Annotated in this window: 113 protein-coding genes and 1 pseudogene (2 of these 114 cut by a window edge); 52 read left to right on the forward strand and 62 right to left on the reverse strand. The window is 63.2% G+C overall.

Going from position 1 to position 112,037, the window contains the following annotated elements; genetic code table 11:
- A protein-coding gene (mltA, locus tag AC07OE_RS15100; protein ID WP_495071399.1) for a murein transglycosylase A crosses the window boundary here: on the reverse strand, nt 1–111 show its 5' portion. It extends 1,020 nt beyond the left edge of the window; 111 of the gene's 1,131 nt are visible here — the first part of the coding sequence; its start codon is at nt 109–111; its stop codon lies off the left edge, out of view.
- Between mltA and AC07OE_RS15105 the strand changes: the two genes are divergently transcribed.
- Complete coding sequence (locus AC07OE_RS15105; protein ID WP_495071400.1) at nt 110–250, forward strand: hypothetical protein; 141 nt, start codon at nt 110–112, stop codon at nt 248–250. The genes mltA and AC07OE_RS15105 overlap by 2 nt on opposite strands.
- A 69-nt stretch (nt 251–319) precedes the next feature.
- On the opposite strand, the gene AC07OE_RS15110 is transcribed toward AC07OE_RS15105, so the two are convergent.
- On the reverse strand, nt 320–1,135 hold the full coding sequence (locus tag AC07OE_RS15110) for a carbon-nitrogen hydrolase family protein (protein WP_495071401.1): 816 nt from the start codon (nt 1,133–1,135) through the stop codon (nt 320–322).
- A 33-nt stretch (nt 1,136–1,168) separates the two neighbouring features.
- Entirely contained in the window at nt 1,169–5,179 is a 4,011-nt protein-coding gene (locus AC07OE_RS15115; protein WP_495071402.1) for a YhdP family protein, read from the reverse strand.
- Between the two features lie 74 nt (nt 5,180–5,253).
- Between AC07OE_RS15115 and glnE the strand changes: the two genes are divergently transcribed.
- Entirely contained in the window at nt 5,254–7,971 is a 2,718-nt protein-coding gene (gene glnE / locus AC07OE_RS15120) for a bifunctional [glutamate--ammonia ligase]-adenylyl-L-tyrosine phosphorylase/[glutamate--ammonia-ligase] adenylyltransferase (RefSeq protein ID WP_495071403.1), read from the forward strand.
- A 113-nt stretch (nt 7,972–8,084) separates the two neighbouring features.
- On the forward strand, nt 8,085–8,933 hold the full coding sequence (locus AC07OE_RS15125) for a DMT family transporter (protein WP_495071404.1): 849 nt from the start codon (nt 8,085–8,087) through the stop codon (nt 8,931–8,933).
- 7 nt (nt 8,934–8,940) lie between these two features.
- Here AC07OE_RS15125 and AC07OE_RS15130 read toward each other — a convergent pair whose 3' ends face one another.
- A complete protein-coding gene (locus tag AC07OE_RS15130; RefSeq protein WP_495071405.1) occupies nt 8,941–9,435 on the reverse strand; it encodes an adenylyltransferase/cytidyltransferase family protein in 495 nt (164 codons plus the stop codon).
- A gap of 82 nt (nt 9,436–9,517) precedes the next feature.
- Between AC07OE_RS15130 and AC07OE_RS15135 the strand changes: the two genes are divergently transcribed.
- Nucleotides 9,518–10,747, forward strand: coding sequence for an HD-GYP domain-containing protein (locus AC07OE_RS15135; RefSeq protein WP_495071406.1), 1,230 nt, complete (start codon nt 9,518–9,520; stop codon nt 10,745–10,747).
- Here the strand turns inward: AC07OE_RS15135 and AC07OE_RS15140 are convergent.
- The gene (locus AC07OE_RS15140; protein WP_495071407.1) at nt 10,730–11,599 is read right to left on the reverse strand and encodes a ferritin family protein; all 870 of its coding nucleotides are present in this window, start codon (nt 11,597–11,599) and stop codon (nt 10,730–10,732) included. The two genes, AC07OE_RS15135 and AC07OE_RS15140, sit on opposite strands and share 18 nt — an antisense overlap.
- Before the next feature lie 158 nt (nt 11,600–11,757).
- On the opposite strand from AC07OE_RS15140, the gene AC07OE_RS15145 reads away from it, so the two are divergent.
- From AC07OE_RS15145 to AC07OE_RS15180, 8 genes are all read left to right on the forward strand, one after another.
- Nucleotides 11,758–13,050, forward strand: a complete 1,293-nt coding sequence (locus AC07OE_RS15145) for an NAD(P)/FAD-dependent oxidoreductase (protein ID WP_495071408.1) — start codon at nt 11,758–11,760, stop codon at nt 13,048–13,050.
- A gap of 5 nt (nt 13,051–13,055) precedes the next feature.
- The gene (locus tag AC07OE_RS15150) at nt 13,056–13,853 is read left to right on the forward strand and encodes a DUF1365 domain-containing protein (RefSeq protein WP_495071409.1); all 798 of its coding nucleotides are present in this window, start codon (nt 13,056–13,058) and stop codon (nt 13,851–13,853) included.
- Between the two features lie 32 nt (nt 13,854–13,885).
- A complete protein-coding gene (locus AC07OE_RS15155) occupies nt 13,886–15,121 on the forward strand; it encodes a class I SAM-dependent methyltransferase (RefSeq protein ID WP_495071410.1) in 1,236 nt (411 codons plus the stop codon).
- Nucleotides 15,122–15,132: 11 nt separating this feature from the next.
- Nucleotides 15,133–15,702: a chalcone isomerase family protein gene (locus AC07OE_RS15160; RefSeq protein ID WP_495071411.1), complete on the forward strand. Its 570-nt coding sequence runs from the start codon at nt 15,133–15,135 to the stop codon at nt 15,700–15,702.
- Entirely contained in the window at nt 15,699–16,982 is a 1,284-nt protein-coding gene (locus AC07OE_RS15165) for an MFS transporter (RefSeq protein ID WP_495071412.1), read from the forward strand. The genes AC07OE_RS15160 and AC07OE_RS15165 overlap by 4 nt, the downstream gene beginning before the upstream one ends.
- Nucleotides 16,979–17,518, forward strand: coding sequence for a DUF3833 domain-containing protein (locus tag AC07OE_RS15170; RefSeq protein ID WP_495071413.1), 540 nt, complete (start codon nt 16,979–16,981; stop codon nt 17,516–17,518). Before AC07OE_RS15165 ends, AC07OE_RS15170 begins: the two co-directional genes overlap by 4 nt.
- Nucleotides 17,519–17,594: 76 nt before the next feature.
- Nucleotides 17,595–18,374 (forward strand): SDR family NAD(P)-dependent oxidoreductase, encoded by a 780-nt coding sequence (locus AC07OE_RS15175; protein ID WP_495071414.1) that lies wholly within the window; start codon nt 17,595–17,597, stop codon nt 18,372–18,374.
- Nucleotides 18,371–18,820: a nuclear transport factor 2 family protein gene (locus tag AC07OE_RS15180; RefSeq protein WP_495071415.1), complete on the forward strand. Its 450-nt coding sequence runs from the start codon at nt 18,371–18,373 to the stop codon at nt 18,818–18,820. The genes AC07OE_RS15175 and AC07OE_RS15180 overlap by 4 nt, the downstream gene beginning before the upstream one ends.
- Before the next feature lie 6 nt (nt 18,821–18,826).
- Here the strand turns inward: AC07OE_RS15180 and AC07OE_RS15185 are convergent, their stop codons facing one another.
- On the reverse strand, nt 18,827–19,063 hold the full coding sequence (locus AC07OE_RS15185; protein ID WP_477885992.1) for a hypothetical protein: 237 nt from the start codon (nt 19,061–19,063) through the stop codon (nt 18,827–18,829).
- Nucleotides 19,064–19,170: 107 nt separating this feature from the next.
- Nucleotides 19,171–19,785: a glutathione S-transferase C-terminal domain-containing protein gene (locus AC07OE_RS15190; protein WP_495071416.1), complete on the reverse strand. Its 615-nt coding sequence runs from the start codon at nt 19,783–19,785 to the stop codon at nt 19,171–19,173.
- A 96-nt stretch (nt 19,786–19,881) separates the two neighbouring features.
- On the opposite strand from AC07OE_RS15190, the gene purB reads away from it, so the two are divergent.
- Together purB and AC07OE_RS15200 are read left to right on the forward strand one after the other, a co-directional pair.
- On the forward strand, nt 19,882–21,261 hold the full coding sequence (gene purB, locus AC07OE_RS15195) for an adenylosuccinate lyase (protein WP_495071417.1): 1,380 nt from the start codon (nt 19,882–19,884) through the stop codon (nt 21,259–21,261).
- A complete protein-coding gene (locus tag AC07OE_RS15200; RefSeq protein ID WP_495071418.1) occupies nt 21,261–21,821 on the forward strand; it encodes a YaeQ family protein in 561 nt (186 codons plus the stop codon). Before purB ends, AC07OE_RS15200 begins: the two co-directional genes overlap by 1 nt.
- 32 nt (nt 21,822–21,853) lie before the next feature.
- On the opposite strand, the gene AC07OE_RS15205 is transcribed toward AC07OE_RS15200, so the two are convergent.
- The gene (locus tag AC07OE_RS15205) at nt 21,854–22,297 is read right to left on the reverse strand and encodes a DUF3717 domain-containing protein (protein WP_495071419.1); all 444 of its coding nucleotides are present in this window, start codon (nt 22,295–22,297) and stop codon (nt 21,854–21,856) included.
- 352 nt (nt 22,298–22,649) lie between these two features.
- On the opposite strand from AC07OE_RS15205, the gene AC07OE_RS15210 reads away from it, so the two are divergent.
- On the forward strand, nt 22,650–23,360 hold the full coding sequence (locus tag AC07OE_RS15210) for a TerC family protein (RefSeq protein ID WP_495071420.1): 711 nt from the start codon (nt 22,650–22,652) through the stop codon (nt 23,358–23,360).
- A gap of 47 nt (nt 23,361–23,407) precedes the next feature.
- A complete protein-coding gene (locus tag AC07OE_RS15215) occupies nt 23,408–23,758 on the forward strand; it encodes a phage holin family protein (RefSeq protein ID WP_495071421.1) in 351 nt (116 codons plus the stop codon).
- On the opposite strand, the gene AC07OE_RS15220 is transcribed toward AC07OE_RS15215, so the two are convergent.
- The 13 genes from AC07OE_RS15220 to sucC form a co-directional block, all read right to left on the reverse strand.
- Entirely contained in the window at nt 23,729–25,198 is a 1,470-nt protein-coding gene (locus tag AC07OE_RS15220) for a M48 family metalloprotease (protein WP_495071422.1), read from the reverse strand. The two genes, AC07OE_RS15215 and AC07OE_RS15220, sit on opposite strands and share 30 nt — an antisense overlap.
- 74 nt (nt 25,199–25,272) lie before the next feature.
- On the reverse strand, nt 25,273–26,043 hold the full coding sequence (gene tfpZ, locus AC07OE_RS15225; RefSeq protein WP_495071423.1) for a TfpX/TfpZ family type IV pilin accessory protein: 771 nt from the start codon (nt 26,041–26,043) through the stop codon (nt 25,273–25,275).
- 97 nt (nt 26,044–26,140) lie between these two features.
- Nucleotides 26,141–27,796: a PglL family O-oligosaccharyltransferase gene (locus tag AC07OE_RS15230; RefSeq protein ID WP_495071424.1), complete on the reverse strand. Its 1,656-nt coding sequence runs from the start codon at nt 27,794–27,796 to the stop codon at nt 26,141–26,143.
- Nucleotides 27,797–27,854: 58 nt separating this feature from the next.
- Nucleotides 27,855–28,379, reverse strand: coding sequence for a pilin (locus tag AC07OE_RS15235; RefSeq protein WP_495071425.1), 525 nt, complete (start codon nt 28,377–28,379; stop codon nt 27,855–27,857).
- A 165-nt stretch (nt 28,380–28,544) separates the two neighbouring features.
- A complete protein-coding gene (locus AC07OE_RS15240) occupies nt 28,545–30,965 on the reverse strand; it encodes a GspE/PulE family protein (RefSeq protein ID WP_495071426.1) in 2,421 nt (806 codons plus the stop codon).
- Entirely contained in the window at nt 30,962–31,753 is a 792-nt protein-coding gene (locus AC07OE_RS15245; protein WP_495071427.1) for a 3',5'-cyclic-nucleotide phosphodiesterase, read from the reverse strand. The genes AC07OE_RS15240 and AC07OE_RS15245 overlap by 4 nt, the downstream gene beginning before the upstream one ends.
- A 10-nt stretch (nt 31,754–31,763) precedes the next feature.
- On the reverse strand, nt 31,764–34,013 hold the full coding sequence (locus AC07OE_RS15250; protein ID WP_495071428.1) for a CHASE2 domain-containing protein: 2,250 nt from the start codon (nt 34,011–34,013) through the stop codon (nt 31,764–31,766).
- 54 nt (nt 34,014–34,067) lie between these two features.
- Entirely contained in the window at nt 34,068–34,733 is a 666-nt protein-coding gene (locus AC07OE_RS15255; RefSeq protein ID WP_495071429.1) for an FHA domain-containing protein, read from the reverse strand.
- A gap of 46 nt (nt 34,734–34,779) precedes the next feature.
- Complete coding sequence (locus tag AC07OE_RS15260) at nt 34,780–35,565, reverse strand: Stp1/IreP family PP2C-type Ser/Thr phosphatase (protein ID WP_495071430.1); 786 nt, start codon at nt 35,563–35,565, stop codon at nt 34,780–34,782.
- Between the two features lie 8 nt (nt 35,566–35,573).
- Entirely contained in the window at nt 35,574–38,201 is a 2,628-nt protein-coding gene (locus tag AC07OE_RS15265; protein ID WP_495071596.1) for a CHASE2 domain-containing serine/threonine-protein kinase, read from the reverse strand.
- Nucleotides 38,202–38,450: 249 nt separating this feature from the next.
- Nucleotides 38,451–39,134 (reverse strand): TerC family protein, encoded by a 684-nt coding sequence (locus tag AC07OE_RS15270; protein WP_495071431.1) that lies wholly within the window; start codon nt 39,132–39,134, stop codon nt 38,451–38,453.
- Nucleotides 39,135–39,238: 104 nt separating this feature from the next.
- Nucleotides 39,239–40,132, reverse strand: a complete 894-nt coding sequence (sucD, locus tag AC07OE_RS15275; protein ID WP_495071432.1) for a succinate--CoA ligase subunit alpha — start codon at nt 40,130–40,132, stop codon at nt 39,239–39,241.
- Between the two features lie 9 nt (nt 40,133–40,141).
- Nucleotides 40,142–41,305 (reverse strand): ADP-forming succinate--CoA ligase subunit beta, encoded by a 1,164-nt coding sequence (sucC, locus tag AC07OE_RS15280; RefSeq protein WP_322579128.1) that lies wholly within the window; start codon nt 41,303–41,305, stop codon nt 40,142–40,144.
- Nucleotides 41,306–41,506: 201 nt separating this feature from the next.
- On the opposite strand from sucC, the gene argC reads away from it, so the two are divergent.
- The gene (argC, locus tag AC07OE_RS15285) at nt 41,507–42,442 is read left to right on the forward strand and encodes an N-acetyl-gamma-glutamyl-phosphate reductase (protein WP_495071433.1); all 936 of its coding nucleotides are present in this window, start codon (nt 41,507–41,509) and stop codon (nt 42,440–42,442) included.
- Here the strand turns inward: argC and recX are convergent.
- Nucleotides 42,439–42,903 (reverse strand): recombination regulator RecX, encoded by a 465-nt coding sequence (recX, locus tag AC07OE_RS15290; RefSeq protein WP_495071434.1) that lies wholly within the window; start codon nt 42,901–42,903, stop codon nt 42,439–42,441. The genes argC and recX overlap by 4 nt on opposite strands.
- Nucleotides 42,904–42,941: 38 nt before the next feature.
- Nucleotides 42,942–44,042, reverse strand: a complete 1,101-nt coding sequence (gene recA / locus AC07OE_RS15295) for a recombinase RecA (RefSeq protein WP_495071435.1) — start codon at nt 44,040–44,042, stop codon at nt 42,942–42,944.
- 143 nt (nt 44,043–44,185) lie between these two features.
- Here recA and AC07OE_RS15300 point away from each other — a divergent pair, with 143 nt between their 5' ends.
- The 3 genes from AC07OE_RS15300 (at nt 44,186) to AC07OE_RS15310 (ending at nt 46,882) form a co-directional block, all read left to right on the forward strand.
- Nucleotides 44,186–44,668, forward strand: coding sequence for a MarR family winged helix-turn-helix transcriptional regulator (locus AC07OE_RS15300; protein WP_495071436.1), 483 nt, complete (start codon nt 44,186–44,188; stop codon nt 44,666–44,668).
- 103 nt (nt 44,669–44,771) lie between these two features.
- Nucleotides 44,772–45,446, forward strand: coding sequence for a response regulator (locus AC07OE_RS15305; protein ID WP_294769623.1), 675 nt, complete (start codon nt 44,772–44,774; stop codon nt 45,444–45,446).
- Complete coding sequence (locus tag AC07OE_RS15310) at nt 45,443–46,882, forward strand: sensor histidine kinase N-terminal domain-containing protein (RefSeq protein WP_495071437.1); 1,440 nt, start codon at nt 45,443–45,445, stop codon at nt 46,880–46,882. The genes AC07OE_RS15305 and AC07OE_RS15310 overlap by 4 nt, the downstream gene beginning before the upstream one ends.
- A 7-nt stretch (nt 46,883–46,889) precedes the next feature.
- Here AC07OE_RS15310 and AC07OE_RS15315 read toward each other — a convergent pair whose 3' ends face one another.
- The 3 genes and pseudogenes from AC07OE_RS15315 to AC07OE_RS15325 form a co-directional block, all read right to left on the reverse strand.
- Nucleotides 46,890–47,552: an SPOR domain-containing protein gene (locus AC07OE_RS15315; protein ID WP_495071438.1), complete on the reverse strand. Its 663-nt coding sequence runs from the start codon at nt 47,550–47,552 to the stop codon at nt 46,890–46,892.
- Between the two features lie 9 nt (nt 47,553–47,561).
- On the reverse strand, nt 47,562–48,332 hold the full coding sequence (locus AC07OE_RS15320; protein WP_495071439.1) for a biotin--[acetyl-CoA-carboxylase] ligase: 771 nt from the start codon (nt 48,330–48,332) through the stop codon (nt 47,562–47,564).
- Between the two features lie 11 nt (nt 48,333–48,343).
- Nucleotides 48,344–48,826: pseudogene (locus AC07OE_RS15325) on the reverse strand (SET domain-containing protein); the annotation flags it as partial.
- A gap of 102 nt (nt 48,827–48,928) precedes the next feature.
- On the opposite strand from AC07OE_RS15325, the gene AC07OE_RS15330 reads away from it, so the two are divergent.
- Nucleotides 48,929–51,874 carry a DNA topoisomerase III gene (locus AC07OE_RS15330; RefSeq protein ID WP_495071440.1) on the forward strand — a complete coding sequence of 982 codons (2,946 nt, stop codon included), beginning with the start codon at nt 48,929–48,931 and terminating at the stop codon, nt 51,872–51,874.
- Nucleotides 51,875–51,876: 2 nt separating this feature from the next.
- Nucleotides 51,877–52,836, forward strand: coding sequence for a cation diffusion facilitator family transporter (locus AC07OE_RS15335; protein ID WP_495071441.1), 960 nt, complete (start codon nt 51,877–51,879; stop codon nt 52,834–52,836).
- A 9-nt stretch (nt 52,837–52,845) separates the two neighbouring features.
- Here AC07OE_RS15335 and AC07OE_RS15340 read toward each other — a convergent pair whose 3' ends face one another.
- From AC07OE_RS15340 to AC07OE_RS15375, 8 genes are all read right to left on the reverse strand, one after another.
- Nucleotides 52,846–53,448, reverse strand: coding sequence for a TIGR00645 family protein (locus AC07OE_RS15340; protein ID WP_495071442.1), 603 nt, complete (start codon nt 53,446–53,448; stop codon nt 52,846–52,848).
- 56 nt (nt 53,449–53,504) lie between these two features.
- On the reverse strand, nt 53,505–54,299 hold the full coding sequence (locus AC07OE_RS15345; RefSeq protein ID WP_495071443.1) for a D-hexose-6-phosphate mutarotase: 795 nt from the start codon (nt 54,297–54,299) through the stop codon (nt 53,505–53,507).
- A gap of 10 nt (nt 54,300–54,309) precedes the next feature.
- Complete coding sequence (locus AC07OE_RS15350) at nt 54,310–55,332, reverse strand: SIS domain-containing protein (protein WP_495071444.1); 1,023 nt, start codon at nt 55,330–55,332, stop codon at nt 54,310–54,312.
- 11 nt (nt 55,333–55,343) lie between these two features.
- Complete coding sequence (locus AC07OE_RS15355; RefSeq protein WP_495071445.1) at nt 55,344–56,246, reverse strand: glucosamine kinase nucleotide-binding domain-containing protein; 903 nt, start codon at nt 56,244–56,246, stop codon at nt 55,344–55,346.
- A complete protein-coding gene (locus tag AC07OE_RS15360; RefSeq protein ID WP_495071446.1) occupies nt 56,243–57,385 on the reverse strand; it encodes an ABC transporter ATP-binding protein in 1,143 nt (380 codons plus the stop codon). The genes AC07OE_RS15355 and AC07OE_RS15360 overlap by 4 nt, the downstream gene beginning before the upstream one ends.
- Nucleotides 57,386–57,397: 12 nt before the next feature.
- Nucleotides 57,398–58,261: a carbohydrate ABC transporter permease gene (locus AC07OE_RS15365; RefSeq protein WP_495071447.1), complete on the reverse strand. Its 864-nt coding sequence runs from the start codon at nt 58,259–58,261 to the stop codon at nt 57,398–57,400.
- Between the two features lie 8 nt (nt 58,262–58,269).
- Nucleotides 58,270–59,184, reverse strand: coding sequence for a carbohydrate ABC transporter permease (locus AC07OE_RS15370; RefSeq protein ID WP_495071448.1), 915 nt, complete (start codon nt 59,182–59,184; stop codon nt 58,270–58,272).
- A 110-nt stretch (nt 59,185–59,294) separates the two neighbouring features.
- Nucleotides 59,295–60,542, reverse strand: a complete 1,248-nt coding sequence (locus AC07OE_RS15375; protein ID WP_495071449.1) for an ABC transporter substrate-binding protein — start codon at nt 60,540–60,542, stop codon at nt 59,295–59,297.
- A 273-nt stretch (nt 60,543–60,815) separates the two neighbouring features.
- On the opposite strand from AC07OE_RS15375, the gene AC07OE_RS15380 reads away from it, so the two are divergent.
- Genes AC07OE_RS15380 through AC07OE_RS15390 form a run of 3 tightly spaced genes read left to right on the forward strand, consistent with a single transcriptional unit; the run spans nt 60,816 to nt 64,271 of the window.
- Nucleotides 60,816–62,081 carry an ABC transporter substrate-binding protein gene (locus AC07OE_RS15380; RefSeq protein ID WP_495071450.1) on the forward strand — a complete coding sequence of 422 codons (1,266 nt, stop codon included), beginning with the start codon at nt 60,816–60,818 and terminating at the stop codon, nt 62,079–62,081.
- Between the two features lie 11 nt (nt 62,082–62,092).
- Nucleotides 62,093–62,812: a response regulator gene (locus tag AC07OE_RS15385; RefSeq protein WP_495071451.1), complete on the forward strand. Its 720-nt coding sequence runs from the start codon at nt 62,093–62,095 to the stop codon at nt 62,810–62,812.
- On the forward strand, nt 62,799–64,271 hold the full coding sequence (locus AC07OE_RS15390; protein ID WP_495071452.1) for an ATP-binding protein: 1,473 nt from the start codon (nt 62,799–62,801) through the stop codon (nt 64,269–64,271). Before AC07OE_RS15385 ends, AC07OE_RS15390 begins: the two co-directional genes overlap by 14 nt.
- A gap of 57 nt (nt 64,272–64,328) precedes the next feature.
- On the opposite strand, the gene rbp is transcribed toward AC07OE_RS15390, so the two are convergent.
- The 4 genes from rbp to AC07OE_RS15410 all read right to left on the reverse strand — a co-directional run bounded on the left by rbp (nt 64,329) and on the right by AC07OE_RS15410 (nt 66,485).
- Entirely contained in the window at nt 64,329–64,622 is a 294-nt protein-coding gene (rbp, locus tag AC07OE_RS15395) for an RNA-binding regulator (protein WP_495071453.1), read from the reverse strand.
- Between the two features lie 25 nt (nt 64,623–64,647).
- Entirely contained in the window at nt 64,648–64,887 is a 240-nt protein-coding gene (locus AC07OE_RS15400; RefSeq protein ID WP_495071454.1) for a hypothetical protein, read from the reverse strand.
- 261 nt (nt 64,888–65,148) lie between these two features.
- A complete protein-coding gene (locus AC07OE_RS15405) occupies nt 65,149–66,009 on the reverse strand; it encodes an AraC family transcriptional regulator (protein WP_495071455.1) in 861 nt (286 codons plus the stop codon).
- Between the two features lie 29 nt (nt 66,010–66,038).
- Entirely contained in the window at nt 66,039–66,485 is a 447-nt protein-coding gene (locus AC07OE_RS15410; RefSeq protein ID WP_495071456.1) for a GyrI-like domain-containing protein, read from the reverse strand.
- A 135-nt stretch (nt 66,486–66,620) separates the two neighbouring features.
- Here AC07OE_RS15410 and AC07OE_RS15415 point away from each other — a divergent pair, with 135 nt between their 5' ends.
- Nucleotides 66,621–66,971 carry a FlxA-like family protein gene (locus tag AC07OE_RS15415; protein WP_495071457.1) on the forward strand — a complete coding sequence of 117 codons (351 nt, stop codon included), beginning with the start codon at nt 66,621–66,623 and terminating at the stop codon, nt 66,969–66,971.
- Nucleotides 66,972–66,986: 15 nt separating this feature from the next.
- Here the strand turns inward: AC07OE_RS15415 and nagA are convergent, their stop codons facing one another.
- Nucleotides 66,987–68,108 (reverse strand): N-acetylglucosamine-6-phosphate deacetylase, encoded by a 1,122-nt coding sequence (gene nagA, locus AC07OE_RS15420; protein ID WP_495071597.1) that lies wholly within the window; start codon nt 68,106–68,108, stop codon nt 66,987–66,989.
- 19 nt (nt 68,109–68,127) lie between these two features.
- Entirely contained in the window at nt 68,128–68,853 is a 726-nt protein-coding gene (locus tag AC07OE_RS15425) for a GntR family transcriptional regulator (protein WP_495071458.1), read from the reverse strand.
- Between the two features lie 148 nt (nt 68,854–69,001).
- Between AC07OE_RS15425 and AC07OE_RS15430 the strand changes: the two genes are divergently transcribed.
- Complete coding sequence (locus AC07OE_RS15430) at nt 69,002–69,625, forward strand: hypothetical protein (RefSeq protein ID WP_495071459.1); 624 nt, start codon at nt 69,002–69,004, stop codon at nt 69,623–69,625.
- Nucleotides 69,626–69,641: 16 nt separating this feature from the next.
- Here AC07OE_RS15430 and AC07OE_RS15435 read toward each other — a convergent pair whose 3' ends face one another.
- The gene (locus tag AC07OE_RS15435; protein ID WP_495071460.1) at nt 69,642–70,208 is read right to left on the reverse strand and encodes a TetR/AcrR family transcriptional regulator; all 567 of its coding nucleotides are present in this window, start codon (nt 70,206–70,208) and stop codon (nt 69,642–69,644) included.
- 96 nt (nt 70,209–70,304) lie between these two features.
- On the opposite strand from AC07OE_RS15435, the gene AC07OE_RS15440 reads away from it, so the two are divergent.
- The 3 genes from AC07OE_RS15440 to AC07OE_RS15450 all read left to right on the forward strand — a co-directional run bounded on the left by AC07OE_RS15440 (nt 70,305) and on the right by AC07OE_RS15450 (nt 73,733).
- Entirely contained in the window at nt 70,305–71,009 is a 705-nt protein-coding gene (locus tag AC07OE_RS15440; RefSeq protein ID WP_495071461.1) for an SDR family oxidoreductase, read from the forward strand.
- Nucleotides 71,010–71,042: 33 nt separating this feature from the next.
- Nucleotides 71,043–72,041, forward strand: a complete 999-nt coding sequence (locus AC07OE_RS15445) for an NADP-dependent oxidoreductase (protein ID WP_495071462.1) — start codon at nt 71,043–71,045, stop codon at nt 72,039–72,041.
- A gap of 108 nt (nt 72,042–72,149) precedes the next feature.
- Nucleotides 72,150–73,733, forward strand: a complete 1,584-nt coding sequence (locus AC07OE_RS15450) for a methyl-accepting chemotaxis protein (protein WP_495071463.1) — start codon at nt 72,150–72,152, stop codon at nt 73,731–73,733.
- A gap of 7 nt (nt 73,734–73,740) precedes the next feature.
- Here AC07OE_RS15450 and AC07OE_RS15455 read toward each other — a convergent pair whose 3' ends face one another.
- The 5 genes from AC07OE_RS15455 to AC07OE_RS15475 all read right to left on the reverse strand — a co-directional run bounded on the left by AC07OE_RS15455 (nt 73,741) and on the right by AC07OE_RS15475 (nt 77,636).
- Nucleotides 73,741–74,508, reverse strand: coding sequence for a substrate-binding periplasmic protein (locus tag AC07OE_RS15455; protein ID WP_495071464.1), 768 nt, complete (start codon nt 74,506–74,508; stop codon nt 73,741–73,743).
- 51 nt (nt 74,509–74,559) lie between these two features.
- Nucleotides 74,560–75,705, reverse strand: coding sequence for a GGDEF domain-containing protein (locus AC07OE_RS15460; RefSeq protein WP_495071465.1), 1,146 nt, complete (start codon nt 75,703–75,705; stop codon nt 74,560–74,562).
- Between the two features lie 85 nt (nt 75,706–75,790).
- Nucleotides 75,791–76,390: a GAF domain-containing protein gene (locus tag AC07OE_RS15465; protein ID WP_495071466.1), complete on the reverse strand. Its 600-nt coding sequence runs from the start codon at nt 76,388–76,390 to the stop codon at nt 75,791–75,793.
- Between the two features lie 152 nt (nt 76,391–76,542).
- Nucleotides 76,543–77,109, reverse strand: a complete 567-nt coding sequence (locus AC07OE_RS15470; RefSeq protein WP_495071467.1) for a YdeI/OmpD-associated family protein — start codon at nt 77,107–77,109, stop codon at nt 76,543–76,545.
- 59 nt (nt 77,110–77,168) lie between these two features.
- Nucleotides 77,169–77,636: a CreA family protein gene (locus tag AC07OE_RS15475; RefSeq protein WP_495071468.1), complete on the reverse strand. Its 468-nt coding sequence runs from the start codon at nt 77,634–77,636 to the stop codon at nt 77,169–77,171.
- 52 nt (nt 77,637–77,688) lie between these two features.
- Here AC07OE_RS15475 and AC07OE_RS15480 point away from each other — a divergent pair, with 52 nt between their 5' ends.
- Both AC07OE_RS15480 and AC07OE_RS15485 read left to right on the forward strand, forming a co-directional pair.
- Nucleotides 77,689–78,069 (forward strand): VOC family protein, encoded by a 381-nt coding sequence (locus AC07OE_RS15480; RefSeq protein ID WP_495071469.1) that lies wholly within the window; start codon nt 77,689–77,691, stop codon nt 78,067–78,069.
- An 82-nt stretch (nt 78,070–78,151) separates the two neighbouring features.
- The gene (locus tag AC07OE_RS15485; protein WP_495071470.1) at nt 78,152–79,381 is read left to right on the forward strand and encodes a Fic family protein; all 1,230 of its coding nucleotides are present in this window, start codon (nt 78,152–78,154) and stop codon (nt 79,379–79,381) included.
- On the opposite strand, the gene AC07OE_RS15490 is transcribed toward AC07OE_RS15485, so the two are convergent.
- The gene (locus AC07OE_RS15490; RefSeq protein WP_495071471.1) at nt 79,382–80,071 is read right to left on the reverse strand and encodes a dienelactone hydrolase family protein; all 690 of its coding nucleotides are present in this window, start codon (nt 80,069–80,071) and stop codon (nt 79,382–79,384) included.
- Between the two features lie 116 nt (nt 80,072–80,187).
- Between AC07OE_RS15490 and AC07OE_RS15495 the strand changes: the two genes are divergently transcribed.
- The 6 genes from AC07OE_RS15495 (at nt 80,188) to AC07OE_RS15520 (ending at nt 85,874) form a co-directional block, all read left to right on the forward strand.
- Nucleotides 80,188–80,586, forward strand: a complete 399-nt coding sequence (locus AC07OE_RS15495; RefSeq protein WP_495071472.1) for a VOC family protein — start codon at nt 80,188–80,190, stop codon at nt 80,584–80,586.
- 22 nt (nt 80,587–80,608) lie between these two features.
- Entirely contained in the window at nt 80,609–82,750 is a 2,142-nt protein-coding gene (locus AC07OE_RS15500) for a TPR end-of-group domain-containing protein (protein ID WP_495071473.1), read from the forward strand.
- 1 nt (nt 82,751) lies between these two features.
- Entirely contained in the window at nt 82,752–83,333 is a 582-nt protein-coding gene (locus AC07OE_RS15505) for a DUF1439 domain-containing protein (protein ID WP_495071474.1), read from the forward strand.
- A gap of 113 nt (nt 83,334–83,446) precedes the next feature.
- Entirely contained in the window at nt 83,447–83,854 is a 408-nt protein-coding gene (locus AC07OE_RS15510) for a helix-turn-helix transcriptional regulator (protein ID WP_495071475.1), read from the forward strand.
- A complete protein-coding gene (locus AC07OE_RS15515; protein ID WP_495071476.1) occupies nt 83,851–85,110 on the forward strand; it encodes a type II toxin-antitoxin system HipA family toxin in 1,260 nt (419 codons plus the stop codon). The genes AC07OE_RS15510 and AC07OE_RS15515 overlap by 4 nt, the downstream gene beginning before the upstream one ends.
- Before the next feature lie 2 nt (nt 85,111–85,112).
- Complete coding sequence (locus AC07OE_RS15520) at nt 85,113–85,874, forward strand: tRNA-uridine aminocarboxypropyltransferase (protein WP_495071477.1); 762 nt, start codon at nt 85,113–85,115, stop codon at nt 85,872–85,874.
- Here the strand turns inward: AC07OE_RS15520 and alkB are convergent.
- The gene (alkB, locus tag AC07OE_RS15525) at nt 85,871–86,521 is read right to left on the reverse strand and encodes a DNA oxidative demethylase AlkB (RefSeq protein ID WP_495071478.1); all 651 of its coding nucleotides are present in this window, start codon (nt 86,519–86,521) and stop codon (nt 85,871–85,873) included. The genes AC07OE_RS15520 and alkB overlap by 4 nt on opposite strands.
- Before the next feature lie 207 nt (nt 86,522–86,728).
- Between alkB and AC07OE_RS15530 the strand changes: the two genes are divergently transcribed.
- Entirely contained in the window at nt 86,729–88,183 is a 1,455-nt protein-coding gene (locus AC07OE_RS15530) for a sensor domain-containing diguanylate cyclase (protein ID WP_495071479.1), read from the forward strand.
- 55 nt (nt 88,184–88,238) lie between these two features.
- Here AC07OE_RS15530 and AC07OE_RS15535 read toward each other — a convergent pair whose 3' ends face one another.
- On the reverse strand, nt 88,239–89,096 hold the full coding sequence (locus AC07OE_RS15535) for a pirin family protein (protein WP_495071480.1): 858 nt from the start codon (nt 89,094–89,096) through the stop codon (nt 88,239–88,241).
- 111 nt (nt 89,097–89,207) lie between these two features.
- Between AC07OE_RS15535 and AC07OE_RS15540 the strand changes: the two genes are divergently transcribed.
- Nucleotides 89,208–90,101, forward strand: a complete 894-nt coding sequence (locus AC07OE_RS15540) for a LysR family transcriptional regulator (RefSeq protein ID WP_495071481.1) — start codon at nt 89,208–89,210, stop codon at nt 90,099–90,101.
- A 7-nt stretch (nt 90,102–90,108) separates the two neighbouring features.
- On the opposite strand, the gene AC07OE_RS15545 is transcribed toward AC07OE_RS15540, so the two are convergent.
- On the reverse strand, nt 90,109–91,419 hold the full coding sequence (locus AC07OE_RS15545) for a homoserine dehydrogenase (protein WP_495071598.1): 1,311 nt from the start codon (nt 91,417–91,419) through the stop codon (nt 90,109–90,111).
- Between the two features lie 313 nt (nt 91,420–91,732).
- Here AC07OE_RS15545 and AC07OE_RS15550 point away from each other — a divergent pair, with 313 nt between their 5' ends.
- On the forward strand, nt 91,733–91,984 hold the full coding sequence (locus tag AC07OE_RS15550) for a hypothetical protein (RefSeq protein WP_495071482.1): 252 nt from the start codon (nt 91,733–91,735) through the stop codon (nt 91,982–91,984).
- A 12-nt stretch (nt 91,985–91,996) separates the two neighbouring features.
- On the forward strand, nt 91,997–92,860 hold the full coding sequence (locus tag AC07OE_RS15555) for a PA4780 family RIO1-like protein kinase (RefSeq protein ID WP_495071483.1): 864 nt from the start codon (nt 91,997–91,999) through the stop codon (nt 92,858–92,860).
- 33 nt (nt 92,861–92,893) lie between these two features.
- Here AC07OE_RS15555 and AC07OE_RS15560 read toward each other — a convergent pair whose 3' ends face one another.
- Entirely contained in the window at nt 92,894–93,538 is a 645-nt protein-coding gene (locus AC07OE_RS15560; protein WP_495071484.1) for a TetR/AcrR family transcriptional regulator, read from the reverse strand.
- Nucleotides 93,539–93,612: 74 nt separating this feature from the next.
- Here AC07OE_RS15560 and AC07OE_RS15565 point away from each other — a divergent pair, with 74 nt between their 5' ends.
- From AC07OE_RS15565 to AC07OE_RS15585, 5 genes are read left to right on the forward strand one after another with little or no spacing between them, the layout of a single operon-like run.
- Nucleotides 93,613–94,023, forward strand: coding sequence for a VOC family protein (locus tag AC07OE_RS15565; protein ID WP_495071485.1), 411 nt, complete (start codon nt 93,613–93,615; stop codon nt 94,021–94,023).
- A 21-nt stretch (nt 94,024–94,044) separates the two neighbouring features.
- A complete protein-coding gene (locus AC07OE_RS15570; RefSeq protein WP_495071486.1) occupies nt 94,045–94,569 on the forward strand; it encodes an SRPBCC family protein in 525 nt (174 codons plus the stop codon).
- 4 nt (nt 94,570–94,573) lie between these two features.
- On the forward strand, nt 94,574–94,927 hold the full coding sequence (locus AC07OE_RS15575) for a GFA family protein (RefSeq protein WP_495071487.1): 354 nt from the start codon (nt 94,574–94,576) through the stop codon (nt 94,925–94,927).
- A complete protein-coding gene (locus AC07OE_RS15580) occupies nt 94,924–96,591 on the forward strand; it encodes a DHA2 family efflux MFS transporter permease subunit (RefSeq protein WP_495071488.1) in 1,668 nt (555 codons plus the stop codon). Before AC07OE_RS15575 ends, AC07OE_RS15580 begins: the two co-directional genes overlap by 4 nt.
- Nucleotides 96,476–96,829, forward strand: coding sequence for a 5-carboxymethyl-2-hydroxymuconate isomerase (locus AC07OE_RS15585; RefSeq protein WP_495071489.1), 354 nt, complete (start codon nt 96,476–96,478; stop codon nt 96,827–96,829). The genes AC07OE_RS15580 and AC07OE_RS15585 overlap by 116 nt, the downstream gene beginning before the upstream one ends.
- An 18-nt stretch (nt 96,830–96,847) precedes the next feature.
- Here the strand turns inward: AC07OE_RS15585 and AC07OE_RS15590 are convergent, their stop codons facing one another.
- Nucleotides 96,848–98,422, reverse strand: coding sequence for an EAL domain-containing protein (locus AC07OE_RS15590; protein WP_495071490.1), 1,575 nt, complete (start codon nt 98,420–98,422; stop codon nt 96,848–96,850).
- A gap of 68 nt (nt 98,423–98,490) precedes the next feature.
- Nucleotides 98,491–99,141 carry a pyridoxamine 5'-phosphate oxidase family protein gene (locus tag AC07OE_RS15595; protein ID WP_495071491.1) on the reverse strand — a complete coding sequence of 217 codons (651 nt, stop codon included), beginning with the start codon at nt 99,139–99,141 and terminating at the stop codon, nt 98,491–98,493.
- A gap of 115 nt (nt 99,142–99,256) precedes the next feature.
- On the opposite strand from AC07OE_RS15595, the gene pdxR reads away from it, so the two are divergent.
- Entirely contained in the window at nt 99,257–100,711 is a 1,455-nt protein-coding gene (gene pdxR / locus AC07OE_RS15600; RefSeq protein ID WP_495071492.1) for a MocR-like pyridoxine biosynthesis transcription factor PdxR, read from the forward strand.
- 9 nt (nt 100,712–100,720) lie between these two features.
- On the opposite strand, the gene AC07OE_RS15605 is transcribed toward pdxR, so the two are convergent.
- Nucleotides 100,721–101,215: a MepB family protein gene (locus AC07OE_RS15605; RefSeq protein ID WP_495071493.1), complete on the reverse strand. Its 495-nt coding sequence runs from the start codon at nt 101,213–101,215 to the stop codon at nt 100,721–100,723.
- Nucleotides 101,216–101,256: 41 nt separating this feature from the next.
- On the opposite strand from AC07OE_RS15605, the gene AC07OE_RS15610 reads away from it, so the two are divergent.
- Nucleotides 101,257–102,771 carry a PglL family O-oligosaccharyltransferase gene (locus AC07OE_RS15610; protein WP_495071494.1) on the forward strand — a complete coding sequence of 505 codons (1,515 nt, stop codon included), beginning with the start codon at nt 101,257–101,259 and terminating at the stop codon, nt 102,769–102,771.
- A gap of 72 nt (nt 102,772–102,843) precedes the next feature.
- Here the strand turns inward: AC07OE_RS15610 and AC07OE_RS15615 are convergent, their stop codons facing one another.
- From AC07OE_RS15615 to AC07OE_RS15630, 4 genes are all read right to left on the reverse strand, one after another.
- Complete coding sequence (locus tag AC07OE_RS15615; RefSeq protein WP_495071495.1) at nt 102,844–103,374, reverse strand: RNA polymerase sigma factor; 531 nt, start codon at nt 103,372–103,374, stop codon at nt 102,844–102,846.
- A gap of 12 nt (nt 103,375–103,386) precedes the next feature.
- A complete protein-coding gene (locus AC07OE_RS15620; protein WP_495071496.1) occupies nt 103,387–103,593 on the reverse strand; it encodes a YgaP-like transmembrane domain in 207 nt (68 codons plus the stop codon).
- 84 nt (nt 103,594–103,677) lie between these two features.
- Nucleotides 103,678–104,550: an EamA family transporter RarD gene (gene rarD, locus AC07OE_RS15625; RefSeq protein ID WP_495071497.1), complete on the reverse strand. Its 873-nt coding sequence runs from the start codon at nt 104,548–104,550 to the stop codon at nt 103,678–103,680.
- Nucleotides 104,551–104,657: 107 nt separating this feature from the next.
- Nucleotides 104,658–105,182 (reverse strand): Mpo1 family 2-hydroxy fatty acid dioxygenase, encoded by a 525-nt coding sequence (locus tag AC07OE_RS15630; RefSeq protein WP_495071498.1) that lies wholly within the window; start codon nt 105,180–105,182, stop codon nt 104,658–104,660.
- Between the two features lie 100 nt (nt 105,183–105,282).
- Between AC07OE_RS15630 and AC07OE_RS15635 the strand changes: the two genes are divergently transcribed.
- Entirely contained in the window at nt 105,283–106,005 is a 723-nt protein-coding gene (locus AC07OE_RS15635; protein WP_495071499.1) for a Crp/Fnr family transcriptional regulator, read from the forward strand.
- Nucleotides 106,006–106,129: 124 nt separating this feature from the next.
- On the opposite strand, the gene gap is transcribed toward AC07OE_RS15635, so the two are convergent.
- Nucleotides 106,130–107,128 carry a type I glyceraldehyde-3-phosphate dehydrogenase gene (gap, locus tag AC07OE_RS15640; protein WP_495071500.1) on the reverse strand — a complete coding sequence of 333 codons (999 nt, stop codon included), beginning with the start codon at nt 107,126–107,128 and terminating at the stop codon, nt 106,130–106,132.
- A 32-nt stretch (nt 107,129–107,160) separates the two neighbouring features.
- On the reverse strand, nt 107,161–109,236 hold the full coding sequence (tkt, locus tag AC07OE_RS15645) for a transketolase (protein WP_495071501.1): 2,076 nt from the start codon (nt 109,234–109,236) through the stop codon (nt 107,161–107,163).
- Nucleotides 109,237–109,368: 132 nt separating this feature from the next.
- Between tkt and AC07OE_RS15650 the strand changes: the two genes are divergently transcribed.
- Together AC07OE_RS15650 and speD are read left to right on the forward strand one after the other, a co-directional pair.
- Nucleotides 109,369–110,490, forward strand: coding sequence for an NADH:flavin oxidoreductase/NADH oxidase (locus tag AC07OE_RS15650; RefSeq protein WP_495071502.1), 1,122 nt, complete (start codon nt 109,369–109,371; stop codon nt 110,488–110,490).
- A 14-nt stretch (nt 110,491–110,504) separates the two neighbouring features.
- On the forward strand, nt 110,505–110,888 hold the full coding sequence (gene speD, locus AC07OE_RS15655) for an adenosylmethionine decarboxylase (protein ID WP_495071503.1): 384 nt from the start codon (nt 110,505–110,507) through the stop codon (nt 110,886–110,888).
- A 41-nt stretch (nt 110,889–110,929) separates the two neighbouring features.
- On the opposite strand, the gene AC07OE_RS15660 is transcribed toward speD, so the two are convergent.
- Nucleotides 110,930–111,562 (reverse strand): PEPxxWA-CTERM sorting domain-containing protein, encoded by a 633-nt coding sequence (locus AC07OE_RS15660; RefSeq protein ID WP_495071504.1) that lies wholly within the window; start codon nt 111,560–111,562, stop codon nt 110,930–110,932.
- A gap of 138 nt (nt 111,563–111,700) precedes the next feature.
- Nucleotides 111,701–112,037, reverse strand: partial view of a penicillin-binding protein 1A gene (locus tag AC07OE_RS15665; RefSeq protein WP_495071505.1) — the 3' end only. Its footprint extends 1,967 nt past the window's final position; 337 of the gene's 2,304 nt are visible here — the last part of the coding sequence; its start codon lies off the right edge, out of view; it ends in the stop codon at nt 111,701–111,703.

Consider the following 112,037-nt stretch of genomic DNA (forward strand, 5'->3'; position numbering starts at 1 on the left):
AGCCGCCCGCGGCGTCTCCACCGGGGCCGGCTCCTGCAAAGACACACTACCGCAGGCCGCCAGCATTCCTACAATGGCAGCTATTGCGCACCACGCCAGGACACGAACCATGACATTGCTACTGCTGGAGGCCCTGGGGGCCGGACTGATATTCATTGCCATCATTTGGTGGACCATGTTTTCAGGCCGCCAAAGCGGCGAACTACCCGAGGACCACCGGGACCAACCCACCGACACCGCGCCGAAATAAAGGGCTCAACAAGACCGCCAGCCCGCGCAATCATTGCGCAAGCAGCTACTAATTTCATAGCAAACTGCATCACAGCACACGGTGCTGCAGCGAAGGCAGCTGTGAACGGCACTGCTGCAGACGCGCCGAATCCAGCTCGGCCAAGACCACGCCAGCCCCTTGTGCCTGCTCAGCCAGCACCTGGCCCCAAGGATCGATCAGCAGCGTCTGACCCCAGGTGCGCCGTCCGCTGGGATGCACACCGCCCTGGGCCGCTGCGGCCACAAACGACAGGTTCTCGATGGCACGGGCGCGCAGCAGGACTTCCCAGTGCGCCTGCCCGGTGACATGGGTAAAGGCGCTGGGCGCGAGGATCAGGTCCACTCCCCTCTGCGCATAGGTGCGGTACAGCTCGGGAAAGCGCATGTCGTAGCACACGCTCATACCCACCTGCCAGGTGTGGCCGTCATGGGACGGCAGCGCAAATGTCATAGGCGTACTTCCACGCTCCAACACACGGGATTCGTCGTAGCTCTCCACCCCGTTGTCGTAGCGAAACAGATGGATCTTGTCGTAGCGCGCCACGCACTGGCCCTGGGGGTTGAAGGCCAACGAGCTGTTGAACACCCGGTCAGGCTGGCCTGCACTCAGCGGCAAGGTGCCCGCGACGATCCAAAGACCCAGGTCGCGTGCCGTCTGCGCCAAAAAGTCCTGCATGGGTCCGCTGCCAAAAGGCTCTTGGATAGCCAGCTTGTCGGAATCCCGCTGGCCGATCAAGCAAAAGTACTCTGGCAGCACCGCCAGCTCAGCCCCTCCCTTTGCGGCCTGGGCGAGCAATTTGCCGGCCTGGTCAAGGTTCTCCGACAGCACGCCGGTGGACACCATCTGGATGGCAGCAACTTTCATGGCAACACTCCTGGATTCATCGACACACGCGCCTCAGCGGCGCTCCACCTTGGTGACACGCGGCTCCAGCCAAGTGCCGTCTACCGTGAACTCCTGGGTCGCCGCATTCACCAGCGGACCCCGCAAAATCAACTGGGCCAAAAACGTGCTCAGCCCCACCACAGGGTTGACGATGCTGGCAATCACCGAGGCACTGCCCGCGTTGATTTCGGGCACCACCACCACACGCAGGCTCTGCGTCTCCTTGGCAATATCGGCTTGGCCTTCCATCAGCACCGCAGCATTCACGCCCTTCATCTGCAGGTTGGAGGTGCGCGCAATGCCCTGCTCAATGGCGATGTCACCCCGGAAGAAATCAAATGCAAAGCCCTCGCTGAACACATCGCGGAAATCCAGCGTCAGACGGCGTGGCAACGACTGCAAGCTCAACACCCCCAGCAGCTTGGCAATGCCGGGCTCGGCCTTGAGGAACTGGCCGGTCTCCACATTCACATTGAATTTGCCGGCCATGCTGGGGTAGTCCACGGTGAGGGGGGAGCCCAGCCACGCCACCTGGCCCTCCACCTTGCCCTTGCCGCGGCGCACCACGCCAGTCATGCCAAAGCGGTTCAGCAGCTCACCAGCATCGTTGATGTCGAGCTTGAAGTTCAGCACGGTACGTCGGCGTTCACGCGTGCTGCCGGTCGCGCCGGCGCTGTTCATGTTCGCCCAGTTGCCGCTGGCGGTAAGGCTGGCCTCGGGCGTCTGGATGTTGAAGCGGTTCAGGCGCCATTCACGGGCTCCGGTGGTACCCAGGTTCACGGCCTCGATGTCCACCCGACCCAGCTTTTTGCCGCGCAGGTCGAAGTCTTCCACCTCAATGTCCAGCGCCGGAATGCTGCTGGGCTGTTCGTCAAGCAGGCTTTCCACATCTTGCGCCGTGCTTTGGCCCACGGCCAACCGCGCCAGGCGGGCGTACAGGCGTCCCGCGTTGCTGCCCGTGGGCTGGCGGTATTCGACATAACCACTGAGCTCCGTCGCATCCAGATTGGCACGCCAGACCAGGCCGTCGCGCCCACCACCGACCACCACGTTGTTGAGCTTGCGGCCCGAAAGCGTAAGTTCACGCGCGCGCACCGCCATCACTGTGGGCATGTAGCCCATGAGGGCAGACGACCCAGATGCCGCTGCATTGCTGGCGGGGCTCCCACCCGTGGTGCGGTTCAGTACCTCGGTCCAGGCATCCAGGTCCACACCTGGCACGTTCAAGTTGGCCACTACCCCCTCGTCGGGCAGCGGCGCCGACTCATCGGCCGCCAGCCCCACGCCAATGGCACCGCGCAACACGCGCGCATCGCTGCCAGAAATGTCGCGCTGGTAAATCACGGATGCCAGGGTACCCACGCTGAGTTGCAATTGGTCTTGCAGGCGCAGCGCAGCACCTGCAGCCTGCGGGGTGCGTAGCAGAGAAGTTTCCAGTCGCACAGGCAGCGTTGCTTCCGCCGTCTTGGCAAACGGGGCCGGCAAGCTGAGCGCCATACCGGTCAGCGAACTGCTGATCTGCAGCTCCGGCACGCCATTGCGCAGCCCGAGCACAGCCGTGTAGGCGGCGGACCCGCTCGCATAGCCCGCCAGGCGCGTGGCCAGGCCCAGCTCCTTGGCCTGGCGCAGGCCCTCAGCCGTGGCCGTGCCCTGCATACGTAGCACGGGCGCAGCAGCCACGCGCGTGGCCGCCGGCACCGGTGCGGCGCTGTGCATGTTCAAACCGCCCTCGATACGTACATCGCCACCCAGTGCGCGGGCTTGGGTGCCAGTGACCGTGAAGCCTGATTCCGTGAAGGCCAGCGTGCCGCGGGCACGCGTCAGGCGTGGAGTGTCTGTGGTGATTTGCAACTCGTTGCCGGCCAGTGTGACCTGCCCCTGCACCGTCGTGCGGTTGACATCGGTGATCGGTACACCCAGTTTGAGGCGGTAGTCCGCATTGCCGGTGGCCGAGGCCTTGGCCAGCACACCGCCCAACATGCCGCCCAGCGGCGAGGTATTCACAATGCCCAACACCTCCGCCACGGGGCCGCTGGCCTCCGCGTTGACAGCCAGCGTGGCGCCATGGAACAGGTGGTTAATGGTGGCGTCGGCCTTGGTGATGCGCAGACCAGCGCTGTTGGCGAAGCCCCCCTTGGCACCGTTGACCTGCAGGGTTTCATGGTCAATGACCAGCTCGCCCGACAGCTGGGACAGCACCGGCCAGGGCAGACTGTCCTTGGGCAGCAAAAACGCGGGGGCAAATGCAAAGCTGGCGTTTTGCACATTGCCAGAGATGCGGAAGTCGCCCTGTTTGGCATCGGTGAACGGGAACTTGGCCAGATCCCCCTTGACCTTGAACTTCACCCCATTCGCCACACCGCCCACGATGGCGGTTTGCAGGTAGGTGCGGACTTCTTTTTCGATGACGTTGGGCAGGTAACGGTACAGCTGCGTGCCACTCACCTGGCTGGCCGTCCCCTGCAAATCCAACACACCGGGATAGCGGCTATGCGCCTTGGCGCCTGCGGGGCCGGGGTCGGCGGTTTGCCACTTCACCTGCAGATCGGCCTGGCCGTCGGCATTGCTGAAATGCAGGCTGGGAATACTGAGCTTGAGATCGTCGCCTTTGCGCGTCCACTCGATGGCGGCACTCAGCTCATCCACAGCGATCACGGGTTCATCCATCACCCCCAGCAGGTCCAACACCCCCTTGTGCATCGCCACACTGGCTTTGCCGCCCAGCTGGTTCAGGTCAAAGTCCAGGTCCGCGCCCTGAAAGCCTTGCGTTGGCACACCGTCCCGCGTGCCCGCGCTGAGCGCTAGACGCACCACCCGCCCTTTGGCCGCATACACACTGGGCTGCTCGGGCGAGCCCTGCCAGCTGGCCTGCAGGCTCTCCACCAGGCCCTGAGGGCCGAAGTACCCCATCTGCGCACGCAAGGCCTCGTCCAGTGGCAAGCGCTTGGCGATTTCGCCCATCGCCGCCAGGTCCAGTCGATCCGCCGAGAACTCGCCACGCGCCGGCGTCCTGGCGCCCGCCGCAAACAGGGCCAGACGCACATTGCCACCGGGCCAGTGCAAACCGTCCTGCGTATCAAAGGCCAGGGACTCGGTGGACACCTCAAAACCGCCATCCAGGCGGCGAGCGCCCAGGCGACCGGCCACCCGGGTCAGGTTCAACGGCCCCAGCTTGGGGTCCACCGTGGCCTCGACGTCGCGCAGTAGCACGTCGGCCGTGGCTCCTAGAAAGCCGCCCCGCACCACATCGGCCCATACACGCAGGCTGCCCACCCCCTTGGCCACGTCCACACCCACATCAGCATAGGGACGCAACAGCGACACATCGACGTGCGTCAGGTTGGCGTACAGCTGACCGGTCCAAGCGCGCCAGTTGCCCGCATCGGCCGAAAGCAAGGGCTGCTTGAATACGCCCATGACGCTGAGCCGCTCGCCCCACTGCGGGGGTGGGTCGGCATCCAGGCGCAGTGCGTGGGTATGCAAGCGGTTGCGCAGCACCACATCCACATTGCTCAGCGCCAGCGGCGGAGCGCCACGCAGCTCATCAGTCCAGCGCACCGTGCCGTGGCGCAGCGCCACCTCGGTCTGCGAAAACACCCAGTCGGCCGCGGCGGTATCGGTGCTGTCGCCGGCGGGCAGCGGCAGTCCGGCAATCCAGACCTGGCCATCCACAGCGCGGCGGATGTCCAGCACGGCGCCGTCCACATACAACTGCTCAAAACCCAGGTTCAGCAGCGAGTGGGGCGACAGTGCGGCAATGACCGAGGGGAGGCGCAGGGCTTCACGGCCCTGCGGGTCCAGCAAGCGCACATCGGTCAGCTCCACCGAGGGAATCAGGCCATTGGATTTGGTGTCAATGGCGCCAATGCGCACCGTCACGCCCAGCACGGTGGAGGCCCGTTGCTCCAGCCACGGGCGAAGTTCGCCAATTCGCGGCACAATCAGAAAATGCAATCCCCCCCACACCACGGCCATCGCGATCCATGCTGATGCCAGCAAGCGAAGCGCCCATTTCGCGCTCACGGCAAGCGCTTTGAGCCAAGGCGAAGGGACAGGTGTCAAATCATTCATCGTGCATCGGGACTATGTCAGGAATTATGACCCGCATTGAGTCTTCCCCTTGGGCGGAGGGCTCCCGCTTTGGCCAGCGCATTCGGCGTCGCTACGAGGCACAACGCTCCCTGTTACCTCCCGGAATCCCGGACCGTGCGACGCTGCAGGCGCTGTACCAAGCCTTGCGCGCCAGCCAGCCCGATGCGGCTACGGCCCTGCGCATCACGCGCCAGCTGGTGCTGGAGCGTCTGGTGGAGCTCGATTGCGGTGGGCTGGCCGACCTGACCCACGTGACCCGGGTGATGACCGAACTGGCCGAGTGGGCCCTGGACGTGGCCTACCGCGAAAGCTTTGCCACCCTGCAGGAAGTGCATGGTGTGCCCCAAACCCCCCAGGGCGCGCTGTGCCAGTTGTGCATCATTGGCATGGGCAAGCTGGGTGCCCGCGAACTCAATGTCTCCAGCGACATCGACCTGATTTATGTCTACGACCAGGACGGCGATACGGCCGGTACTCCGGAGGGCCGGGGCCGCATCTCCAACCAGGAGTTCTTCGCCAAGATGGTCAAGGCCATCTATGCGCTGGTGGGAGACACCACCGAGCATGGCTTTGTGTTCCGCGTGGACCTGGCCCTGCGCCCCAATGGCAACTCGGGCCCGCCCGCCGTGTCACTGGGAGCACTCGAAGAGTACTTCCATGTGCAGGGCCGCGAGTGGGAGCGCTTTGCCTGGCTCAAAAGCCGGGTGGTCGCCCCCCAACAGGCCATTGGCTCCAGCTGCGCACAGCAGCTGCGCGGGATCGTGGTGCCTTTTGTGTTTCGCCGCTACCTGGACTACAACGTGTTCGACTCCCTGCGCGGGCTGCACCGCCAGATCCGCGACCATGCCTCCAAGCGCAGCGCAGGCCGCCCCGAGCGCAGCAACGATGTGAAGCTGTCGCGCGGCGGCATTCGGGAAATCGAATTCACCGTGCAGCTGCTGCAGGTGGTCCGCGGTGGCCAGTACCCCGAGCTGCGCACCCGCCCCACGGTGAGCGCGCTGCAGCGCCTGGTGGTGGCCGGGCTGATGCCGCAGGCCACGGCCGACGGCCTGGCGCAGGCCTATGTATTTTTGCGCCTGGTGGAGCACCGCATCCAGTACCTGGACGACCAGCAAACCCATGTGTTGCCCACCGACGAGACCGATCTGCGCTGGATTGCCAACACGTTAGGGCTGCACGACGGCTGTGCCCTGCTGCAAACGCTGGACCTGCACCGCGAGCTGGTGGCACAGGAGTTTGACGCCCTGCTGGGCGGCGCCCCCTCGGAATGCCGCGGCGGCAGCTGCGGCGGCAAGGGCGCGGGTGCCACGGCCAGCGACCTGGACACCGTGCTGGAGCAGCTACAAGGGCTTTTCAAGGAGCGTGTGGCCTCCTGGCGTGAGCACCCACGCGTGCTGGCGCTGAAAGAGGAATCGCGCGCGCGCCTGGGCCGGCTGGTGCTGCGCACCGGCCAGTGGCTGGCCGAGGGCCGCGTGGCGGAGGATGCTGCCGTGCGCCTGGTGGACTGGATGGAACCGCTGCTGCGCCGCGAGAGCTACCTGGCCATGCTGCTGGAGCGCCCCAAGGTGCATGAGCGCCTGCTGCGCATGCTGGGCGCCGCACGCTGGCCCGCGCGCTACCTGCTCAAGCACCCGGGCGTGATCGACGAGCTGGCCAGCAATGCGATTCTGGAAGAACGGTTTGACGCCACGGCCTTCGAACAGGACCTGGAGCGCCGCATGGCCTCGCTGCAGGGCAGTGCGGAAGACGACGACGAAGCGCTGCTGAACCTGCTGCGCCGCGCCCACCACGCCGAGGTGTTTCGCACACTGGCGCTCGATGTGGAGGGCGTGCTGACCGTGGAGCAGGTGGCCGACGACCTGAGCGCGCTGGCCGAGAGCGTGCTGCGCGTGACCACCCGCTGGTGCTGGGAGCGGCTGAAGAACCGGCACCGGCCCGACCACCAGTTCTCCATCATTGCCTATGGCAAGCTGGGTGGCAAGGAGCTAGGCTATGGCTCGGACCTGGACATCGTGTTTGTCTACGACGATGCTGACGAACGCGCTGGCGAGGTCTACGCTGCACTGGTGCGCAAGCTCATCAACTGGCTGACGGTGAAAACCGGCGAAAGCGACCTCTACGAGATTGACACCGCGCTGCGGCCCAATGGCAACTCCGGCCTGCTGGTGACCAGCTTTGACGCTTACGCCAACTACCAGCAGCAACGCGGCAGCAACACCGCCTGGACTTGGGAACACCAGGCCATGACACGTGCCCGCTGCGTGCTCGGCACGCCGGCCTTGCAGGCCCGCTTTGACGCCGTGCGCGCCGCCGTGATTGGCGCCGTGCGCGAGGAAACCGGACTGCGCCAGGAAATAGGCAGCATGCGTGAGAAGGTACGCAGCGCCCACCCCGTGAAAGGGACACAGTTTGATGTGAAACACAGCCCTGGCGGCATGGTGGACATCGAATTTGCGGTGCAGTTTCTGGTGCTGTCACAGGGCTGCCGCCACCCCGAGCTGCTGGACAACGTGGGCAACATCGCCCTGCTGTTACGCGCCCAGGCCTGTGGCCTGCTGCCGGCCCCCGTCGGCGAAAACGCGGCCCAGGCCTACCGGGTGCTGCGCCAGATCCAGCACAAGGCACGGCTCAACGAAGAGCCCACCCAGGTGGACGAAGCAGCGGCGCAGCAAGAACGCGCCGCAGGCCTGGCGTTATGGACTGCCGTGTTTGGCAGTTCGTGAGAATTTTAGGGCTCTAGCCCCCGTGGAATATGCGCGAGCAGCTATTCTTTTTGTAGCGCCAGTGGGGCCATAAAACCCGCCGTCACTGAACCCTTCTCGGACTGTCCCAACGTATGCGTGCTTTTGTGTGGATGACCGGTGCCCTGGTGTCGTTTTGCCTGATGGCCATTGGCGGGCGTGAGCTGGCTGGTGGCATTAACACCTTCCAGATCCTGTTGTCGCGCAGTGTGATCGGTTTGCTGGTGGTCAGCGCCATCATCTGGCGCAGGGGAAACCTGGGGCTTTTCCGCACCCGGCGCCTGAAGCTGCAGGTGGGGCGCAACCTGTTCCACTTTTTCGGGCAGTACGGCTGGTTTCTGGGCCTGGGCCTGCTGCCACTGGCGCAGGTGTTTGCGCTGGAATTCACCACCCCGCTGTGGACGCTGCTCATTGCGGCGCTGTTCCTCAAGGAAACGCTGACTGCGCGCAAGACGGTGGCGATTGCACTGGGTTCCATCGGTGTAGTGCTGATCCTGAACCCCGGTGGCGACATCGTGAACCCGGCGGCGCTGTATGTGCTGGGAGCCGCGGTCTGCTACGCGCTGTCCTATGTGGCGACCAAGTCCCTGTCCACCACCGAGAACCCGCTCACCATCCTGTTCTACATGTGCCTGGTGCAGCTGCCGCTGGGCGTGGCGCTGAGTGCCGGCCATTTTGTGCTGCCCACGCTGGTGCAGTGGATGTGGCTGACCCTGATCGGGCTCAGCGCGCTGACCGCCCATTTCTGCCTGACCCACGCGATGAAGACCGCCGAGGTCAGCGTGGTGGTGACGCTAGACTTTCTGCGCCTACCGCTGATTGGCGTGGTGGGCATGGCGCTCTATGGCGAGGGTTTCAAGCCCATGCTGCTGGTCGGCGCCGCGCTCATGCTGGTGGGCAACCTCGTCAACGTCTACAAGCCACGCGCCAAGGCTGCGGACTGAACCGCCCTCAGCGGGCGCGGATGCGCTGCACCAGCTTGGTGGTGGAATAGCCCTGCACAAAGGGCAACGCCAGGGCCCGTCCGCCCCAAGACTCCACGAGCGCCGTTTCAGGCAATTTGGCCATGTCGTAGTCGCCGCCCTTGACCAGGATGTCGGGGCGGATCTGCGCAATGATTTCCACCGGTGTGTCCTCGCCAAACCAGGTCACCAGGCTCACTGCTTCCTGACTGGCCATCACGATGGCGCGGTCGGCCTCTGCGTTCAGGGGTCGGTCATCCCCCTTGCCCAGGCGCTTGACCGAGGCATCGGTGTTCAGCGCCACGATCAGGCTGCCACCCAATGCGCGGGCCTGCGCAAGGTACATCACGTGGCCGCGGTGCAACACGTCGAACACCCCGTTGGTGAACACCCAGGGCCGGGGCAAATGCGCCAGCGCGCCCGCCAGCGCGTCCGAGGGCACAATTTTTTGAAGAAATGCGGGAGACTGGTCGATAGATTCCATGACGAAGATGCTAGCAGCACGCCGTTTCCCCGAATCACTGGCCAGACCCAGCCTATGGACATTGCATAATTCGCCGACTTCTATGCACCTCGTTCCCGTCAACGTCGAATCCATCCGCATCGGCCAACCGCTGCCGTTCCCCTTGATGGACAAGAACGGCGTTTTGCTGGCCAAAAAAGCCTTTGTTGTAGCCACGCGCCAGGACCTGGACGAAATCTCCCAGCGCGGCGGCGGCCTCTACATCGACGTCGCCGACTCCGAGGCCCACCACCGCGCCTACGTGGAACGCCTGCATGGCCTGGTGCGCGAAGACAAAACCCTGGGCCAGATCGCCGGCACACAAATCACCAACGACACCACGGCCGCCGAACGCGCCGCTGCGGATGACCGCATGGACTGGCTGGACCTGCAGGAGGTGGCCAACTCGCTGCTGCGCGAGACCCAGCCGGCCATGTTCCGAGAGCGGATGGTGCGCCTGCTGCGCCAGCTGCAACGCAATATGCAGCGCAACGCCGATGGCACGCTGTTTGCGCTGATCTACCTCTCTGCCACCGACACCCGCATGTACAGCGCCACCCACGCCATGCTGGTCAGCGTGATGTGCCACCTGGCCGCCAAAGAGGTGCTGAATTGGCCAGAGGCCGACCAGATCCTGGTGGCCCAGGCCGCATTGACCATGAACATCGGTATGACCGATCTGCAGGACCGGCTGGCCGTTCAGCTGGAGCCGCCGTCGCAGGCACAGCGCGCAGCGATCGACACGCACGCCGAGCGTTCGGCCCAGATGCTGCAGGCCATGGGCGTGGGCGACCATGACTGGCTGGCCGCCGTGCGCGACCACCACCGCCAGGCCCCCGGGCGCCTGGCCGACCGCACCCGTCCCCAGCGCCTGGCCCGGCTGATCCAGCGCGCAGACATGTTTGCCGCCCGCCTGGCGCCGCGCGCGGCACGGGTACCGCTGGCACCCGCCGCGGCCATGCAGGCCTGCTACTTTGACGAGGTGAAGGCGATTGACGAGGCAGGTGCGGCACTCATCAAGGCCGTGGGGATTTACCAACCAGGCTCGTACGTGCGGCTGGCGACGAATGAGATTGCCGTGGTCATCAAGCGCGGGGCCAATACCACCACACCGCGCGTGGCCGTGCTGGTGAACCGCAGCGGCATTCCGACGGTGGAGCCCACCATCCGCGATACCAGCCTCAAGGAATACCGCATCGTCGCCAGCGTGGCGCACCGTGAGGTGAAGGTGCAAATCAACCTCGAGCGGCTGCTGCCGCTCACGGCCATCCCCGCGTCAGACCGGCCGTGGTGAGGCTACGGCCTCCAGCGAGACGCCGAGCTCGCGGGCCAGTTCCTTGCGGTATTTGTTGAGCTCTTGCACCGTGGTGAAGCTGCGCTCCATAAGCAGGCTCATGTTGTGCAGAATGCGCTCGACCACCTTGGTTTCCCAGACCGCATCGAAGTTGATCTGCTTGTCCAGCCAGTGCTCCAGCCACTCGGGGTTGGGCAAGCGGCTTTGCACGGTGTCACGCGGAAACAGCGCCTTGTTCACATGCAGGTTGGTCGGGTGCAAGGCCTGAGCCGTGCGGCGGGCCGATGCCATCAGCACGCCCACTTTGGCAAACGCACTCTTGGCCTCCACGCCGAAATTGCTGATCGCGCGCTTCATGTAACGCAGGTAGGCGCCGCCATGGCGGGCTTCGTCCTGGCTGAGCTTGGTGTAGATCGCCTTGATCACGGGTTCGGTGTGCCATTCGCTGGCGCGGCGGTACCAGTGGTTGAGGCGAATCTCGCCGCAAAAGTGCAGCATTAGCGTTTCCAGCACGGGGGCGGGGTCAAACTCGAAGCGCACAGCGTGCAACTCTTCCTCGGTGGGCGCCATGTCGGGGCGGAAGCGGCGCAGGTACTCCATCAGCACCAGCGAGTGCTTTTGCTCTTCAAAGAACCAGATCGACATGAAGGCGGAAAAGTCGCTGTCACCGCGGTTGTCCCGCAAGAACATCTCGGTGGCCGGCAACGCAGCCCACTCGGTGATGGCATTCATCTTGATCGTGGCGGCCTGCTCGTCGGAGAGCTGGCTGGCGTCGAACGCATCCCATGGGATGTCCTTGTCCATGTCCCAACGGACCGATTCCAGCTGTTTGAAGAGTTCAGGGTAGAGCATGACAACCTTTCAATGCGGCCCAATTTTAGTCTTGACGTGTGTCAGGACCTTGACACACCGATGGCTTTTTCATGACAAGCCAAGGCCTTGGCCTCAATTGTGACCCATTGATTCGATAAATTACCACATAGTCACAAAATTACTTTATAGTTCAAACTATGAAAATCGCCATTGTTGGTTCCGGCATCTCCGGCCTCGCCGTCGCCCACACGCTGCGCGGCCAGGCCGAGCTCACACTGTTCGAGGCAGGCAGCTACTTTGGCGGCCACACCCACACGGTGGACGTAACGCTGCCCGGCCCGCACGGCCCTCTGACCCAGGGGGTGGACACCGGCTTCCTGGTGTTCAACGAGCGTACCTATCCGAATCTCATTGCGCTACTGGCCGAACTGGGCGTGGACACGGCCAAATCGGACATGTCGTTCTCGGTGCAGGTGCCGGGCGCCAAGGCGGGCGCGCCGCTGGAATGGAGCGGCTCGTCGCTCAACACCGTGTTTGCCCAGCGCAGCAACCTGGCAAACCCACGCTTTCTGCGCATGCTGCGCGATGTGTTGCGCTTCAACCAGTTGGCCACCGACATTGCCGTGCGCAACGCAGAAGCCGAGCTCATGCAGCCTCTTAGCGAATTTTTGGTCCAACACCAGCTCAGCGCCGAGTTCCGCGACTGGTATTTCCTGCCCATGCTGGGCTGCATCTGGAGTTGCCCCACCGACCAGATGCTGCAGTTTCCCGTCGCCACCATGATCCGGTTCTGCCATAACCATGGTCTGATCCAGGTCAGCAACCGCCCCCAGTGGTGGACCGTGACTGGCGGCGCCAAACACTATGTGGAAAAGATCGTGGCCCAGGTGGCCGACAAACGCCTGAACACGCCAGTGCAGCTGGTGGAGCGCACAGCCGACGGCGTGCTGATCACCAGCAACGGCCAGACCGAGCGCTTTGACAAGGTGGTGCTGGCCAGCCACTCCGACCAGTCACTGGCGCTGCTGGCCGACGCCACGGCGCAAGAACGCGCCACGCTGGGCGCCATCCGCTACCAGGCCAACCGGGCCGTGCTGCACACCGACACCACGGTGTTGCCGCGCGCACGCCGCGCCTGGGCCGCCTGGAACTACGAGCGCAGTGCGGATGGGGCGCAGGACGCCACCCGCGTCTGCCTGCACTACCTGCTGAACATGCTGCAACCCCTGCCGTTTGCACAAAGTGTGGTCGTGTCGCTGAACCCGGTGCGTGAGATTGCGCCCGAACAAGTGCATGGCAGCTTTGACTATGCCCACCCGGTGTTTGACCTGGCCGCCATCCGCGCGCAAGGCGAAGTGGGCGCCCTGCAGGGCCAGAAGCACACTTATTTCTGCGGCGCCTGGACGGGTTACGGCTTCCACGAGGATGGCCTGAAATCCGGCCTCGGCGTGGCCAAACGTCTGCAGGCCGTGTTGGCCGCCGAGGCCTGACCACCATGCGCACAGCACCTACGCCTCCTGTGTCGGCCGCCCCCGCCGTGGCCCAGCTGGGCTTCGGCCAGGTGCGGCACACGCGGCTGCGCCCAGTGCGCAACGCGTTTGCCTACGGCACCTACTTTCTTATGCTGCCCATGCGCAGCCTGCAGGCCCACGGCCCAGGCGCTTTGGCGCGCAACCGTTGGGCGCCCTTGAGCTTTTATGACCGCGACCATGGCGATGGCCGCGAGCCCGAACAGGGCGGTGCACTGGCCTGGCTGGATGCCCTGCTTCACGCGGAAGGCATTGCGGACGCCGATGGCGAGGTGTGGTTGCACTGCTACCCGCGCGTGCTGGGCTTCACCTTCAAACCGGTGAGCTTCTGGTACTGCCATCGCGCCGACGGCAGCCTGCGCGCCATCGTGGTGGAGGTGAACAACACCTTTGGCGAACGCCACTGCTACCTGCTGGACCAGCCCCGCTACGGCGCCGAGCTGCGCGCAGACAAGGTGTTCCACGTGTCGCCGTTTTGCCCCGTAGAAGGCGGTTACCGCTTTCACTTCATGCTGACACCCGACCTGCAGCGCACCGTGGCGCGCATCGACTACGACGACGCACAAGGTCCGCTCATCGAAACCAGCGTAAGCGGAACCCTGGTGCCACTGACTGCCCAGAGCGTGCACCGCGCGCTGTGGACCTACCCGGCCATGACGCTGGGCGTGGTGGCGCGCATCCATTGGCAGGCGCTCAAGCTGTGGATCCACCACGTGCCCTTTTTCCGCAAGCCCGCGCCGCCCAGCACCCTAACCACCCGCTAACCCGCTTTGCCCCCGACCGAGTGAGACGCCCCATGAACACCTCCAGCATCACCTCCTCCGCGCCCGCCTTCACGCTGCCCCGCGGCACACCGGCGGCCGCACGCACCGTGCTCAAGTTGCTGCAGCACCTGCGACATGGCAGCCTGACCGTGCAGCTGCCCGATGGCAGCACGCAGCGCTTCGGCGGCGAGGCCTTGCCCCACGCCAGCCTGCAATTGCACAACTGGAATGTGTGCAGTGCGGCGCTGAAGTCGGGCGACATCGGCTTTGCCGAAAGCTTTATCGCCGGCGACTGGAGCACGCCCAACCTGACCGAGCTGCTGCGCGTGCTGGTGAAAAACCGCGCCGAGGTGGAGGGCGTGATCTACGGCAGCTGGGCCGGGCGCCTGCTCTACCGCATCAAGCACCTGCTCAACCGCAACACCAAGACCAACAGCCAGAAAAACATACACGCGCACTACGACCTGGGCAATGCCTTCTACACCCTGTGGCTGGACGAGACCATGAACTACTCGTCCGCCATTTTTGCGGGCAACACCCAGCAGCCCATGGCCGAGGCCCAGAAAGCCAAGGTGCGGCGGGCGCTCTCCATGGCTGGCGTGCAGGCGGGTGACCGCATGCTGGAGATTGGCTGCGGCTGGGGTGCGCTGGCCGAGATGGCGACCACCGAATTCAAGGCCTCCCTCACCGGTGTGACGCTGAGCACCGAGCAACTGGCCTTTGCGCGCGAACGCATGGAGCGCTTTGGCGTGCAAGACCATGCCGACCTGCGGCTGCAGGACTACCGCGATATCAGCGACGCGCCGTTTGACGCAATCTGCTCCATCGAAATGGTGGAGGCCGTGGGCCGCGAGTACTGGCCCACCTACTTTGCCAGCGTGGCCAAGCTGCTCAAGCCCGGCGGCCGTGCCTGCGTGCAAAGCATCGTGATTGATGATGCGCTGTTTGACCGCTACATCACGTCTACCGATTTCATCCAGCAGTACATCTTCCCCGGTGGCTGCCTGCCCTGCCCGCGCGAGTTCCGCGCGCAGGCCCGCGCGGCAGGGCTGGAGGTGGTGGACGAATACGCCTTTGGCCCCGATTACGCCGAGACCCTGCGCCGCTGGCGCGATGCCTTCCTGGCCGAGCGTGAGCGTGTGATGGCCGCTGGCTTCGACCAACGCTTCATGCTGATCTGGGAGTTTTACCTGGCCTACTGCGAAGCCGCCTTCGATGAACGCAACATCGACGTGGTGCAGTACACCCTGCAAAAGCGCGCAGCCTGAAGCCTCCCGTCATGCGCCACCCCCTGCCCACCCGCCGAACCCTGCTGCGCTGGGGTGGGAGCGTGGGCGTTTGGTGTTTGACAGGTGTAGCACGGGCACAAGCCACGATGCCGCCAGAAGTACAGGCCCAGCTGCCGCAAGCCAAAGCCGCCGGCGCCACGCGCATGCGGTTTTTTGGCCTCTCGATTTACGACGCGCAACTCTGGGTAGCCCCGGGCTTTGACGCCGCGCAGTACGCCGCCCATCCCCTGGCGCTGGAGCTGCGTTACCTGCGCGCGCTCAAAGGCCAGGCCATCGCCGAACGTTCGTTGCAGGAGATGCGCCGCGGTGGCCCGCTGGACAACGCCACCGAACAGCGCTGGCTGCAGGCCATGGCGGAGGCCTTCCCGGATGTGAAAGACGGCGACCGCCTCACCGGCCTGCACACACCGGGCGCAGGCACGCGGTTTTTCTTCAACGGCAGCCTGCGCGCCACCGTGGCCGACCCGGCGTTTGGTCCGCCGTTCTTTGGCATCTGGCTCGCACCCTGGACCAGCGAGCCGCGCCTGCGTAGTGAGTTACTGGCGGGGTTGGCGCCATGACCCGCTCCAGCACTGCTTTCGACTGGCATGCTGGTTGGCGCTACGGCCTCATGGGCTTGCCGCTGGCCTTTGTGGCGCTGCCGCTGTACGTTACGCTGCCCAACCACTACGCCACGGCCTTTGGCGTGCCACTGGCCACGCTGGGTGCGGTGCTGCTGGCCGCGCGCTTGTTCGACGCACTGATCGACCCGCTGCTGGGCCGCTGGAGCGACCGGCTGTTTGCCCAGTCGCTGCGTGCCGTGCTGGCCTGGGCCGCGCTGGCCTGCATGGTGCTGGGTGCGGGCTTTGCACTGTTGTTCTTCCCACCCATCAAAAGCCCCGGTGCCCTGGTGCTGTGGGCCACGGCCTGCTTGGTCATCACCTACGCGGCCTACAGCGCACTAAGCATCCTGCACCAGTCGTGGGGCGCGCGGCTGGGTGGGGACGAAGTGCAGCGCAGCCGCGTGGTGGCCTGGCGTGAAGGCCTGGGCCTGCTGGGCGTGGTTTTGGCATCGATAGCACCGCTAGCCCTCGGCTTGCCTGCGACAGCAGCTCTGTTTTTCATAGCACTGGGTGCGGGCTGGACTGCCTGGCGTGTGGCACGCCAGCCTCCCGTGGGTGCCGCCGGGGCCGCAGAGGTGGGTTTTTTCGCCGGCCGGCCGGCATCAGTCTGGCTGCCGTTCACGCGACCCACATTTCGTGCGCTGCTGGCGGTGTTTGTGGTCAACGGTATTGCCAGCGCCGTGCCGGCCACGCTCATCCTGTTCTTTGTGCAAGACCGCTTGCAGGCCCCGGCCAGCCAGCAGCCGCTGTTCCTGGGCAGCTATTTTGTTTGCGCCGCCCTGGCGCTGCCGCTGTGGCTGCGCGTGGTGCCGCGCCTGGGCCTGGCGCGCACCTGGCGTCTGGGCATGCTGCTGTCCATGGCGGTGTTTGTATGTGCCACCCAACTCGGCGCGGGCGACACCACGGCATTTCTGGCCGTGTGCGCGCTCTCGGGTGTGGCACTGGGCACCGATCTGGCCCTGCCGGGTGCGCTCTTGGCCGGCACCATTGCCGCCGCGGGGGACCGGGGCCGCACCGAGGGCGCTTACTTTGGCTGGTGGAACTTTGCTACCAAGCTCAACCTCGCGCTGGCCGCAGGCGTGGCCCTGCCGCTGCTGGGCCTGTGGGGTTACACGCCCGGCACGCGCGCCCCTGCGGCGCTGCAGGCACTCACCACCGCCTATTGCATGCTGCCCTGCGCGCTCAAAGCCCTGGCCGCGGTGCTGCTGTCTAGCCTCATCATTCGGAGAACCCCATGAAACGACGCCTGCTCCTGAGCGCCGCCACCGCAGCCAGCACACTTGCGCTGGGCGGCTGCAGCACCCAACGCATCGACCAATACAGCCAGGAAAGACCAGTGCTGGACCTGCAGCAGTACTTCAACGGCGTGCTGGATGCCTATGGCGTGTTCACCGACCACTCGGGCACGGTCGTCAAGCGCTTCACCGTAGTGATGCGCTGCAGCTGGCAGGGCGACGAGGGCGTGCTGGACGAAGACTTCAGCTACTCCGATGGCACAAAGCAAAAGCGCGTTTGGCACCTGAAAAAGCTGGCCGATGGCCGCTACACGGGCACCGCCGACGACGTGGTCGGCACGGCCCAGGGCCAGGCCCGCGGCAACGCGTTTTACTGGACCTACACGCTGAGCCTGCCGGTGGATGGTTCCGTCTACGACGTCAAGTTTGACGACTGGATGTACCTGATGACCGACAGCGTGATGCTCAACAAGGCCACGATGAACAAGTTCGGCGTACGGCTGGGTGAGGTGACGCTGTCGTTCACCAAACGCCCGTAACTACAAGCCAGATCTGCCTCTAGCCCCCATATTCATTGCGCGAGCAGCTATCAAAACAAGAGCAAAGGTTGTTCCCATGCCCTTCTTCACCCCCATGAATCCCCCGCTGCGCGACTGGCGCGGCAAGACGGTCTGGATCGTTGGCGCCTCCAGCGGCATTGGCCAAGCCACAGCCACTGCGCTGCATGCCCAAGGCGCCCAGGTGGTGGTGTCGGCACGCAAGGTGGCGGATCTGGAGGCCTTTGTGGCCACCCACCCGGGCAGCACAGCGCTGCCGCTGGACGCGACCGATGCTGCTGCGGTGCACGCCGCGGCCGACCAGTTGCTGGCGCAAGGCCCGCTGGATTGCGTGCTGTACTGCGCGGGCCATTACGCCGCCATGCGCGCCACGGCGCTGGACCTGGCCGACATGCAGCGCCACACCGCGGTGAACTACACGGGCGCCCTCCATGTGCTGAGCGCCGTGCTGCCCGCGCTGCTGGCGCGCGGTGCAGGCCACATCGCGCTGGTGGGCAGCGTGGCGGGCTACCGCGGCCTGCCCAACAGCCTGGCCTATGGCCCGACCAAGGCGGCCTTGATCAACCTGGCCGAGACGCTGTACCTGGACCTGCATGACAAGGGCATTGGCGTATCACTGATCAACCCCGGCTTTGTGCAAACCCCGCTGACGGCGCAGAACGACTTTGACATGCCCGCCCTGCTGACCCCGACGCAGGCAGCCCAGGCCATGCTGGCCGGCTGGGCGCAAGGCCGCTTCGAGATCCACTTCCCCAAACGGTTCACGTTGTGGCTCAAAGCCCTGCGGGTGTTACCGTACCGGGCCTACTTTTACCTGGTGAGCCGCGCCACCCTATGAACGCATACCCTGTTGCTTGCGACGAGGCCGTCACCCGCGTGATCGCGCTGTTTGAAACCCTCACACCCGCCTCGGTGGCGACACTGCCTGCGTTCTACTCAGCCGATGCGCGCTTCAAAGACCCGTTCAATGATGTGACGGGTTTGCCTGCCATTACGCGCATCTTTACCCATATGTTCGAGGCACTGGAGGCGCCCCGCTTTGTGGTGCGCGAACGCATCGTGCAGGGGCAGCAGTGTTTTCTGACGTGGGAGTTCCGCTTTCGCTTCCGTCGCTTTCGGCAGGGGGAGGAGCAGGTGATTCTGGGCGGCTCGCACCTGGTGTTGGACGGCGCGGGCTTGGTGACACTGCACCGCGACTACTGGGACGCGGCGGAAGAGTTGTACGAAAAATTGCCCTTGGTGGGCGGTGTGATGCGCTGGCTCAAGCGGCGCGCCAACCGCTAGGCGAAATCAACGCCCGGTGGCGTTGGCCTGGTTGCCGAACTTGCTGCCCTGGAAGTCCTGGTGAAAATCCACGGGCCTGCGCGGCTCCCACCAGGCACGCAAGCTGGCAAACACATTGCGGCAGCCCGTGCATTTGTACTCACCCGTGGGCTTGAGCGCGCCGTTGGCAGCGCGGTCAATCACCGGCTGGTAGCTGGTGGCACCGCATTCGCGGCACTTGTAAATGGTTTTGTAAGTCGCCATGGTGGGCCGACTGTAAGCACTGGCGCGGGTTTTGGCCAGTCTTTTTGTGTAATGCCCTGTAAAAACAGGGCTGGCAGCCACTTTTGGGCCGCCAGACCGCGCCAAACCTAGGCAGGAACCGTGTCCATGAAGCTCGGACGCTGCGCCAGTTTCTCGACAAGCTTGGCCAAATTGGGATGGTCCGTGCGCCAGTCGATCTGGGGAAAGCGGAAGTCCAGGTAACCCAACGCACAGCCCACGGCGATGTCGGCCAGGCTCAGGTGTATGCCGGCGCAAAAGGGCTTGTCTCCCAAGCCGCGGGCCATGGCTTTGACCGCATCGTTGACCTTGACCATCTGACGGTCGATCCAGGCCTGGCTGCGCTGGGCCTTGGTACGACCCGTCCACGTCGCTTCCAGGCGCGCCAGGATGGCTGCGTCCATCAGGCCATCGGCCAGGGCTTCCCAGGTCTTGATTTCGGCGCGCTCGCGGCCCACAGAGGGGATGAGCTTGCCCACGGGCGAGAGCGTGTCCAGGTATTCGACGATGACGCGCGAGTCAAACAAGGCTTCTGCGCCTTCCATGATCAGGCAGGGCACCTTGCCCAGCGGATTCGACTCGGCAATGTTGGTGTCTGCCGCCCATACGTCCTCTGTGACGAAGGCGTAATCGAGCTTCTTCTCGGCCATCACGACGCGGACTTTGCGAACATAGGGGCTGGAAGTGGATCCGAGTAATTTCATGGGGTCTAGGCTGTTGCTTGAAGGTCGATTCTATCCAGCAGGGTTTACCAGAACGGCCCTTGGGGTCGGGCGTGGCGCACAACCTACAATTCGGGGATGACTTTCTCCGCCATTTCCGCCCTCTCCCCGCTCGACGGCCGTTACGCCCCCAAGCTCGCCGCCCTGCGCCCCCTCACCAGCGAACTGGGCTATATGCACCGCCGCGTACAGGTGGAGGTGGCGTGGTTCATCGCCCTCAGCGACGCGGGCTTCGCCGAGTTCAAGCCGCTGACGCCCGGAGCCCGTACTTACTTGCTAGGCCTGGTCAAAAACTTCTCGGAAGCGGATGGCGAAGCCATTAAGACTATTGAAAAGACCACCAACCATGATGTAAAGGCGGTGGAATACTGGATCAAGTCCAAGTTCGAGGCGCGCCCAGAACTGGAGAAGGCCGGTGAATTTGTGCACTTTGCCTGCACCAGCGAAGACATCAACAACACCAGCCACGGCCTGCAGCTGCGGTCGGCCCGCGACGTGGTGGTGCTGCCCGCTCTGGACAAGATCGTGCTCAAGCTGCGCGACATGGCCCATGCCTATGCCGACGTGCCCATGCTGAGCCGCACCCACGGCCAAACCGCCAGCCCCACCACGGTCGGCAAGGAAATTGCCAACGTGGTGGTACGCCTGCAGGCCGCCTGCGAGCGCATTGCCAGCGTGAAGATTCTGGCCAAGATGAATGGCGCCGTGGGCAACTACAACGCCCATCTCTCCGCTTGGCCCGACTTTGACTGGGAAGCCTTCAGCCGCAAAGTGGTGGAAACGCCCGAGCCGCTGGGCCTGGGCCTGACCTTCCAGCCCTACAGCATCCAGATCGAGCCACACGACTACATGGCCGAGCTGTTTGACGCCGTGGCCCGCACCAACACCATCCTGATCGACCTGAGCCGCGACATCTGGGGCTATGTGAGCCTGGGCTACTTCAAACAACGCCTGAAAGACGGCGAAGTGGGCTCCAGCACCATGCCGCACAAGGTCAACCCCATCGACTTTGAAAACGCCGAAGGCAACCTGGGTCTGGCCAATGCCGTGCTGCGCCACCTGAGCGAGAAGCTGCCCATCAGCCGTTGGCAGCGCGACCTGACCGATTCCACTGTGCTGCGCAACATGGGCGTGGCCTTGGGCTACGCCGTGCTGGCCTACAGCTCGCTGATGACCGGCCTGAACAAGCTGGAAATCAACGAAGTCGCCATCGCAGAGGACCTGGACGCATCCTGGGAAGTGCTGGCCGAACCCATCCAGACCGTGATGCGCCGTTTCGGCCTGCCCCAGCCTTATGAGCAGCTCAAGAAGTTCACGCGCGGCGCGGCCATGACGCGCGAGCTGATGCAGGGCTTCATCGCCGGGCTGGACCTGCCGCAGGAAGAGAAAGACCGCCTGCTGGCCATGACGCCAGGCAGCTACACCGGCAAAGCGGCCGAGCTGGCAAAGCGCGTCTGATGGCACTCAAATCCACCATCTACAAAGCCAACCTGCAGATTGCAGACATCGAGAACAGCTACTACGCCGACCATGCGCTGACCCTGGCACGCCACCCCAGCGAGACCGATGAACGCATGATGGTGCGGCTGGCCGCGTTGGCGTTCAATGCCTACAAGCTGCAAACCGTGTGCAACGGCGACGGCACACTGGCGTTTGGCGCGGGGTTGTCGGATGTGGAAGACCCTGATGTGTCGCTGACCGACTTCACGGGCCACAAGCGCCTGTGGATCGAGGTGGGCCAGCCCGAGGACAAACCCATCAGCAAAGCCTGCAACAAGGCCGACGCGGTGCTGCTCTACCCCTTTGCCCATTCGGCCGATATTTGGTGGAAGGGCATTGAAAGCAAGCTGAGCCGGCTGGACAAGCTGCAGGTGTGGCGTATCCCGTCGGTCACCTCGCAGGCCCTGGCCAAGCTTGCGCAGCGCAGCATGCAGCTGCAGGCGACGGTGCAAGAAGGTGTGCTGATGCTGGGGGACGGTGTGAATACCGTGGACATCGAGCCGATTCGCTGGAAATAGGCCTCTAGCCCCCGCAAACAGTGCGCAGGCAGCTACTCTTTTGGTAGCAAACTCTCGTCCACGGAATCCCGGCCTTCGGCTGCACGCTCCGCGTATTTGTTGAATCGCCAGGAGGTCGCGTCCAGCGTGATGCGGCGCCAGGTGGCACGCTTGGCGGCCGGGCCCATTTCGGGCCAGCGCTGCACCTCTTCAAAGGTGCGACCACAGCCCTTGCACAGGTCATCGCCCTGGCTGGTGGAGCAAATGGCAATGCAGGGCGTGTCGGGCGTGCTCTCGTACCACGCCATCCAGGCGGCCCGTGCTTTGGGTGGCATGGTCGCCTCGTCGGCGTCGGTCTCATGGTAATAGACCAGCAAGGCATACACCTCGGCCAGCGCCCGTGTGGGGGCGGGCAGGGCTACGCCATCGGGCGAGGGCTCACGCGCGCGCCAGTAGTTGATGGCCGACTCGATGTCGGTGATGTGGATGCCTGCCATAGATTCCCGTAGAGGGGGCGCATCATATACCGGCACGCCCGGCGCTGCCGACGCCCTCCGCAGGGTGGGCCAAAATCTCCCCACATTTTGCAGGCCCTTGTCGCAGATGAGTACACTGCGGGCACGAAGGGGAGTAGCTCCCATCCGCTGCCATCCAGCGGTTTTCAGCAAGTCGTCAATACGAAGCTTCGGCTTCCGGCTTGTTGGGCAAGGCACCATACCTTGCTGAGCAAGACCTTCGATTGGAGCCCACCGCGGGCTTGATCGAAGTGTGCTTGTGGTGTTTCCCACCCCATTCCCCCCAAGATCCAGAGCGCGGTGAGCGAAACATCGATCTCAAACTGGATATGCCATGGAATTTCTCTCTGCCTCCTGGTGGTCAGCGCTGCTGGCCATTGTGCTCATCGACCTGGTGCTCGCCGGCGACAACGCCATCGTGATTGCGCTGGCCGCGCGCAATTTGCCCGACCACCTCAAACGCAAGGCCATTGTCTGGGGCACCGTGGGTGCCATCGTCGTGCGCTCAGTCATGACCGTAGGCGTGGTCTGGCTGCTGAAAATCCCCGGCCTGATGCTGGTAGGTGGCCTTGGGTTGCTGTGGATTGCCTACCAGCTGCTGGCCGACCAGGGCGGCGGCGAGCATGACGGCCCAACGGCCACCACCTTCTGGGGCGCCATGAAGACCATCATCGTGGCCGACGCCCTGATGGGCATTGATAACGTGCTGGGCGTGGCGGGTGCGGCCCACGGCGCCTTCGATCTGGTCATCATTGGCCTGTTGATCAGCGTGCCCATTGTGGTGTTCGGCAGCACCGTGGTGCTGCGTTTGGTGGAGCGCTTCCCCATGATCATCCAGCTGGGCGCAGCGGTCCTGGCCTTCACGGCAGCCAAGATGGTGGTGGGCGAGGCGCTGCTGCACTCGGTGTTTGGCGGTGCGTCCGGCATCGACAGCACCCAAGCCGCTGCACGCTGGGCGGTGTATACCGTGGCGGTGGTCGGCGTGTTGGCGGCAGGCTGGTGGAGCCAGAAGCGCGCCCGGGCTGCAGTGGCGCACGGCGGCTGAGCGCGGCGTCTGGGCAGTAGCACAGGCGGGTGCTATGCTGTGCCACCATGAAATTACTCGTCAAATGGCTTCTGAGTGCAACTGCCTTGCTGGCGGTTGCGCACCTTTACAGCGGCGTGGAAGTCAAGAGTTTTACCTCTGCGCTGATCGCCGCATTTGTGATTGGTCTGCTCAACACTGTGGTGCGCCCCCTGCTGGTGGTGCTGACGCTCCCGTTCACGGTATTGACGCTGGGACTATTCCTGTTTGTCATCAATGCGCTGATGTTCTGGTCCGCCGCCGGCGTTCTGGACGGCTTCCATGTTCAGGGCTTTACCGCGGCGCTGATCGGGTCGCTGATTTACACGCTGCTGGGGCTGATCATCGAATCAGCGCTCGAGCGCCTGTTCCCGAAGTAACTGCTCTACCTGGCGCGTCCGGGTGTCCACAATCGAAGCCTCAAAGTGGTCGGCGCCTTGCGTGCCGCTGCGCGCGAGGTCCTGTGCGGCCTTCAAACGCGCCAAGGCAGCCGGGTAATCGAGCTGGGCAATATTGACCTCGGCCTCCGCGCGTATGGCTGCCAGCGTCTTGCCTTGCGCGGCGGAGGCGCTGGCCAAGGTCTGCCAAGCCAACGCGTCCAACGGGTGGTCCGCCAGCCAGGTTTGTAGCTGTTGGCCCGCCTGAGCCGCACGTCCTGCTTGCAGCTGCGCCTGTGCCAACAACAACAACTCCGCCCGACTGCCGGCCTGCATTTGGTCCCCAAGGGCTGTTTGTGCTTTCATGCCATCGCCTTTGGTTAGCGCCAATTCGGCCGCCAGCAAGCGTACCTGCCGCGCAGCTTGCGCATCGCCCTTTGTGGCACTGGCCAAGCGCGCCAACATGGTGTCTGCAAAGGCAAAGTCGCGCAGCTTGGTAGCGGCCAAGGTGGCGCCATACAGCGTGGTGGCTTGCTGCATCGGGCCTTGCCGCGCCAAGCGCGTCGGCTCCGCTTCTGCATACCAATTGCGCAGTGCATCAACGGCAGAATTGGACAGCACACGAGCGCGCGCGGCAATCAGCGCATGCTCCCACTGGGGCGCCGGCGCAGCTGCCGCATTGGCGGGTACACGTGCTTGCATGTCCGCCATGCGCTCCGTGGTCAGCGGGTGGCTGCGCAGGTAGGGGAAGCCGCCGGAATCGTTGAGGCGACTGGATTGCTGCAGTTTCTCGAACATGCTCACAAAACCCTGGGGCGCGAACCCGGCTTGGGATGCCACACCAAACCCGACACGATCCGCCTCACGCTCCATGTCGCGCGAGAAGTTGAGCTGGGTCTGGATTGCGGCCGCTTGCCCCCCCACGATCACCGCATTCGCCGCTCCGGGATTTTTGCTGGCAGCCAATGCGCCCAGAATCATGGCGCCGATCAGCCAGGGAGTTTGCTCACTCTGGCGCGAAATCAGACGGGCAATGTGCCGCTGTGTCACATGGCTGAGCTCGTGCGCCAGCACCGCCGCCAACTCATCCCGGCTGGTGACCACGCCCACCAACCCCAGGTGCAAACCCAGATAGGCCCCCGGCAGTGCAAAGGCGTTGACCGTGCGATCCTTGCCCAGCAGGATGGTCCAAGCGTACTGCTCGTCCAACTCCGGTGGCAATTCCCCGCGCGCCCGCGCTGCCGCCAAGAGCGGCTGCCAGATGCCCTGCACATACTCCATGATGATTGGATCATCAATGTAGTCTGGATCACGGTACAGCTCGCGGGCGATGCGATTGCCCAAGCGGCGCTCGGCGCTGGGGGTGATGGAGGCGGTGTCGCCTAGGTTCGGGAGAGTGCCACCCGTGCCCGGCACTGATTCTGGCTGGGCCGTGGTCGCCATCAAAATTGCTATGCAAACAATAGCAACTCTGGCATATTTTCCAATGGCTAGTGACACTTTTCTTTCAAAAGTTTCTAAAAAGAGTCTAAGGGCATCGTTGTCAACACTTGCGCGGTGACGGGGTCCAGAAACACAGTCCAAAACGATTTGCGCCCGACCAGCGGAAGGTAAACCACGTTTTCTGGCGTACGGTTCACTCCCTTCAACACGCTGGTAATCTCCGCTGCCTGTTGGACGAACCGAGAAAGCAGCTGGGTAGCGGGTTTGGCTACTTTGAGAATATCACTGGTGGCCTCTTCATATGGACGCCAGAGATCCGGACGCGAGCCCAGCGATACGCCTTGCAGGGCAGCCATGGTGGCATCCGTTTTTTCCTTGTCGTCTCTGAAAGGTCGCAATGCCAGCAGGGTGGGGCCGGTCACAGGTAGCGCAACGACCCCACTTGGAGTAAGCGGCAGTAACGTTTCGTCTACTTCAATGGCATGTACTACGCGAAATCGATCAATTTCGAAAACCAGATGCACTGGTCGTGCGACAAAGACGGTCCACAAACCGTAGCCCAACGCGGCCAGCTGAATCAAAACAACAATGGCCAAATCTCGACGGAGCTCAGTCCAGGGCTTGGTACAGTTAAAGACAGTTAGAGTAATCAGCGGCCCCAAGATGACATCAACGCAAACCACGATGAAAAACAACTCACGCCCGCCGGAGAGTTCACGGTAGGGATAGGGATACCAAATGCAGAAAACCATTAGCGCAGCGAACAATGCAATAGCCAAGCTAAGGCTTAAATGGATGGCACTTGCGCGAAGACGAGCAGTCAGAGACGGAGTTAGTAATGTCATGTCAATTGAGATGGAAACCGAAACAGTTTTTAAGGCACAGCGAGTCAGTGTTGCAAGAATTCAAGTATCAGTAATGAAAACAGTTATGCAAGTTGTTTCACTTCAGCAGTGGCCTGAGTTGAGGATACTTGGTGTTAGCCAGATCATTCCAATTCCCTTCAATAGCCTCATAGACTTTGTCCCCGTGCATTGCGCGCATGACTTTCAACTGACGGCTTGCCTCTATCGCATTACCATTCAACGCCAGCGATAAAGCATAGCGATTTTGTGTCGCTACCCATGGAAACCTCATTGCGGCTTTGCGCGATATTTCTATGCTTTCCTTGCTCATGCCCGTAGAGGGTACGAGGCGTGCCGCCTCCAACAAAACGCCCAACTGGGTAAGCAACACGACACGCGGACGTGCATAGTCATTCGGTGTATGCCCAACGCGCAACGCCTCCAAACGAGCCACACGAAAATCTTCCTCGATGGGAACATATTCAATAACACTCCATGCCGCGAAGAAGAAAAACAACGCCATCCCGCATGCGGCGCCCCAAAACGGCACCTGCACTGAATGGGTCGGAGCCAACTCGTCTTCCAGTGCCCCTGCCGCCAGCAATGCCGGCAACAGCAAATAGGCGTAGGCAAATGGAAATTCCAGCATCGAATGAACAGCAAGTGGCGCAATCAGGGCTAGGCCGTACCAAGCAGAGAGACTAACCGTACCGCGTGTCCTTCTATATAGCCATACCGAGACTGCAACCGCCAACAACACTGTCAACGGTACGCCCATGCCAATGGCAAGATCCAGAACAATGTTGTGTGCATAGCTAAATGCTTCGCCAGAGGTATAGGCATGCAACACCGCATTGTGTGCCGTGGACACTTCGCGCAACCCCCAACCCCAAAAGGGCCGCTGAAGAACCGCCTCTATCAACTGGGGCCAAACCACCAGCCGAGTTCCCGCTGACGCATTGAGAGTTCCTAAATATTCATCGGTGCTCCACCCGCCGGCTTGCACGCCACCAATGAACAAAGGCCAAGCCCACAGCAACACGCCAAGCCAGATGCCAGCCAGAAGAATCGAGGTGCGCTTTGTTCGCATCCCAATCTTACGCGTGCCAACCATCATCCAAAAGGCGATTAAAAGGAAACTCAATGCGCCCGTACGGGACTCCGTCAATGCCACGCCCAACAGGAGCAATGCCAGCAAACAGTGAAAGAAGACTACAGAAAGTTTGCGCGACTCAAACAAAAAAACCAAACTGGCCAGGCCCATCAGAAGCAATGTGGCCAGATGGTTGGGCTGCCCAAGATTCGCTCCGGGGCGCCGGAAAGTAGTGACACCCGCTGTCCAACTCAAATCGCTCCAGACACCCAGCGCCTGGGTTAACGCAATACCTGTTGAAATTAAAGCAACAACCAACAACACCCATGGCAAATGCGCCCATGCCTTTTTGAGCCTACCAATGGAGATGGCTGCAACGCAAAACCCCATATACAAAAGCAAGACAAAGGCATCACCCCAAAAAACGATGGTGCCGATCACAAATTGAATTATTGCGATCACTGCCAGAAAGAGCCAAACAGCCGCGATTCGAGGTATTTGAACATTCCTGCGCTCGGTATCTGAAACCAGCGCGTCAAGGCAAAATGCAAACAAAGCGAGAAACGCCAACACCTCGCTATGCCAACTCACCCACGGCAGTAGGTGCATGGGCTGCAGAAAAGCAGATGCCAAAAAAAACAAGCCCACCAAGTTCCACATCGCTTTCATCCATAAAAAAACGCCCCGATTGGGGCGTTTTTATTAACCACAATTCAAATTATTGGATGCGGCATGAGCCTGGCAAGAATTTCAGCGCGGTAGGAGTGGTTGCACCTGGGCCACACAGCCAAGTCGCAATAGTTCCACCAACTGTGGGAATGGTACAAGTAGCGAATGTTGTAGCGTTGTTTGCACAGGCCATCAGGCGAACCTCTCCACCTGGAGTAAAAGTACCAGGGGTGGCTTCGACGTTATTCACGTTGCGCGACGTGACTGTAACCGTGACAGACGGATCGCCCTGACCAGTGGTCACAATGCCGTTTACATACTTGGAGTTCGTTGTATTGCCTACAGAAGCTTCACATCCCCAACCATTTGCGGCAGGAAATGAGCCGGATGCGGATTGAACAATTTCAGTGATCGAGGTGCGGCAACCAGATGCCGCCAGAATCACTTCCGTCATCTTGGCACGTACTGTGTAGTCTTGATACGCTGGCAGGGCCACGGCAGCCAAGATACCGATGATCGCAACCACGATCATCAATTCGATCAGGGTAAAACCCTTTTGCAAAGTGCGTTTCATACGGAACTCCAAAAAAATGATTAGGTGGTTATGTCAGCAGACTTCATGCCAGCCTTTTCTCAGCTTCAAATTGCCTGAAAAGTACGTTTAAGTTTGTTCTCTAAGCTTTGGAGCATCAATTTGTGACACACCGGCTCAGCGAGTGACATAAATGTCACCCGTTGGCTACTTAATACAAACCTGCCGAACCATCTTTAAATCCGTCAACCCCATCATGATCTTCTCCATGCCATCCATCTTGAGGGTGCGCATGCCTCCCTCCACAGCGGCAGAGAACAGCTCCGCCACCCGCGACCGCTCCTGAATGAGCTTCTTCACGGCATCATCTGCGACCATCAGTTCATGCAAGCCCACACGGCCTTTGTACCCCGTCTTATTGCACTTGTCGCATCCCACGGCTTTATAGAACTTGAGCTGTCCGCCCTCTCCATAGGCCTGCATCCATTTATCGACCATTTTCTTGCTCTCGCCCGCATAGTCTTGCTTCCAGCTTTGTGTATGCCGCAACTCTTCAGCGTATTCGGCAGCGAAAAGACGCAGTTCTTCGGCATCGGGTACATATGCGACCTTGCAATCGCATAACTTCTTGGCCAAGCGCTGCGCCAAGATACCCAGCAGCGCATCGGCAAAATTAAATGGGTCCATACCCATGTCCAACAAGCGCGTTATGGATTCGGGCGCAGAGTTGGTGTGTAGCGTCGAGAACACCATGTGGCCGGTAAGCGATGCCTCCACCCCCATGGATACCGTTTCCTTGTCACGCGACTCCCCCACCATGATGATGTCCGGATCAGCTCGCAAAAAGGCTCGCATGACCAATGCGAAGTCAATTCCCGCTTTTTTGTTGATCTGAACCTGCCGCAACCCCTTTTGGGTGATTTCCACCGGGTCCTCGGCAGTCCAAATTTTAGTGTCTGGTGTGTTCAGAAACTTCAGGATGGAATGCAACGTGGTGGTTTTGCCAGAGCCCGTGGGTCCACACACATAGAACAAGCCGTACGGCTTGCTAACTGTGGCTTCCAGTCGCGCCTTGTTATGCGGAGTAAGGCCCAATTTCTCCAAAGGAATTGGCTCACCCGCAGCCAGAATCCGCATGACCACGTCCTCCACTCCGCCCGCGGAGGGGATGGTTGCTACGCGCAACTCAATGTCCAATGGCCCGTACTTCTTGAACTTGATCTTGCCATCCTGCGGCTTGCGACGCTCCGAGATATCAAGGTCACACATGATTTTCAGGCGAGTCACCATGGCCTGTCTGAAATGTGCCGGCACTTCCACATAGGGAACCAAGCTTCCATCAATGCGAAAACGTATGCCGGTCTTGAACTTGCCCGGCATGGGCTCGATATGGATATCCGACACCTTTTGGTTATAAGCGTCGATGATGACCTTGTTGACGAATTTCACCAATTCGTTGTCTGCTGCTGCCGACTCCAAGGACTCATCATTGCTCCCATCGTCCATGGGAGCGCCGTCCATATCCGCGAGCAACTGATCAATCGTTCCACTGTCTGACGCTGCACCAAACAGTTGTGCGAGCGTCTCACGAAACTCAACCAGCGTTGTCACCCTGTAGGCAAACTTGGTAATGCGTGGAAACACTTGCGGCACAACCCGTGAGCCTTTGACCGCCTCCGGGTCCACACACATGATGACTAAACCATCCGGAGACTCTTCCAGCGGCATCCATTCCTGCTCTTCAATGAACTCGCGCTTCAATGCGCCTTGCAGCATCTCCGATCGGATGCGCCCGGGATTGAAGGGCTCATAGGGAACACCAAAGAACTTGGCAAGCGCGCTACCCAGTTGCGCTGGCTTGATGCTGTAGTCAGTCATCAACCGGTGTTCCACTGACTGCCCCTCTTGGCGAGCATCTTGCACACACTGGGCAAGTTCTTGCTCCGTCAAAATGCCGTCCGAAATAAGACCGTCATATTTGGTGCTCTTGCGCTGTACACCACCTTCGGCACCTTTGACCCGCTGGCGAATTGCCGTGGCCAATGTTTTGCACAACTCCGTAACACCATCCACTTCGAGCTCACCAAAAGGCTCGTCACTTTTGTTGTTGATGACTTGCAAAACTCCATGCAAGGTTCCGCCATCCATGATGGGCGCCACCAGCATCTGTTTCGTGCGGTACCCTGAGCGCTTGTCGACTTCTTTCAGAAATGTCAAGGATGGGTGGATCCGTTTGAGTGCATCCTCGTCATACACATCCGGCAAATTCAGGGCCGTCCGGCTGTAGGCGGCGTAGCCCGCAAGGCTCTGCGGAGAGATCGGCAACTTCAAGTCCCGACTGCTGTTCAGGCCCGTTTTGATCTTCGAAACGATCGCGGTCTGGTCTTCGGTCACCGCATACAAGGTCAATCGATCAGCATTGAGCAGTTTGCAGATTTCCTGGCTGGTATCCAGCATGATCTGCTCCAGCTGCTCCGTATCGTGGATGCGCGCGGTGACCTGGTGCAACTGGCGGTAAAAGAGCGCCTCAAAGGTCATGCCTCTCTTCTTGGAGGGTAGCTTTTGCGACTCGAAGAATGCCTGCTCGGAAGATCTTTCCGCACCGCCAGGCTGAATAACCACGCTCATATCTCAAACTCCTGCCCCGCACGCAACCACCGAATATCATGGGTGACATCCGGGCCAAAAGGCAACGTTTGATCGAACCGCTGTATTTCAGCCATGATCAATTCAGTTTCTGCCGGTTTGGTGTGGGTGATGTAAATGGGGAAACTCTTGCCCTTGCGAATGCAGTCCAGTTCCTTCGCCAAAGCACTGGGCGACAAATGCAGACTCTTGCGGGCCAATTCTTTTTCGCGATTGCTGAACGCCGTTTCAATAACCAACATGGCAACATCCAGCTGGTTGATTCGGGTCCACAAGGCAGGATTGCGTTCTGTATCACCGGTAAAGACCCAATGCCCGGCCCCTGCAGAGACTGCAAATCCGACCGCTGGCACGGTATGCACCGCTGGCAATACCTCGATACAGCTCCCGGCCAACTCTAAAACCTGCCCCACCTGAATTTCCACAAACCGGACAAATGGCGCTTGCACGGTAGGGATACGCGAAAAGTCGGGCCATATAACATCGTTAAAGATATGCGCTTTCAGCGCTGCAATGGTGCCCGGCAGCGCATATATGGCGATCGGCGATTGCCGTTGCGACGCCACCGCATCCACCATCAGCGGCAAGGCTGCGATGTGGTCCAAATGCGAATGGGTCAGAAACACGTGATCAACCTGCCCCATTTCGTCCAGCGTCAGATCGCCCACACCAGTGCCCGCATCCACCAAGATTTGGCGGCCCACAAGGAATGAAGTGGTTCGGCACTCTTGGGCAATGGCACCCGAGCAGCCCAGTACGCGTACTTTCACAAACGAGGCCCTATTTGGTTTCGAAGTTGGTGGCGCCATCCCATTCTGGATCGAATGGCAGCAACCGCATAGAGGCTACCCGCTCAGAGTACAACTGGTAAAGGTATTTTTTGGCATTCATGCGCATCAAATTGATGAGCAGTACATCCGCCTGATCCCAACTTTGCGCCCTGTAGGCCTTCAGAAATTGGGCCCAAGTTTTGACTTCATCTGCGACCTCAGGACTCACTCTCGCCAGTGGCGCCAAAGGCCAGAAAATCGCAACGGCCTGTTCCTTGCCCTTGACCCGGACCCGATCCAACTCCTGCCAGGCAAAATCGGGCGCCAATTTGCGGGTGGCTTCGCTCACCACAATGTCCACTCCATACGCCTTGGACAACCCCTCCAACCGGGAACCCAGATTGACCGCATCGCCGATAACGGTGTAACTGCGTCGGATATTGGACCCCATATCGCCAACACACATGGTGCCGGTATTCAAACCAATCCCGATGCCAATTTCGGGCAGGCCCTTGGCGCGGTGTTCCAGATTGATCTCCCGAATGGCATTGGCCATTTCCATAGACGATTTGACCGCCAAATGGGCGTGCTCAGCGGTTTCCACCGGGGCTCCCCAGAACGCCATCACGCAATCGCCCATGTATTTGTCAATCGTTCCCCGGTTCGCACGAATCAAGCTCGTCAACCTGCTGAACACCCCCGTAAGCAACTCCTGCAGCTGGGTGGGCTCCATGCGCTCCGACATCTTGGTGAAGCCGCGCATATCGCAGAACATCACGGTCAACTCGCGATTCGTAGCCTTCATGCTGTAGCTGTCGGGATCCTTCACCATTTCATCCACTAACTCTGGTGGAACATAGGTGCCAAACAGATTGGCCAATTCACGCTTGGAGCGGCTCTCCACAAAATAGCCGTAGCTCATGTTGAGACCAAAGGCAGTGATGGCCATGGTGAGCGCAGAAGCCAGGGGCAAAACCAAACCATAAGACAGGTAAAGCCAAAGGTTGGTAAGTACCAGCACGCTCACCACCGCGACACTCAACAGGACTGCGCGTGGCGCGGACAACATGGGCAGGCCGATCGCCAGCAGCAGTCCGGCCAAGGTGAGGATCACTACCTCGTAGCCCACCGCATAGTCCGGCTTCACCAGCACGCTGCCATCCAACAATGCAGAAATGATGTTGGCATGGGTTTCCACCCCAGGGTAGGTCTCCCCCACTGGAGTGACACGCAGGTCCAACAAACCCGGAGCGGTGGTGCCCAACAAAATGATTTTGTCTTTCAGGCTGTGAGGCGGCAATTTTTTAGCCAGCACGTCAGATGCAGACACATACCGGAAGGAGCCACCCTGCACACCACCCCGTCCCCGGTACGGGACCAGCGTGGCCACGCGTTCATCGACGGGAATGGCGAGCGCCTTTTCTCCCTGCTTCAGCAGTACCCGGTCCATACCCTGGTAGCTGCGGGCCAGGAATTTCTCGTTGGAGAACCCAGGCGCCACCTTGGGCATGCCGGCAATGGCGCGAAACATCGCCAAAGAAATGGACTCGTAATACTGCCCTTTGTATTCGGCCAAAAGAGGCAAGGAGCGAACCACCCCATCACCATCGGTAATTGAGTTGAAGAAGCCTGCCAATGGCGCAGCCTTGGCCAACTGGTCAATATTGGATCCAAAACCGTTCCAGGAAGTAGCCTTGATGGGACGCCCCTGCAATACGTCAGGCGTCAATACCGGGGCTGGCAACGTCCCATTGGAACGTCCCTCACCATCGCTCGTCAGGTAGTACCCCATGACCACCGGACGGTTAGCTATAGCGCGTGCAAAGGCCGCATCAAAATCCAGTTCAGGCTGCAGCTGACGCAAGCGGTCAGAAAACCCGGCTTGGTCGCGGAATTCATTTCGAGCCAATTCATTGAGTCGCGCAAGGCCAGAGCTTTCGTCCGCCTCGGCAAAAACCACATCGAACCCAATAAGCGCAATCTGCTGTTCATCAAACAGGATAGTGATCAGTTGGGCCAGCTTGTTTCTGCCCCAAGGCCAGCGCCCGACCTCTGCCAAGCTTTTCTCGTCAATGTTGACGATAACGATCCGGTCATCCTGCGTGTTGGGCATCGTAGCCCGCAGGCGTGCGTCATAAATGATGTCATCCAAGCGCTGCAGCACACCGATGCGAACCGCTCCGACCGCATGCAGCAGCGCCAAGATCACGGGGACTAAAGTCACCGCGATACGGGGCCAGTGCCTGGTCAGTGACTGCATTTCAAACCAGGCTGAATTCCCATCTGCATGTAGTCAGGCCAGACTGTAGCTGGCTCAGGTCTGGACGAATTGCATTTGGGTGCCCGCCAACTCCACCAAGTCGCCATTTTTCAGCGAAATGGGATCAGAACCGATGGGAGATCCATTCAAAGTGGGGTTGCCGGCCCCTTCCACATGGTGAACCACGTAGCCATGTTGCCGGCGTGTGATGGCGGCCACGGCAACGCCAGGCTTACCAATGGTAGTCACCACCTTGGTCAGGGGCACTTCGCGTCCGGAGGCAGCACCAGACAGAACCTTGATTGCGGCGTGGAACGCACCGATGCCCGTGGAATCGCCCGCAGACGTGGGGTAACCAGACGCAGGAGCCGCTTGCGGTGTCACGGATGGACGTGCACGCACCACCATGGTTTTGTCAAAGTTGTCGGCAACACCGTCACCGACGAACTTGATTTTGTACTTGCCAATCTCTATACCGTCACCATTTTGCAACTGCTGCTTTTTCACAGCCTTGCCATTCACATAAGTGCCGTTAGTGCTATTGAGGTCTTCCAGAAAAACTTCACTTCCAGTCATTTGGAGCACCGCATGCTCACCACTGACCGCCAAGTTGTCTATGACGATGTCGTTGTAAGGCCGGCGTCCCAATGTCGTGCGCTCTTTAGTCAGCTGAACTTCCTTGATCACGACCTCATCGATCGAAACGATCATTTTCGGCATGATCGACTCCTTTTCCTGTAATTGGTTTTTGGAAAACGTAACAACTCTACTTCCCTAGCAGCCGGGCAATTAATCCACGTTTTTCTGCTGCCTCACTCGCAGAGACTATCAGCACGGAGATATTGTCCCGCCCACCATTGTCGTTGGCCGCATCGATCAATAAGCCCGCCTTTTGATCCAGACTGGAGTCGCCAGTGGCAATTCTAGCGATTAGTTCATCATCAACCATATCGGACAAACCGTCGGAACACATCAAGTACAGGTCCCCGGGCTCAACCACGTGCTCATTGACGTCCAACATAACGACCTCTTCTACCCCCAAAGCCCGCGTCACCAGATTTTTGATAGACGAGGTCGCGGCTTGCTCCTGTGTGATTAGGCCCGCATCAATTTGCTCTTGCAGCAGGGAATGGTCTTTGGTGATCTGGGTCAACTGCCCTTCACGCAACCGGTAGCAACGGGAGTCCCCGATATGTCCGAGCAGCAGCCGGTCATCACGAAAAACCCCAACTACCAAGGTAGTCCCCATGCCGGAGTACGCTGCATTGGAATTGGCGGAATTGAAGATTGCGAGATTGGCGTTGTCCACGCAAATCTCCATGGCTCGGCGCACCTCTTTGGATTGCGCAGTGGCACCGGCCTCCAGCAACCAGCGGCTTAATTCGGATTTGATAAACGCGGTCGCCATGCCGCTGGCAATCTCCCCCGCGTTGTACCCTCCCATACCATCGGCGAGAACCGCTACCCTGGCAGCCTCTTCAAAAGCGACCGAGTCTTCGTTGTTGTCGCGAGCACGGCCTGGGTCAGTTTGCGCACAAAAGTGGTACATCATTGTTGTTTTTAAATCTGAATATCCGTATCGCCACCCGCGGCGGCCGGCCCGGATGCGCCCTTTGCAGGCTGCGCAACCGTCTGGTCGAAATGAGGCTGAGTCATCGCGCTACCTGCGACAAACGCCTGCGTTTTTTCTTCGGCACCTGCTCCAACCGCTCCTGCCGGACGTGCCATGTTTGCGTTGGTGGGATCCAGCCCCGCTATCACTTCGCGTAAATCAGTTGCAAACTGATCTCCGTCTTGGTAACGCAGCTCAGGGCGCTTGCTCAGAGCCAAGGTCACCACATTGGCCAACGCTACCGGCAAATCAGGACGTACAACACGAATATCGGGCGCCTCTTCGTTCGCTATCTTGAACATCAGTTCGGCCATGGAGTCGCCACGGAAAGGCAGCACACCGGTCAACAACTGGAACAGCATGACACCGAGCGAGTACAAATCGGAACGACCATCCACTTTCTTACCCGCCAACTGCTCTGGAGACATGAAACTAGGCGTGCCTAGAACCAGCCCCGTTTTAGTCTTGCTGGAATCCGTAATCCGAGCAATTCCGAAATCGGTGACTTTGACCGTGTCGGTCTCGCGCTCGTACATGATGTTGGCGGGCTTGATATCACGGTGCACCACCGATTGCTTGTGCGCATAGGCTAGCGCCTCGGCAACTCTGGCCACCAGACTCAGCACCAATGGCACAGGCAACAGGTTGTCGCCCTTGCAAAACTCGACCAAGTCCCGCCCTTTGAGGAACTCCATGGCGATATAGGCCAGATCATGTTCCTCGCCCGCATCAAAAATAGTCACAATATTTTGGTGCTGCAGACGGCCAGCGGTCTCGGCTTCGCGGAAGAAACGTTCGCGGGCGTCCGTGAGTTCTTCACCAGCAAACTCCTGGCTTAGCGCCATGGTTTTAATCGCCACTACGCGGCCAATCTTGGGATCCTTGCCCAAATAGACCACCCCCATGGCGCCTTTGCCCAACTCTTTTTCCACCTGGTAGCGACCCAGCATGGGCTTCTCAACCGCCCCACCATCCAGCAACATGGTGCCGCCAGGGTGACCGCCCCCACCTCCCAAAATCACGGTTTCCGAGAGGTTTTTGGCACGACTCAACTTGGTCTGAATATCCTTGTAGTTTTTATCAAACGTCGCCATGTGCTCATAGACAGACTCCGCCTTGTTGAACTGCCGCTTGCGCTCAAAGTCCAGGGCCAGGCTGTACAAATTGCCCATCACGGCCTCAGCGAGGGGTACACGGCGGAAACGGTCAAATGCCATGTCCAACTGCCCCTGGCCTTGCAGAGCCAAACCCATCATGCGATTGGTTTCCGCAGACTCCTCATCGGCCTTGACCTTGCCAGCCTCCGTGATTAGGAAACGCTTGGTCGTCAATGCCAGATGCCCCAAGACCAGCACAGTAGCGGGAAACACCAACTTCAACCAGGTTGCAGCAGCCGATAGCAGGCCAAACTCCAAGATCAGCAGTGCTGCAAACAACCCCAAAGTGACCCCGGCAGAGGTGGCGGCCGACAGCCGTGGCAGGCCCGCGACAACATAGGCCACGACCACCAGAAAAGCCAGGAGACTAACCCAAACACCCCAGCTTGGCTGCACGATGAAGTGCTCACTCAGAATACTGGACGTAATGTGGGCGATAGTCTCCGCCGGAGACAGGGCTGCATTGCCAGGCACCGGGAATTGCACACCCACGCCTGCAGCAGTGGCCCCAATGATGACAATCTTGTCAGCATACTTGCTGGCAGGGATTTTTCCCGTCAGCACATCGTAAAAAGAATCCACCGCAAAGGCGGGCTTGCCATCGCGACCCTTGTAGAACTGGGGCAGCATCAAAGCTGCCTCATCCGTTTTGACCTTCAATTTGCCAATCTGGACCGAATCACCAGGGTTGAGTTTGACATCCGCGGGCGAAAGATTCAGGCTCTTGAAGGCTGCTAGCAACGCCATCGAAGGAACGGCTTTGCCGTAATAATTCACCAACAAGGGCTCCAGCCGCACCGCGCCATCCACATCTGGAAACTGGTTCAAGTGCCCGATTCCGGCTGCCGCATTGCCAATACTCTCAATGGGCTGCTGGCCACGAACGGCAGGAATGGAAAACCCATTGGCATCGTCCAATGCACTTTTCAGCGCGTACGCGGGAAGCGGATTGTCTGGCTTGCCTTGAGGCTCGCCCAAAGTGAATACCGATGGAATGAGCACATTGCCGGCGTTCTGCAGGCTGGCTGTCAATTTAGCGTCGGTATCGAGTGCAGTTTCCGCCTCTGCAATCAGCTTCACCACAGATTCATTGGGTGCGGCACCATCCACCGGCGCCTCCAGGGCAGCCTTCATCTTGCGGATAAAGCCCAAGCCAGGATCCACCTGCGGTTCAAAAAAGAACGCGGTGTGCACGACAGTTTTGGCCTTGGCTGCCGCCAGCGTATCGATGAGCTTGGCATGGATATCTCGAGGCCAAGGCCACCGGCCCAGATTGGCAATACTCTGGTCATCGATGGCAATGACAGCGATGCGGTCGGAAGGCTGCCGGGAAGTACTGGTACTTGCGAAATCGTAAAAACGCCGCTCCAGCGTCCCTATGAAGTCGGTAGAGAGGTGCAACACCACAGCCACGACCACAATGGCCAAACCAGCAAGCCAGTCAGCCCGCCAGAATGATTGCGTCTTTGAAGAAGATTTCGCCAATTGTTACCCCCGCACCATGCCTTATCGGCGCACATCGATCTGCCCACAGCCCACCCCGCCCCACGGTGGAGGAGTCAAGATGAGGACGTTAGCAGACGATACGGCAGCCGACAAGGGACTTCTGCACGGGACTTCCCGCTTTTGCGACAAGTGGAGGTCATTGGCGACAGGCGGAATCCCGTCTTAGGTTGTGGAAGGGGCCTTACGCCTCTCCAGCACCATGCCCAGCCCCAGCACCAACGCGGCACCCAGGACCGCCGCCGCGTAGTGCACCCAGCCATGGGTGACCATCCAGCCACTGAACACACCGTCGCTGGCAATGGTTTCACCGCCAACCCAACCAATAAGCGCAGCGCCCAGCGTCACGATCACCGGAAAGCGCTCCATCAAGCGAATCATCAGGGTACTGCCGAAAATGACCAGCGGAATACTGATGGCAAGCCCCAGGATCAGCAACAACATACTGCCCTTGGCTGCTGCGGCCACCGCGATCACGTTGTCCAGGCTCATCACCAAGTCAGCAATCAGGATGGTCCTCACGGCAGCCAGCATGCTGCCAGTGTTCTTCCCATGGCCTTCTTCGGCATCGTCGTCGCTCAGCAATTGCACGCCGATCCACAACAACAACAGGCCTCCGATCACCTGCAAAAACGAGATCTCCAGCAGCTTGGCTGCTACTACGGTCAAAGCAATCCGCAGCACCACCGCAGCGCCAGAGCCTAAAAGTACCGCTTTTCTTTGCTGCTCGGGCGGTAGGGAACGTGCCGCAAGGGCAATCACAACGGCGTTGTCCCCAGACAAAATGATGTTGATCCAGACGATCTTGACCAGACCAATCCAGAAGTCAGCGCTCTGAAGAATTTCCATGATTGGCCCCCGCAGTACAAATGAAAAAGTGCCCAAACACAAGGTATGGGCACTTTACTTCGAGAGGCAATCCTCTCGCTTCAGCTATTGAGCCAACGCTGGATTTACAGCATGGCCTTCAGCAGCTTCGCCATTTCAGACGGATTGCGTGTGACTTTGAAGCCGCATTCTTCCATCACGGCCAGCTTGGCGTCGGCGGTGTCTGCACCACCAGAAATCAACGCACCGGCGTGGCCCATGCGTTTTCCGGGAGGCGCGGTCACGCCAGCGATGAAGCCAACAATCGGCTTCTTCATGTTCAGCTTGCACCAGCGGGCGGCTTCGGCTTCATCGGGTCCGCCGATTTCGCCGATCATGATGACTGCGTCAGTATCAGGATCATCGTTGAAAGCCTTCATCACGTCGATGTGCTTCAGGCCGTTAATGGGGTCGCCACCAATGCCCACGGCGGATGACTGACCCAGACCGATTTCAGTCAGTTGCGCGACGGCTTCATAGGTCAGCGTACCGGAACGGGACACCACGCCGATGCGGCCCTTGCGGTGGATGTGCCCGGGCATGATGCCGATCTTGATTTCGTCGGGGGTGATCAGGCCGGGGCAGTTGGGGCCCAGCAGCAGCGTCTTCTTGCCGCCGGCGGCTTCCTTGGCCTTCATCTTGTTGCGCACTTCCAGCATGTCGCGCACGGGAATGCCTTCGGTGATGCAGATGGCCAAGTCCAGATCGGCTTCCACGGCTTCCCAGATGGCAGCGGCGGCGCCCGCAGGCGGCACGTAAATCACGGACACGGTGGCACCAGTGTCGCTGGCCGCTTCCTTGACGGAGGCGTAGATCGGGATGTTGAAGATGGACTCGCCCGCCTTCTTGGGGTTCACGCCGGCCACAAAGGCATTTTTGCCGTTTGCGTATTCCTGGCACTTTTCCGTGTGAAACTGGCCTGTCTTGCCGGTAATGCCTTGGGTAATGACCTTGGTGTCTTTATTGATAAAGATCGACATGATGTTTCCTTAGCCTTTCACTGCTGCGACAACTTTTTGGGCCGCTTCAGCCATGCTGTCGGCGCTGATGATGGGCAGGCCAGATTCGGCCAGCATTTTCTTGCCCAGCTCTTCGTTCGTACCCTTCATGCGCACGACCAGTGGCACCGACAGGTTCACGGCCTTGCAAGCTGTGATCACGCCTGTGGCGATGGTGTCGCATTTCATGATGCCGCCGAAGATGTTGACCAGAATGGCCTTGACCTTGTCGTTCTTCAACATGATCTTGAAGGCTTCCGTCACCTTCTCGGGGGTAGCGCCGCCGCCCACGTCCAAGAAGTTGGCTGGCTCTGCGCCGAACAGTTTGATGGTGTCCATGGTGGCCATGGCCAAACCGGCACCGTTCACCAGGCAGCCGATATTGCCGTCCAGGGAGATGTAGGCCAAGTCGAACTTGGAGGCTTCCACTTCAGCGGCGTCTTCTTCGTCCAGATCGCGGTAGGCCACGATTTCGGGATGGCGGAACAGGGCGTTGGAGTCAAAGTTGAACTTGGCATCCAGGGCCATCAGGTTGCCCTTGGAGTCGCAGTTCAGCGGGTTGATCTCCACCAGCGACGCGTCGGTGTCCATGTAGCACTTGTAGATCTTGGCGAAGATGTCCACGGCCTGGTCGATAGAAGCACCGGTCAAGCCAATGGCTGCGGCCACCTTCTTGCTCTGTTCGGTGGTAATGCCAGTCAGGGGATCGATCATTTCGGTCACGATCTTTTCGGGTGTGGAGTGGGCCACTTCCTCGATGTCCATGCCGCCTTCGCTCGACGCGATCAGGGCCACCTTCTGTGTAGCGCGGTCGGTCACCAGCGACACATACAGTTCGTTCTTGATGTCGGCGCCATCTTCGATGTACAGGCGGCGCACCTTTTGGCCTTCTGGACCAGTCTGGTGTGTCTTGAGTTGCATACCCAGGATGTCGCCGGCGAGGCGCTTGACGTCGTCGATGGACTTGGCCACCTTCACGCCACCACCCTTGCCGCGGCCACCCGCATGGATCTGGGCCTTGACAACCCAGACAGGGCCACCCAGTTTCTGGGCGGCTTCCACCGCTTCTTGCACTGTGAAAGCGGGGATGCCGCGAGGCACCGGCACACCGAACTGGCGCAAGATTTCCTTGCCTTGGTACTCGTGAATCTTCATGACGTCTCTCTCTGGACTGGACAATTTTCACCATGCCGCAACATGAAATTGCGAGTGCATGGCACTGGACACATCAGCCTCCGACTGTATCATGGTGCGATGCACAATACTTGTGCGAGGCTTACAGCGCGCTTGGCGCCCGCAGCGAAGGCTTCCTTGCGCTGAAGCGCCTCACCCCATTATTTTTGAGCTGTCCACCCGATGAAAAAAGTCTTTATTGATGGCGAAGCCGGCACCACCGGGCTGCAGATCCGCGAACGCCTGCAGGCCATGCCGCAGATCGAACTGCTCAGCATTGACCCCGCGCTGCGCAAAGACCCCCAAGCCAAACGCGCCCTCGTCGCGCAGGCTGACCTCGTGATTTTGTGCCTGCACGATGACGCCGCCCTGGAAACCGTGGCCATGGTGGATGGACTGGAGAAAGAGACCGGACGCCCCGGCCCACGCATCATCGACGCCTCCACCGCACACCGCACTGCCGCCGGCTGGGTCTATGGCTTTCCCGAATTGGCTGTCAACCAGCGCGACGCCGTGGTGAACGCCCGCCGCGTCAGCAACCCGGGCTGCTACGCCACCGGCGCCATCGCGTTGATCCGCCCCTTGGTGGATGCGGGCCTCCTGCCCGCCGACTTTCCCGTATGTCTGCCCTCAGTCAGCGGCTACTCAGGCGGCGGACGCACCATGATCGAAGCGTACGAACAAGGCACCGCTGCTCCGTACGAACTCTATGCGCTGGGGCTCAAGCACAAGCACATCCCCGAGATCATGAAATTCACGGGCCTGACACGGCGCCCGCTATTTGTGCCCTCGGTGGGCAATTTCAAGCAAGGCATGCTGGTGCAACTGCCATTGCACCTAGACACGCTGCCAGGCAAACCCACAGCGCAAGATCTGCACACCGCGCTGGCCCAACACTACGCAGGCAGCACCTGGGTCACTGTGGAACCCGTCACGCCGGACCTTAAGCTCGATGCGGCCGCACTGGCCGACACCAACAAGCTGGAACTGCGCGTGTTTGCGAATGACGCCGCCAAAGATGGCTTTGCCCATGCGGTGTTGGTAGCCCGCCTGGACAACCTAGGTAAAGGTGCCAGCGGCGCGGCAGTGCAAAACCTGCAGCTGATGCTGAACCTCTAAACATCGTCCTCATCGGCGCCCGACACCACCTTGCGGATGGCGTCGCCGCCGAAACCGCGGCTGGCCAGAAAGCGCATCTGCTTGCCGCGCTCTGCCGCATCGGCCGGCGGCTGGCCGAACTTCTTGCGCCAGATCTCGCGGGCCCGGTCCAGTTCGCTGGCGCGCAGGGCTTGCACCGCCTCGGCCACGGCCTCGGGCTCCAGCCCCTTGGCCTGCAGCTCCTGCTTGATGCGCGAGGCACCGAGCTTGCTGGCCCGGCGGTGCACGACCGACTCGAGCACCCGCGTCTCGTTGATGAAGCCCTTGGCCTGCAAGGCATCGAGCACCTTGGCCACGGCACCGTCTTCCTCGGCGTGCGGTGCCAGCTTGCGCTCCAGCTCCGCCCGCGAATGCTCTCGGGTACTGAGCAGACGCAGGGCTCGTCCCGTCAACGAGAGCACAGGTTTTGCTCCTGATTTCATAGCCAATTGCACAATGTTGACGGGGGCTAGAGGTCGATTTACTCTGCTTTCTCGGCCTTGTCGGCTTTTTTGCCCTTGGCCTTGATCTCGGGTTCAGCCACGGGCAGCAAGGGAATGCCCAGGCCTTCGCGCACCTTGTTTTCGATCTCCACCGAGAGAGCAGGGTTCTCGCGCAGGAATTCGCGGGCATTGTCACGGCCCTGGCCAATCTTCTCGCCCTGGTAGGCGTACCAGGCGCCGGACTTTTCCAGAATACCGGCAGTCACGCCCATGTCGATGATTTCGCCATGGCGGCTGATGCCCTCGCCGAACAAAATGTCGAACTCCGCCGTCTTGAACGGAGGGCTGACTTTGTTCTTCACCACCTTGACCTTGGTTTCGTTGCCGATGGCCTCTTCGCCCTTCTTGATCGTGCCGGTACGGCGGATGTCCAAGCGGACAGAAGCGTAGAACTTCAGCGCGTTACCACCGGTGGTGGTTTCGGGCGACCCGAACATCACGCCAATCTTCATGCGGATCTGGTTGATGAAGATGACCATGCAGTTGGTCTTCTTGATGTGGGCGGTCAGCTTGCGCAGCGCCTGGCTCATCAGGCGGGCTTGCAGGCCGGGCAGGCTGTCACCCATTTCGCCTTCCAGCTCGGCCTTGGGGGTCAGTGCCGCCACCGAGTCCACGATGATCAGGTCGACCGCGCCGGAACGCACCAGGCTGTCGACGATTTCCAGGGCCTGCTCACCAGTGTCAGGCTGGCTGATCAGCAGGTCTTGCAGGTTCACACCGAGCTTTTGGGCGTATTGCACGTCCAGCGCGTGCTCGGCATCCACAAAGGCGCATTGGCCGCCTTGTTTTTGCATCTCCGCAATCACCTGCAGCGTCAGCGTGGTCTTGCCCGAGGATTCCGGGCCATAGATTTCGACCACACGGCCGCGCGGCAGGCCACCTACGCCCAGCGCGATGTCCAGGCCCAGGGAGCCGGTGGAGACGACCTGGATGTCTTCGATCACCTCGCCTTCGCCCAGCCGCATGATGGTGCCCTTGCCGAACTGCTTTTCGATCTGGGCCAGCGCTACTTGCAAGGCCTTGGCCTTTTCGGCGTTGCCACCATTCGTGTTGTTGGGGTTCTTGACGGGTGCGTCCATGAGAAATCTCCTTGAAAATCAATGGGTTGGTGCACCACAGCAATCTGGTTTTAACAACAGGCTGGATGCTTGAACAGTAGTTTAAGCGCGCTTGTTGTGTGGCGTAAATACATTTATTAATCAGTTTGCATTACTATTTGGCGATGCCTGATTCCCCCCCAACCCGCAACGACACTTGGCGCCAGAACCACCTAGGCCACTGGCTGCGGCTGGCGCTGGAGCGTTTTGACGCACGCGTGCTGGAACTCATGGCGCGCCACCCTGCCGTGCCGCTGGGCCTGTCCAACCTGGCCGAGCGGGGGCAGGTGGGCGCCGCCCACATCCACATCACGCGGCATTTGGCGGTGGAAGGCGCACGCCTGACGGATCTGGCCCAGCGCGCGGGCATGACCAAGCAGGCCATGGGCACGCTGGTGAACCAGTGCGAAGCCTGGGGCATGGTGCGCCGCGAAGACGACCCCGCCGACGCCCGCGCGCGCCGCGTGCAGTTCACCGCCACAGGTCTGGCCTGGCTGGGCGCCTACCGAGACGCTGTGGCTCAGGCCGAAGACGAGCTGCACCAGGCGGTCAGTCCCGAAGTGGCCACCGTGGTGGCGCTGGGGCTAGAGGCCTACAGCGGACAGTAGGCACCAACCTGTCGGCGGCTCGCGGGCAAGCCGGGCGCAAGGTTCGCATGCCTAGAATGGCAACCGGAACCGAACGCGCACGCTGCCCAGCGAGGAGACCCCCATGCGAATACTCATAGCCGAAGACGATCAGGTCCTGGCCGATGGCCTGCTGCGGGCGCTGCGCAGCGCCGGCGCGGCGGTCGACCACGTGGCCAGTGGCACCGAGGCCGACGCGGCCTTGATGACCAACACCGAGTTCGACCTGCTGATCCTGGACTTGGGCCTGCCCAAGCTGCACGGGCTAGAGGTGCTCAAGAAGCTGCGCGCGCGCGGCTCCTCGCTGCCCGTGCTCATCCTCACCGCGGCCGACAGCGTGGACGAGCGCGTCAAGGGGCTGGACTACGGCGCCGACGACTACATGGCCAAACCCTTTTCCCTGCAGGAACTCGAAGCCCGCGTGCGCGCCCTGGTGCGTCGCGGCATGGGCGCCACCTCTGCCAGCATCAAGCACGGCCCGCTGACCTACGACCAGGCCGGTCGCGTGGCCACCATCGACGGCAAGATGGTCGAGCTGTCGGCCCGCGAGCTTGGCCTGCTGGAAGTGCTGCTGCAACGCGCCGGTCGCTTGGTCAGCAAGGACCAGCTGGTGGAGCGCCTGTGCGAGTGGGGCGAAGAGGTGAGCAACAACGCCATCGAGGTCTACATCCACCGCCTGCGCAAGAAGATCGAGAAAGGCCCGATCCGCATTGCCACGGTGCGTGGCCTGGGCTACTGCCTCGAGAAAATTGCGCCTTGAAACTCTTCCAGCGCGAGCAACGCAGCCTGTTCGGGGAGATCCTGGACTGGATGCTCACGCCGCTGCTGCTGCTGTGGCCCGTCAGCCTGGTATTGACCTGGCTCGTGGCACAAGGTATTGCCGGCAAACCGTTTGACCGGGCGCTGGAATACAACGTGGGCGCTCTGGCCCAACTGATTACCGTCAACAAAAACCACGCCCAGTTCGTCTTGCCATTGCCCGCGCGCGAACTGCTGCGCGCCGACGACGCAGACACCGTGTACTACCAGGTGCTGGGTGCCGATGGCGAGTTTCTCAGTGGCGACAAAGACCTGCCCCTGCCCCCTGACGATGAACGGGTACCGCCGGGCGAGGTGCGCATGCGCGATGCCGAGTTCAAAGGCCAGGACCTCAAGGTGGCCTACATGTGGGTCAAGCTGGACCTGCCGCAGGAAAAACCCGCGCTGGTGCAGGTGGCGGAAACCATGGAGAAGCGCTCGATGCTGGCGACAGAGATCGTCAAGGGTGTGATGCTGCCGCAGTTCGTCATCCTGCCACTGGCCGTGCTGCTGGTGTGGCTGGCCCTGGTGCAGGCGATCAAGCCGCTGAACCGCCTGGAGGAACGCATCCGCGCGCGCAGCCCCGATGACCTGAGTCCGCTGGACGTGGAGGCTGTACCGCTGGAGGTGGTGCCGCTGGTGTCCTCGGTGAACGACCTGCTGATGCGCCTGAAGGACTCGATCGCCACGCAAAAGCGCTTTCTGGCCGATGCGGCCCACCAACTCAAGACGCCGCTGGCCGGACTTCGCATGCAGGCCGACCTGGCACAGCGCGAGGGAGCGAATGCCGAAGACCTGAAGCAATCACTGCGGCAGATTGGCCGGTCCAGCATCCGCGCCACCCACACCGTGAACCAGTTGCTGGCGCTGGCGCGCGCCGAGAGCAGCGGCGCCGTGCTCAGCCACCAACCGTGTGACCTGGCGCGACTGACCATGGACGTGGTGCGCGACTGCGTGCCGCGGGCGATGGACAAGCACATTGACCTGGGTTTTGAGGGCGTGCAGCCCGGCACAGAAGGCGCAACCTTGCAAGGCAACCCCACCCTGCTCAAGGAAATGGTGCGCAACCTGCTGGACAACGCCATCAACTACACCCCATCCACAGCCGAAAAACCCGGCGTGATCACGGCTCGCGTGCTGGTGGACCCGTTTAGCAAGGCGCTGGTGCTGCAGGTGGAAGATTCGGGCCCTGGCATTCCGGCGGCTGAGCGTGAACTGGTCTTCCAGCCTTTCTACCGGGCACTTGGTAACGACGCCGATGGCTCGGGTCTGGGTCTGCCCATCGTGCTAGAAATTGCGCGCCAGCACCATGCCACGATTTCATTGGAAGAGAGCCGCCCCGGCCACGCCGCGCCAGGGGCCAGTTTCACGCTGCGCTTTCAGCACAACGCAGACTAGGGCCGCATCAGCTGCAGGTCTTGAGGGTTTTGCCGGCCAAGGCGGGCTTGACCTCTCCCAGTTTGGCTCGGATCGCCTCGGAGACGGCAGGCAGCTTGAGCAGCGAGATGGTGGCTTCCTCGCGCTCCTGCACCACCTTGGCGGTGCGTATGCCCTTGGGGGACAACTTGGCCAACTCCGCCGCGGCGGCGGCCTGGGTGTCAAACCCACCCAGTGACAGGCCTATCTCCAATGCAGGGTTGTTCACCGCCTCGGTCTTGATGTCCATACCTGCTAACTCGGCGCGCTTTTTGGCTTGCAGCTCGGGCGTGGCGTACTTGCCCATGTAAATGATCCAGCGGGCGGTTTCCTTGCCAGGCTCCAGTTGCCAGCTGCCCGCGGGCAGGTTGGCTCCCTCCAGCGCTGTACGCAAGGCACCGGCCTGGGCATCATCAAAAGGGCCGGCCTGCAGGCATTCCTTGGGTGCCAGATCGGCCTGGACCTGGGCTTCCACGCGTTTGAGTTCACCCGTACTCAACAACTGAATCGCCTCGGGCTTGATCTGCTGCGCCATGCGCTGGGGCTCATTCACCGGGGCCGGGGCGAACCCGTAGGCACGCAACAGGCCGTTGCTCCAGGCGAAAAACAGGCCATTGGCCAGCACCAACATCAAAACAAGCAAGCGCAGCATAGAGTCAGGTCAGAGAGGGGCAGCGGGCGCGGGTCGCACACTGACCTCGGCGCTGCTGATTTTGATCAATCCATTCTCAGTATGCACCAGCAGGGCGCCGCTGGCGTCGACCCCGCGGGCCATGCCCGTGGCGCCATCGCTGCACACCACGGGTTGGCCGTACAACAGGTCGCGCGCATGGAAGGCGGTGCGCAGCGGGCCAAAGCCCTCGCTGGCAAAGCGTTGCACGGCCTGCGCGAGCGACGGCACCACGCGGGCGAGCACCTCGGGTGCATCCATACCAGGCAGCAGCTCGCGCAGGGCCGCGGGCGGGGTACGCAGATCGGTTGCTTCGCGCGGAGCGATGTTGATGCCAATGCCGATGACCGCGTAGCGCGTCTCGCCCACGCTGGCGGTCTCGATCAGGATGCCAGCCAGTTTGCGATGTTCCAGCCAGACGTCATTGGGCCATTTCAGCCGCAGATCGGGGTGCAGGCTCTCCACCACCGACAGGCCCACGGCCAGCGAGAGGCCCGACCAATCGGCCGGCGCCAGGGGCACGCCCAGCGAAAAGGTCAGCGTACCGCCCAACCCTTCCGTGTCACTCTTCCAGTCACGGCCCAGCCGGCCGCGGCCAGCGGTTTGGCGCTCGGCCACCAGCAGGATGGGGTCGAGCTGCCCCGCACGGGCGCGGCGCATGAGTTCGGTGTTGGTGGAATCAATCTCGGGCAGGATCTCGACCGAGAACGTCGGCCACAGGGGGCTCACCGCCTCCCAAATGGCCTCAGCCTGCCAGCGCAAGGTCACTTCTTCCCGCGCTTGGGGGCCAAGAGGGTGCCCCGGCAGGTCTTGGCGCCGCACCAGCAGGGGTACTCGGCCTTGAGCTTCTTGGTGTAGGGCTCGTCGATGATGAGGCCGTAGTCGTAGTTCAGTTCTTCGCCAGCCTTGATGTTGCGCAGCGCCTTGATGAACACGCGGCCGTTTTCTTCATCGGCATCGCAGTTGCCGTCGCAGGAATGGTTGATCCAGCGCGAGGAGTTGCCACCGAACAGCGCGTCGATCACGTTGCCATCTTCCAGCGAGAAGTAGAAAGTGTGGTTGGGGTCCTTGGGGTCATGCGGGTGGCGGCGCTGGGCTTCCTTCCAGCTGATGATCTCGCCCACATACTCAATGATGGTTTCACCTTCGGCAATGTCCTGCACCGCAAATACGCCCTTGCCGTGCACCCCGGAACGGCGAGTCTGGATACGCCGGTTGCCAGCGGGGACCGAGGAATTCACTGGGTTTTTTGCCACGGATCGAAAATTTGGTATGGTGAATCGTATGGGCGCGCATGTGTGCGTGCCTGCGTGTGCAAGTGCGCGCCTGCGCGCACGCGAGAACTGGATTGTAGTCAGATGAAAACATTGGTCATTGCAGAAAAGCCGTCGGTCGCCCAAGACATCGTGCGGGCACTCACGCCTACTGCGGGAAAATTCGAGAAGCACGACGAATATTTCGAGAGCGACAGCTACGTCGTTTCCAGCGCCGTGGGCCACCTGGTGGAGATCCAGGCTCCCGAGCAGTACGACGTCAAACGCGGCAAGTGGAGCTTCGCCCACCTGCCCGTGATCCCGCCGCACTTTGACCTCAAGCCCGTGGACAAAACCAAGACGCGCCTGAACGCCGTCGTCAAGCTGGCCAAGCGCAAGGACGTGGACAAGCTGGTGAACGCCTGTGACGCGGGCCGCGAAGGGGAACTGATCTTCCGCCTGATCGAGCAGTACGCCGGTGGCGCCAAACCATTGGGCAAGCCGGTCAGCCGCCTGTGGCTGCAGTCGATGACACCGCAAGCCATCCGCGATGGTTTTGAGCACCTGCGCACCAATGCGCAAATGCAACCCTTGGCCGACGCCGCGCGTTGCCGCTCCGAGGCCGACTGGCTTGTGGGCATCAATGGCACACGCGCGATGACCGCATTCAACAGCCGCGATGGCGGCTTCTTCCTCACTACGGTGGGCCGCGTACAAACGCCCACGCTGTCAGTGGTGGTGGAGCGCGAAGAGCTGATTCGCAAGTTTGTGAGCCGTGATTACTGGGAGATCCACGCCAGCTTTGCCGCCCAGGCCGGTGAGTACCCCGCCAAGTGGTTCAACCCCGCGCACAAAAAAGACGCCGACGACGCCGAGAAAAAGGCCGACCGCGTCTGGAGCCAAGCCGAGGCACAGGCCATTGCCGACGCAGTGCGCGGCCAGCAGGCCACGGTGACCGAAGAAAGCAAACCCACCACGCAAGCGTCGCCCCTGCTGTTTGACCTCACCAGCTTGCAGCGCGAGGCCAACGGCAAGTTTGGCTTCTCGGCCAAGACCACGCTGTCCATCGCCCAAAGCCTGTACGAGCGCCACAAGGCCCTAACCTACCCACGTACCGATTCGCGTGCACTGCCCGAAGACTATGTGCCCGTGGTCAAGCAGACTTTCGAGATGCTGGCGGACAGCGGCATGAAGCACCTGGCCCCGCACGCACTCACCGCGCTGAATGGCAACTACATCAAGCCCACCAAGCGTGTGTTTGACAACGCCAAGGTGTCGGACCACTTTGCCATCATCCCCACGCTGCAGGCCCCCAGCGGCCTGAGCGACGCGGAGCAAAAACTGTACGACCTGGTGGTGCGTCGCTTCATGGCAGTGTTCTTCCCCAGCGCCGAGTACCAGGTCACCACGCGCATCAGCACCGCCGCAGGCCACAACTTCAAGACGGAAGGCAAGGTGCTGGTGAAGCCGGGCTGGCTGGCCATCTACGGCAAGGAAGCTGCCGCCGAGGTAGAAGATGCCAAGGACGGCGACAAGGGCCAAAGCCTGGTGCCGGTGCAACCGGGCGAGAAGGTCAAGACCGAAACCGTGGACCCCAAGGGCCTGAAAACGCGCCCCCCGGCCCGCTACTCCGAAGCCACGCTGCTGGGCGCCATGGAAGGCGCCGGCAAGACCGTGGAAGACGACGAGCTGCGCGAAGCCATGCAGGAGAAGGGCCTGGGCACACCAGCCACCCGCTCCAGCATCATTGAAGGCCTGATTGCCGAGAAATACATGCTGCGCGAAGGCCGCGAGCTGATCCCCACCGCCAAGGCCTTCCAGCTCATGACGCTGTTGCGCGGCCTGGGTGTGGAAGAGCTCTCCAAGGCCGAGCTGACCGGCGAATGGGAATACAAATTGGCCCAGATGGAGCAGGGCAAGCTGCGCCGCGAGACCTTCATGGCCGAGATTGCCGCCATGACCGAACGCATGGTCAAGAAGGCCAAGGAATACGACCGCGACACCATCCCCGGCGACTACGCCACGCTGGAAGCGCGCTGCCCCAATTGCGGAGGCATCGTCAAGGAAAACTACCGCCGCTACACCTGCACCGGCCAGACCGGCACCGAGGACGGCTGCGGTTTCTCGTTTGGCAAGTCACCGGCCGGTCGCACCTTCGAGCCGGCCGAAGTGGAGCAGTTCCTGCGCGACAAACACATCGGTCCGCTGGACGGCTTCCGCTCCAAGGCTGGCTGGCCATTCACGGCCGAGATGGTCATCAAGTTCGACGACGAAACCAAGAACTACAAGCTCGAGTTCGACTTTGGCGACGACAAGGCCGGCGAGGAGAGCGGCGAGCTGGTCGACTTCAGCGCCCAGACCGCGCTGGGCGCCTGCCCCAAATGCGGGGGCAACGTATTCGAGCACGGCAAGAACTATGTGTGCGAGAAGTCGGTGCCGACCATGGCCCAGCCCACGCCCACCTGCGACTTCAAGAGCGGCCAGATCATTTTGCAGCAGCCCATCGAGCGCGAGCAGATGCAAAAGCTGCTGGCCACCGGCAAGACCGACCTGCTGGATAAGTTTGTCAGCATGCGCACGCGCCGTGCCTTCAAGGCCATGCTGGCCTGGGATGCCGAGGCCGGCAAAGTGAATTTCGAGTTCGCGCCCAGCAAGTTTCCACCGCGCAAGCCCGCTTACAAGGCGGCGACCAAGACCACGACCGCTACTAAAACAGGAGCTGCTCGCGCAGCATCCACGGGGGCTGCAACCAAAAAAGCCCCTGCAAAGAAGGCCGCATCGGCCAAAACCGCCAAGCCCAAGGCGCCGCGCAAGACCACGGCCGCCAGCGGCAAGCTGCCCAGTGCCGAACTCGCCGCGGTCATTGGCGCGGAGCCGGTGGCACGCACCGAAGTGATCAAGAAGCTGTGGGACTACATCAAGGCCAACGGCCTGCAGGACGCCACCAACAAACGCGCCATCAACGCCGATGCCAAGCTGCTGAAAGTGTTTGGCAAGGAGCAGGTAACGATGTTTGAACTGGCTGGCATTGCCGGCAAGCACCTGAGCTGACCATGGACTTTCTCACCACCGAGGACGACGACTCCGAGCACGCCACCCACACACCCGCCGAGCGCGCGGCTGCGGCTGCGCGCAGCACATGGGTCAGCGTAGTGGTGAACCTGCTGCTATCGACCACGCAAATCGTGGTCGGGGTGCTGGCCAAGTCGCAGGGCTTGATTGCCGACGGCGTGCACTCGCTGTCGGACCTGGTGGCCGACTTTGTGGTACTGCTGGCCAACCGGCAGAGCCAGAAAGACGCTGACGAAGACCACCCCTATGGGCACCAACGCTTCGAGACGGCCGCGTCACTGGCGCTGGGCCTGCTGCTGCTGGCAGTAGGTGTCGGCATGGTGTGGTCGGCCCTGCAAAAGCTGCAGAGCCCCGAAACCATTCCCACCGCACACAGCATTGCGCTGTGGGTGGCGCTGGCTGCCATTGCTGCCAAAGAACTGCTGTTTCGCTACATGCTGGGCGTGGCCAAGGCCGTCAAGTCCAGCATGCTGGTGGCCAACGCTTGGCACGCCCGCTCCGATGCGGCGTCCTCGCTGGTGGTCAGCATCGGCCTGGTTGGAAATCTGGCAGGCTACCCGCTGCTGGACCCAATCGCAGCGCTGATCGTCGGCTTCATGGTGGGCAAGATGGGCTGGGGCTTCGGCTGGGATGCCATGCACGACCTGACCGACCGCGCCGTCGACGAAGCCGAGGTACAGGCCATCCGCAAGACCGTGGAGGCCACACCTGGCGTGGCAGGCGTGCACGACATCCGCACCCGCAAGATGGGTGACATGGTGGTCGTCGACGCCCACATCGAGGTGGACGCCATGCTCACCGTCGAACAGGGCCACAATATCGCCGTGGCCGCGCGCGCTGCCGTGATGCGTCGCCACCGCGTGCTCAACATGATGACCCATGTGGACCCGGCGCAGCGGCCGGATGCGGACCATTTACCTCCCGCTGCGCCACCGGGCTGACGCCCCGGCTTAGTGGTCTGCGGGGTGGCTGCTGGTCAGCAGCTTGTCGGTGTAGGCGATGGCCAAGGCACTCATCAGGAACACCACGTGGATGATGGTTTGCCACATCAGCACCTTCACATCGTAGTTGGCCGCGTTGATGAAGGTCTTGAGCAGGTGGATGGAGCTGATGCCGATGATGGCCGTGGCCAGCTTCACCTTCAGCACTGAGGCATTCACATGGCTCAGCCACTCGGGCTGGTCGGGGTGGCCATCCAGGTCCATGCGGCTCACAAAGGTCTCGTAGCCGCCCACGATCACCATGATGAGCAGGTTGGAGATCATCACCACGTCGATCAGCGCCAGCACCACCAACATGATGATGGTCTCGTTCAGCGAGGGCATTGTGATGTCGGACTTGTAGCCAATGCTGGTGACCAGCGCCTGCAGCGCGGTCTGGCTGCCAAACGCGGCCTCCAGCAAGTGCACCAGTTCCACCCAGAAGTGAAAGACGTAGACGCCCTGCGCCGCAATCAGGCCCAGGTACAGCGGCAGCTGCAGCCAGCGGCTGGCAAAGATGAAATTGGGGATGGGGCGCAGCGCGGTAGTTTTCTTGGGCGTGGGTGCAGTCATGGTGTGCAGGGTCAAAAGTGGACAGCGCGCGCATTGTAGAAAATGCGCCTAAGCCCCTACAAACCGCTCAGCAGCGTCTGCGATCCTTGCCAGCGCACACCGGGCGCCAGCACTACGGGTTGTATTACCGCAGCGGCTTCCACGCAGGCAAACTGGGTATGGCCCTGCGGTGGCAAATCTACCAAGCCCGCGTCAGGCCCGGGGTTCCACACCACCACGTCGCCAAAGCCCGCGTGCTCCAACTGCAGCGGCCCCAGCGGACTTTGCAGTTGCAAGGGGCCAGCAACGGCTTCGAAGATATGGTCGATAGGCTCGCGCAACGACAGCACTGCGCCCTCGGGCAGCACGCCGGTCAACGTGGCCTGCGCCACATCGCCCACCGCCAGGTAGGTGTGCAGGGCGGCGTGGAAGGGGAAGGACGCTAGGCCCGTGTTCTCTACGGCCAGCGCCATGCGCAGGCCATTCGCCAGCAGGCTCACGGTGAGCGTGCAAACGCAAGCATGAGGCCAGTGCGGATCGTCGCCCACGGCGTTGTGCAGTTGCAGGGAAATGCTGGGTTCGGGCGCGGATACGTCCACAGGCAACAGCGTCCACTCCCGCATGCGCGCCCAGCCATGGCGCATGAGAGGCCCCCGCGCGGCAAACTGCGGAAAGATCACCGGTACACCGCCGCGCACGGCCTGCGGCCCCTTGAGGGGCGAGGCAGGGCTGCAATACAGCCGATCCACACCGCCAGCATCCACCCAGGAAATCACCTGGGCACCGCGCAACAGCACGGTGACCGTATCGCCCGCGGGGCCTTGCAGGCGCACGGCGGGGGCTTCGTCAATCAACAGGGTCTGGCAGTTCATGCCCCGCAGTTTATCGAGTGGTCGTTACCTTGGAGAGGTGGCGTGGCTGGTCCGGGTTGGACCCTCGCGCACGCGCCACAGCCTCCACCAGCAGATAAAAACTCTGGATGGCGGTGATCGGGTCCAGGTCTTCCTGCGGTGCGGTGCTCAGCGTCAGGTCACGGCCCGACACGTTGGCTGGTGCAGCCAACAAGACCTGGGCACCACGGCCCCGCATTTCGATGGCCAAGTCAATCAGGCTTTGCTGCGCGGGGCCACGCAGCGCAAACACCAGCATGGGGTAGTTCTCGTCCACCAGCGCCATAGGACCATGTTTGACCTCTGCACCGCTGAAGGCCTCGGCCTGGATGGCACAGGTTTCCTTGAATTTGAGCGCCGCCTCCTGCGCAATCGCCAGCCCTGGGCCGCGGCCAATCACCATGAGCTTGCTGGCCCTGCGCAATGGCTCTACGGCACTGGACCAGTCCTGCTTGCAGGCATCTTCCAGCGCTGCTGGCAAGGTCTGCAGGCCCTGCAGCAGGTCGTCGTGCGCGCCCCAATGCGCGGCGAGGCGCGCGCCAGCCACCAGGCCGCAAATAAAGCTCTTGGTCGCGGCCACGCTTTTCTCAGGACCGGCATGCAGCGGCAAGGCCCAGTCCACAGCCTCGGCCAAGGGTGACGTGGTGTCGTTGACCAGCGCCACCGTGGTGGCGCCCGCTGCCTCAAACATCTGCATGGGCTCGATCAGGTCCGGGCTGCGGCCCGACTGCGAGATGGACACGGCCAACAAGCGCTGCTTGGCCAGAGGCGCCTTGTACAGCGTCAGCAAGGACATGGGCAACGAGGTCACGAGCTGCCCGGTGCGCGACATCACCAGGTAGGCGAAGTAGGCGGCCGCATGGTCCGAGCTGCCACGCGCAATCGTCACCGCGCCCTGGGGCGGCAAGGCGCGCAGCGCAGCGCCGAGGGCTGCGTAGCGGTCTTCGTCCGCAGCCAGTTGCAGCGCCACCTGGCGCGCCGAGGCTAGGGCCTCTTCCAACATCAAAGTACTCACAAAACCATCCTTTATTGAAAACACAGGGCCAGCGCGCCGTCCATGGCGTCGCCTTGGGCGGGCACCACGCGCCGCACCATGGCGTGGGACAGCCGGGGCAGCAGGCGCTGGGCAATGCTGCCGGCCACCGCCAGCGGCAGCGTGTGGGTGGGGTCCAGCGCGGTGGCCAGGGACTCCAGGCTGTGCGCAGCGCGCACCAGCAGCTGGGCCGCTTCGGCGTCCTGCTCCGCATGCGCAAACACCTTGGGCGCCACGGTGGCGTATTCAAATTGCCGCGCCGCGCCGCACCAGGCCAGCAGGGCCTGCGGCGTGCCGCCCAGCGTGGCGTACACATCGCGCGTAAGCGGGGTATGGGCATGGCGCCCGTCCACCGCGCGCTGGGTCAGGTTGACAGCCTGCAGACCGAGGTCGGCGCCACTGCCTTCATCGCCGCAAGGGAAGCCCCAGCCGCCCGCTGTCGTGCGTTCACCGCTGGCTTGCAGCGCCAGTCCAATCGCGCCCGTGCCCATGATGACCAGCGCACCGGGGGCGCCCTGATGGGCGCCCAACAGCGCGGTCACAGCGTCGGACTCCAGCACCAGCCGCGTGTAGCCGGGGTTGGCGGCCAGGCATTCGGCATTCCAGTCAGTGTTGTTGGCACCGGCCAAGCCCAGGCCCAGTGCGCAGTTGGCGGGCACAGGGTAGGGCCAATCGGCCTCCAGACGGTTCTCAACAGCCAATGCGATGGCCTCAGCAATATGGCGCCAGGCTTGGGGCGTGCCTTGCATGAGGCCTGAAGCCCCCGCCTTGCCCTCGCCCACCACCACACCGCTGCGGTGCACCACACGTGCCCGCGTGCTGGTGCCACCGCCGTCCACGCCAATGGCGTAATGGATGTGCGCTGGCAGGGAAGTGAAATTCCAGACAGCACTCATCGGGCGTGGGCCGAGCGCATATTGCCCGGGTTCAGGCGCGTGCAGGCCGTGCCATCGGCCTTGAACAGGTACAGCGCCGACGGCGCCGCACGCACGATGACCGAGTCACCCAGGCGCACCTCGGCATTGCCGTCGCCGCGCACGATCAGCTCCTGGCCATCGTCCATCTTCAGGTACAGCAGGTTGGACTCGCCCAGATGCTCCACCAGGGTGATCTCTGCGTCCAACGCCGTGTCATCCACACCCGGTGCCACACCGGCACTTAGCACTTCGCAATGCTCGGGGCGCAGGCCCACCTCCACCGTCTCGCCCACCTGCAGCTGCGAAGCATCCACCGTGGCCAGCACCTTGCTGCCATTGCCCAGTTGCAGGCGTGCGCCGGCGTCAGACACCTCGATCACGCGCGCGGGCAGCAGGTTGATGGTGGGCGAGCCGATGAAGGTCGCCACAAAGCGGTTGGCAGGTTGCTGGTACAGCGCGAGCGGCGTACCCGCCTGCTGCACATGGCCTTCGCTGAGCACCACAATCTTGTCGCCCAGCGTCATGGCTTCCACCTGGTCGTGGGTCACATAGACCATGGTGGCGTCCAGGTCGCGGTGCAGGCGGGCCAGCTCGATGCGCGTCTTGGCGCGCAGCGCGGCGTCCAGGTTAGAGAGCGGCTCGTCGAACAGGAACAGGCGCGGCTCGCGCACGATGGCGCGGCCGATGGCCACGCGCTGGCGCTGCCCGCCCGAGAGTTCACGCGGCAGTCGCTCCAGCAAGTGGTCGATGTGCAGCACCTTGGCCGCGTCGCGCACTTTTTTGTCGATGTCGGCCTTGGTCGCGCCGTGGATCTTCAGGCCGAAGGCCATGTTGCGGTACACGTCCATGTGCGGGTACAGCGCATAGCTCTGGAACACCATGGCGATGCCGCGCTCAGCCGGTGGCAGGTGGTTCACCAGGTCGTCGCCAATGCGCAGCTCACCGCTGCTGATGTCTTCCAGACCGCACAGCACACGCAACAACGTGGACTTGCCGCAGCCACTGGGACCGACCAGCACCACCAGTTCACCGTGCTCGATGTCGAGGCTGATGTTGTGCAGCACCGGCTCGTTGCTGCCATAGGATTTGGAAATGTTTTTGAGGGAAACGCGTGCCATGGTGTGTGTGCTTTATTTGACGGCGCCCGCGGTGATGCCGCGAATCAGTTGACGAGAGAACAGGGCGTAGAGCGTGACCACCGGCACGATGGCCAGGGACAGCGAGGCCAGCACGGCATTCCAGTCGGTGGCGTACTGCCCCACAAACTGCTGGATGCCGAGCGTGATGGTTTGGGTCTTGTCGGACGGTGCCAGGATCAGCGGGAACCACAGGTCGTTCCAGATCGGCACCATGGTGAACACGGCCACCGTGGCAATGGCCGGGCGCACCAGCGGCACCAACACCTGGAAGAAGATGCGGAACTCGTCAATGCCGTCGCAGCGCGCCGCATCCTTCAGTTCGCTGGGCACCTGGCCCATGAATTCCGACAGGATCATGATGGCCAGGGGCAGGCCCTGCGCCACGTAGACCAGCACCAGCGCCGTCAGCGTGTTCACCAAGTTCAGTTCCACCATGAGCTGCAGGATGGACACCGTGCCCAAGCGGATGGGCACCATGATGCCGAAGGCAAAAAAGAACTTGAGCCAGCGGTTGCCCTTGAACCGATACTCCGACAAGCCCCAGGCTGCCATGGCACCGAACAGCAGGATGAAAAACAACGAGGCAATGGTGACGATGAAGCTGTTGCCGAAGTACATGAGCACATCGGAACGGCCCAGCACCTTGGTGTAGCCGATCAGTGAGAAGGTCTCGGGCGTGGGCCAGGCCAGCGGGTCGTTGAAGATGGCGTCGCGGCTCTTGAACGAGTTCATGAACACCAGCAGGATGGGCAGCAGCGCCAGCAGCAGGTAGGCGATCAGCGTGAGGTGCACAAACACGCGGCTGGGCGCCAGCGGCAGGGCCTGCGAGGCTTTGGAGGAGGAAGTGGATGCCATGCGCGGCCTCACAGGGCAAAGCGCTGCAGCTTGCGCTGCACCGCGAGGAAGTAAATGGCCACGCCCACCAGAATCACCAGGAACATGATGGTGGCCACAGCCGCCCCCATGGTCGGGCTGGCCACCTGCGACTGGTAACCAAAGAAGGTGCGGTAGAACAGCGTGCCCAGAATGTCGGTGCTGTAGTTGGGCCCGGCCAGCGCGCCCTTGACCGTATAGATCAGGTCAAACGCATTGAAGTTGGCCACAAAAGTCAGGATGGTCACCAGCCCCAGCGTAGGCAGGATCAGCGGCAGGCGTATCTGCCAGAAGATGCGCCAGGGTGAAGCCCCCTCCACCACAGCAGCTTCGATGATGTCGTCGGGGATCGCAATCAGGGCTGCGTAGATCAGCATCATGGGCACCCCGATGTACTGCCACACCGACATCAGCGATACGGTGATGAGCGCGCTGCCCTCCAGCCCCAGCCAGGGTGCAAACCAGTCCCCCAGGCCCACGAAGCCCAGCAACCGCTCGGACACGCCCCACAGGGGCGACAGGATCAGTTGCCAGACGAACCCGATGATCACCACCGACAGCAGCGTGGGCAGAAAAAAGATGGTGCGGTAGGTGGCCGCAAAGCGCACATTGCGCAGCGACAACAGGGCTGCCAGCAGCAGGCCCACGGGGTTTTGCACCGCCATGTGGATGCCAAAGAACTTGAGGTTGTTCCACATCGCGTTCCAAAACGCGGTGGACCAACGCGGATCGGCCAGGATGGTGGTGTAGTTGGCCAGGCCGGAGAAGGTGCGCACGCCCGTGTCGTCGGCGCTGTACAGCCCAAGACGCAGCGTGTCGATCAGCGGCAGTGCGCTGAAGGTGGCGTAGATCAGCAGCGCCGGTGCAATGAACACCAGCACTCGCCAGGAGAAGCCTAATTTCATGGGAGACCTTGTTGGCCGGAGAAAGAAGCCGGGAGAGCGAAACGAAGTGATGCGATGCGACACAAGGGTGCAGGCCACCGGCCCGCACCCTTGCTATTCACGCCAGAGGCTTATTTGCCAGGCGTGTACCACTTGGCAAAGCCGGTCTGGATTTGCGCTGCAGCGTCCTTGGGCGCCATCTTGCCGTTCAGCACTTGTGAGCTCACGTTCCACAGCTCGTTTTCCATGCTGGGTGTGCCGCGGTTCATGATCTGGGCATTCAGGCGAATCGTGCTCTTGCACTGGTTGCGCCAGCCAATCATTTCCTTGGCCACGGGGTTCTTCACGTCAATGGCATGCTTGGACAGCGAGAAGAAGCCGGTCACCTTGTTGGTGTACAGGTCGGCAAATTCCTTGCTGGCCAGCCAGTTCAGGAACACCTGGGCGTCTGCCTTGTTCTTGCTCTTGCTGTTGATGCCCATGGCAATGTCGGTATGGTCCGAGATGTAGCAAGGATCACCGGCCTTTTGCACAGGCGGTTTGAACGCACCAAACTCCACCTTGCTGTTGCCTTCAAAGTAGGAGATGTCCCACGAGCCGGCGGGGTAAATCGCTGCACGGCCCGTGCCGAACAGGTTTTGCGAATCGCCATAGGTTTGCGCCTGGTAGCCCTTGGGCAGGTAGGCGGACCATTTGGCCATGGTGTCCCAGGTGCTCACGAACTCGGGGTCGGTGAACTTCTTCTTGCCGGCGATGATGGCCTTGCGACCTTCTTCACCCTTCCAGTGATTCGGGCCAATGCCGGTGAACACGATCTGGTTGGTTTCCCACTGGTCCGCGGTACCCAGGGCAATGGGGGCCACCTTGCCTTGCGCCTTGATCTTGTCCAGGGCGGCAAAGAAGTCGGCTTCGGTCACTGGCACGGCCAGGCCGAGATCCGCAAACACCTTCTTGTTGTAGAAGAAACCATGGATCACCGAGGCGATGGGCATGCAGTAGGTGGCCTTGCCGTCATCGGTCTGCCACGCCACTTGCGAGGATTCGGGGAAGTTCTTCAGGCCGGGGGCGCCGTCCAGTTTTTCCAGGTGGCCCTTCTTGAACAGGTCCAGCGACACGTCAAACGGGCGGCAGGTGATCAGGTCACCGGCGGTGCCTGCCGTCAGGCGGGTGTTCAGCGCAGAGTCGTACTCGGGGGGGGAGGTGGGCGAGAACTTGATGGTGATACCGGGATTGGCTTTGTAGAAGGCGGGCAGCAGCACGTCTTCCCACAGGCCTTTGTCGTCAACGCGCCAGCTCTCGATGGTGAGGGTGCCTGCACTGGCCAAACTGCTGCAAACCAGCGCTGCCGCAGCGGCGGCAAGGCGAAGGGTATGGGACATGGGGTCGGTTCTCCTGGACTTTGGTGAATGAAAACTGCCGTCACTGCCCTGTGGCAAGCGCGATCAGTGGCCCGGAGGTTATGCTGTGACCCCTGTAATATCAAACCGCCATGTCGGGGCGGCGTTACATAGTTAAGTCGTTGATTTCATTCAGTATTTCTGCCATGTCCTGCCGCTTCGCCTTACGCTTTATTACGCGCCAGCAGCCCTCGCGGGCCAGGGCTGGCGGGCTTGGCAGCCGCCGACATACATAACATTACAAATCGACAGGAAATGAAAGCTTTCGCCTGGGTCGTGTGGGGTTTGTCGCTGTGGCTGGGGGCCGCGCTGCCCGCCCATGCGCAAAACCCCAGCGTGCCACTGGACGTGCTGCACTGGTGGACCTCGGCCAGCGAGCGTCGTGCGGCCGACCAGCTCAGTGCCCACCTGGCGACCGCAGGTGTGCAGTGGAAAGATGCGGCCATTCCCGGCGGCGGTGGCATGGCCGCCGTCAAGGTGCTCAAGAGCCGCGTGCTGCTGGGTGACCCGCCCGATGTGGCGCAGCTCATCGGCACCACGCTCACCGACTGGGCCGACATAGGCTTGGTCATGCCGCTCAACGCCGTGGCGCAGCGCCAGCGCTGGTCACAGGTGCTGTTTCCCACCGTGCTGGACCTGATTACCTACAAAGGTGATGTGATTGCCGCACCGCTGGGCATCCAGCGCATCAACACCTTGCTCTATAACCGCAAGGTATTCAACAAGCTGGGCCTCACGCCTCCGCGCACCTGGGCCGAGTTTGAAATCATTGCACGCAAGCTGCAGGCCCAGGGCGTGCGGCCGCTGGCCTGGAGCGACGAGTCCTGGCAAATTGCCACGGTGTTCGAGACCCTGCTTTTGGGTGACGCCGGCCCCGCGCTGTACCGCGAACTCATCGTGCAGCGCAAGAGCAGTGCCTGGATGGACCCGCGCGTGGAGCGCGCCCTGCAGCGCCTGCGCTGGCTGCGCACCCTGGCCAGCGACGCCCCCGTGGAGCGCGCCTGGACCGAAAGCGCACGCGAGCTGCTGGCCGACAACGCCGGCATGATGATCATGGGCGACTGGGCCAAGGGCGAACTCATGGCCTGGGGCGCCAGCCCCGCCAAAGACTTTGGCTGTGTGGTGGTGCCCGGCACCGAGGGCATGCACCTCTACAGCATCGACACGCTGGCCATGCTGGTCAGCGCCCGCCCCCGCGAAGCCGCGCAAGAAAAGATGGCTGAAGTGGTCACCGGGATCCCCGCCCAAATGGCGTACAACCGCATCAAGGGCGCCGTGCCCGTGCGCCGCGACATTGACGTGACCCAACTGGACGGTTGCGCACGCGATTCGTGGGAGACCTTTGCGGCCGCACGCAGCGCCCGCGTGCCCAGCCTGGCCCACCGGATGGCGGCTGACGAAGCCATCAAGGACGCCGTGGCACAAACCCTGTGGCGCTACCTCACTGACCCGCGCATGGAGCCCCAGGAGGCCCAGCGCCGCCTGGCCGCCGTGATCCGCGCGCCCAGCGCCGAACGCTGAAGACACACGCCATGAACCGTACCCTGCTCGTCGTGGACGACGACCAAAAAACCCGCAACCTGCTCAAGACCTACCTGGAGAAACACCAGTACGAGGTGCGCGTGGCGCACGACGGCGCCAGCTTCACGGCCGAGTTCGAGCGCTTCAAGGACGAACTCAGCCTGGTCATTCTGGACGTGATGCTGCCCGACACCGACGGCTTCACACTGTGCCGCAGCGTGCGCAGCCAGTCACCCGTGCCCATCATCATGCTGACCGCCAGTGCCGACGACACCGACCGCATCGTGGGCCTGGAGCTGGGAGCCGACGACTACATTGCCAAGCCCTACAACCCGCGCGAGCTGCTGGCCCGCATCAAGGCCATCCACCGCCGCATGCAGCTGGGTGCGCCCGGCGCACCGGTGCGCACGCTGCGCTTTGCCGGCTTCAGCATGGACGTGGTGGAGCGCGTACTGACCGACCCCCAGGGCGAGCCCGTGGTGTTGACCAGCATGGACTTCAACCTGCTGCGCTTCTTTGCAGAGCACGCGGGTGAGACGCTGGACCGCGCCCGTCTGATGGAACAGACCCGTGGCCGCGACCTCGGGCCACTGGACCGCTCGCTCGACGTGCAGATCAGCCGTTTGCGCCAGCGCCTCAATGACGATGGCAAACAGCCCGTACTCATCAAGACCGTGCGCGGCAGCGGCTATGTGTTCTCGGCCGACGTGACCCAGCATGGCGACAGCTGACCGACGCCGCTGGACCCGCCGCTATCTGCCCGACAGCCTGCTGGGCCGCATCGTGGTGGTCATGGCCTTGGGCGTCATCAGCGCGCAACTGGTCGGCACGCTGTTGTGGGCACGCCAGCTGCGCGAAAGCGCACGCACCGAGGCACTGGGCGCGGGCAAGCACCTGGCGCTCAATGCCGCAGGCGCGCTGCGCTTCTTCCGCGATCTACCGCCGCAGTTTCGCCCCATCCTCATCGAGCAGTTACGCACCATGGGCGGTACGCGCTTCTTTGTGAATGTGAACAAGACGCGCGTGCCCATCACCCCGCTGAAGAACAACGCGCTGGTGGACGCCGTGGTGGATGTGGTGCGCGAGGACCTGGTGCGCAACCTGCACGCCACACAAGCGCCGGACGTGGCCTTTGCCTGGCCCGACAGCCTGCAGGTGTCGGACGACGGCCGCATGGTCAGCGACCTGCCCGAGTCGTGGGTGGAGGCCACATTGCTGCTGCGCCCCCGGCCCGCACCGGTGCTGGTGATTCAATCCGAGTTTGAACCGGGGCGCTGGCTCTACCTGGCGGCGCCCATGCCCGACCCGTACTTCCTGGACAACGCCAATCCGTTGACCACCGACCGTGTGCTGCTGCAGCTGGTGACACTGGTCACCGTGCTGGTGCTCAGCGTGCTGCTGGTGCGCGGCCTGATTCGCCCGCTGAACAAAATTGCATCGGCCGCCAACGCCTTTGGCAACGACACCGCACCCGAGAGCGTGCCCGAGACCGGCACCGCCGAGCTGCGCCGCACGGCCCGCGCCTTCAACGAAATGCAGGCGCGCATCCAGGGCTACCTGGTAGACCGCGAGCGGCTGTTCCTCGGCATCTCGCATGGTCTCAAGACGCCCATCATGCGCCTTAAGCTGCGCACCGAGCTGCTGGACGACGAAACCCTGCGTGCCGAGTTCCACGAGGACTTGGACGACCTGGACGTGATGGTGAAGGCCGCGCTGCAAAGTGTGAAAGACACCGATATCCACGAGAACCTGACCCCCGTGCGGCTGGACACGCTGCTGGCCCGGCTAGCGCAGCGCCCCATCCACCCCGATGCGAGCATTGAATGGACGGCCGAGGCCATCAGCGTGCTAGGCAAACCTCTGGCGCTGGAACGCGCCTTCAGCAACCTGCTGGACAACGCCGTGCTCTATGGCGAGCGCGTGCAGGTGCGCCTGAGCCACCAGGGCAACCGCGCGCTGGTGGAGGTGCGGGACTTTGGCCCTGGCATTGCACAGGCCAGCATGTCGGCCGCGTTTGAACCCCATGTGCGCCTGTCCCACGGCCAGCAGCAGAACCGCACCGGCACGGGCCTGGGCCTGGGCATTGCCCGCAACATCATTCAGGCCCACGGTGGCGAAATACGCCTGCACAACCACGCCGAGGGCGGGCTGGTGGTCACCGTACTGCTGACAGCACTTCCACCGGAGTAAGGTGCACAGACGTAAAAAAGCCGGCTGCAAGAGCCGGCTTTTTAGGGGGCTTACAGCTTAGTAGCTGCGTGCGCCGCGGTAACCATCCGACGTGCCGCGGTCTTCGCGCGGACGTGCCAGGTTCACCACGATGGAGCGACCGTCCACGGATTGGCCATGCAAGCCGTCAATGGCTGCCTGCGCAAATGCGGGCGTACCCATTTCGACAAAGGCAAAACCTTTGGAGCGGCCGGTGTCACGGTCCATCATCACCTTGGCGGAGGTTACTTCGCCAAATTCGGAGAAGTTGCTGCGCAGACTGGTGTCGTCCACGGAATAGGGCAGATTGCCCACGTAAATTTTGGTGCTCATAGTTAGCCTTTCAGAAAAAAAGTGTTCAGCAGGTTTGCGGACGTGCGATGCAGGTCTCTAGCCAGCCCTGGGTGATGGCATACACCCGGGCGGCTTCGCGAGATACGAACTCGCAATCAAAGTTAAAAATTCGGCAGTAGGCGCCCTTGCTTTGGCTGCGCTGGACCGAGATGGAAGCACGGAAGCGACCGTTGCTGGTGGCGTGCGTGGCGGGCGAAACCATGTAGTTGCCCATGGGTATGGCTAATTCGGAAGTCTGGATCATGTAGGGGAGAGGTGCGGACCTGAATCAAAGAGGCCGGCTTGAGCAGAAAGAGAATCGGTTGGCTGCAGCTCTGCAGTTCAACGTGGTCGACAGGTGTCGAATAAACCGAGGCCCTGCTGCAAAAGACATCTCTTGCCAGGCTTCGTGGAACGAGGGGGTGTTGGGTGCAACCCGAGTTCCTGTTGCGTATTATATTTATAAAGAAATATAAGTCAACGCCTTTATTTCAAAATTCCTCTAAAAGTTTCGTCAGGCGGAAAACTAAGCCACATTCTGCAACGGCAGGTAGATGTCGGTCAACAAATCGGCCGGCGCCGTGTCCCGTGGGTTGTTCAGGTATTCCTCAAACACGGGTTGATCCAGCGCCGCATGGCCCGACTGCACCAGCCACTGCCCATAGAGCCACTGGTAGGCCGCCCCCATGGTGGCGTAGGGCCCGCGGTGGCGCAGCACAGCGCAGGTGCAGCCGCCCAGCGTCATGGCTTGCAGGGGCGCGGCGGCGCTGGCGCTCGCGGGCAGCGACAAACCCGCCCAGGACCGCAGCTGTGCTTCAGGCACGGCGGCCGGGTCGTCGTAGTACACGGCCAGCCAGCGGGTGTCGTCCCGCAGCAGGCCCTGGGCGGCCATGTGGGTGAAGGTGGTTTCAAACGCTTTGCCAATGCGCATATAGCCACCGCCATGCGGCAGGCCGGCCAGCGGCACCGCGGGCACATAGCGAATGTCCACCGTGTAACCCGCCGCCGCGGCCTGCGCCACGCCACGGCGGAACACCACATGCCCGCCCTGCGCGCGGTACTGCGTGGGCCCCATGCCATAAGCCGTGCCAAAGGCGCGGGTAAACGACTGCACATTGGGGTAGCCGCACTTGCGCGCCACCTGGGCCACCGGCAGCTGCGTGTTGGCCAGGTAGCCCGACGCGCGGTGCAGCCGCAGCCGGCGTATGGTGGCCGCAATGGTCTCGCCGTTCATCGCGTGGTAGACGCGGTGCCAGTGGTAGGGCGACAGGTGGGCCACCTCCGCCAGCTGGTCCAGGTCTAGCTCCTCGGCCAGGTGGTCGTGGATGTAGGCGGTGACGCGGCTCAGGCGATCCTGGTAGTCGGTCCAGCTGTGGCTGCGGTTCATGCGCGGTGGGTGCTTTCGTTATTGCAGACTTATTGCAGGCCAATGGAGATGGCAATGCGGCCATCGGCACTGTAACGCTCGTACTCGGCAATCACGGTCTTCGCCAGCTCGGTGTGGCCCCAAATCTCCATCCACTTGGCGCCCACCAAGTCAGCCCGGTTGGGCTCCACGTCAAACACCGCGCGCTTGGACGCGGGGACCACCACGCGCACCATGCCCGCAGGCACCTCGGCGCTGGCGGGTACCGGCGCGCCAATCACCAGCGAGTACAAGCCCGTGTTGTTGAGGCCTGCGTTTTCAAAGTGGGTGTAAACGGCGTAGACATCACCGTTCAGCTTGGCGGGAATGTGGGCCAGCACTTCCTCCTGGCCAAAGCGCTGCCAGTGCGGGGGAATGGTCTGCATGGCCTCCAGGTTGGTGGTGCGCAGCTCGATGCCGATGACGTGGATCGCGTGGGACAGTAGCTCTGTTTTCATCAAAAACTCCAGTGAGGTTGAACACCGGGCCAGTCTAAAAACACCGAGCGGACATTTCTTGCGGAATTGCACCGCAACGCTGCATCCAAAGCGGCGCATTCCTAAAGCATTGCCGCGGTTCACCGATAACGAACCATGCAAGTTTCCGGAACATCCTCCATCTCAGGCCGTATTTCAAGCGCCGGCGCAGACGCCAGCGATATCGCAAAACTGCAGAAGCAGTTGCGGGACTTGGTGGAGCAGCTCAACGGCTTGGCTACTTCCGACATGGATCCGAAGTCGAAGAAGGAGCGCGTCAAACTCCTGCAAGCGCAGATTCAGATGGTTCAGGCCCAAATCACCGCAATCCAGCGCGCGCGTCAACAAGAGCAACTCGACGTCACCATCCAGAAAACCGAAAACACGGCAAAGGTGGCGGAGAAGAAGAACCCCAAGGCCGCATCAAAGACCGACAAACTAGGCAGCAACGTAGACACCTACGCCTGACCAGCGTCGGAATTTCTACAAAGCCACCGCGTGGCCTTCCACCCATACCGCCTGCAGCGCCAGATCCCGGTCCACCACCACCGCATCGGCCCAAGCGCCGGACTGCAGGCGGCCGCGGTCTGACAGGCCCATGTGGTCGGCGGCATAGGTGGAGACGCGTTTGGAGGCGTCCTCCAGGTCCAGGCCCAGGGTGTTGACGAGGTTGCGCAGGGCCTGGTCCATGCTGAGCACCGAGCCGGCCAGCGTGCCGTCGGCCAGGCGCACGCCGCCCATGCACTTGGTCACCGTGTGGCGGCCCAGCTTGTAGTCGCCATCGGGCATGCCGGCGGCGGAGGTGGAGTCGGTCACGCAGTACAGCTTGGGGATGGCGCGCAGCGCGGTGTGGATGGCGCCGGGGTGCACATGCAGCAGATCGGGGATGATTTCAGCAAACTCGGCATGGGCCAGCGCCGCGCCCACCATGCCCGGCTCGCGGTGGTGCAGCGCCGACATGGCGTTGAACAGGTGCGTAAAGCCCGTGGCACCGCAGCGCATGGCGGCCACGCCCTGCTCGTAGCTGCCCGTGGTATGGCCCAGCTGCACCTTGAAGCCCTCAGCCACCAATTGCGCAATCAACGCCTCGTTACCACCCACCTCGGGCGCCAGCGTGATGAGGCGGATGGGCGCCATGGCGTGCAGGCGGTGGATCTCGTCAAAGCTGGCGGGTCGCGCAAACGGCGGCTGCGCGCCCAGGCGTGCCTCGCTGATGTAAGGCCCCTCCAGATGCACGCCCAGCACGCGCGCAGCGTTGGGTGCACGTTGTTTGCAAAGCGCGCCCATGGCGGCAAAAGCCGTGTCCAGGTCGCTCTGCGGTGCGGTCATGGTGGTGGCCAAGAGTGACGTAGTGCCATGCCGCGCATGCAGCGTGGCCACATGCAGGGCCGCGTCACCGCCCTCCATGATGTCGTGGCCCGCACCACCGTGCACATGCAGGTCAATGAAGCCGGGCAGCACGATGGGCGCGCCGCTGTCGCGCACCGCGGCCGTGGCCACAGGCGTGCCGCTGATGCCTGCAACGCGGCCCTGCGCATCCAACGTGAGTGCGCCCTGCACAAAGCCCGTGGGGGTGAGGATGTGGCCTTCAATGCGGCTCTGCAATGTCGTCATGGCGGTGTCCTTAGGTTTTCAGCTCGGCCACAAAGTCGTAGTAGTCGCTGCGGCAGTACGACTGGGTGCACTCCACGGCCACGCCGTCGGGCAAAAAAGCGGTACGGCTCACCCACAGCAGGGCAGCACCGATGGCAATGCCCAGCTGCGCGGCCATGGCGGCCTCGGCATTCACGGCACGGATGTGCTGCACCGCGCGTACCGGCGCCAGGCCACTGCGCGCCAGGTGCAGGTAGAGCGAACCATCCAGGTCCTGCGGGCGTGGGCAGGCGCTCAGCAACACGGTGCTGCGCTCGTAGGCCATGGGCACGCCGTCGGCCAGGCGCAGGCGCTCCAGCCGCGCCACGCGGGCGCCGCGCGCCAGGCCCAGCGCTTCGCGCTCGGTCACGCTGGCGGCAGCCACCTCGCGCGTGATCCAGGTGCTGCTGGGCATGTAGCCGCGTTGGCGCAGCTCTTCTGAAAAACTGGCCAGCTTGGACAGCGGCTGCTCCAGCCGCGGCGCGATGAAGTTGCCCGAGCCCTGGCGGCGCAGCACCAGGCCCTGCTCCACCAGCACGTCAATCGCCTTGCGCGCCGTGATGCGCGACACCCCCAGCGATTCGGACAGCACCCGCTCCGACGGCAGCGCCTGGTCCACCCGGTAGGTGCCCGCGCGGATGTCCTGCTCCAGCTGGCGCGCCAGCTGCAGGTACAGCGGTGAACTGTCATTGGGCACTGTGGAAGGCAGTACGGACATGGGCAAATGCGGTGGTTTTCATAAATAGTACCACTTAAATACCAGTTAGTTCCATCGCTATGTTTTATATAGCTGCAAGCGCAATGGATACAGGGGCTAGCAGCCAATCTGATAGAGTTTGCGCTCCATCAACCCGCAGCGCACCACCATGGCCACGTTTGAAACCGAGTTCCTCCACCACTACCTGCAGCTGGGCTTGGGCTCCATGCCCAAGGCAGACGTGGACGCGCTGGTGATGCACCTGCTGGACCAACACGGCCTGGACGGCTCGGGCCCGCTGGCGCGGCTGAACAACCAGACCGTGAGCGAGCGCCTGAAGACCCCCGTGGCCAAGGTGAAGAAACTGCGCTACGAGGCTGCGTTGAAGTTTGGCGGCCGCGTGGAAGACCAGGCCGCCGGGCGCCTGCTGGCCGCGCTGGCCCACGCATCGCTGGAGCCGCAGGGCGACAAGATCTGCCTCATCATTGAAGACACGCTGGCCAAGAACTGGCTGCAGGGTCAGTTGAAGATCTACCAGCACATCTTTGACCACCCCTTCAGCACCGAGATCATCCGTGTCTCGGCCGACGGGCTGTTCCAGGTGCTCGAATCCCTGTTTGGCAAGAAGGAACTGGCCGCCTTCCGCGCGGGTTACGACAAGGCCAAGGGCGTGAAAGACCAGGCGGAACGCAAAAAGTTGTTCAAGGACGTGGCCATGGGCTTTGCCAAAGACGCCGCCAAGGCCGCAGGCGGCACCGTGCTGGCGGTGGTGAAGGGGCAGCTGGGGCTGTAACGCCGCGGCTATGCCGCTATGCGGGCAACGACGCCGCCACCGTTTGCAGGATTTCGTCGGACAGCGCCTCATCGTCCACCGCACGGGCCAGAATGAGCGCACCCACCATGCTCGCGTAGGCGACCACCGCGCGTTCGCGCTTTAGCGCCTTGGCGCGGCCCGGTGCCAGGTTGGTGAACAGGTCGAGCACCTTGCGTGTGCCGCCGGTTACCGCCTGGCGCAGGCTGGGGCCCTGGCGTGCCGCGTCGGCGCCTAGCGCGGCCATCACACAGCCTTCGCCCGGGTGGTCGCGGTGCTGCTTGCTCAAGTAGGCCTGCATCACCGCGGCCAGCGGGTTGCCCTCCGCGCCACTGGCCACCTGGTTCCAGATGGTGGCCGCGTTGTCAAACGTGCGGCCACAGGCCTCGGCCATCAGCTCTTCCTTGGACGCGAACTGACCGTAAAACCCGCCGTGCGTCAGGCCCGCGCTCTTCATCAGGTCGGCCACACCAATGCCGTCAAACCCGCGTTCGCGGAACAGGCGGCCGGCTACTTCGAGCACGCGGTCGCGGTTCTGGTTGGCTTGTTCCCTTGTGACTTTCATGGTCTTTCTCCGATAGGTCTTGCTATTTTAAATGATGATCGACATATAATTCAATCATGACGATCGTCATTTAAAAACCAACCCAAGGAAATCCCCATGCAAATCAAAAACTCCGTTGTTCTGGTCACTGGCGCCAACCGTGGCCTGGGCCAAGCCTTTGTCAACGCACTGCTGGCCGCCGGCGCTGCCAAGATTTACGCAGCTGCGCGCGACCCCGGCAGCATCACGCTGCAAGGCGTGGTGCCGCTAAAACTAGACGTGACCAACGCCACTGACATTGCCGCCGCCGCACAGCTGGCCACCGACGTCACCCTGCTCATCAACAACGCCGGCATTGGCCGCGGCTCGTCCTTCCTGGCCGCTGGCAGTGCCGACGCCGCGCGCGCGGAGCTGGAGACCAACTTCTTTGGCCCGCTACTCCTCAGCCAGGCGTTTGCACCCATCCTCAAGACCAACGGCGGTGGCGCCATCGTGAACGTGTTGTCGGTGCTCAGCTGGCTCAACATTGCGGGCGCCGCTACCTACAGCGCCTCCAAGTCCGCTGCCTGGTCGCTGACCAACGGGCTGCGTGGCGAGCTGCGTGCGCAGGGCACCCAGGTGGTGGGCGTGCACGTGGGCTTTATGGATACCGACATGGCGCGCGGCGCCCCCGGCCCCAAGGCCGACCCGCTGGACGTGGCACGCCAAACGCTGGCCGCGCTGGAAGCGGGCACGGACGAAGTGCTGGCCGACGAGCTGAGCCGCGGCGTGAAGCAAGGCCTGTCTGCCCAACCGGGTGTCTACTTGGGGCAAGCGGGCTAAGTCGCCCTTACCGCGCCCACAGGAGCACACACCATGCAAGCATTCATGATTGACCGCTACGGCAAGGACCGTGGCCATTTGGGCGATGCGCCCGAACCCACGCTGCAGGACCACGACGTCCTGGTGCAGGTGCACGCCGCGGGCGTGAACCCGCTGGACGCCAAGATCCGCGATGGCGAATTCAAACTGCTGCTGCCGTACGCGCTGCCCCTCATCCTGGGCAATGAATTTGCGGGCGTGGTGCTGCGGGTGGGTCGCCAGGTGCGGCGCTTCCAGGTGGGCGACGCGGTGTACGGCCGCCCTGCGACGCAGCGCATTGGCAGTTTTGCAGAGCGCATTGCCGTGCATGAGGACGACATCGCGCTCAAGCCCAAGACGCTCAGCATGGAAGAGGCCGCATCGGTCCCGCTGGTGGCGCTGACCGCGTGGCAGGCCCTGGTGGAGCGGGCCCAGGTGCGCCCGGGCCAGAAGGTGTTCATCCACGCAGGCTCTGGCGGGGTGGGCACTATCGCCATCCAGCTGGCCAAACACCTGGGCGCCCAAGTGGCCACCACCACCAGCACCGCCAATGTGGCGCTGGTGAAACAACTCGGCGCGGACGTGGTCATTGACTACAAACAGGAAGACTTTGAAACCCGGCTGCGGGACTACGACGTGGTGCTGAACAGCCTGGACGCACAGACCCTGCGCAAGTCCCTGTCCACACTCAAGCCAGGCGGCCAGCTCATCTCCCTTTCAGGCCCGCCCGATCTGCGCTTTGCAAAGCAGGCGGGGCTGAACTGGGGCCTGCAGCAAGTCATGCGCCTGCTGAGCTACGGCATCCGCCGCCGGGCGCGCAGCCGCGGCGTGGACTACTCCTTCCTCTTCATGCGGGCCCATGGCGAACAGCTGCGCGAGATTGCCGCGCTGATCGATGCCGGCGTGCTGCGCCCGGTGGTGGACCGGGTGTTCCCCTTCGCGTCAGCCGCCGACGCGCTGGCCTATGTGGAGAGTGGGCGGGTCAAGGGCAAGGTGGTACTGCGCATGGCATAGCAGCGGGCCAGGGGCGCAGGTTTTGTTTGCGCAAAGCGGGTGAAAGGCGCAATATCGTTGCCGTGCGCTTTCCCCTCACTGTCTGTCACCAGCTGATTGGAGTTGAACATGCCCCTGGCCAATATCAAGATCGGCGTCAAACTCAGCATTGCGTTTGTCGTCGCCGCCCTGCTAACCATCATCCTGGGCGTAGTGGCCCTCCTGCAACTGGGCAAGGTGACCAAAAACACCGAAGACCTGGCCACCAATTTTTTGCCCGGTATCGAAGTCAGCTCTGCGGTGCGGGGCTACATCAATGACATCCGCCGCGCCGAAGCCCGGCTCATGATCTCGGAGACGCCCAAGGAAATCGACGACCAGGAAGCCCGCGTCACAACCGGCAAAAAGAAGCTGGAAGAGCTGGAAACCAAAATGTCGGCGCTGATGGACTCGGATGCCGAAAAGGCCTCCATGGCCAGGTTTCAGGAGCACCGCGCCGGCTGGCTAGCCACCAACCAGAAGATACTGGCTGCCATCCGCAGCGGCCCGGATGGCAAAGCCCCAGCCATTGAGCTGTACAAGAAAGAAAGCGCCGTGGCCTTCAACGCCGCGCTGGCAGACATCACCGCCATCATCGACGACAACTCCAAGGTAGCCGCCGACGGCTGGGCCAGCGCCCAGGTGGTGGCCCGCAATGCGAGCATCACCGTCACCAGCACCATTGCGCTGGCTTTGGTGGTGTGCATCTTCATGGCCATTGCCATCACCCGCAGCATCACCCGCCCCCTGGCCGAAGGTGTCACCATGGCCGAAGCCGTGGCCGCCGGTGACCTGACCGTGCAGGTGAACACCAACGGTGGTGACGAACTGGCCCAGCTGCTGCGCGCCATGGACAGCATGAAAAACGGCCTGCGCAGCGTGGTGAGTCGGGTGCGCCAAGGGTCAGAAGGCGTAGCTACCGCCAGCTCGGAGATTGCCCAGGGCAACCATGACCTGAGCGCCCGCACCGAACAACAGGCCAGCGCGCTGGAAGAAACCGCCGCCAGCATGGAAGAGCTGTCGTCCACCGTCAAGGCCAACGCCGACAACGCCCGCCAGGCCAACCAGCTGGCCAGCAGCGCGTCCAGCGTGGCGGTGCAGGGTGGCGAGGTGGTGGGCCAAGTGGTGCAAACCATGCGCGGCATCAACGAAAGCAGCCGCAAGATCAGCGACATCATCAGCGTGATCGACAGCATCGCCTTCCAAACCAACATCCTGGCGCTAAATGCCGCAGTGGAAGCCGCGCGGGCGGGCGAGCAAGGCCGCGGCTTTGCCGTGGTGGCCAGCGAGGTGCGCAGCCTGGCCAGCCGCAGCGCCGACGCGGCCAAAGAAATCAAGATGTTGATCAACACCAGCGTGGAGCGCGTGGAACAAGGCAGCGCGCTGGTGGACAAGGCCGGCGAAACCATGACCGAAGTGGTAGCCAGCATCCGCCGCGTGACCGACATCATGGGCGAGATCAGCGCCGCCAGTAGCGAGCAATCGGCCGGCGTATCGCAAGTGGGTGAGGCGGTTACACAGATGGACCATGCCACCCAGCAAAACGCCGCGCTGGTGGAGCAAATGGCCGCGGCGGCCAGCAGCCTCAAGAGCCAGGCGCAAGACCTGGTGCACGTGGTCGCCACCTTCAAGCTGGGCGGCGCAGACGACCACCCTAGCCTGGCCTACGCCTAGGGCGCGGCTAGTTCAGTTCCAAATACTTCTTGGCCAGCGCCTTGCCGTGGGTCTTGCGGGCCTCGGCAATCTGTCTCCACAGCTGGGCGGCGATGGAGGGTGATTTGTCGAAAAACTGCTTGGAGAACGGCAGGTAGTAGTCCTTGGATGAAAACGGCAGCGGCAGCTTTTGCACACCCATGAAGCGTCTGTCATCCAGCAGCAAATCCACCTGCAGGTCCTGACCCACATAGGCCGCAATGCGGCCCATCAGCAGCTTCTGCAAGTTGTTTGCGGTGGTGGTCGCTTCTTCCACGGGGACGCCCAGCTTGCGCACCTCGTCCGCGGCCGAATATCCCGCATTCACACCCACCAGTGCCTGCGCCGGGCTGAACTGCCGGTTTTCCCATTTGAAGGTGGAGCCGTTTTTGACATACACGCTGTAGCTCAGCGTGGCCAGGCTGTAGGCCGGGTCGGGCGCGTCGCCCAGCATGGGGTACACGGCGTAGGCCGCGCGCTCAGGGCTGTAAGACAACAGCAACATGGCATGCACCGCGCCGCTTTCCAGCTCGCGCAGGGCGCGTCGGTTGGGCAGGCGCTTCCATTCAATCTTGCAACCCATCTTGGTGGCTGCCAGCGTGAGCAGCTCAACGGCAATGCCGGGGTTGGGGGGAATCGCCTCGCCTTCCCCCAGGTAGTAGGGCGGGGAGGCCTGGTCGCTATAGACGATGCTGAAAGGACAGGCTAGTGCCACCTGCGCCAGGCAACTCGCGAACACGCCAACAACGAGACGCAACAGGTAGTCCATGGGCCCAACGACATAGTTTGGGCGGAGTATAGCCACGCACTATGACAAAGGCCCAACGTCGTGGCACACCACGCAGTTGCGGCCGCTGGCCTTGGCGCGGTACATGGCGGAGTCGGCGCGGTGCAGCAGCGTGCCCAGGTGGGCGCTGTGGGTGGCCACCCCAATGCTCACGCTCACCTGCAGGGTGTGTGCGTGCCAGGGCACGGCCGCGCTGGCCACCGCATGGCGCAGCTTTTCGGCCACCGCTGTGGCCGTGGCCGCATCGGTGTCGGCCAGCAGCACGGCAAACTCTTCGCCGCCTATGCGCCCGCACACATCGGCCGCGCGAAAGTGCTGGGCCAGCAGGTCGCCCACCTGCTTCAGCACCAGATCGCCTGCGCTGTGGCCATGGGTGTCGTTGATCTGCTTGAAGTGGTCCACATCCAACAGCAAGGCGCTCAGCGGCTTGCCCTGGCGGTGGCACAGGCGGCTGGTCTGCTCGCCCAGCTCCATGAACGAGCGGCGGTTGTTGATGCCGGTCAGCTCGTCGGTGCGAGCCATGCGGTCGGCCACCTCGTTGGCCTGGCGCAGCTCGTAGCTCAGGTGCAGACGCGTTTGCATGGCGGCATACAGCACCTGGGTGCCACGCAGCGCACCCACCATGAACGTCGTGGCCGCCACGGCCATGCCCAGCGCAATCTGGCTGGGCTGAAAGTACAGCCACACCGTGCTGGGCACCAGCACGGCCGCCATGGCGGCAATGGTCATGCCGCGGTGCGCGGAGTAGGCCACGATAGCACCGCCCATCAGCCCCGCCACAAAAAAGAGAATGACAAACTGCCCCGCCACATCGTCCGGCGGCATCAGCCACAGCATGCCCAGCCCCCAGATCAGGGACGACAGCATCAGCGTGGCCGCATAGGGCCGCTCCCAGGCCAGCACGGCCGGGCCAACAGGCTTGGCCCGAAAGTACTGCACGTACATGCCCAGCCGCAGCAAGGAGCTGGCGCCCAGCAAGCCCAGCCAGATCAGCAGCTTCTGGTTCTCCACATGGCCCCACAGCGTCCAACACAGCACGGTGCCGATGATGAAGCTCTGGAACAGCGCCGGAAACGACTGTTCGAACAGCAGCACCAGCGTGTCGATGCGCGCGCGGTCGTGGGGGGCCGCGGCCCGGGACTGGTCAGAAACGGCGTCTTTGCGCATGTGGGCTCCTCTGAATTACTATAGTTTTGATAGCTATTAGCGCTTATCCCACAGGGGCTAACGGCCTATTTTTCTTGTAAGCCGACTACCGACGCCTGGGTGGAGCGCCAGGCGCTGGCGCCAAAGTCCAGTCGCCCGGCTCCGGCGGCGGCGGAGCGGGCTGGGCCGCGCGGGCCTTGTCGATGCGGCCCGCGGTGAGCTTGGCGCTGAACTTCAGGCGCCGCAGGTCTTCGGGGTTGGGGTTGTCTTGCGGGCTGAAGCTGAAGCAGCACAGCGTGCCGTAGACCTCGCCATCCTGCAGCACGATGGGCGTGCTGATGTGCGTGCCTATGGGGAAAGGCAGGTCCCGCGTCAGCGCGGCGGCCTCGGGCACATCGGCCGTGTTGACGATGTACTCGGGCAATCGGCCATCGACCACGCGCTGGCACCAGCTGGCCTCCAGCGGGTCCGACTGGCCCGCGGCAATCGTCGTGTGACCAGGGCTCAGCGCCACGCGCTTGAACACGCGTCGCTGCTCCTTGAATTCGGAGACAAACACCACGTCCATCTTCATCTGGTCACGCAACAGGCTCAGCACCTGCTGCACCGAATCGTCAATCAGCTCGTCGGCACTGTCTGCCGTGGCCACCAGCAGCTCAGACACTTTGACGGAGAAGGCACTGGGTTCGTAGTCGGGTTCGTACATGGCGGGGGAAAGGGTACCGGAGGGGAAGGCAGATGTTTATACGCCACACACCCGCACAATTCTCTTAGCCACCAACATATATCCCGTACGGACCGGGGTCAATTGGGCCAAGGATGCTAGAGCTTGCACGGGCCACGTAAGAGCTACTCATTTCACGGACTCTCGCCCCGCCCCAACTTCGCCAACAACTGCGCCATCCGCTTCTCCCGCGTTTCCGGTCGCTTCGCGCTGGTGAGCCGGTAGTAGATGGTGAACAGCTGCTGCCGCTTCAGGGTGGCGTAGAAAGCCTGGGCCGCGGGGTCTTGCTGCAGCGCCGCCAAAAAGTCTTCGGGTATCTCCATGGTGGCGCTGCCGGCGTAGGCGCTGTCCCAGCGCCCATCGGCGCGGGCGGCCTCCACATGCGCCAGGCCAGCGGGCTGCATGCGGCCTTGCGCTATCAGCCGCTCGGCATGCTGCACGTTTTTCTGTGACCAGTTGGAGCGCGCGCGGCGCGGCGTCAGGCGCTGCACGAATGAGGTGTCGTCGAAGCCTTTGCGAATCCCGTCGATCCAGCCCCAGGTGAGGGCGGCCACCACGCAGTCTTCCCAGGTGACGGAGGCCTTGTCCGTGCCCTTTTTGAACATGCGCACCCATAGCTCGGTCTCGCTGGCGTGGTTGGCCCGCAGCCAGGCGTGCAGTTGTTCGGGTGTTTCAAACGTGTGGTGTACCTTATTGCTCATGTATTGATAGCCGCTAGCCCATATTCCACGGGGGCTACAGCCTGATTTTCTTATAAAACCTATTTGAGAGGAATGGGCTGCTCCGCCGGCACGGCCACTGCGGTCACGTTGTTTTTGGGGCTGCCGTCGATGATTTTGTCGGAGTACACCAGATAGACCAGGGTGTTGCGCTTCACGTCCACCATGCGCACCACGCGCACGTGCTTGAAGAGGAAGGACGCGCTGGCCTTGAACACTTCGTCTTGCTTCTCGATCTTCTCTTTGAAGCTGATGGGGCCCACCTGGCGGCAGGCCACGGCGGCGTCTGCTGTGTCTTCGGCCAGGCCCAGCGCGCCGGCGTAGCCGCCGGTTTTGGCGTGCGACAGGTAGCAGGCCACGCCGTTCACCGCGGGGTCGTCAAACACGTCCACCACCACCTTGTCGTTGGGGCTGAGCAGTTTGAAGGTGGTGCTGACAGCGCCCACGGTCTCGGCGTTGGCGGCCAGCGCAAGGCTGCTGAGCAGCAGCGAGGCAAATAGTGTTTTCATGGCGAACTCTCTTGGTACAAATGGGGTATTACAAACCAAAGGGAAACTTGCCATGCAATTGGGCTACACCATCCTCTACGTGCCGGACGTACCCGCCACGCTCAAGTTCTACGAAGCAGCCTTTGGGCTGACCACGCGCTTTTTGCATGAAAGCGGGGACTACGGCGAGCTGGAGACCGGCAGCACGGCGCTGGCGTTTTCGGCGCACCGGCTCATGCAACAGCTGGGCAAGAACCCGCAGGCCGCCAGCCCCACGGCACCCTGCTTTGAGATAGCGCTGTGCACGCCAGACGTAGCCGCCGCACTAGAGCGCGCCGTAGCCGCCGGAGCCAAGCCCATGCGCCCGCTGGAGGTGATGCCCTGGGGCCAGACGATTGCCTATGTGGCCGACATCAACGGTTTTTTGGTGGAGCTGTGCACGCCTATGGGCTGAGGCAAGCCTATTTTTCCTAGGCTGAGCCGTATTTGCGCAAATACACCTCACTTTTTGAGCCGTATCGTTCAAAATACGCCTCATGCCTACCGCACTCCCGCATCCCCGCTACATCTGGCAGCACCCTGCTTGGCCGAAGCTCACCTTTGATGCGGCGGCAGTGGCTCCAGCGCTGGACCAGGCGCGGCTGGAGCAGGGTCGCTTGTTGGGGCTGCTAAGCGCCATTGGGCTGGAACAAGCCAACGCGGTGCAGCGCGAGCTGTGGGTGCAAGAGGCGCTGGCCACTGCCGCCATTGAGGGTGAGCAGCTCAATCTGGAATCCCTGCGCTCGTCGGTGGCGCACCGGCTTCAATTGGCGGATGCACCGGGCCCTGACCGGTCGGTGGAAGGCTTGGTACAAGTGATGGGCGACGCACTGGCCAACCACAGCGCCGCACTGGACTTGGACCGGCTGTGCCGCTGGCAGTCGGCGCTGTTTCCGGGGGGCACGTCGGGCATCACGCGCATTGCGGTGGGGCGCGTGCGCGACCACGCTGACGCCATGCAGATCGTCAGCGGTGCGCTGGGGCGCGAGGTGGTGCATTACGAGGCGCCGCCTTCTGCGGAGGTGCCTGCGGAGATGGCGCATTTTTTGGCGTGGTTTGAAGGCACACGCCCTGCTACGGGTGCCACTGCGGTGAACGGCATTGCGCGGGCGGCTCTGGTGCACTTGTGGTTTGAGTCCGTCCACCCGTTTGAGGACGGCAATGGTCGCCTGGGTCGCGCGTTGGCGGACATGGCGCTGGCGCAAGACATGCACGCGCAAGACGCACAGGCCAGCCCGGCGCTGGTGCGGGTGTATGGCGTGGCGCACCAAATGCTCAAAACCCGCGCCGCGTATTACGACGCGCTGAACCATGCGCAGCGCCTGCGGGGCATAGCGCCAGAGGCAAGCGCGATTGATGCAACACCGTGGGTGCAGTGGTTTGTGCAGGCGTTTGCCCGCGCGTGCATTACCAGCCAAGCCGTGGTGCGGGACGCGACCGACAAGGCGCAGTTCCGGCTGCGGGCTGCGCAGTGCCAAACCAATGAACGCCAGCGAAAGGTGCTGGAGCGCCTGCTGGAGGCCGGACATGTGGACTCGGGTGGGGGCTTCTTGGGCGGAATGACCACGGACAAATACGCCAAGATCACCAGCACATCCAAAGCCACCGCCACCCGCGACCTGGCTGATCTGCTGGCCCACGGCCTGCTGCGTGTTGAGGGCGTGGGCAAAGCCACGCGCTATGCGGTGAACGTGCCTGGCTGGGAGCAGCCTGCGCTTAAGGGTTAATTAGCCCAAGTGCTTGCCAAAGAAGCGCAGCGTGCGGTCCCAGGCCTGCTGGGCCCACACGGGGTCGTACTGCGTGGCGGCGATGCGGCCGGGGCCGACGGCGGTTTCGTTGGCGAAGGCGTGGTGGGCCAGGTAGCGGTGAAACTCAAACTGCACACCCGCAGCCGTTAGCTTGGCTTCCAGGCCGTCCACCGTCTCAATCTTGAAAAACTGGTCTTGCGTGGCCCAGTGGCCTTGCAGGGGGATCTTGATCTTGCTGGCGTCGATGTAGTCCAGCGGCGGGCAGCCGTACCAGACCACGGCGGCGTCCAGCTCGGGGGCTTGGGTGGCGCCCAGCAGGGTGAGTGCGCCGCCCATGCAGTAGCCGGTGAGGCCGACCTTGGGGGCGCGGGCTTTCAGGTACTGCACGGCACCACGGATGTCTTGGCCGGCAGCGTCGCCAAAGTCCAGCCCGGTCATGAGGTGGTGGGCTTCTTCCTCTTCGACGGTGGCTTTGCCACGGTACAGGTCAGGCACCAGGGCCTGGTAGCCGGCAGCAGCCAGGCGGTCGGCCACGCCTTTGATCTGGTCATTGAGGCCCCACCACTCCTGGATGACGACGATGGCGGGGGCGTTGGCGGCTGCAGGCTCGGCCAGGTAGCCCTGCACGGCTTTGCCATCCGGGCGGTTGAAGGTGACGGTGCTTCCCATGGTGTGCTCCTCAGTGGTGGGTTGGTGCGCGGTATTGTGGGCACAACGGGCGACCAAGCGGGTTGTGGGGGGATTGGCGTACGATGCCCACGGTTTAAAAAAACGAGGAGATGCGCATGTTCAGTCACGTGATGTTTGGTGTGAGCGACCTGGAGGTATCCAAGAAGTTTTACGACGCGCTCTTGGGAACGCTGGGCCTGGGCCCCGGTGTTGCCAACCACAACGGTATTTGCGGCCGCTACTTCTACCGCAGCCCGGCAGGGAGCTTTGGCATCACCGAGCCGCTGAACGGCGAGCCGGCCACCTTTGGCAATGGCAGCACCGTGGGCTTCAAGATGGAATCGCCCGAGCAGGCCGATGCCTTTCACGCTGCAGGCGTGGCCAACGGCGGCACTACCTGCGAAGACCCCCCCGGCTGGCGCGAAGGCGCAGTGGGCAAGCTCTACCTGGCCTACCTGCGCGACCCCGACGGCAACAAGATTTGCGCGCTGTACCGGCCACCCAAACCGGCCTGAGCCGGCGCGGTTTAATCGGGCCATGCCCATCCTGTCTGCCCGCGCCCTGGGCGCGTTTGCCATGTTGACTTTTTTCAGCACACTGCTTGGGGCCAAGCCGCCCGAGCCCTACCCCCATCTGTCGGACAACACCGCGGCCTCGCAGAGCTACGAGGCGCGCATGGTGCTACGCGGCGATATGGATGGGCTGTTTGCCATTCCGCGCACCAAGCAGGTGGTGGCCGCGGCGGGGGGCTACCTGTGGAAGTTCAGCGCGCAGGGCGAGCTGCTGGATTCGCTGCGCGAGCCGTCGGACCTGTTTACCTCGGGCGTGGCGTTCACGCCGCTCTATTACATCGACTGGGTGTTCACCGGCGACCGCCAGCGCAAGGCCTATGGCCCGGCGCTGAACGGCAACGCACTTTCCCCCGCGGAGCTGCGCGCCACGCTGGACAAGGCGGATGTGGTGGAGTTTGGCGACACGGACACCACCGCCTGGGCCTACATCTGGAAGGCGGGCAAGGCGCAGATCATGGACATCACCGCGCACCGCGCCGATGTGGATGACTACTGCAACCAGCGCACCCACTCGGCCGAAGCGCTGCGCTGGAAAGCCACCTGCCTGAAGGACCACAAGACCCGGCCGCAGGCCTGGAAAGAGGTGGAGCCCGAGCAGTTTCAGGGCTACAGCGACAGCCCGCCCCCGCGCGCCAAGGTGACGGGTTTTGATCGGCGCAAGTACCACCTGGAAGATGGCCTGGGCGGGCAGGTGTTTGGCGCCACCATCGGCCTGGCGCTGAAGGCATGGGGCGTGCCCGGCAGCCTGCCGGACCGCTACTGGTTTGGCGATGCCCACACCGATTTGTATGTGGGCAACGAGGTGATCAAGTTCAAGACCTTTGTGGCCCATGCGCGGGGCGACTACCGCTTCTCCGACATGCGCTGGTGGGACCCCGCACCCATCGCACCGGGCACCAGCCCCTGGTTCACCCAGCATATGCGCACCTACCAGCAGCGCGCGGGCGAGTCGGCGCTGCTGCCGTTTTACGAGAAAGACATTGGCCTGTATGTGGTGCGCCCCAAGGGCACGGGCCAGCCCGCGGCCACGCAGGGCCTGATGCCCGATTGGCGCCCGGTGTTTGAGGGCCCCAAGGCCAACGGCACGGCGGTAACCGGCATGGTGGAGTTTGCCGCGCAGACACCCGCCACCCCGCCCGCGCACTACTGGCTGCGCGACCCCAAGGTGAAGCACTATGCCGACCAGGGCCCTACGGTGGATGTGCTGCCGCTGTGGCCTACCCTGCGCCAGGTGCCCACGGCGCTGGTGGTGCACTGGAACAAGTCGTACGACGAAGAGACCACCGTGCTGCGCGTAGCGCTGGATGTGGAAGAAACCACCACCGCCTTCAACACGCTGCGCACCAACAAGGTACAAACCACGCCGCTGGAGCTGGTGGTGCAGGTGCCCGATATCAGCGGCCCCATGGAGGGCATGCAGGTGCAGCTGCGCGGCGGCGGCAAGGCGGTGCCGCTGACCAAGGCGCGCTTCACCTACGTGATGAAGCCGCCGGTGGAAAAGGTGTCAGACCACGCGCTGCGCGGCGTGCTGCAGACCGCCACGGCGGCGGCCAAGGTGCCCGGTGCGGCGGGCCTGCCGGCTTTCCTGAAACAGGCGCAGGTCTTTGCACAGGACAAAGAACACGCCGAGGCGCTGGCACCCAACGTGACGGCGGCCTACGCCGAGCTGATCAACGCCTACAACGGGCAAAAGGATTTCAAGGCCACGGCCACGCTGGTGCGCCACTACCTGAAAGAGGTGCATCCCGTTATTGGCCACTACAGCAAAGACCCCGGCCAGCCCTACAACATCACCGTCATCGCCAGCCAGACGCTGGCCATCTACGCCCCGCTGGCCGCACTGGACAAGGATCTGGTGCCCGCAGTGATGGCCACGCTGATAGGCCCCAAGTTCGACCCCACCAAGCAGACCAACGGCACGCTGATGTACAACCTGGCCTGCTACTACGCGGTGAACGGCGAGAAGCCGCACATGCTGGACAGCATCACCGCCGCGCGCCGCCTGGGCAAACCCACCTCGCAGTTCATGGCCGATACGGACTTTGAGAAGTACTGGAAGGACGCAGAGTTTTTAAAGGTGCTGGCCGCCACACAAGCTGAGAACTGACATGCAACGCCGCTGGTTTCTCCCCACCCTGCTGTGCCTGCCGCTCACCCGGCTGGCATGGGCGGAAGAACCCGAGGCCGAAGACGAGCCCGCCAAGCAACCCAGCTACAAGGTGTCCATAGCGGCGCTGCAGGCGGCGGTGGGACAGCGTTTTCCGATGCGTTACCCGGTGCCGGGGCTGCTGAATCTGGATGTGCAGGTGCCCACGCTGCGCCTGCTGCCCGCGCAAAACCGCCTGGGTGCCGAGGCGGTGGTGGAAGCCGCAGGCCCCGCGCTGAACCGCAGCCACCAGGGCACGCTGGACGTGGAATTTGCGCTGCGCTACGAGGCCAGCGACCGCACGGTGCGCGCGCACCAGCTGCGCCTGAAGCGCCTGCAGTTCCCCACCCTGCCGCCCGCGGCCATGGCGCTCATCAACGTCTATGGCCCGGCGCTGGCCGAGCGCACACTGCTGGAGGTGGTGGTGCACCGCATGCGCCCCCAAGACCTGGCCCTGCCCGATGGCCTGGGCATGCAACCCGGCAGCATCACGGTGACGGATGCGGGGCTGACAATTGGCTTTGTGCCCAAGCCTTTGTCGTAAATGACATCATTCATAGATTTATGTTTTTATGCATTTTTAAGAACTCTATGAATTTCATTTGGCGAGTAAATCCATAGATTTACATAAATATGGCGATTTGCTAATATCTATGGATGCCACGACAAAACACCCCTCCCGCTGACTACCCGCAGGCCGTGGTCCAGCAGATTGCGCTGCTGGCACAAAACATCGTCATTGCACGCAAGCGCCGCAATGAAACGCAGGCGCAGTGGGCCAAAAAGCTCGGGGTGTCGCAACCCACCATGGCCCGCATTGAGCGCGGCGACCCCTCAGTGGCCATGGCGTCGTATGTGATGTGCATGTGGCTGATCAACCCTTCGGCCACGCTAGCGGACCTGATTGCCCCGCAGCAGGACCATGCGGCGTTGGAGCGCGAAATCGAGCGCATTCAGCCTCAGCGCACAACGCCAGCGCCCGCGGCCACCCGCCCGCGTGGTGGTGATGCAGCAGCGGGGCTGGCCGCCTTGATCGCTGCACAGGGACTGAGCAAGCCGCAATGACCACCCAAGATATCCACCCCAGCACCTATGTGCCCCAGGACCGGCTCTACGTGTGGGCACTGGTCAACCCTGCCAGCCCTGCGCTGGTGGGCGAGCTGCGGTTGTCGCCGCTGGTGCCCGACTGCGCCGTGTTTACCTATGCCCCCGCGTGGTGGAACTTTTCCCTGAGCGAAGACCTGCCGCTGATTGCAGGGCAAGACTTCAGCGTGGGAGAACGCAACAGCGTGCCCGGCGCGCTGGACGACGCACGGCCCGATCGCTGGGGCGAGCGCATCATCCGCAACATTGACCGGCCGGCCCGGCTCTCGGTGTTGGAGATGCTGCTGTTCGCGGGGGACGACCGCTTTGGGGCGCTGGGTATCTCGGTGTCGGCCGAACACTACCTGCCCCGCCGCATAGGCCCGTATCCACAGCTGGGCGATCTGGCGCAGCTGGCCCAGGCGGTAGAAGACGTGCAGCAGCAGGCCCCCATCACGCCAGAAGTTCGGCGACTGGTGCAGCCAGGTGCGACGCTAGGGGGCGCGCGGCCCAAGGCCCTGTTGCAGACGCCACAGGGTCCGTGCGTGGTGAAATTCAGCGAGCTGGAAGACCCGGTAGACACCCCCTGCATCGAGCACGCCACCATGACGCTGGCTGCCACGGCGGGTATCACGGTCGCGTCTACCGGGCTGCTGCCGCTGGCACCGCGCCACGGCAAGGCACGCCATGCGCTGACCATTCAGCGCTTTGACCGGCAGGGCCCGTTGCGGCTCCACTGCCTTTCCGCCCATGTGCTCTTGCGTGCTGCAGGTCTGTCTCTGAGCTACAGCGCCTTGAGCACCGTATTGCTGCGCCTGGGCCACCCTGACCAACAGGCCGCGCAGCGCGAGGAGTTGTTCAAACGGATGGTGTTCAACATCCTGATGGATAACACCGACGACCACGAGCGTAACCACTGTCTGCGCCTGGGGTTGGACGGCTACTACGGCCTATCACCAGCCTATGACGTGGTGCCTAGCTTGCAAAACTTGGGTTACCAAGCCCTGCAGGTGGGAACGCGGGGCGCAGAGTCCACGCTGGACAACGCACTCACCGAACGCCGGGAGTTTGGTCTGTCTGCCGAGCGCGCCCATGCGCTGGTGGCCGATGTGGCCCGCGTGGTGGACGGCTGGCAAGCCCACTTTGCCGAGCGTGGTGTGTGCGCGGCCGACATGGAGCTGCTGCGCGCAAGCATCGACCGTGATGCGCTGCGCCTGCAACGCAAAGCCTTTTGCTGAAAATGCCTGCTGCTCCATCGCTTCCCCACCCCCCGCACGCGGTCTCCCGCCTGCGCGCAGCGCGTCTGGCGCGCAGTGCCAAACCGTTTCTGGCGCGCGGCGGCATGAAGGCCGAGCGCTGCCCGGACTGCCGCGTGGCACCCTCGCACTGCATCTGCGCGCTACGGCCGGATATGCCCACGCGAGCGGGCGTGTGCCTGCTGATGGCGGACATTGAACCCATCAAGCCGAGCAACACGGGCTGGCTGATTGCCGACGTGGTGACCGACACCTGGGCCTTTGGCTGGGCCCGCACCGAGGTGGACCCCGCACTGCTCACCCTGCTGGCCGATCCGCAGTGGCAGCCCTATGTGGTGTTTCCCGGCGAGTTTGTGGCCGAGGGGCGGGTGGTGAACACGCTGCCTCCTGTCACTGACGATATGCCGGGCAAACGGCCGCTGTTTATCTTGCTGGACGCCACCTGGCCCGAGGCACGCAAGATGTTCCGCAAGAGCCCGTACCTGGACCGGTTTCCGGTGCTGAGCCTGCAGCCCGAGCAGATCTCGCGCTACCGCCTGCGCCGCAGCCGCCGCGATGACCACTTTTGCACCAGCGAGGTAGGCGCTCTGTGCCTGGAACTTGCCGGCGAGCCACGCGCCGCGCAGGCGCTGGAGGCTTGGCTGGATGTGTTCAGCCTGCACTACTTGCGCGCCAAGAACCAGTTGCCCCCGCTGTGGGACAGCGAGGCGCATACGCGACTACAGGCGCTGGGACAGCAGACCTAGCCGACCTTGCGAAACGTCACATTCACGCGCCGCCGCCCCACCAGGGGGTGGTCGCCGTCGGCCAGAGGCAGCACGCCGTGGAAGGCCAGGCGCGAGGGGCCGCCCCAGACCACCACGTCGCCATGGGCCAGGCGCAAGCGCTGGGTTTTGCCGGTGCGCTGCAGGCCGCCGAACAGAAAGGTGGCAGGCAGGCCGAATGAGAGGGACACCACGGGCGCGCGCAGGTCGCGCTCGTCGCGGTCCTGGTGCAGGCCAAGTTTGTTGCCAGGCAGGTACTGGTTGATCAGGCAGGAGTCGGGCACAAAGTCGGGGTAGCCGGCTTCCAGGGCGGCGCGCACCGCAAAGTCCATCAAACACGGCGGCATGGCGGGCCAGGGCTGGCGCGTGCCGGGGTGATGGGGGGCGTAGCGGTAGCCGCCGGGCTCGGACACCCAGCCCATGCTGCCGCAGCGCGTGGTCTGGATGGACATGGTGTGGCCGCCTGGTGTCTGCATGTGGCGCAGCGGCGCCTGGGCGATGACGGACTCCACGGCGGACAGCATCTGCACATCGTCCGCCCGACCCAGGCCGCGCAGCAGCACCGCACCGGGCGCGATGGCGGTGCGCAGGTCCTCAGTAGCCAGGGGCAGGTCGTCAAACAGGTCCACGGGGCGGGTGCAAGGCTGGGTTTGAAATACTGTATTTTTACACAGCTATTGAGTTGCAACACCACAGCCTGTCTTGCTTGCCATCAAGAAACGAAGCGCGGAGAATCCTGCCAGGGGATCCATCCTGTTGTCGTTCGCTGGCGCCTGCCGCCAGATGCCCTCGCAGAAGGGTGCACACAGGCCAAGAATTTCGTTGGAAAGTGTTCCATGAGTGGTCCTCTTCCCGCTATGCCACCAGTCAGCCCGGTGAGCGACGCATGCACCGTATCTGTTCGACAGCGGCGGTACGCGTTGCTGGTCGGCACTGCGCTGATTGCCTGGGGCGTTGTGCTGACACCGTTTGCCAACAACCCTTGGGCGCCCGTGCCGGGCTACATGACGGCCTTTGGCGCAGCCATGTTTGTGACCAACGTGCTGCTGGCTGCGCTGCTGTTCAACCGCGGTGTGGCCGAGCGCAGCGCGGCTACCGTCAAGCTGGGGTCGGCCTACCTCTATGTGGCCGTCATCTTCCTGCCCTTGATGGCGGCGTTTCCAGGTGCCTTTGTGCCCGGCAACCTGATCGGGGAGCCCGTCAGCGCGGTGTGGCTGTGGAGCTTTTGGCACGCGGGCTTTGCGGTGCTGATCTTGCGGTACGCCATGGATGTGCAGCGCCTGGCGGCGGGCCACCACGGCAAGCGCCCTTGGCCCTTACGCGAATGCGTGGCGGTGGTGGCGGCCGTGGTGCTGCTGGCAGGCGTGGCCACGGTGGGCCTGCCCTGGCTGCCGGCGCTGTTTGCCAACGGGAAGACGTTTTTTGAAGGGCCCATGCAACTCATTGCCTGGGGCGTATTGGGAGTGAATGTGGCGGCTTTGCTCAGCGTGGTGCGCATCCGCAACAAGACGTCGGAGCAGGTCTGGCTGGCTGTGGGCATGATCGCGGCCAGCCTGGACGTGTGGCTCACGTTCCATGGGTCCAACCGTTTCTCCATGGGCTGGTACCTGGCCAAGGTGGGCAGCCTGTTCACGTCCATGGTGGTGCTGATGTCGCTGTTTGTGGACCTGACGTCGTTGTACCGTCGTGTCACACAGGCCAACACCATGCTGGCCCAGCTGGCCAGCCGGGATGGTCTGACGGGCCTGGCCAACCGGCGTACCTTTGACGACATGCTGGCCACCGAATGGCGGCGCGCGCAGCGCCTGCAGCAACCGCTGGCCTTGCTGATGCTGGATGTGGACCACTTCAAGCTTTACAACGACACCTACGGCCACCTGGGCGGCGACGAGTGCCTGCGCCGCGTGGCCGGCGTCATCGCGGCCCACGGTGCCCGGCCCGGGGACCTGGCGGCGCGCTACGGCGGCGAGGAGTTCGCGGTCATTCTGCCCAACACCGATGCGGCCGGTGCTGCCAACCTGGCCACCCGCATCCGCGACGGTGTGGCCGCGCTGGGGCTGGTGCACCTGCAGTCCAGCCTGCGCAGGGTATCGGTCAGTATTGGGGTGGCGGCCACGCAGCCAAGCCAAGCGCAGCAGCCTGCCGCCCTGGTGTCCCAAGCCGACAGGGCGCTGTACAAAGCCAAGCACCTGGGGCGGGACCGCGTACACGTCGCCGCGGAACCGGTGACAACCGATACCGCGCCGGCGGGCGCCGCGCCCGCCTACCTTGCGGCCATGGCCACGCTATAAATTCAATAGCTGTCCGCCCATATTTTGCGGGGGCTAGCGGCCATTTTCTTCAGAACTACAACCGACCCTGCTGGCGCAGCAGCTGCGCGCGTTCGCGGATGCCGGCCTGGCCACGGTGGAGGGCGGCTTCGCTGGTGTGGACCGAGTAGGGGCCCATGTAGAGGTCGTGCGGATGCAGCACGCCAGAGCCGAGCACAAAGGCGGTGTCGGTTTGCGCCTCAAACTCGATGGCGCCACCGGCGTCGTCAAACACGGCCAGGTCACCCGTGCGCAGCGCGGCGGGCGCAGTGAGCACGCCTTCGCCCACGGCGGCCCAGGCCACGGTGTGGCCGGCGGGCGGCTCAAAGCGCCAGGTCTCACCGGCCTTGAGGTGCACGCCCAGGTAGGTCATGTCAGACGGTGCGGGGATGGGGCTGGTCTTGCCGCCGTAGCTGCCCAGCAGCACACGGGCCGGGCCTGCGTGGGGCACGCCTTCGGGGCCCAGGTAGATGCTGTGCGCCTCGGCCAGCTCCAACTCGGGCGGCATGGCCACCCAGAGCTGGAAGCCCAGCACGCGCTCGGTGTTGTCGGGCGCACCGGTGTGCCACACGCCGCCGCCAGCCATCATCCATTCCACACCGCCATTGGGCAGCACGCCGCGGGCACCTTGTTCGCCGGTGGTGTCTTCGTAGGCCGTCTGGCCACTCATCAGGTAGGTGAGCGTGGCAATGCCCGAGTGTGGGTGCATGCCAAAGCGCGGCGGCTGGCCGCCGGCGGCCACCTCAAAGCGGTCCAGAAAGATGAAGGGCTTGAGCACTTCGCCCAGGTCGCCGGGGCTGACCAGGCGTGTGATGGCGCCATGCGTGCTGCCGCGCGTGCGGTGCACGATGGGGCGTTGTTGGACGGTAACTTCAGCGGTAGCGGCTGCAGACATGGTGATCTCCTCAAACGGTGAATCAAGCGATGCCTGTAGGTTAGGGCTTGCCCTATTACTTGTGTAGGCGCCACAATTGGCATTCACTATGCCGTTTTCGTTAGGAATTAGATGCTGGACCTGAACCAGATGGCGCTGTTTGTGCAGGTGGTGCAAGCCGGCAGCTTTGCCGAGGCGGCGCGCCGCTTGGGCATGCCGCCTACCACGCTAAGCCGCCAGGTGGCGCAGCTGGAGGACAGCCTGCAAGCCCGGCTGCTGCAGCGCACCACCCGCAAGCTGACGCTGACCGATGCGGGCCGCACGCTGTTTGACCAGAGCGCGGCGCAGATCGCCACGCTGCAAGACGCGGCCAGTGCACTGGCCGGCCACAGCCAGGCACCCAAGGGCCATGTGCGGGTGGCCGCGCCCTCGGGCTTTTTTGACTACTTTGCGATGGACTGGGTGGCTGAGTTTTTGGCCGCGCACCCGGGCGTGCAGCTGGAGTTTGTGCTGAGCGACGGCATGGCGGATGTGGTGGGCGAGGGAATTGATGTGGCGTTTCGCGGCAGCGGGGAGCTGCCGGACTCCAGCCTGGTGGCGCGCAAGGTGGCCAGCAGCTACCTGGCGCTGGCAGCCAGCCCGGCCTACCTGGCTGCGCGCGGCACACCGCAGAACATTGACGACCTAACCCTGCACGACTGCATCTGCCCCGCGCACACGGGCGGCCATGGCAGCTGGCGCCTGAACGGACCCGACGGCCCGGTGCAGGTGGCGGTGCATGGACGCCTGGGTGCCAGCACTGGCCAGGCCCAGCGCAAGGCGGCCGAGGCGGGCTTGGGGCTATGCCTGCTGCCCATCAATGCACTGCAGGACAGCCTGCGCAGCGGCGCGCTGGTGGAGGTGCTGCCGGGTGTGGCGAGCGCGCCGGCAGGCATGTACGTGGTCTACCCCAGCCGCCGCCATGTGCCACGCGCGGTGACGGCGTTTGTGGAGATGGCGGTGCAGCGGCTGCAGGCGGTGATCTGAGCAGCGCTCAGGCCAGTGCCTCCATGCGCAGCGTGCTGGCAAAGCCCATGACATGGGGCAGTGCTTCCAGTTGCGCCACGGCGGCGCGCAGCCGGTGCTCTGGCACGGTGTCCGTCAACAGCACCAGTGCATTCAGCTCGGCATCCTCGGCGTGGTCAAACACCTGCATCTGCTGCACGCGCACACCCGCCTCGGCCAGCAAGCCCATGGCCTGCGGCACCGTGCGCGCGGCGCGGGCCACGTCCAGGCGCAGGTACCAGGCGGTTTCAACATCGGCAATGGGCGCCACGGGCAAACGGGCGATGGCGTGGGGCTGGAAGGCTAGCGACGGCACACGGTGGCGTGGCGCCACGTCGGACACGCGGGCCAGGTCCACCAGATCGGCAATCACGGCCGAGGCGGTTTGCTCGGAGCCTGCACCTGCGCCGTAGTACATGGTCAGGCCTGCGGCATCGCTTTTCACCATCACCGCGTTCATGGAGCCATGCACCTGCGCCAGCAGATGGTCGGCCGCCACCAGCGTGGGATGCACGCGCAGCTCCAACCCTTGCAAATGCCGCTTGGCAATGCCCAGCAGCTTGACGCGGTAACCCATGCGTTCGGCAAAGGCGATGTCCACGGCGTCCAGCGCGGTGATGCCTTCCACATGCACCTGGTCGAACTGGGGCGGCACGCCAAAGGCATTGGCCGCCAGCAGCGTGAGCTTGTGCGCGGCGTCCACGCCTTCCACATCGAAGGTGGGATCGGCCTCGGCATAGCCCTTGGCTTGCGCGTCGGCCAGGGCATCTGCAAAGCGCACGCCCTTGGTCTTCATCTCAGACAGGATGTAGTTGGTGGTGCCGTTGATGATGCCGGCCACCCATGCGATGCGGTTGGCGCAGAGCCCTTCGCGCAGCGCCTTGATGACGGGGATGCTGACGGCCACCGCGCCCTCGTACGCCACCACCACGCCTTGCGCCTGGGCGGCCGTAAAGATCTCCTCGCCGTGAACGGCCAGCAGGGCCTTGTTGGCGGTGACCACATGCTTGCCGTTGGCAATGGCGCGCAGCACCAGCTCACGCGCCAGCGTTGTGCCGCCCATCACTTCCACCACCACATCGATGTCCGGGTGGTTCACCACCTGAAAGGGATCGTCGGTCAGCGCAACATCGTTGCCCACGATGGTGGCCGCACGTGCCAGCTTGCGTACCGCAATCAGCACCAGTTCCATGCGCCGGCCACTGCGGGCGGCGATCAGCTTGGCGTTGCGCCGCAAGACGGTGTAGGTGCCAGCGCCCACCGTGCCCAAGCCCAGCATGCCAATGCGCAGGGGTGCGATGGCGTGCACAGGCGCGGCAGGGGCGTGGCTGCTGACAGCAAAACTAGCGAGATGATCTTGGTACATAAAACTCTCCGAACAGTTGCTAACCCAGCTGCCTGGGCTGGGTTGTTCGGGGAGATACACCAGGTGGCAGCCGGAACGGCCACCTGCACGACGCTCAGGCAGCCGTGGTTGTAATGGTGGTAATCATTCGTGCAGCCTGAGCCCGCGCCACAGGCATGGCGCTAAAAGGGATGAGGCGGAGCGTGCACGACATGGGAATAAGCATAGCACGCGCGTTGCGGATGCCCCAAGCGGCGACAATCCTCCCATGACCGATAACTACAAAGCCGCTGAACTGGCCCGCGAAGCCGCGCTGTGCGAACCCTGCCGGGGCATCCAGCGCAACTGGCGCCGCGCCCCTGGCCACGCCGAACTGGTGCAGGGCGACAACCGCAAGGAAGACCGCGATGGCCGCGCCGTCACCGTGACGCGCTACCGCTGCGACCGCTGTGGTTCCATCTGGGACTACGAGAACAACAAAGCCAACCAGCAAGCCGGCTGGTCGCTGCCGCGCCGCTGAGCACGGCCGGCCATGAAAGCACCCCCCAGACTGCAGTCCCTCGTCGAAGAGGGCCTGATCGACACCGTGGTGCGCCAGCTCATGAGCGGCAAGGAGGCCATGGTGTTTGTGGTGCGCGCGGGCGAGCAGACGCTGTGCGCCAAGATCTACAAAGAGGCCAACAACCGCAGCTTTCGCCAGGCAGTGGACTACACCGAAAACCGCAAGGTCAAGAACTCGCGCTCGGCGCGCGCCATGGCCAAAGGCAGCAAGTTTGGCCGGCAGGAGCAGGAAGCCGCGTGGCAAAGCGCCGAGGTGGATGCACTGTACCGCCTGGCGGCAGCCGGCGTGCGCGTGCCGCAGCCCATCAATTTTCACGACGGTGTGCTGCTGATGGAGCTGGTGACGGATGCGGATGGCGATGCGGCCCCGCGCCTGAACGATGTGGCCTTCACACCCGAGCAAGCGCTGCAGCACCACACCACACTGGTAGCCGAGGTGGTGCGCATGCTGTGTGCAGGCGTGGTGCACGGGGACTTGTCGGAGTTCAACATCCTGCTCGCACACTCCGACGGTGCGGACTTCCCCGTGATCATCGACCTGCCGCAAGCGGTGGATGCCGCAGGCAACAACCACGCGCAGCGCATGCTGCTGCGCGATGTGGCCAACCTGCGCGACTTCTTTGGCCAGTTTGCGCCAGCGCTCTTGAAGACCGACTACGGCCCCGAGATCTGGAGCCTGTACCAGGGCGGCATGCTCAGCAACGAGACACCACTGACCGGCCACTACGAGCGCACCAACGCCGATGTGGACATGGCGGCCGTGCTGCGCGAGATCGACGACGCGCGTGCCGAAGACGCGGCGCGCCGACTGCGCATGGCAGCCGCGTCGCTATAAAAACAGGAGCTGCTCGCGCAATTTCTGCGGGGGCTAGAGGCCTTTTTCGACCATATCCAGCAGGCGCTGGCCGAACTGGTGGAAGTGCGGCCCCACGGGCGCCGCCAGCGGGCCATCCACGACCAGCATGGCCAGCCCGTGCACCGCAGACCAGGCCAAGATTTCCGCTCCCGGGCGGCGTGCCGGCGGCATCAATCCCGCCTGCACCAGCAGGTCCACCGCATCGCAGAGCAGCTCGTAGGGGTTGCGCCCGCCGGGGCCTGCGGTGGGCAATTCGGGCGTGGCCTGGATGAGTTTGTCGGACGGTGCAAATGCGGTGCGGAACAGGCCCGGTTCGGTCTGGGCAAAGTGCAGGTAGCCCGTGCCCACGGCACGCACGCTGGCACGCGCGTGGTCGGCGGCAGACAGGTCAGGGGACAGCGTGGCCAGCTCTTTTTCCATGGATAGCGCCACGCCCTGCAGGGCTGCGGCGCGCACCGCCTGCAGCAGCACCTGCTGGCTGGCGAAGTGGCGGTAGGCCGCATTGGGTGCCACACCCACACGGCGCGTGGCTTCGCGCAGCGCCACTGCCGCGGGGCCGCCCTCGCGCGCCAGCGCAATGCCAGCATCCAGCAGGGCGCGGCGCAGGTCGCCATGGCGGTAGGTATCACGAACGGGGGGGGAAACAGATCGGGGCATGGCAATCACATGTGGACAGTGTCCATTATCTTTGCTACTCTTTGTGGACGGTGTACACAATTAAGGAGTTTTCCATGAAAGTTGAGCCCTATGTGTTTTTCAATGGCCGTTGCGAGGAGGCCATTGCCTTCTACCAGCAGGCGCTGGGCGCGGAGGTGACCTACCAGATCCGCATGAACGAAGCCCCCGATCCGCCTCCGCCCGGGGCCATACCCGCGGGGTTTGAGCACAAGATCATGCATGCCAATTTGCGCATTGGCAGCACCTTCCTGATGGTGTCAGACGGTAACAGCGATATGCAACCCAGCTTCAAGGGGTTTACGCTGTCGCTGGGTGTGGCCGACGCAGCCGAGGCCGAACGCACATTCCAGGCGCTTGCCCAGGGAGGCACCGTCAAGATGCCATTGGGCAAGACCTTCTGGTCACCCGCCTTTGGCATGTTGGAAGACAAGTTTGGCGTCGGCTGGATGGTGATTGCACCCTGACAAAAATACAGGAGGAAACCCATGTTCATTGTTTTCGCCATTGCCGTCCTCGTCCTGGGCGTGCTGCTGTATGCGTCGACCAAGCCGGACAACTTCCATGTGGAGCGCTCGGTCCGCATCGATGCAACGCCGGATGCCATCTTTCCGCTGATCAACGACTTGCACCGCTGGGATGCCTGGACGCCCTACAACAAGGACCCCGCGATGCAGAAGACTTACAGCGGCGCCGCTGCCGGTGTGGGCGCGCGCTATGCGTGGGAGGGCAACAAGCAGGTGGGGCAAGGCGAAATCAGCATCCGCGAAGCGCAACCACCCCAGCTGCTGGTGTTTGACCTGCACATGATCAAACCCTTTGAGGGGCGCAATGTGGCCCGCTTCCATCTGGAACCCGAGGGCGGCTCCACGCGCGTGACCTGGAGCCTGGACGACAAGCACACGCTGATCCACAAGGTCATGGGCATCTTTTTGAACCTGGACAAGATGATCGGCAAGGACTTTGCGGTGGGCTTGGCCCAACTGAAAACTGTGGTGGAACGACAAGGGTAGACGCATGAACCAGACGTACCAAGGGAGCTGCCACTGCGGGCAGATCGCATTTGAGGTGGAGGGCGAACTGACGGGCGCCACCGATTGCAACTGCTCCATCTGCCAGCGCAAGGGCACGCTGATGTGGTTTGTGCCACGCACCCAGTTGCACCTGCGCACCGCCCCGGAGGCCATGCGCAGCTACACCTTCCACAAACACGTGATCCAGCACTACTTCTGCCCCACTTGCGGCATGCATCCGTTTGGCGAAGCCGTGGGCCCGGACGGCACGGCAATGGCAGCGGTGAATATCCGCTGCCTGGAAGGGGTAGACGTGTACGACATCCCCGTGCACCACCACAACGGACGCGCGCTGTGAGTGCGGCGCACCCGCTGGCGCACAAGCGCTGGTCCGCTTTGGTGCTGTTGTGCCTGGGCGAACTGATGATCGTGCTGGACACGACCATCGTGAACGTGGCCCTGCCCTCCATCCAGGCCGACCTGCGCTTCAGCGAGACCACCCTGGTGTGGGTGGTAAACGCCTACATGCTGACCTTTGGCGGTCTCATGCTGCTGGGTGGACGGCTGGGCGATTTGTACGGGCAGCGCAAGCTGTTTGTCGCGGGCATTGTGCTGTTCACACTCGCCTCGTTGGGGTGCGGGCTGGCCAACAGCCAGGGACTGTTGGTGGCGGCGCGGGCTGTGCAGGGCGTAGGTGGCGCGGTGGTCTCGGCCGTGGCGCTGTCGCTCATCATGAATCTGTTCACCGAGCCCGAAGACCGCGCCAAGGCCATGGGGGTGTACGGTTTTGTGTGCGCCGGGGGAGGCAGCCTGGGGGTGCTGTTGGGCGGCGTGCTCACCAGCAACCTGAGCTGGCACTGGGTGTTTTTGGTGAACCTGCCGGTGGGTGTGGCCATCTGCGTGGCCAGCCTGGCGCTGCTGCCCCCAGACACCCCGCCCCTACAACGCCCGCGGCTGGACGTGGCGGGGGCCCTCACGGTCACGCTGTCGCTGATTCTGGCGGTGTACGCCATCGTGAACGGCAACGCCGTGGGGTGGGCCACGCTGCAAACCCTGGGCATGCTGGGCGGCGCGGTGCTGCTGTTCATGGCTTTCATCACGATCGAGTCACGGGTGCAGGCGCCGCTGGTGCCCCTGGGGCTGTTCAAGCTGCGCAACCTGTCCATTGCCAACGGCATTGGCGTGCTGTGGGCGGCGGCCATGTTTGCCTCGTTCTTTGTGTCGGCGCTGTACATGCAACTGGTGCTGAACTACAGCGCCATGCAGGTGGGGTTGGCGTTTCTGCCGTCCAACCTGCTCATGGCGATGTTCTCGCTGGGCCTGTCGGCCAAGATGGTGATGCGCTGGGGCATCCGCGTGCCCCTGTGCCTGGGCCTCATGCTGGCGGCAGTGGGGCTGGCGCTGTTTGCACGTGCACCGGTGAACGGCGACATGTGGCGCGATGTGATTCCCGGCATGCTGCTATTGGGCTTGGGCGCGGGCATGGCACTCAACCCCTTGCTGCTGGTGGCCATGGACGATGTGGGCCCCGAACAATCGGGACTGGCATCCGGCGTGGTGAACACCGCGTTCATGATGGGCGGTGCCCTGGGCCTGGCCGTCTTGGCCAGTCTGGCCGACGCCCGCACGGACACCCTGCGCAACACCGGCGCCAGTGCTGCCGAGGCGTTAAACGGCGGCTACCAGTTGGCGTTTTTACTGGGAGCCGGATGTGGATTGGCGGCAGCGGTGTTGGGGGTTTGGCTGAGGCCCGTGGCGACTACCCAGACCAGCGCAACTGCCCCGTGCACTAGCGGGCGCACGGGTTGTGCAGAGCCCTTACCATCGGTGCGCTACCACCCACCGAGAGTCTGCCATGCCCCATCTGGTCATTCTGTACACCGCCAACCTGGACCGTGCAACCGATATGTCTGCCCTGTGCCGCACGATGGCCGACACCATGCTGGCGCAGCGCGACGAAACCGGAAATCAGGTCTTCCCCACCGGGGGTGTGCGCGTGCTGGCCTACCCGGCGGCGCATAGCGCGGTGGCCGATGGCAAGGGGGACTATGGCTTTGTCTATCTGAACCTGCGGATTGCACGCGGGCGCAGCGCCTCAGTGCAAAAACAGATCGGGGACGCACTGACCGCTGCTGTGGGCGCGCACTTTGCCGCGCTGCTGGCACAGAACCCCCTGGGCATCACGCTGCAAATTGACGAAGGCACCGAGGTGTATGACGGCAAGCACAGCACCTTGCACCCGCTGTTCAACAAGGCCTGACCTCGGGCCTGTACGGCCTCACACCGCGTTACGGTGGGTCTGCAGGTAGGACAGGAACTGCTGGATGGCCATGGGCCGGGCGAAGTAATAACCCTGGCCATAGTCCACCCCCAATGTGCGCAACTGCGTGGCTTGGGCCGCGGTTTCAATGCCTTCGGCTATCACCTGGCTCTGCACCGCCTTGGCAATGCCAATGATCTCCGGGATCAGGCTGGAGCGCAGGGTGATGTCTTCCATTTCAAACACAAACGACTTGTCGATCTTGATGAAATCCGGCGCCACCTTTTTCACCACTCCCAGGTTGGAGTAGCCGGTGCCGAAATCGTCCAGCGAGATCAGATAACCATCCGCCTTGAGGCGTTGCAGGTGCGGCACGATCTCGGGAGAGAAGTTGTACTCGGTCACCTCCAGCTCCACCTGCAGGTCGCTGCGACGCAGAGCCTGCAACTGCGCTTGCAGGTGGTTGTGGATGACGTCACGCTGCAGGTTGTGCGGGAAGAAATTCAGGGCCACCTTGAAGCTGTTCATCTGCACAGGCAGCTCGGCGCCCAGCTCGCGCAGGGCACGGGCGCTGACGGCCGCGTCAAACACCCAACCCAGTTTCTGGCGCATCAGTGCGGGAATGAACTGGTCGGGGTAGACCAGCGTGTCCCCATCACGCAGGCGCGCCAGCACTTCGCAGCCCACGACGCGGCCGGTGGCCAGATCCAGAATGGGCTGGTAATGGCACTCCAGATTGGCCGCGTTGCACAGGTCATGGATGCGGTACTCCATGGACTGGTAGTGTCGGCAGCGGCGCCGTACTACGTCACTCACCAAAAATCCCAGCAGCAGGCATACGCAGGCGACCGCCACCAGCACGGCCATGTGGGCTTGGTACAAGGGCCACAGCGCGACAGCAGACTGGACCGAGATGGGGCTGACCCCAGGTTCGGTGGTGGTAACCAGCACCAGACCCCGACCCGCGTAGAACTGCAGGTGCGGCGTGTCTGCCGCCACCATGGACTCGGGAAGCACACTGCCCTTGCCCTTGAACACCTGGGTGCGCTGGTTGCCGGCGCCGGCCCACACGCCATCGGCGTACTGCAGCCACACATTGCGCGTGGCGTCGGGCTGAATGGCCACCTGGAAACGGCCACGTTCCACCACGGTGGCGGCGATCGTGCCCTGCGAGAGCTGCAGCTGGCTGCCGCGGTAATAGCGGCCAATAGAGCCGTCAATGCCCCCGGTGCCCGCGGGCCGTGGCGCAGCCAGCAGGCCGATGCTGGTGTTGCAAAACAGCTGGCGCTGGGGGTCCAGCAAGCCAATGTCACCCGAATAGGGGTGGCTGAACAACAGGCTGCGCAGCTGGTTCAGGTTTTCAGGCGAACACTCGGGTTTGTAGGTCTGGCTGAGTTCGTCCAGCAACTCTCGGATGTCCGTCTGCACCACCTGCATGGTGCGCACGACCTGCGCATGGCCGGCCTCTATCTCTTGCACACGCAGTTGCAGTACCAACAGCAGTGCGGCCAGGGCGATGGCCAATGCCAACGCATAGCCACACAGTGCACCCACCAACCGGGGATGGCGACCCAACAGGCGGGTCAGAGACATCGAGCGATTTGGCGGGGAAGACAAGGGCATGGGAAATTATGGAGGATTCCCAGCCCCTGTGTCATGCCTCAGCCTGCGCGTGCCCACGCCTTTACATAGGCCGGAGCGGCGAGGGCGCACGACGGGTCCACCACAGGCGGCATGGCCACCATGGCAAAGGGCAACACGCCGGCCCAGGCCGGGTGGGCCATGTCTTCCTCATCATCCACCGGGCCACCGCTGCGCACCTTGCAGGCGGCCTCCGCCAGCGCAATGCGCATGACCGTGGTGGCGGCGAACTCTTTGTCGTTGCCGGGGCGGGCCTCGTGCTGGCGGCCCGGGGCCAGGTGCTGCATGAAGGTGTCGAGCGCTGCGCGCTTGTCTTCCACACGCTCAAACACGCCATAGACCATGGCCGAGCGGTAGTTCATGGAATGGTTGAACGCCGAGCGCGCCAGCACCAGACCGTCCAGGTGGGTGATGGTGACGCAGGCCTGCGTGCCCTTTTGCAGCAGCTTGAGCAGGCGCCCGCCGTTGGAGCCGTGGATGTAGAGGTACTCGCCCTCGCGCCAGCAGGCCGTGGGGATGCAGTGCGTGCCTTTCTCGTCCGCAAACGCCAGGTGGCACAGGTAGGCGGCGTCGATGATGGCATGCAGGGTGGCGCGGTCGTAGCGCGCGTTTTCGGCTACGCGGCGGATGCGGGTGCGGTCGGAGGGAGCCTGGGCGGCAGTGTCGGGCACGGATTTCCTTTCAAGAGGTGGAGGGGTCAAGCGAGCGCAGAATGTAGCGCAAATGTGGCTCCAAATTAAGATCCACAAATGCACTATTTTTTAGAACCACTATTGAAATAGCTCCATGGACTACCAGTTGCTCTTTAGCCGCTTCCAGGCAGACACAGCACACGCGCGCTGGCCGCAGCAGCGCCAGCTGCACGAGTGCCTGCGCAGCGCCATCCGCAATGGCACGCTGGGCAGTGGGACGCGTCTGCCAGCCTCCCGCACGCTCGCGCTGGAGCTGGATGTGTCGCGCAACACCGTGCTCTATGCCTACGACCAGCTCGCCACAGATGGTTTCGTGCAGCCCGCACGGCGCGGCACGGTGGTGGCTTCGTTGGCGGCGGTGCAGGCGCCGAAGGCCGCAGCACCTGTGCTGCGCGCCGGTTTGTCACGGCGTTCGCAGGGCATGCCGGCCCTGCCCGGGTCGGAGATGTCCGTGGGGTTTGCACCGGGTGTGCCGGCATTGGGCAGTTTCCCCACCACGCTGTGGCGCCGCCTGCTGGACCGCGCCTGGCGCGCCTTGCAGCCCGCGCAGTTGAACTACGCCGACCCCGCAGGCGAATTGGCGCTACGCACCGCCATTGCCGACCACTTGCGTGTGGCGCGCGGCGCGCTGGTGGACAGTGGGCAGGTGTTCATTACCGATGGCACGCAGAGCAGCCTGGACCTGGTGGCCCGCGCGTTTGCCGACCCCGGCGACAAGGTGTGGATGGAGAACCCCGGCTACCAGGGCGCGCTGGCCGCCTTCCGCAGGGCGCAGCTCAAGCCCATTGGCATTGCAGTGGACGAAGAAGGCCTGGCACCCCTGGCCGGCGACTGGCTGCGGCATCGGCCCAAGCTGATCTACGTCACGCCTTCGCACCAGTACCCGGTGGGCAGCGTGCTGAGCCTGGAGCGGCGCATGGCGCTCATTGCCCAGGCGCGCAACGCGGCGGCCCTGATCATCGAGGACGACTACGACAGCGAGTTCCGCCATGAAGGGCCGCCGCTGTCCTGCATGCAGGGCCTGGCGGCCGATGCGCCGGTGCTCTACCTGGGTACCTTCAGCAAGACCATGTTTCCCGCGCTGCGCGTGGGTTTTGTGGTGGTGCCGGCGGCGTTGGCCCCACCGCTGACCGCGCTGCTGGCGCGCGCCGCCCCGCGCGGGCGCACCGCCGACCAGCTGGCGCTGGCCGAGTTCATGCGCAGCGGCCACTTCAGCCTGCACCTGCGGCGCATGCGGCGCCTGTACCGGCAGCGGCGCGATGCGCTGGTGGCGGCGCTGGAGCAACAGCTGGGCGATGTGGCCACGGTGCACGGCGGTTCGGCCGGCATGCACCTGGCGCTGCGCCTGCACGACCCCAAGGCGGACGATGTGGCCATGAGCGAGCGGCTCATGCAGCACGGCATCGTGGCGCCCGCGCTGAGCCTGCACGCGGTGGGTACGCGCCACCAGCCCTGGCGGGGCTTTTTACTGGGCTATGCGCAGGTGCCTGCCGAAACCATGGAGCCCCTGGTGGCCACGCTGGCCGCCGTGGTGCGCGGGCGGCGCTAGGCCGGGCGGCTACAGACCGTAGAGCCGCCGGGCACGGTCCAGATCCACCGCACCATCACTCAGGTCCACAAAGCAGCCGCACTGCCATTGCTGGGTCTTCTCGGCCTGGCGGCTGGCAGGCACATCCCACGGCGGGTAGACCCGCAGGGCACGCTTGCCGCCCACGCCGCCCACCGACACTACGCCGTGCTGGCGCAGCACGGCCATGGGAAACACAAACTGCCCGAGCTGTTCCCCACGGCGCGCGCTGACCACGGCACAGTCCAGCGGGTCCGCCGCGTCAAAGGGCTGGATGGGGCCGGACCCCACGCGCTGCCACAGCGTGACGAACTGCCCCACCTTGGTGGGCGTGATCTTGGCCGCGCGAAAACGCACACGCAGGCCAGCCACCGTCAACACATGGGCGCCGTAGTCGGCACTCTCGGCCTCGGCCTGTGGTGGGCTGCACGCCCAGCCCAGGGGGTGATAGAGCCGGGTGTGGGCAAGAAGCAGGTCAGGGTGCATGAAGAGAAAGTGCGTTGCGAAAGTTTGGACAATACACGCCTATGCTCCACGCTCCCTCCCCCTCCCACGCACAGCCGCGCTTTGCCACCGCGTGGGCGTTGCTGGCAGGCCTGGCCGTGGTGCTGCCCTGGATCAACCCCTTCACCTGGGGGCCTGACCCGGCCATGGTGCAAACGCTGGTGTCGGGCCTGTGCGCTGTCGTTTTGCTGTGCTGCGCCGCCTGGGGGTCACTGCCCGCCCGCACGCTGGCGCACACCGTGGCCACGGCCTGGTTGCTGGCTGCGCTGCTGAGTGCAGTGGCCGGCCTGCTGCAGTACTTCGGCCTGGCCGACGTGCGCACGGCGCCCTGGATCAATGCGGCCGACCTGGGCCAAGCCTATGCCAACCTGCGCCAACGCAACCAGTTTGCCTCGCTGACCTCGCTGGGCCTGCTGTCATTGCTGTATCTGGCGGGGGAACACACGGCGGCGGGCCAGCGCCGGCTGCGCCTGGGCAGCATTGCACTGGCCCTGACACTGCTGGCGCTGGGCAATGCGGCCAGTGGCTCGCGCACCGGGGCGTTGCAGTGGGTGCTGATCGTGGGCTTGGGCCTGCTGTGGGAGCGCAACGGCCAGCGCATCACGCTGCGCTGGAGTGCGCTGGCGCTGGGCCTATACCTGACGGCGGCGCTGCTGCTGCCCAACATCTCAGCTTCGCACGAAAGTCTGGGCAGCGGCCCCAGCCTGGGTGTGCTGGAACGGTTTCAGGAAAACTCCGGCTGCGGCGACCGCACCGTGCTGTGGCGCAATGTGCTGGAGCTGATTGCCCAGAAGCCCTGGCTGGGCTGGGGCTGGGGCGGGTTGAAGTTTGCGCACTTCATCCACCCCTACCAGGGCGAGCGTTTTTGCGAGATTCTGGACAACGCGCACAACCTGCCCCTGCACCTGGCGGTGGAACTGGGCGTGCCGCTGGCGCTGCTGCTGTGTGCGGCGGTGCTGGGCGCCGTACTGTGGGCCCGGCCCTGGCGCGACACGCTGCCCGCGCGGCAGCTGGCCTGGGCTGGGTTGGCCGTGATCGGCCTGCACAGCCTGCTGGAGTACCCGCTGTGGTACGGTCCCTTTCAGATGGCAGTGGCCCTGTGCCTGTGGCTGCTGTGGGCTACGCGCCGCGCGCCGGCACGACCCATGCATCCCACGGTAGCTGCGGCGCTGACAGCCGTGGCCGCGTGCGCGCTGCCGCTACTGGCCTATGCGGGCTGGGACTACGCGCGGGTCAGCCAGCTGTTCATGCCACCCGCGCTGCGCAGCCCCGCCTACCAAGAGGACACGCTGGAGAAAGTACGCAGCTCCTGGCTGTTCCACAAGGAGGTCCTGTTTGCCGACGTAACCACCGCCATCCCCACGCGCGAGAATGCCGCGGCGCTGTATGCCAGCGCACTGGAGACGCTGCACTTTTCGCCTGAACCCAAAGTGATTGCCGCCCTGCTGGAGAGCGCCCGTTTGCTGGGCCGCGAGAACGCCATCACCGCGCGCATCCGTGCCCAGGCGCAGGTGGCCTACCCCAATGAGCCACTGTAGTCACTTGGCATTCGCTATCAAATAAATAGCGAATAACGTAAATTTCACGGGGGCCAGAGGCCCAAATCATTCTCAATTGGCCAGTAGGTACTCACGCGTCAGCGTGCGGGCGCGGTGCAGCCGGCTCTTGGTAGCGGGCACGCTCAGGCTGAGCTGCGTGGCGATTTCGGCAATCGACAGCTCCTCAAAGTCGCGCAGCAAGATCACCTCCAAGTGCTGCGGCGGCAGTGACTGCAGCGCGCTCACCAGGTCCATGCGCAGTGCGTCGTCGCTGTGGCGCGCGGCCCAGGCATCCACCGCGGCTTCGTCCCATGGGTCGTAGGCAATGGCCAGGCGGCCCAGGCGGCGGCACTCGCGCTTCACAATCTGGAACAGCCAGCCCGAGAACGCTGCCAGCGTGCGCACCGACTGCAGCCGGCGCGCCAGCACCATCAGCGCCTCCTGCACCGCGTCGTCCACATCGCTGATCAGGCAGTGCCGCTGGGCGTAACGCCGGATGTCGGGCCGGCATACACGCAGCAGGGTGTCCAGCGCGCCGGGGTCACCGGCGTGCGCCGACACCAGCACCTGCTGGCTGGCGGCGGAGGCCATGGCGTTGCTCACGACCGCTGCACCTCAGCCCACGGGTTTGCGGCCCACCATGGCGCACATGGGGCAAAACCCCACCAACCCGGTCAGCGCCAGGCCAGCCACGCTGGCTCCCGCCACCCAGCCCAGCACACCGGGCACCAACAGCACGGCGGCCACGCCGCCACCCAATCCCACCACGACCCGTACCACGCGCTCCCCCATGGGGACATTTTTGACATACCAGGCAGACATTGCAGTTTCCTTTGATTCAAGGCTTGGGAACATTCCCACCTCCTAAGAGGCGGGCTGCAAGGGTTTGGATTCGCGGCGCTTGAATTATTTTTGCTGGCGGCTGTTCCACCAGCCTTCCAGACCGTAGACCGCGAGCGCCGCCCAGATGAGACAGAAGCCTACGGCACGGGCCGGTGCAAAGACCTCACCATACAACCACACGCCCAGCAGCAACTGCAGGCTGGGCGAGATGTACTGCAGGATGCCCATGGTGGACATGCTGACGCGCCGCGCACCCGCCGCAAACAGCAGCAGGGGCACGGCCGTGAGCGGCCCGGCCAGCAGCAGCCAGCCCAGCGTGGTGGCATCGCCCTGCACCAGGGCTCCCTGCCCCTGCCAGGACCACCAGGCCAGCAGACCCGCAGCCACGGGACTCAGCACCAGGGTTTCCAGCGTCAAGCCTTCCAGCGCCCCCAATGCGCCCACCTTGCGCAGCAGGCCATAAAAGCCGAAGGTGACGGCCAGCACCAGCGCCACCCAGGGCACGCGTCCAGCCTGCACCGTGAGCCACAGCACGCCGGCCGCGGCCACCGCCACGGCCAGCCACTGGCCTGGGCGCGGGCGCTCGTGCAGGAACACAAAGCCCAGCGCCACGTTCACCAACGGCAAGATGAAGTAGCCCAGGCTGGCGTCCAGCACATGGGCGTTTTGCACCGCCCATACGTAGGTAGACCAGTTGGCCGCCAGCAGCACGGCTGACAGCGCAAAGGCCGCCAACACGCGCGGACTGCGCAGCACTGCACCTAACCAGGCCCAGTGTTTGCGCACGGCCAGCACGCCGAGCAGGAATACCAGCGACCAGACGGTGCGGTGCATCACCACTTCAAAGGCGTTGACCGAGGCCAGCTGTTTGAAAAAGATGGGGAAAAGGCCCCAGGCCGTGTAGGCCAGGGCCGCGTACAAAACGCCAAGTTGCATGGGAGGGGAACCGGAAGGGTTGAAAGGCCGGGTCGCTAGCTTACCCGGCCTGCCCCGTCCTGCTTCAGCCTGCGGTTATGGCAGCTGACCCCAGAGAAGGATGACGTTCAAGCAACGACGCTCGCAGCGTGAACCTTGGCCACACCCAGGCGGCGGTCCATCTCGGCCTTCACGTCCAGGCGCATGTGCAGGTAGAACGCCGCTTCGGCCGTCAGGAACAGGGGGCCCACCAGCAGGCCAACCAGGTCATCCACAAAAGCGGGTTTTTTGCCCTCGAAGTAGTGGCCCAAAAACTGGATGGCCCAGCCCACCACAAACAAGCCAAGGCCCGACGACAGCCACACGGTCGTGGATTGGGCCGCGAACCACTGGCTGATCCAGACGCTTACCGCCATCTGCGCTGCCATGACCAAGCCAAAACGCACGTCCAGACGCAGATAAAAGACGGCGGACAACACCGCCAGCACCACGGCCGGCGTGACGGGCAAGCCGCCCAGCATCCAGCCGGGGCGCGCCAGCAAAATGGTGACTGCGAGCACGATCATGGGGATGCCCACAAAGTGGGTGGCCACGTTGCGCGAGTCCTGGTGGTAGGCGGCGTACTGCGTGAGGTGATCGGTCAGGGTTTTCATGCGGGTCTCCTTCTTATTGACGAAGCGCCATGATCCGCCTAGCCTTGCTCCTGCGTCTGTCAGGTACCCGACACAACGCGCGTCATCCGTACAAACCACTATGCCCGACCCGTCCGCTCTGCCCCATCTCTCCCGTTACCTGGCCGTGCTGCAGTCCGGCCGCTGGTTTGCCCAGCTGCCGGCCGAATTTGCCCAGGCCCTGCTGCAGATGGCCAAGCTGCGCACGCTGCAAACCGGCGATGCGCTGTTCCTGCGCGACAGCCCGCCCTGCGGCTTGTATGCACTGGTGTCCGGCGCCATCCGCATCTCGGGCCAAAGTGGTGTGCGCAACGATGCGCGTGAGGCCCTGCTGGTGATGCTGACGCCGCCGCAGTGGTTTGGCGAGATCTCGGTATTTGACGGCTCGGCACGCACCCACCATGCCCATGCGGCCGAGCCCTGCACGCTGCTGCAGGTGCCACATGAGGAACTACTGGCCTGGCTGCAGACCCACCCCGCGTACTGGCGCCCACTGGCCGTGTTGATGGCCGACAAGCTGCGCATGGCCTTTGTGAGCATGGAGGAGCAAACCGTGTTGCCCGCGCCGCTGCGCCTGGCACGCCGCCTGGTGGGCATGGCCCAGGGCTACGGCCAGCGCACCGAAGACGGCAGCACGCAACGCGTGCTGGCGGTCACGCAGGAGGAGCTGGCGCTCATGATCGGCGTATCGCGCCAGACCACCAACCAAATCCTCAATGCGCTCAAGGAGCGCCGCATTCTGCGCATCCAGCGCGGCGAACTGGAAATCCTGGACCTGCCGGCACTGCGCGCACTGTGCCAATAAAAAAACCCGCAACTTCAAAGGAAGGAGCGGGCTTGTTCAGGGCTACCGCAGAACCGGCTGTGCCGGGCTGCGGGTAGCGCCCCCTGCAAGGGGGAAGGCGGCAAAGCCGCCACGGGGGTGAGCCTTACTTCGCGACGACGCGAGCCATCTCGAGGACTTTGTTGGAATAACCCCATTCGTTGTCGTACCAGCTCACCAGCTTGACGAAGGTGCCGTCCAAAGCGATGGAGGCCTCGGCGTCGTAGATGGAAGTGCGGCTGTCGCCACGGAAGTCGGTAGCGACGACCTTGTCTTCGGTGTAACCCAACACGCCCTTCAAAGCGCCTTCGGATTGGGCCTTGAGCTCGGCGTTGATTTCGGCGATGGTGGCCGAGGTGTTCAGCTCCACGGTCAGGTCCACCACGGACACATCGCTGGTCGGCACGCGGAAGGCCATGCCGGTCAGCTTCTTGTTCAGCGCGGGAATCACCACGCCCACAGCCTTGGCAGCACCAGTGCTGGAAGGAATGATGTTTTCCAGAATGCCGCGGCCGCCGCGCCAGTCTTTGTTGGAGGGGCCGTCCACAGTCTTCTGGGTGGCAGTAGCAGCGTGCACTGTGGTCATCAGGCCGCGCTTGATACCGAACTTGTCGTTGATCACCTTGGCCAAGGGGGCCAGGCAGTTGGTGGTGCAAGACGCGTTGGAGATGATGGCCTCACCCTTGTAGGTGGTGTGGTTCACACCAAACACGAACATGGGGGTGTCGTCCTTGGAAGGCGCAGACAGGATGACCTTCTTGGCGCCCGCGTCGATGTGCTTCTGCGCAGTTTCCTTGGTGAGGAACAGGCCGGTGGACTCGACCACGATGTCGGCACCGACGTCGGCCCACTTCAGGTTGGCGGGGTCGCGCTCTTGCGTCAGGCGGATCTTCTTGCCGTTGACGATGAGTACGCCGTTGTCCACCGACACCTCGCCCTTGAAGCGGCCGTGCACGCTGTCGTACTGCAGCATGTACGCCAGGTAGTCAGGCTCCAGCAGGTCGTTGATGCCGACGATTTCCACGTCGTTGAAGTTCTGGATGGCGGCGCGGAACACCATGCGGCCGATGCGGCCAAAACCGTTGATACCAATCTTGATAGTCATGTGCTTCTCTCTTTAAAAACGTCGAACCAAAATTACTTCTTTGCCAACACGGTTTGCACGGTATCAGCCACGTTGTCAGCGGTAAAACCAAAGTGCTTGAACAGCACGGGTGCGGGCGCCGATTCTCCGTAGGTATCGATACCCACCACGGCAGCAGTGCCGTATTTCCACCAACCACCGGTGGAGCCCATTTCCACCGCAACGCGGGGCACGCCGGCCGGCAGCACGCTGGACTTGTACTCGGTGCTTTGCAAATCAAACGTGGTGGTGGACGGCATGGAGACCACACGCACAGCGATCTTGCGCTCGGCCAGCAGCTTTTGGGCAGCGATGGCCAGTTGCACTTCAGAGCCGGTGGCGATGATGACGGCTTGCGCCTTCTTCTTCAAACCAGCGTCTGCAGGCTCGGCCAGCACATAGGCACCCTTGCTGATGGCGTCCAGACCCGAAGCGTCTGGGGCTGCCGCGGAGTCAGCCTTGGCGATGTAGGCGATGTTCTGGCGGCTCAGCAGCAGTGCCGTGGGCTTGGCCTTGTTTTGCAGGGCAACCGTCCAGGCCACGGCAGTTTCTGCCGTGTCCGCGGGACGCCAGACGTCCAGATTGGGGATCAGGCGCAGGCTGGCCGCGTGCTCGATGGACTGGTGGGTGGGACCGTCTTCGCCCAGGCCGATGGAGTCGTGCGTAAACACGTGCACCACGCGCAGTTTCATCAGCGCAGCCATGCGGATGGCGTTGCGGCTGTAGTCGCTGAAGGTCAGGAAAGTGCCGCCGTAGGGAATGAAACCGCCGTGCAGGGCCACGCCGTTCATGATGGCGGCCATGCCGAATTCGCGTACGCCGTAGTTGATGTGGCGTCCGCCCTGGCCGGCTTCGTTGGTCACCACGTCGCCGCTCAGCGCGTCAAAGCGCAGGTTGGGCGTGCTCTTGGTGTTGGTGAGGTTGGAGCCGGTCAAATCGGCAGAGCCACCCAGCATTTCGGGCAAGGCTGCAGTGAATGACTCGAGTGCCAACTGGCTGGCCTTGCGGCTGGCCACGGTCTCGCCCTTCTGGTGCGCAGCGATCACGGTGTCCACCGCGGTCTGCACGAACGACTTGGGCAGGTCGCCCTTCATGCGGCGCACGAACTCTTTGGCCAGCTCGGGGAAGGCGGCTTTGTAAGCGGCAAACTTGTCGTTCCAGGCGGCTTCTGCGGCCTTGCCTTTTTCCTTGGCGTCCCAGTCTGCATAGACTTCCTTGGGGATCACAAACGGGGCGTGGCTCCAACCGATGGCTTCACGGGTCAGCTTGATTTCTTCAGCGCCCAAAGGCTCGCCATGGGCCTTGGAGGTGTTGGCGCGATTAGGACTGCCCTTGCCGATATGGGTCTTGCTGATGATCAGCGTGGGGCGGTTGTCGGTGCCGGCCTTGGCTTGCGCAATGGCGGCAGACACAGCGGCGGCGTCATGGCCGTCCACGGGGCCGATCACGTTCCAGCCATAAGCCACAAAACGCTGGGCGGTGTTGTCGATGAACCAGGGAGCGACCTGGCCGTCAATGGAGATGCCGTTGTCGTCGTACAGGGCAATCAGCTTGCCCAGCTTCCAGGCGCCAGCCAGTGCGGCCGCTTCGTGGCTGATGCCTTCCATCAGGCAACCGTCACCCATGAACACATAGGTGTGGTGGTCCACGATGGCGTGGCCTTCGCGGTTGAACTCTTTGGCCAACAGCTTTTCAGCCAAGGCAAAGCCCACGGCATTGGTGATGCCCTGGCCCAGCGGGCCGGTGGTGGTCTCCACGCCGGGGGTGATGCCGAACTCGGGGTGGCCCGCGGTCTTGCTGTGCAGTTGGCGGAAGTTCTTCAACTCGGCCATGGGCAGCTTGTAGCCGGTCAGGTGCAACAGCGCATAGATCAGCATGGAGCCGTGGCCGTTGGACAGGATGAATCGGTCGCGGTTGGCCCAATCAGGGTTGGCGGGGTTGTGGCTCAGGTGTTCGCCCCACAAAGCCACTGCCATGTCGGCCATGCCCATTGGGGCCCCGGGGTGACCCGAGTTGGCTTGTTGCACTGCGTCCATGGCGAGTGCGCGAATGGCATTTGCCATGTCTTTGGTATTGGGGGTGGGGGCCATGCGGGGGCAACTCCGGGGTAAGGTTGGAAACGGTGGGAAGGGTGAAAATCCCCCGATTTTACCGGGCTGCGCCAAAGGGACGTTACAAGGCGGTACCGCACGGAATTTGACCCATGGGCTATGCTTTTATGCATGAGCCTGCTTTTCACTCCCCTGCCCTTGCCATCGCCCCGCGGCGGCCTCACCCTCCCCAACCGGATCGTCATCGCACCCATGTGCCAATACCAGTCGGTCAATGGCGAAGCCACGGACTGGCACCTGATGCACTGGGCCAACCTGCTCAACAGCGGCGCGGGCCTGTTCACCATCGAGGCTACGGGCGTGCTGCCCGAGGGCCGCATTACCCCGGCCTGCCTGGGCCTGTGGGACGACCGCACCGAAGCCGCTCTGGCTGACAAACTGACGCGCGCGCGCCGACTGGCACCCCAGGTGCCGGTGTGCATCCAGCTCGCCCATGCGGGGCGCAAGGCTTCCAGCCACATCCCCTGGGAAGGCGGCCAGCTGATGGCGAAAGAAGAGGGCGGCTGGGAGACTTTTGGCCCTTCAGCGCTGCCGCAATTGCCCGGCGAAGCGCCACCCACCGAGCTCGACGCGGCTGGCATGGAGCGCATCAAGCAGGGCTTTGTGGACGCGGCCAAGCGTGCCGACCGCATGGGGATAGAAGCCATTGAGGTTCACAGTGCCCATGGCTACCTGCTGCACGAATTCCTGTCGCCCATTGCCAACCAGCGCCATGACGCCTACGGCGGCAACTTCGACAACCGCATCCGCTTTCCACTGGAGGTGTTTGCTGCGGTGCGTGCCGTCTTTGATGGCGTGCTGGGCCTGCGCCTCTCGGCCAGCGACTGGGTGGAAGGCGCCTGGGATGTCCACCAGAGCGCCGAGTTTGCCAAGCGCCTGAAGGCCCTGGGTTGCGACTTCATCCATGTCTCCAGCGGAGGCGTCTCGCCGCAGCAAAAAATTGCCTTGGGCCCCAACTACCAGGTGGACTTTGCGCGGCAGATCCGCGCGGCCAGTGGCCTCTTGACCATTGCCGTAGGCCTGATCACCGACCCACACCAGGCCGAAGCCATTCTGCAAAGCGGCGAGGCCGACCTGGTGGGCCTGGCACGCGCCTTTCTGTACCAGCCACGGTGGGGCTGGCAGGCCGCCGCCGCGCTAGGCGGCGAGGTGCAGGCCCACCCGACCTACTGGCGCAGCCTGCCGCGCGAGGCGCAAGCCGTGTTTGGCAAGGTGGCCGTGGGCGGACGCTGAGCGGCAGACGCGCCATGCAAGGACTGCACCTCACCGCCGATTTGCACGGTTGCCGCTGTGCCATGGACTGGCTGACCGACGCAGCGCCACTGGAAGACTTCTGCGTGCGTGCGGTGGAGGCCGCGGGGCTTCAGGCGGTGTCACGCGTCACACACCGCTTTCCGGCCACCGCACAGGGCCCGGGCGGTGTCACCGCCACCGTGCTGCTGGCTGAGTCCCACCTCTGCGTACACACCTGGCCGGAGCAACGCGCGGTGACGCTCGACGTCTATGTGTGCAATGTGGGCGGCGACCATTCGGCCAAGGCGCGGGGCCTGCTGGCCGCGCTGTTGCAGCTGTTTGATGCGGAGCACGTCGAGCAGCACCAGTTGCTACGCGGCACACTGCCGCAGCCATAAAAAAAGGGAGCCAAGGCTCCCTTTTTTGCGATCCGCGCAGATCAGACTTTGCGGCGCAGTGTGCGGCGGCGAGCGATGGAACCGATCAGGCCCAGACCGGCGAGCAGCATGGCGTAGGTTTCGGGTTCGGGTACTGCCGCCACGGTGGACTGCAGGAATTCCACGCGCAGGCCAGCGGGGTTGCCGCTGCCCTGGGCGTAGTTGGTGAGCACGAATTGCAACGTGTTCACACCGGCGTTGAAGCCGCTGTTGGCAGCGAAGCTGGAATATGAAGTGAAGCCGGTAGAAGTACCAATGGTCACGCCGTTGAGCTTGACGATGGCTGCGTTGTCGGCGGCGAACTGGCCGGAGAAGCTGGCGCTGTTGGCATTGAAGCCCGTCAGATCAAACGACAGCGTCCAGGAGTAGGTGCCGTTGCTCACGGGGTCCAGGGATTCGGCCTGGTTGGCAGTGGGCGTGATCCACTTGGAAGCGGCGGTGTTTCCGATCCAGGGGTTGATGGGCCAGGTGTTGTCGTAGCTCACATAGCCGTAACCATTGCCGTTGAGCACGTAATTGGTGTCTTGCGCACCACTGGCGAAGGTGCCGGTGTTCACCAGGCCAGAGATGGAGGCTGCGTGCGCAGAGAGGAAAGAGCTGGCGGCCAGAACGGCGGCAATCGCGATTTTTTTCATGGGTCTCTTGAGATAACTGGCAATCACTTGCGAGCCACCATTGTAAATATCGCCCCTGCAACCAAGGCGGCAATTTGCGCCCGCCAGAGCGTTGCCCGTGTGACTTTTTTCGCAATTCACCGCAGTTTCTGCACACACTCAGTGCACGACCGGCGCCCAGGGCGGCGCCAGGCTACCTTCCAGCGTGGGGTGCACAGCCAGTGCCGGGCTGATGGGTTGGGCGTCCATGCCCAGCGTGCGCACAAAGCCTCCGTTGGCCCATTCGCTGTAGCGCCACTCACCGTCCACGCGGTCCACACCGGCGGGGGGTTGCACCTCCTGCACGGGCACGCCCTTGAGCGCCGTGGCCATGAACTCGATCCAGGCGGGCAGGGCCAGCGCCGAGCCCGAGGCGCGCGAGCCCAGGCTGCGCGGGGTGTCATAGCCCACCCAGGCCACCGCCACCAGGCCAGGCTGGAAGCCGGCAAACCAGGCG

The sequence above is a fragment of the Rhodoferax sp. GW821-FHT09E07 genome (assembly GCF_059416145.1).

Bases quoted from the DNA above. Each gene is read 5' to 3' on its own strand.
- AC07OE_RS15105 (WP_495071400.1), top strand. From the start codon at position 110: ATGACATTGCTACTGCTGGAGGCCCTGGGGGCCGGACTGATATTCATT.
- AC07OE_RS15110 (WP_495071401.1), bottom strand. From the start codon at position 1,135: ATGAAAGTTGCTGCCATCCAGATGGTGTCCACCGGCGTGCTGTCGGAG.
- glnE (WP_495071403.1), top strand. From the start codon at position 5,254: ATGACCCGCATTGAGTCTTCCCCTTGGGCGGAGGGCTCCCGCTTTGGC.
- AC07OE_RS15125 (WP_495071404.1), top strand. From the start codon at position 8,085: ATGCGTGCTTTTGTGTGGATGACCGGTGCCCTGGTGTCGTTTTGCCTG.
- AC07OE_RS15130 (WP_495071405.1), bottom strand. From the start codon at position 9,435: ATGGAATCTATCGACCAGTCTCCCGCATTTCTTCAAAAAATTGTGCCC.
- AC07OE_RS15135 (WP_495071406.1), top strand. From the start codon at position 9,518: ATGCACCTCGTTCCCGTCAACGTCGAATCCATCCGCATCGGCCAACCG.
- AC07OE_RS15140 (WP_495071407.1), bottom strand. From the start codon at position 11,599: ATGCTCTACCCTGAACTCTTCAAACAGCTGGAATCGGTCCGTTGGGAC.
- AC07OE_RS15145 (WP_495071408.1), top strand. From the start codon at position 11,758: ATGAAAATCGCCATTGTTGGTTCCGGCATCTCCGGCCTCGCCGTCGCC.
- AC07OE_RS15150 (WP_495071409.1), top strand. From the start codon at position 13,056: ATGCGCACAGCACCTACGCCTCCTGTGTCGGCCGCCCCCGCCGTGGCC.
- AC07OE_RS15155 (WP_495071410.1), top strand. From the start codon at position 13,886: ATGAACACCTCCAGCATCACCTCCTCCGCGCCCGCCTTCACGCTGCCC.
- AC07OE_RS15160 (WP_495071411.1), top strand. From the start codon at position 15,133: ATGCGCCACCCCCTGCCCACCCGCCGAACCCTGCTGCGCTGGGGTGGG.
- AC07OE_RS15165 (WP_495071412.1), top strand. From the start codon at position 15,699: ATGACCCGCTCCAGCACTGCTTTCGACTGGCATGCTGGTTGGCGCTAC.
- AC07OE_RS15170 (WP_495071413.1), top strand. From the start codon at position 16,979: ATGAAACGACGCCTGCTCCTGAGCGCCGCCACCGCAGCCAGCACACTT.
- AC07OE_RS15175 (WP_495071414.1), top strand. From the start codon at position 17,595: ATGCCCTTCTTCACCCCCATGAATCCCCCGCTGCGCGACTGGCGCGGC.
- AC07OE_RS15180 (WP_495071415.1), top strand. From the start codon at position 18,371: ATGAACGCATACCCTGTTGCTTGCGACGAGGCCGTCACCCGCGTGATC.
- AC07OE_RS15185 (WP_477885992.1), bottom strand. From the start codon at position 19,063: ATGGCGACTTACAAAACCATTTACAAGTGCCGCGAATGCGGTGCCACC.
- AC07OE_RS15190 (WP_495071416.1), bottom strand. From the start codon at position 19,785: ATGAAATTACTCGGATCCACTTCCAGCCCCTATGTTCGCAAAGTCCGC.
- purB (WP_495071417.1), top strand. From the start codon at position 19,882: ATGACTTTCTCCGCCATTTCCGCCCTCTCCCCGCTCGACGGCCGTTAC.
- AC07OE_RS15200 (WP_495071418.1), top strand. From the start codon at position 21,261: ATGGCACTCAAATCCACCATCTACAAAGCCAACCTGCAGATTGCAGAC.
- AC07OE_RS15205 (WP_495071419.1), bottom strand. From the start codon at position 22,297: ATGGCAGGCATCCACATCACCGACATCGAGTCGGCCATCAACTACTGG.
- AC07OE_RS15210 (WP_495071420.1), top strand. From the start codon at position 22,650: ATGGAATTTCTCTCTGCCTCCTGGTGGTCAGCGCTGCTGGCCATTGTG.
- AC07OE_RS15215 (WP_495071421.1), top strand. From the start codon at position 23,408: ATGAAATTACTCGTCAAATGGCTTCTGAGTGCAACTGCCTTGCTGGCG.
- AC07OE_RS15220 (WP_495071422.1), bottom strand. From the start codon at position 25,198: ATGGCGACCACGGCCCAGCCAGAATCAGTGCCGGGCACGGGTGGCACT.
- tfpZ (WP_495071423.1), bottom strand. From the start codon at position 26,043: ATGACATTACTAACTCCGTCTCTGACTGCTCGTCTTCGCGCAAGTGCC.
- AC07OE_RS15230 (WP_495071424.1), bottom strand. From the start codon at position 27,796: ATGTGGAACTTGGTGGGCTTGTTTTTTTTGGCATCTGCTTTTCTGCAG.
- AC07OE_RS15235 (WP_495071425.1), bottom strand. From the start codon at position 28,379: ATGAAACGCACTTTGCAAAAGGGTTTTACCCTGATCGAATTGATGATC.
- AC07OE_RS15240 (WP_495071426.1), bottom strand. From the start codon at position 30,965: ATGAGCGTGGTTATTCAGCCTGGCGGTGCGGAAAGATCTTCCGAGCAG.
- AC07OE_RS15250 (WP_495071428.1), bottom strand. From the start codon at position 34,013: ATGCAGTCACTGACCAGGCACTGGCCCCGTATCGCGGTGACTTTAGTC.
- AC07OE_RS15255 (WP_495071429.1), bottom strand. From the start codon at position 34,733: ATGCCGAAAATGATCGTTTCGATCGATGAGGTCGTGATCAAGGAAGTT.
- AC07OE_RS15260 (WP_495071430.1), bottom strand. From the start codon at position 35,565: ATGATGTACCACTTTTGTGCGCAAACTGACCCAGGCCGTGCTCGCGAC.
- AC07OE_RS15270 (WP_495071431.1), bottom strand. From the start codon at position 39,134: ATGGAAATTCTTCAGAGCGCTGACTTCTGGATTGGTCTGGTCAAGATC.
- sucD (WP_495071432.1), bottom strand. From the start codon at position 40,132: ATGTCGATCTTTATCAATAAAGACACCAAGGTCATTACCCAAGGCATT.
- sucC (WP_322579128.1), bottom strand. From the start codon at position 41,305: ATGAAGATTCACGAGTACCAAGGCAAGGAAATCTTGCGCCAGTTCGGT.
- argC (WP_495071433.1), top strand. From the start codon at position 41,507: ATGAAAAAAGTCTTTATTGATGGCGAAGCCGGCACCACCGGGCTGCAG.
- recX (WP_495071434.1), bottom strand. From the start codon at position 42,903: ATGAAATCAGGAGCAAAACCTGTGCTCTCGTTGACGGGACGAGCCCTG.
- recA (WP_495071435.1), bottom strand. From the start codon at position 44,042: ATGGACGCACCCGTCAAGAACCCCAACAACACGAATGGTGGCAACGCC.
- AC07OE_RS15300 (WP_495071436.1), top strand. From the start codon at position 44,186: ATGCCTGATTCCCCCCCAACCCGCAACGACACTTGGCGCCAGAACCAC.
- AC07OE_RS15305 (WP_294769623.1), top strand. From the start codon at position 44,772: ATGCGAATACTCATAGCCGAAGACGATCAGGTCCTGGCCGATGGCCTG.
- AC07OE_RS15315 (WP_495071438.1), bottom strand. From the start codon at position 47,552: ATGCTGCGCTTGCTTGTTTTGATGTTGGTGCTGGCCAATGGCCTGTTT.
- AC07OE_RS15330 (WP_495071440.1), top strand. From the start codon at position 48,929: ATGAAAACATTGGTCATTGCAGAAAAGCCGTCGGTCGCCCAAGACATC.
- AC07OE_RS15335 (WP_495071441.1), top strand. From the start codon at position 51,877: ATGGACTTTCTCACCACCGAGGACGACGACTCCGAGCACGCCACCCAC.
- AC07OE_RS15340 (WP_495071442.1), bottom strand. From the start codon at position 53,448: ATGACTGCACCCACGCCCAAGAAAACTACCGCGCTGCGCCCCATCCCC.
- AC07OE_RS15345 (WP_495071443.1), bottom strand. From the start codon at position 54,299: ATGAACTGCCAGACCCTGTTGATTGACGAAGCCCCCGCCGTGCGCCTG.
- AC07OE_RS15355 (WP_495071445.1), bottom strand. From the start codon at position 56,246: ATGAGTGCTGTCTGGAATTTCACTTCCCTGCCAGCGCACATCCATTAC.
- AC07OE_RS15360 (WP_495071446.1), bottom strand. From the start codon at position 57,385: ATGGCACGCGTTTCCCTCAAAAACATTTCCAAATCCTATGGCAGCAAC.
- AC07OE_RS15365 (WP_495071447.1), bottom strand. From the start codon at position 58,261: ATGGCATCCACTTCCTCCTCCAAAGCCTCGCAGGCCCTGCCGCTGGCG.
- AC07OE_RS15370 (WP_495071448.1), bottom strand. From the start codon at position 59,184: ATGAAATTAGGCTTCTCCTGGCGAGTGCTGGTGTTCATTGCACCGGCG.
- AC07OE_RS15375 (WP_495071449.1), bottom strand. From the start codon at position 60,542: ATGTCCCATACCCTTCGCCTTGCCGCCGCTGCGGCAGCGCTGGTTTGC.
- AC07OE_RS15380 (WP_495071450.1), top strand. From the start codon at position 60,816: ATGAAAGCTTTCGCCTGGGTCGTGTGGGGTTTGTCGCTGTGGCTGGGG.
- AC07OE_RS15385 (WP_495071451.1), top strand. From the start codon at position 62,093: ATGAACCGTACCCTGCTCGTCGTGGACGACGACCAAAAAACCCGCAAC.
- AC07OE_RS15390 (WP_495071452.1), top strand. From the start codon at position 62,799: ATGGCGACAGCTGACCGACGCCGCTGGACCCGCCGCTATCTGCCCGAC.
- rbp (WP_495071453.1), bottom strand. From the start codon at position 64,622: ATGAGCACCAAAATTTACGTGGGCAATCTGCCCTATTCCGTGGACGAC.
- AC07OE_RS15400 (WP_495071454.1), bottom strand. From the start codon at position 64,887: ATGATCCAGACTTCCGAATTAGCCATACCCATGGGCAACTACATGGTT.
- AC07OE_RS15405 (WP_495071455.1), bottom strand. From the start codon at position 66,009: ATGAACCGCAGCCACAGCTGGACCGACTACCAGGATCGCCTGAGCCGC.
- AC07OE_RS15410 (WP_495071456.1), bottom strand. From the start codon at position 66,485: ATGAAAACAGAGCTACTGTCCCACGCGATCCACGTCATCGGCATCGAG.
- AC07OE_RS15415 (WP_495071457.1), top strand. From the start codon at position 66,621: ATGCAAGTTTCCGGAACATCCTCCATCTCAGGCCGTATTTCAAGCGCC.
- AC07OE_RS15425 (WP_495071458.1), bottom strand. From the start codon at position 68,853: ATGTCCGTACTGCCTTCCACAGTGCCCAATGACAGTTCACCGCTGTAC.
- AC07OE_RS15430 (WP_495071459.1), top strand. From the start codon at position 69,002: ATGGCCACGTTTGAAACCGAGTTCCTCCACCACTACCTGCAGCTGGGC.
- AC07OE_RS15435 (WP_495071460.1), bottom strand. From the start codon at position 70,208: ATGAAAGTCACAAGGGAACAAGCCAACCAGAACCGCGACCGCGTGCTC.
- AC07OE_RS15440 (WP_495071461.1), top strand. From the start codon at position 70,305: ATGCAAATCAAAAACTCCGTTGTTCTGGTCACTGGCGCCAACCGTGGC.
- AC07OE_RS15445 (WP_495071462.1), top strand. From the start codon at position 71,043: ATGCAAGCATTCATGATTGACCGCTACGGCAAGGACCGTGGCCATTTG.
- AC07OE_RS15450 (WP_495071463.1), top strand. From the start codon at position 72,150: ATGCCCCTGGCCAATATCAAGATCGGCGTCAAACTCAGCATTGCGTTT.
- AC07OE_RS15460 (WP_495071465.1), bottom strand. From the start codon at position 75,705: ATGCGCAAAGACGCCGTTTCTGACCAGTCCCGGGCCGCGGCCCCCCAC.
- AC07OE_RS15465 (WP_495071466.1), bottom strand. From the start codon at position 76,390: ATGTACGAACCCGACTACGAACCCAGTGCCTTCTCCGTCAAAGTGTCT.
- AC07OE_RS15470 (WP_495071467.1), bottom strand. From the start codon at position 77,109: ATGAGCAATAAGGTACACCACACGTTTGAAACACCCGAACAACTGCAC.
- AC07OE_RS15475 (WP_495071468.1), bottom strand. From the start codon at position 77,636: ATGAAAACACTATTTGCCTCGCTGCTGCTCAGCAGCCTTGCGCTGGCC.
- AC07OE_RS15480 (WP_495071469.1), top strand. From the start codon at position 77,689: ATGCAATTGGGCTACACCATCCTCTACGTGCCGGACGTACCCGCCACG.
- AC07OE_RS15485 (WP_495071470.1), top strand. From the start codon at position 78,152: ATGCCTACCGCACTCCCGCATCCCCGCTACATCTGGCAGCACCCTGCT.
- AC07OE_RS15490 (WP_495071471.1), bottom strand. From the start codon at position 80,071: ATGGGAAGCACCGTCACCTTCAACCGCCCGGATGGCAAAGCCGTGCAG.
- AC07OE_RS15495 (WP_495071472.1), top strand. From the start codon at position 80,188: ATGTTCAGTCACGTGATGTTTGGTGTGAGCGACCTGGAGGTATCCAAG.
- AC07OE_RS15500 (WP_495071473.1), top strand. From the start codon at position 80,609: ATGCCCATCCTGTCTGCCCGCGCCCTGGGCGCGTTTGCCATGTTGACT.
- AC07OE_RS15505 (WP_495071474.1), top strand. From the start codon at position 82,752: ATGCAACGCCGCTGGTTTCTCCCCACCCTGCTGTGCCTGCCGCTCACC.
- AC07OE_RS15510 (WP_495071475.1), top strand. From the start codon at position 83,447: ATGCCACGACAAAACACCCCTCCCGCTGACTACCCGCAGGCCGTGGTC.
- AC07OE_RS15515 (WP_495071476.1), top strand. From the start codon at position 83,851: ATGACCACCCAAGATATCCACCCCAGCACCTATGTGCCCCAGGACCGG.
- AC07OE_RS15520 (WP_495071477.1), top strand. From the start codon at position 85,113: ATGCCTGCTGCTCCATCGCTTCCCCACCCCCCGCACGCGGTCTCCCGC.
- AC07OE_RS15530 (WP_495071479.1), top strand. From the start codon at position 86,729: ATGAGTGGTCCTCTTCCCGCTATGCCACCAGTCAGCCCGGTGAGCGAC.
- AC07OE_RS15535 (WP_495071480.1), bottom strand. From the start codon at position 89,096: ATGTCTGCAGCCGCTACCGCTGAAGTTACCGTCCAACAACGCCCCATC.
- AC07OE_RS15540 (WP_495071481.1), top strand. From the start codon at position 89,208: ATGCTGGACCTGAACCAGATGGCGCTGTTTGTGCAGGTGGTGCAAGCC.
- AC07OE_RS15550 (WP_495071482.1), top strand. From the start codon at position 91,733: ATGACCGATAACTACAAAGCCGCTGAACTGGCCCGCGAAGCCGCGCTG.
- AC07OE_RS15555 (WP_495071483.1), top strand. From the start codon at position 91,997: ATGAAAGCACCCCCCAGACTGCAGTCCCTCGTCGAAGAGGGCCTGATC.
- AC07OE_RS15560 (WP_495071484.1), bottom strand. From the start codon at position 93,538: ATGCCCCGATCTGTTTCCCCCCCCGTTCGTGATACCTACCGCCATGGC.
- AC07OE_RS15565 (WP_495071485.1), top strand. From the start codon at position 93,613: ATGAAAGTTGAGCCCTATGTGTTTTTCAATGGCCGTTGCGAGGAGGCC.
- AC07OE_RS15570 (WP_495071486.1), top strand. From the start codon at position 94,045: ATGTTCATTGTTTTCGCCATTGCCGTCCTCGTCCTGGGCGTGCTGCTG.
- AC07OE_RS15575 (WP_495071487.1), top strand. From the start codon at position 94,574: ATGAACCAGACGTACCAAGGGAGCTGCCACTGCGGGCAGATCGCATTT.
- AC07OE_RS15585 (WP_495071489.1), top strand. From the start codon at position 96,476: ATGTCTGCCCTGTGCCGCACGATGGCCGACACCATGCTGGCGCAGCGC.
- AC07OE_RS15590 (WP_495071490.1), bottom strand. From the start codon at position 98,422: ATGTCTCTGACCCGCCTGTTGGGTCGCCATCCCCGGTTGGTGGGTGCA.
- pdxR (WP_495071492.1), top strand. From the start codon at position 99,257: ATGGACTACCAGTTGCTCTTTAGCCGCTTCCAGGCAGACACAGCACAC.
- AC07OE_RS15605 (WP_495071493.1), bottom strand. From the start codon at position 101,215: ATGCACCCTGACCTGCTTCTTGCCCACACCCGGCTCTATCACCCCCTG.
- AC07OE_RS15610 (WP_495071494.1), top strand. From the start codon at position 101,257: ATGCTCCACGCTCCCTCCCCCTCCCACGCACAGCCGCGCTTTGCCACC.
- AC07OE_RS15620 (WP_495071496.1), bottom strand. From the start codon at position 103,593: ATGTCTGCCTGGTATGTCAAAAATGTCCCCATGGGGGAGCGCGTGGTA.
- rarD (WP_495071497.1), bottom strand. From the start codon at position 104,550: ATGCAACTTGGCGTTTTGTACGCGGCCCTGGCCTACACGGCCTGGGGC.
- AC07OE_RS15630 (WP_495071498.1), bottom strand. From the start codon at position 105,182: ATGAAAACCCTGACCGATCACCTCACGCAGTACGCCGCCTACCACCAG.
- AC07OE_RS15635 (WP_495071499.1), top strand. From the start codon at position 105,283: ATGCCCGACCCGTCCGCTCTGCCCCATCTCTCCCGTTACCTGGCCGTG.
- gap (WP_495071500.1), bottom strand. From the start codon at position 107,128: ATGACTATCAAGATTGGTATCAACGGTTTTGGCCGCATCGGCCGCATG.
- tkt (WP_495071501.1), bottom strand. From the start codon at position 109,236: ATGGCCCCCACCCCCAATACCAAAGACATGGCAAATGCCATTCGCGCA.
- AC07OE_RS15650 (WP_495071502.1), top strand. From the start codon at position 109,369: ATGAGCCTGCTTTTCACTCCCCTGCCCTTGCCATCGCCCCGCGGCGGC.
- speD (WP_495071503.1), top strand. From the start codon at position 110,505: ATGCAAGGACTGCACCTCACCGCCGATTTGCACGGTTGCCGCTGTGCC.
- AC07OE_RS15660 (WP_495071504.1), bottom strand. From the start codon at position 111,562: ATGAAAAAAATCGCGATTGCCGCCGTTCTGGCCGCCAGCTCTTTCCTC.